This is a genomic window from Rhizobium sp. AC27/96 (genome assembly GCF_001692325.1).
Taxonomy (GTDB): Bacteria; Pseudomonadota; Alphaproteobacteria; order Rhizobiales; family Rhizobiaceae; genus Rhizobium.
In genome coordinates this window covers 57,672-171,891 of sequence record NZ_LXKN01000066.1, presented here as the reverse complement: position 1 = coordinate 171,891, position 114,220 = coordinate 57,672, and the positions used below count along the sequence as shown (strand labels likewise).

General features: G+C 60.5%; 103 protein-coding genes (2 of these 103 only partly in view). 29 read left to right on the top strand and 74 right to left on the bottom strand.

The window, feature by feature from the left end:
* Positions 1 to 874 carry the beginning of a 3-hydroxyacyl-CoA dehydrogenase NAD-binding domain-containing protein gene (locus A6U86_RS30090; protein WP_068399339.1) on the bottom strand. It extends 1,190 nt beyond the left edge of the window, so 874 of the gene's 2,064 nt are visible here — the first part of the coding sequence; it begins with the start codon at positions 872 to 874; its stop codon lies beyond the left edge, outside the window.
* A gap of 141 nt (positions 875 to 1,015) precedes the next feature.
* Positions 1,016 to 2,677 (bottom strand): phenylacetic acid degradation protein PaaN, encoded by a 1,662-nt coding sequence (paaN, locus tag A6U86_RS30085; protein WP_068399337.1) that lies wholly within the window; start codon positions 2,675 to 2,677, stop codon positions 1,016 to 1,018.
* Between the two features lie 101 nt (positions 2,678 to 2,778).
* Here paaN and paaG point away from each other — a divergent pair, with 101 nt between their 5' ends.
* The 4 genes from paaG (at position 2,779) to A6U86_RS30065 (ending at position 6,089) form a co-directional block, all read left to right on the top strand.
* Positions 2,779 to 3,567, top strand: coding sequence for a 2-(1,2-epoxy-1,2-dihydrophenyl)acetyl-CoA isomerase PaaG (paaG, locus tag A6U86_RS30080; RefSeq protein WP_068399669.1), 789 nt, complete (start codon positions 2,779 to 2,781; stop codon positions 3,565 to 3,567).
* The gene (gene paaI, locus A6U86_RS30075) at positions 3,564 to 4,007 is read left to right on the top strand and encodes a hydroxyphenylacetyl-CoA thioesterase PaaI (protein WP_068399334.1); all 444 of its coding nucleotides are present in this window, start codon (positions 3,564 to 3,566) and stop codon (positions 4,005 to 4,007) included. Before paaG ends, paaI begins: the two co-directional genes overlap by 4 nt.
* A gap of 42 nt (positions 4,008 to 4,049) precedes the next feature.
* Entirely contained in the window at positions 4,050 to 5,360 is a 1,311-nt protein-coding gene (gene paaK, locus A6U86_RS30070) for a phenylacetate--CoA ligase PaaK (RefSeq protein ID WP_068399331.1), read from the top strand.
* A 132-nt stretch (positions 5,361 to 5,492) separates the two neighbouring features.
* The gene (locus A6U86_RS30065) at positions 5,493 to 6,089 is read left to right on the top strand and encodes a TetR/AcrR family transcriptional regulator (protein ID WP_068399327.1); all 597 of its coding nucleotides are present in this window, start codon (positions 5,493 to 5,495) and stop codon (positions 6,087 to 6,089) included.
* Positions 6,090 to 6,098: 9 nt separating this feature from the next.
* Here A6U86_RS30065 and A6U86_RS30060 read toward each other — a convergent pair whose 3' ends face one another.
* The 11 genes from A6U86_RS30060 to A6U86_RS30010 all read right to left on the bottom strand — a co-directional run bounded on the left by A6U86_RS30060 (position 6,099) and on the right by A6U86_RS30010 (position 15,592).
* Positions 6,099 to 6,713: a transferase hexapeptide repeat family protein gene (locus A6U86_RS30060; protein WP_068399324.1), complete on the bottom strand. Its 615-nt coding sequence runs from the start codon at positions 6,711 to 6,713 to the stop codon at positions 6,099 to 6,101.
* A complete protein-coding gene (locus tag A6U86_RS30055; protein ID WP_068399322.1) occupies positions 6,714 to 7,232 on the bottom strand; it encodes an acyl-CoA thioesterase in 519 nt (172 codons plus the stop codon).
* A gap of 4 nt (positions 7,233 to 7,236) precedes the next feature.
* Positions 7,237 to 9,294 (bottom strand): phenylacetic acid degradation bifunctional protein PaaZ, encoded by a 2,058-nt coding sequence (gene paaZ / locus A6U86_RS30050; RefSeq protein WP_068399319.1) that lies wholly within the window; start codon positions 9,292 to 9,294, stop codon positions 7,237 to 7,239.
* 15 nt (positions 9,295 to 9,309) lie between these two features.
* Positions 9,310 to 10,065, bottom strand: coding sequence for a Phenylacetic acid catabolic protein (locus A6U86_RS30045; protein ID WP_068399316.1), 756 nt, complete (start codon positions 10,063 to 10,065; stop codon positions 9,310 to 9,312).
* 29 nt (positions 10,066 to 10,094) lie between these two features.
* The gene (gene paaE, locus A6U86_RS30040) at positions 10,095 to 11,171 is read right to left on the bottom strand and encodes a 1,2-phenylacetyl-CoA epoxidase subunit PaaE (protein WP_068399313.1); all 1,077 of its coding nucleotides are present in this window, start codon (positions 11,169 to 11,171) and stop codon (positions 10,095 to 10,097) included.
* Between the two features lie 21 nt (positions 11,172 to 11,192).
* Positions 11,193 to 11,717: a 1,2-phenylacetyl-CoA epoxidase subunit PaaD gene (paaD, locus tag A6U86_RS30035; RefSeq protein WP_068399312.1), complete on the bottom strand. Its 525-nt coding sequence runs from the start codon at positions 11,715 to 11,717 to the stop codon at positions 11,193 to 11,195.
* A gap of 9 nt (positions 11,718 to 11,726) precedes the next feature.
* Positions 11,727 to 12,509, bottom strand: a complete 783-nt coding sequence (paaC, locus tag A6U86_RS30030) for a 1,2-phenylacetyl-CoA epoxidase subunit PaaC (RefSeq protein ID WP_068399311.1) — start codon at positions 12,507 to 12,509, stop codon at positions 11,727 to 11,729.
* Positions 12,509 to 12,793, bottom strand: coding sequence for a 1,2-phenylacetyl-CoA epoxidase subunit PaaB (gene paaB / locus A6U86_RS30025; protein ID WP_068399310.1), 285 nt, complete (start codon positions 12,791 to 12,793; stop codon positions 12,509 to 12,511). The genes paaC and paaB overlap by 1 nt, the downstream gene beginning before the upstream one ends.
* A 31-nt stretch (positions 12,794 to 12,824) precedes the next feature.
* A complete protein-coding gene (paaA, locus tag A6U86_RS30020) occupies positions 12,825 to 13,829 on the bottom strand; it encodes a 1,2-phenylacetyl-CoA epoxidase subunit PaaA (RefSeq protein WP_068399309.1) in 1,005 nt (334 codons plus the stop codon).
* A 297-nt stretch (positions 13,830 to 14,126) separates the two neighbouring features.
* On the bottom strand, positions 14,127 to 15,017 hold the full coding sequence (locus A6U86_RS30015; protein ID WP_068399667.1) for a PaaX family transcriptional regulator C-terminal domain-containing protein: 891 nt from the start codon (positions 15,015 to 15,017) through the stop codon (positions 14,127 to 14,129).
* A 95-nt stretch (positions 15,018 to 15,112) separates the two neighbouring features.
* Positions 15,113 to 15,592 carry an Lrp/AsnC family transcriptional regulator gene (locus tag A6U86_RS30010; RefSeq protein ID WP_034482790.1) on the bottom strand — a complete coding sequence of 160 codons (480 nt, stop codon included), beginning with the start codon at positions 15,590 to 15,592 and terminating at the stop codon, positions 15,113 to 15,115.
* A gap of 119 nt (positions 15,593 to 15,711) precedes the next feature.
* Here A6U86_RS30010 and A6U86_RS30005 point away from each other — a divergent pair, with 119 nt between their 5' ends.
* The 3 genes from A6U86_RS30005 to A6U86_RS29995 are packed head-to-tail and all read left to right on the top strand — an operon-like array spanning position 15,712 to position 20,188.
* Entirely contained in the window at positions 15,712 to 17,790 is a 2,079-nt protein-coding gene (locus A6U86_RS30005; RefSeq protein ID WP_068399664.1) for a transketolase C-terminal domain-containing protein, read from the top strand.
* A 2-nt stretch (positions 17,791 to 17,792) separates the two neighbouring features.
* Positions 17,793 to 18,998 carry a dihydrolipoamide acetyltransferase family protein gene (locus A6U86_RS30000; RefSeq protein ID WP_068399306.1) on the top strand — a complete coding sequence of 402 codons (1,206 nt, stop codon included), beginning with the start codon at positions 17,793 to 17,795 and terminating at the stop codon, positions 18,996 to 18,998.
* Positions 18,995 to 20,188, top strand: coding sequence for an aromatic amino acid transaminase (locus A6U86_RS29995; RefSeq protein WP_068399303.1), 1,194 nt, complete (start codon positions 18,995 to 18,997; stop codon positions 20,186 to 20,188). Before A6U86_RS30000 ends, A6U86_RS29995 begins: the two co-directional genes overlap by 4 nt.
* A gap of 18 nt (positions 20,189 to 20,206) precedes the next feature.
* On the opposite strand, the gene A6U86_RS29990 is transcribed toward A6U86_RS29995, so the two are convergent.
* From A6U86_RS29990 to A6U86_RS29960, 7 genes are all read right to left on the bottom strand, one after another.
* Positions 20,207 to 21,307, bottom strand: coding sequence for an ABC transporter substrate-binding protein (locus A6U86_RS29990; RefSeq protein WP_198929111.1), 1,101 nt, complete (start codon positions 21,305 to 21,307; stop codon positions 20,207 to 20,209).
* A complete protein-coding gene (locus tag A6U86_RS29985; protein WP_068399294.1) occupies positions 21,307 to 22,698 on the bottom strand; it encodes a sensor histidine kinase in 1,392 nt (463 codons plus the stop codon). The genes A6U86_RS29990 and A6U86_RS29985 overlap by 1 nt, the downstream gene beginning before the upstream one ends.
* Positions 22,688 to 23,359, bottom strand: coding sequence for a response regulator transcription factor (locus tag A6U86_RS29980; RefSeq protein WP_068399291.1), 672 nt, complete (start codon positions 23,357 to 23,359; stop codon positions 22,688 to 22,690). Before A6U86_RS29980 ends, A6U86_RS29985 begins: the two co-directional genes overlap by 11 nt.
* A gap of 53 nt (positions 23,360 to 23,412) precedes the next feature.
* A complete protein-coding gene (locus A6U86_RS29975) occupies positions 23,413 to 24,474 on the bottom strand; it encodes an ABC transporter ATP-binding protein (protein WP_068399287.1) in 1,062 nt (353 codons plus the stop codon).
* Positions 24,467 to 26,233, bottom strand: a complete 1,767-nt coding sequence (locus tag A6U86_RS29970; protein WP_083197031.1) for an iron ABC transporter permease — start codon at positions 26,231 to 26,233, stop codon at positions 24,467 to 24,469. The genes A6U86_RS29975 and A6U86_RS29970 overlap by 8 nt, the downstream gene beginning before the upstream one ends.
* Before the next feature lie 51 nt (positions 26,234 to 26,284).
* Positions 26,285 to 27,349 carry an ABC transporter substrate-binding protein gene (locus A6U86_RS29965; RefSeq protein WP_068399284.1) on the bottom strand — a complete coding sequence of 355 codons (1,065 nt, stop codon included), beginning with the start codon at positions 27,347 to 27,349 and terminating at the stop codon, positions 26,285 to 26,287.
* A gap of 365 nt (positions 27,350 to 27,714) precedes the next feature.
* Positions 27,715 to 28,632 carry a LysR family transcriptional regulator gene (locus tag A6U86_RS29960; RefSeq protein WP_068399281.1) on the bottom strand — a complete coding sequence of 306 codons (918 nt, stop codon included), beginning with the start codon at positions 28,630 to 28,632 and terminating at the stop codon, positions 27,715 to 27,717.
* 86 nt (positions 28,633 to 28,718) lie between these two features.
* On the opposite strand from A6U86_RS29960, the gene A6U86_RS29955 reads away from it, so the two are divergent.
* Together A6U86_RS29955 and A6U86_RS29950 are read left to right on the top strand one after the other, a co-directional pair.
* The gene (locus A6U86_RS29955; RefSeq protein ID WP_068399278.1) at positions 28,719 to 29,429 is read left to right on the top strand and encodes an SDR family oxidoreductase; all 711 of its coding nucleotides are present in this window, start codon (positions 28,719 to 28,721) and stop codon (positions 29,427 to 29,429) included.
* Positions 29,430 to 29,596: 167 nt separating this feature from the next.
* Complete coding sequence (locus tag A6U86_RS29950) at positions 29,597 to 30,238, top strand: transglutaminase-like cysteine peptidase (protein WP_068399275.1); 642 nt, start codon at positions 29,597 to 29,599, stop codon at positions 30,236 to 30,238.
* Positions 30,239 to 30,282: 44 nt separating this feature from the next.
* On the opposite strand, the gene A6U86_RS29945 is transcribed toward A6U86_RS29950, so the two are convergent.
* Together A6U86_RS29945 and A6U86_RS29940 are read right to left on the bottom strand one after the other, a co-directional pair.
* Positions 30,283 to 30,627, bottom strand: coding sequence for a type II toxin-antitoxin system RelE/ParE family toxin (locus A6U86_RS29945; RefSeq protein ID WP_068399272.1), 345 nt, complete (start codon positions 30,625 to 30,627; stop codon positions 30,283 to 30,285).
* Entirely contained in the window at positions 30,614 to 30,889 is a 276-nt protein-coding gene (locus tag A6U86_RS29940; RefSeq protein WP_068399270.1) for a type II toxin-antitoxin system ParD family antitoxin, read from the bottom strand. Before A6U86_RS29940 ends, A6U86_RS29945 begins: the two co-directional genes overlap by 14 nt.
* A 190-nt stretch (positions 30,890 to 31,079) precedes the next feature.
* Here A6U86_RS29940 and A6U86_RS29935 point away from each other — a divergent pair, with 190 nt between their 5' ends.
* Entirely contained in the window at positions 31,080 to 31,655 is a 576-nt protein-coding gene (locus tag A6U86_RS29935) for a TetR/AcrR family transcriptional regulator (protein ID WP_068399267.1), read from the top strand.
* 70 nt (positions 31,656 to 31,725) lie between these two features.
* Here the strand turns inward: A6U86_RS29935 and A6U86_RS29930 are convergent, their stop codons facing one another.
* From A6U86_RS29930 to A6U86_RS29895, 8 genes are all read right to left on the bottom strand, one after another.
* Positions 31,726 to 32,094, bottom strand: a complete 369-nt coding sequence (locus A6U86_RS29930; protein WP_068399265.1) for an NIPSNAP family protein — start codon at positions 32,092 to 32,094, stop codon at positions 31,726 to 31,728.
* 142 nt (positions 32,095 to 32,236) lie between these two features.
* Positions 32,237 to 33,052, bottom strand: a complete 816-nt coding sequence (locus tag A6U86_RS29925) for a glycerophosphodiester phosphodiesterase family protein (protein WP_068399260.1) — start codon at positions 33,050 to 33,052, stop codon at positions 32,237 to 32,239.
* A 36-nt stretch (positions 33,053 to 33,088) separates the two neighbouring features.
* Entirely contained in the window at positions 33,089 to 33,976 is an 888-nt protein-coding gene (locus A6U86_RS29920; protein ID WP_068399258.1) for an ABC transporter permease, read from the bottom strand.
* A 24-nt stretch (positions 33,977 to 34,000) separates the two neighbouring features.
* The gene (locus A6U86_RS29915; RefSeq protein WP_068399256.1) at positions 34,001 to 34,927 is read right to left on the bottom strand and encodes an ABC transporter permease; all 927 of its coding nucleotides are present in this window, start codon (positions 34,925 to 34,927) and stop codon (positions 34,001 to 34,003) included.
* 11 nt (positions 34,928 to 34,938) lie between these two features.
* Positions 34,939 to 35,808 (bottom strand): ATP-binding cassette domain-containing protein, encoded by an 870-nt coding sequence (locus A6U86_RS29910; protein ID WP_068399253.1) that lies wholly within the window; start codon positions 35,806 to 35,808, stop codon positions 34,939 to 34,941.
* Complete coding sequence (locus A6U86_RS29905; RefSeq protein WP_068399250.1) at positions 35,798 to 36,766, bottom strand: ABC transporter ATP-binding protein; 969 nt, start codon at positions 36,764 to 36,766, stop codon at positions 35,798 to 35,800. Before A6U86_RS29905 ends, A6U86_RS29910 begins: the two co-directional genes overlap by 11 nt.
* A gap of 11 nt (positions 36,767 to 36,777) precedes the next feature.
* Positions 36,778 to 38,385 carry an ABC transporter substrate-binding protein gene (locus A6U86_RS29900; RefSeq protein ID WP_083197030.1) on the bottom strand — a complete coding sequence of 536 codons (1,608 nt, stop codon included), beginning with the start codon at positions 38,383 to 38,385 and terminating at the stop codon, positions 36,778 to 36,780.
* Between the two features lie 83 nt (positions 38,386 to 38,468).
* Complete coding sequence (locus A6U86_RS29895) at positions 38,469 to 39,515, bottom strand: LacI family DNA-binding transcriptional regulator (protein ID WP_068399248.1); 1,047 nt, start codon at positions 39,513 to 39,515, stop codon at positions 38,469 to 38,471.
* Positions 39,516 to 40,248: 733 nt separating this feature from the next.
* On the opposite strand from A6U86_RS29895, the gene A6U86_RS29890 reads away from it, so the two are divergent.
* Positions 40,249 to 41,052 carry a WecB/TagA/CpsF family glycosyltransferase gene (locus tag A6U86_RS29890; RefSeq protein ID WP_068399652.1) on the top strand — a complete coding sequence of 268 codons (804 nt, stop codon included), beginning with the start codon at positions 40,249 to 40,251 and terminating at the stop codon, positions 41,050 to 41,052.
* The gene (locus A6U86_RS29885) at positions 41,049 to 42,272 is read left to right on the top strand and encodes an NAD(P)/FAD-dependent oxidoreductase (protein ID WP_068399246.1); all 1,224 of its coding nucleotides are present in this window, start codon (positions 41,049 to 41,051) and stop codon (positions 42,270 to 42,272) included. Before A6U86_RS29890 ends, A6U86_RS29885 begins: the two co-directional genes overlap by 4 nt.
* Positions 42,273 to 42,306: 34 nt before the next feature.
* Here the strand turns inward: A6U86_RS29885 and A6U86_RS29880 are convergent, their stop codons facing one another.
* The 4 genes from A6U86_RS29880 to A6U86_RS29865 all read right to left on the bottom strand — a co-directional run bounded on the left by A6U86_RS29880 (position 42,307) and on the right by A6U86_RS29865 (position 48,216).
* Entirely contained in the window at positions 42,307 to 43,194 is an 888-nt protein-coding gene (locus A6U86_RS29880; protein WP_068399244.1) for a hypothetical protein, read from the bottom strand.
* A gap of 139 nt (positions 43,195 to 43,333) precedes the next feature.
* Positions 43,334 to 44,875: a hypothetical protein gene (locus A6U86_RS29875; RefSeq protein ID WP_068399241.1), complete on the bottom strand. Its 1,542-nt coding sequence runs from the start codon at positions 44,873 to 44,875 to the stop codon at positions 43,334 to 43,336.
* A 60-nt stretch (positions 44,876 to 44,935) separates the two neighbouring features.
* Positions 44,936 to 46,057, bottom strand: a complete 1,122-nt coding sequence (locus tag A6U86_RS29870) for a glycoside hydrolase family 5 protein (protein ID WP_068399237.1) — start codon at positions 46,055 to 46,057, stop codon at positions 44,936 to 44,938.
* On the bottom strand, positions 46,054 to 48,216 hold the full coding sequence (locus A6U86_RS29865; protein ID WP_068399236.1) for a GumC family protein: 2,163 nt from the start codon (positions 48,214 to 48,216) through the stop codon (positions 46,054 to 46,056). Before A6U86_RS29865 ends, A6U86_RS29870 begins: the two co-directional genes overlap by 4 nt.
* A 242-nt stretch (positions 48,217 to 48,458) precedes the next feature.
* Here A6U86_RS29865 and A6U86_RS29860 point away from each other — a divergent pair, with 242 nt between their 5' ends.
* Together A6U86_RS29860 and A6U86_RS29855 are read left to right on the top strand one after the other, a co-directional pair.
* Complete coding sequence (locus A6U86_RS29860) at positions 48,459 to 49,871, top strand: lipopolysaccharide biosynthesis protein (RefSeq protein WP_068399235.1); 1,413 nt, start codon at positions 48,459 to 48,461, stop codon at positions 49,869 to 49,871.
* Complete coding sequence (locus tag A6U86_RS29855) at positions 49,868 to 51,010, top strand: glycosyltransferase family 4 protein (RefSeq protein WP_068399233.1); 1,143 nt, start codon at positions 49,868 to 49,870, stop codon at positions 51,008 to 51,010. The genes A6U86_RS29860 and A6U86_RS29855 overlap by 4 nt, the downstream gene beginning before the upstream one ends.
* Here the strand turns inward: A6U86_RS29855 and A6U86_RS29850 are convergent.
* Positions 50,963 to 52,432, bottom strand: coding sequence for a hypothetical protein (locus A6U86_RS29850; protein WP_068399649.1), 1,470 nt, complete (start codon positions 52,430 to 52,432; stop codon positions 50,963 to 50,965). The two genes, A6U86_RS29855 and A6U86_RS29850, sit on opposite strands and share 48 nt — an antisense overlap.
* 166 nt (positions 52,433 to 52,598) lie before the next feature.
* Positions 52,599 to 53,735 (bottom strand): NAD(P)/FAD-dependent oxidoreductase, encoded by a 1,137-nt coding sequence (locus A6U86_RS29845; protein ID WP_068399232.1) that lies wholly within the window; start codon positions 53,733 to 53,735, stop codon positions 52,599 to 52,601.
* A gap of 82 nt (positions 53,736 to 53,817) precedes the next feature.
* Between A6U86_RS29845 and A6U86_RS29840 the strand changes: the two genes are divergently transcribed.
* On the top strand, positions 53,818 to 54,489 hold the full coding sequence (locus A6U86_RS29840) for a TetR/AcrR family transcriptional regulator (RefSeq protein ID WP_068399231.1): 672 nt from the start codon (positions 53,818 to 53,820) through the stop codon (positions 54,487 to 54,489).
* A 26-nt stretch (positions 54,490 to 54,515) separates the two neighbouring features.
* On the opposite strand, the gene A6U86_RS29835 is transcribed toward A6U86_RS29840, so the two are convergent.
* The 9 genes from A6U86_RS29835 to A6U86_RS29795 are packed head-to-tail and all read right to left on the bottom strand — an operon-like array spanning position 54,516 to position 63,895.
* Entirely contained in the window at positions 54,516 to 55,406 is an 891-nt protein-coding gene (locus A6U86_RS29835; RefSeq protein ID WP_068399226.1) for an intradiol ring-cleavage dioxygenase, read from the bottom strand.
* 7 nt (positions 55,407 to 55,413) lie between these two features.
* The gene (locus tag A6U86_RS29830) at positions 55,414 to 57,168 is read right to left on the bottom strand and encodes an FAD-dependent monooxygenase (RefSeq protein WP_068399222.1); all 1,755 of its coding nucleotides are present in this window, start codon (positions 57,166 to 57,168) and stop codon (positions 55,414 to 55,416) included.
* The gene (locus tag A6U86_RS29825; RefSeq protein ID WP_068399218.1) at positions 57,161 to 58,276 is read right to left on the bottom strand and encodes a branched-chain amino acid ABC transporter permease; all 1,116 of its coding nucleotides are present in this window, start codon (positions 58,274 to 58,276) and stop codon (positions 57,161 to 57,163) included. The genes A6U86_RS29830 and A6U86_RS29825 overlap by 8 nt, the downstream gene beginning before the upstream one ends.
* Before the next feature lie 7 nt (positions 58,277 to 58,283).
* Positions 58,284 to 59,147 (bottom strand): branched-chain amino acid ABC transporter permease, encoded by an 864-nt coding sequence (locus tag A6U86_RS29820; RefSeq protein ID WP_068399216.1) that lies wholly within the window; start codon positions 59,145 to 59,147, stop codon positions 58,284 to 58,286.
* On the bottom strand, positions 59,134 to 59,856 hold the full coding sequence (locus A6U86_RS29815; protein ID WP_068399213.1) for an ABC transporter ATP-binding protein: 723 nt from the start codon (positions 59,854 to 59,856) through the stop codon (positions 59,134 to 59,136). Before A6U86_RS29815 ends, A6U86_RS29820 begins: the two co-directional genes overlap by 14 nt.
* Complete coding sequence (locus A6U86_RS29810) at positions 59,856 to 60,575, bottom strand: ABC transporter ATP-binding protein (protein WP_068399211.1); 720 nt, start codon at positions 60,573 to 60,575, stop codon at positions 59,856 to 59,858. Before A6U86_RS29810 ends, A6U86_RS29815 begins: the two co-directional genes overlap by 1 nt.
* 50 nt (positions 60,576 to 60,625) lie before the next feature.
* Positions 60,626 to 61,906 (bottom strand): ABC transporter substrate-binding protein, encoded by a 1,281-nt coding sequence (locus tag A6U86_RS29805; protein WP_068399209.1) that lies wholly within the window; start codon positions 61,904 to 61,906, stop codon positions 60,626 to 60,628.
* A 55-nt stretch (positions 61,907 to 61,961) separates the two neighbouring features.
* Entirely contained in the window at positions 61,962 to 63,023 is a 1,062-nt protein-coding gene (locus A6U86_RS29800; protein WP_068399207.1) for a maleylacetate reductase, read from the bottom strand.
* The gene (locus tag A6U86_RS29795) at positions 63,020 to 63,895 is read right to left on the bottom strand and encodes a dioxygenase (protein ID WP_068399205.1); all 876 of its coding nucleotides are present in this window, start codon (positions 63,893 to 63,895) and stop codon (positions 63,020 to 63,022) included. Before A6U86_RS29795 ends, A6U86_RS29800 begins: the two co-directional genes overlap by 4 nt.
* Positions 63,896 to 63,993: 98 nt before the next feature.
* Here A6U86_RS29795 and A6U86_RS29790 point away from each other — a divergent pair, with 98 nt between their 5' ends.
* The gene (locus A6U86_RS29790) at positions 63,994 to 64,944 is read left to right on the top strand and encodes a LysR family transcriptional regulator (protein ID WP_068399203.1); all 951 of its coding nucleotides are present in this window, start codon (positions 63,994 to 63,996) and stop codon (positions 64,942 to 64,944) included.
* A 7-nt stretch (positions 64,945 to 64,951) separates the two neighbouring features.
* On the opposite strand, the gene A6U86_RS29785 is transcribed toward A6U86_RS29790, so the two are convergent.
* The 7 genes from A6U86_RS29785 to A6U86_RS29755 all read right to left on the bottom strand — a co-directional run bounded on the left by A6U86_RS29785 (position 64,952) and on the right by A6U86_RS29755 (position 72,574).
* Complete coding sequence (locus A6U86_RS29785; RefSeq protein WP_068399201.1) at positions 64,952 to 66,154, bottom strand: ABC transporter permease; 1,203 nt, start codon at positions 66,152 to 66,154, stop codon at positions 64,952 to 64,954.
* Between the two features lie 4 nt (positions 66,155 to 66,158).
* The gene (locus tag A6U86_RS29780) at positions 66,159 to 67,301 is read right to left on the bottom strand and encodes an ABC transporter permease (RefSeq protein ID WP_068399200.1); all 1,143 of its coding nucleotides are present in this window, start codon (positions 67,299 to 67,301) and stop codon (positions 66,159 to 66,161) included.
* The gene (locus A6U86_RS29775) at positions 67,301 to 68,008 is read right to left on the bottom strand and encodes an ABC transporter ATP-binding protein (RefSeq protein ID WP_068399199.1); all 708 of its coding nucleotides are present in this window, start codon (positions 68,006 to 68,008) and stop codon (positions 67,301 to 67,303) included. Before A6U86_RS29775 ends, A6U86_RS29780 begins: the two co-directional genes overlap by 1 nt.
* Positions 68,005 to 69,135 (bottom strand): efflux RND transporter periplasmic adaptor subunit, encoded by a 1,131-nt coding sequence (locus A6U86_RS29770; RefSeq protein ID WP_068399646.1) that lies wholly within the window; start codon positions 69,133 to 69,135, stop codon positions 68,005 to 68,007. The genes A6U86_RS29775 and A6U86_RS29770 overlap by 4 nt, the downstream gene beginning before the upstream one ends.
* Positions 69,136 to 69,225: 90 nt before the next feature.
* Positions 69,226 to 70,257, bottom strand: coding sequence for an AraC family transcriptional regulator (locus A6U86_RS29765; protein WP_068399196.1), 1,032 nt, complete (start codon positions 70,255 to 70,257; stop codon positions 69,226 to 69,228).
* Between the two features lie 188 nt (positions 70,258 to 70,445).
* On the bottom strand, positions 70,446 to 71,903 hold the full coding sequence (locus A6U86_RS29760; RefSeq protein WP_068399194.1) for a HAMP domain-containing sensor histidine kinase: 1,458 nt from the start codon (positions 71,901 to 71,903) through the stop codon (positions 70,446 to 70,448).
* Positions 71,900 to 72,574: a response regulator transcription factor gene (locus A6U86_RS29755; protein WP_068399191.1), complete on the bottom strand. Its 675-nt coding sequence runs from the start codon at positions 72,572 to 72,574 to the stop codon at positions 71,900 to 71,902. The genes A6U86_RS29760 and A6U86_RS29755 overlap by 4 nt, the downstream gene beginning before the upstream one ends.
* A 296-nt stretch (positions 72,575 to 72,870) precedes the next feature.
* Between A6U86_RS29755 and A6U86_RS29750 the strand changes: the two genes are divergently transcribed.
* Positions 72,871 to 73,635, top strand: a complete 765-nt coding sequence (locus A6U86_RS29750; RefSeq protein WP_068399188.1) for a L,D-transpeptidase — start codon at positions 72,871 to 72,873, stop codon at positions 73,633 to 73,635.
* Between the two features lie 231 nt (positions 73,636 to 73,866).
* Here A6U86_RS29750 and A6U86_RS29745 read toward each other — a convergent pair whose 3' ends face one another.
* The 5 genes from A6U86_RS29745 to A6U86_RS29725 all read right to left on the bottom strand — a co-directional run bounded on the left by A6U86_RS29745 (position 73,867) and on the right by A6U86_RS29725 (position 78,982).
* Positions 73,867 to 74,181 carry a hypothetical protein gene (locus tag A6U86_RS29745; protein WP_068399186.1) on the bottom strand — a complete coding sequence of 105 codons (315 nt, stop codon included), beginning with the start codon at positions 74,179 to 74,181 and terminating at the stop codon, positions 73,867 to 73,869.
* Between the two features lie 301 nt (positions 74,182 to 74,482).
* Positions 74,483 to 75,583, bottom strand: a complete 1,101-nt coding sequence (locus tag A6U86_RS29740) for a porin (protein WP_068399183.1) — start codon at positions 75,581 to 75,583, stop codon at positions 74,483 to 74,485.
* A gap of 389 nt (positions 75,584 to 75,972) precedes the next feature.
* Positions 75,973 to 76,755, bottom strand: a complete 783-nt coding sequence (locus tag A6U86_RS29735) for an ABC transporter ATP-binding protein (RefSeq protein ID WP_068399180.1) — start codon at positions 76,753 to 76,755, stop codon at positions 75,973 to 75,975.
* Positions 76,752 to 77,843, bottom strand: a complete 1,092-nt coding sequence (locus A6U86_RS29730; protein ID WP_083197028.1) for an iron ABC transporter permease — start codon at positions 77,841 to 77,843, stop codon at positions 76,752 to 76,754. The genes A6U86_RS29735 and A6U86_RS29730 overlap by 4 nt, the downstream gene beginning before the upstream one ends.
* 14 nt (positions 77,844 to 77,857) lie before the next feature.
* Positions 77,858 to 78,982, bottom strand: coding sequence for an ABC transporter substrate-binding protein (locus tag A6U86_RS29725; RefSeq protein ID WP_068399177.1), 1,125 nt, complete (start codon positions 78,980 to 78,982; stop codon positions 77,858 to 77,860).
* Positions 78,983 to 79,232: 250 nt separating this feature from the next.
* Here A6U86_RS29725 and A6U86_RS29720 point away from each other — a divergent pair, with 250 nt between their 5' ends.
* Positions 79,233 to 80,165 carry a LysR family transcriptional regulator gene (locus tag A6U86_RS29720; RefSeq protein ID WP_068399175.1) on the top strand — a complete coding sequence of 311 codons (933 nt, stop codon included), beginning with the start codon at positions 79,233 to 79,235 and terminating at the stop codon, positions 80,163 to 80,165.
* Here A6U86_RS29720 and greA read toward each other — a convergent pair.
* Positions 80,149 to 80,631 (bottom strand): transcription elongation factor GreA, encoded by a 483-nt coding sequence (gene greA / locus A6U86_RS29715; protein ID WP_068399640.1) that lies wholly within the window; start codon positions 80,629 to 80,631, stop codon positions 80,149 to 80,151. The two genes, A6U86_RS29720 and greA, sit on opposite strands and share 17 nt — an antisense overlap.
* Positions 80,632 to 80,777: 146 nt before the next feature.
* Between greA and A6U86_RS29710 the strand changes: the two genes are divergently transcribed.
* Entirely contained in the window at positions 80,778 to 81,236 is a 459-nt protein-coding gene (locus A6U86_RS29710; RefSeq protein WP_068399172.1) for a DUF1801 domain-containing protein, read from the top strand.
* Positions 81,237 to 81,390: 154 nt separating this feature from the next.
* Positions 81,391 to 83,022 carry an alpha/beta-hydrolase family protein gene (locus tag A6U86_RS29705; protein ID WP_244510132.1) on the top strand — a complete coding sequence of 544 codons (1,632 nt, stop codon included), beginning with the start codon at positions 81,391 to 81,393 and terminating at the stop codon, positions 83,020 to 83,022.
* A gap of 27 nt (positions 83,023 to 83,049) precedes the next feature.
* On the opposite strand, the gene A6U86_RS29700 is transcribed toward A6U86_RS29705, so the two are convergent.
* The 3 genes from A6U86_RS29700 to A6U86_RS29690 all read right to left on the bottom strand — a co-directional run bounded on the left by A6U86_RS29700 (position 83,050) and on the right by A6U86_RS29690 (position 86,774).
* Positions 83,050 to 84,555, bottom strand: a complete 1,506-nt coding sequence (locus tag A6U86_RS29700; protein WP_068399166.1) for an aldehyde dehydrogenase family protein — start codon at positions 84,553 to 84,555, stop codon at positions 83,050 to 83,052.
* 48 nt (positions 84,556 to 84,603) lie between these two features.
* Positions 84,604 to 85,635: a hydroxyacid dehydrogenase gene (locus tag A6U86_RS29695; protein WP_244510131.1), complete on the bottom strand. Its 1,032-nt coding sequence runs from the start codon at positions 85,633 to 85,635 to the stop codon at positions 84,604 to 84,606.
* Between the two features lie 116 nt (positions 85,636 to 85,751).
* Positions 85,752 to 86,774 (bottom strand): LacI family DNA-binding transcriptional regulator, encoded by a 1,023-nt coding sequence (locus tag A6U86_RS29690; protein WP_068399160.1) that lies wholly within the window; start codon positions 86,772 to 86,774, stop codon positions 85,752 to 85,754.
* Positions 86,775 to 87,007: 233 nt separating this feature from the next.
* Between A6U86_RS29690 and A6U86_RS29685 the strand changes: the two genes are divergently transcribed.
* The 4 genes from A6U86_RS29685 to A6U86_RS29670 all read left to right on the top strand — a co-directional run bounded on the left by A6U86_RS29685 (position 87,008) and on the right by A6U86_RS29670 (position 91,305).
* Positions 87,008 to 88,348, top strand: coding sequence for an ABC transporter substrate-binding protein (locus tag A6U86_RS29685; RefSeq protein WP_158008790.1), 1,341 nt, complete (start codon positions 87,008 to 87,010; stop codon positions 88,346 to 88,348).
* A 93-nt stretch (positions 88,349 to 88,441) separates the two neighbouring features.
* Positions 88,442 to 89,344: a carbohydrate ABC transporter permease gene (locus A6U86_RS29680; protein ID WP_068399155.1), complete on the top strand. Its 903-nt coding sequence runs from the start codon at positions 88,442 to 88,444 to the stop codon at positions 89,342 to 89,344.
* Positions 89,341 to 90,225 (top strand): carbohydrate ABC transporter permease, encoded by an 885-nt coding sequence (locus A6U86_RS29675; protein ID WP_068399153.1) that lies wholly within the window; start codon positions 89,341 to 89,343, stop codon positions 90,223 to 90,225. The genes A6U86_RS29680 and A6U86_RS29675 overlap by 4 nt, the downstream gene beginning before the upstream one ends.
* An 18-nt stretch (positions 90,226 to 90,243) precedes the next feature.
* On the top strand, positions 90,244 to 91,305 hold the full coding sequence (locus A6U86_RS29670) for an ABC transporter ATP-binding protein (RefSeq protein WP_068399151.1): 1,062 nt from the start codon (positions 90,244 to 90,246) through the stop codon (positions 91,303 to 91,305).
* Between the two features lie 82 nt (positions 91,306 to 91,387).
* Here A6U86_RS29670 and A6U86_RS29665 read toward each other — a convergent pair whose 3' ends face one another.
* Complete coding sequence (locus tag A6U86_RS29665; protein WP_068399149.1) at positions 91,388 to 99,889, bottom strand: glucoamylase family protein; 8,502 nt, start codon at positions 99,887 to 99,889, stop codon at positions 91,388 to 91,390.
* 388 nt (positions 99,890 to 100,277) lie between these two features.
* Between A6U86_RS29665 and A6U86_RS29660 the strand changes: the two genes are divergently transcribed.
* On the top strand, positions 100,278 to 100,715 hold the full coding sequence (locus tag A6U86_RS29660) for a VOC family protein (RefSeq protein WP_068399144.1): 438 nt from the start codon (positions 100,278 to 100,280) through the stop codon (positions 100,713 to 100,715).
* 41 nt (positions 100,716 to 100,756) lie between these two features.
* Here A6U86_RS29660 and A6U86_RS35025 read toward each other — a convergent pair whose 3' ends face one another.
* The 6 genes from A6U86_RS35025 to A6U86_RS29630 form a co-directional block, all read right to left on the bottom strand.
* On the bottom strand, positions 100,757 to 101,038 hold the full coding sequence (locus A6U86_RS35025) for a MurR/RpiR family transcriptional regulator (RefSeq protein WP_083197025.1): 282 nt from the start codon (positions 101,036 to 101,038) through the stop codon (positions 100,757 to 100,759).
* A 74-nt stretch (positions 101,039 to 101,112) separates the two neighbouring features.
* Positions 101,113 to 101,859: a ThuA domain-containing protein gene (locus A6U86_RS29650; protein ID WP_068399140.1), complete on the bottom strand. Its 747-nt coding sequence runs from the start codon at positions 101,857 to 101,859 to the stop codon at positions 101,113 to 101,115.
* Positions 101,860 to 101,879: 20 nt separating this feature from the next.
* Positions 101,880 to 102,962, bottom strand: coding sequence for an ABC transporter ATP-binding protein (locus A6U86_RS29645; protein WP_068399137.1), 1,083 nt, complete (start codon positions 102,960 to 102,962; stop codon positions 101,880 to 101,882).
* A 23-nt stretch (positions 102,963 to 102,985) separates the two neighbouring features.
* Entirely contained in the window at positions 102,986 to 103,897 is a 912-nt protein-coding gene (locus A6U86_RS29640) for a carbohydrate ABC transporter permease (protein WP_068399135.1), read from the bottom strand.
* A gap of 1 nt (position 103,898) precedes the next feature.
* A complete protein-coding gene (locus A6U86_RS29635) occupies positions 103,899 to 104,789 on the bottom strand; it encodes a carbohydrate ABC transporter permease (RefSeq protein WP_068399132.1) in 891 nt (296 codons plus the stop codon).
* A gap of 77 nt (positions 104,790 to 104,866) precedes the next feature.
* Positions 104,867 to 106,159 (bottom strand): ABC transporter substrate-binding protein, encoded by a 1,293-nt coding sequence (locus A6U86_RS29630; protein WP_068399637.1) that lies wholly within the window; start codon positions 106,157 to 106,159, stop codon positions 104,867 to 104,869.
* A 191-nt stretch (positions 106,160 to 106,350) separates the two neighbouring features.
* Here A6U86_RS29630 and A6U86_RS29625 point away from each other — a divergent pair, with 191 nt between their 5' ends.
* A complete protein-coding gene (locus tag A6U86_RS29625; protein ID WP_068399125.1) occupies positions 106,351 to 107,367 on the top strand; it encodes a Gfo/Idh/MocA family protein in 1,017 nt (338 codons plus the stop codon).
* Between the two features lie 16 nt (positions 107,368 to 107,383).
* The gene (locus tag A6U86_RS29620) at positions 107,384 to 108,370 is read left to right on the top strand and encodes a LacI family DNA-binding transcriptional regulator (protein ID WP_068399122.1); all 987 of its coding nucleotides are present in this window, start codon (positions 107,384 to 107,386) and stop codon (positions 108,368 to 108,370) included.
* A 48-nt stretch (positions 108,371 to 108,418) separates the two neighbouring features.
* On the opposite strand, the gene A6U86_RS29615 is transcribed toward A6U86_RS29620, so the two are convergent.
* Positions 108,419 to 108,859 (bottom strand): YqaA family protein, encoded by a 441-nt coding sequence (locus A6U86_RS29615; protein ID WP_068399120.1) that lies wholly within the window; start codon positions 108,857 to 108,859, stop codon positions 108,419 to 108,421.
* A 192-nt stretch (positions 108,860 to 109,051) separates the two neighbouring features.
* On the opposite strand from A6U86_RS29615, the gene A6U86_RS29610 reads away from it, so the two are divergent.
* Complete coding sequence (locus A6U86_RS29610; RefSeq protein ID WP_068399119.1) at positions 109,052 to 109,648, top strand: nucleotidyltransferase domain-containing protein; 597 nt, start codon at positions 109,052 to 109,054, stop codon at positions 109,646 to 109,648.
* A gap of 78 nt (positions 109,649 to 109,726) precedes the next feature.
* Here the strand turns inward: A6U86_RS29610 and A6U86_RS29605 are convergent, their stop codons facing one another.
* The 4 genes from A6U86_RS29605 to A6U86_RS29590 form a co-directional block, all read right to left on the bottom strand.
* A complete protein-coding gene (locus A6U86_RS29605) occupies positions 109,727 to 110,563 on the bottom strand; it encodes a bifunctional allantoicase/(S)-ureidoglycine aminohydrolase (protein WP_068399634.1) in 837 nt (278 codons plus the stop codon).
* 90 nt (positions 110,564 to 110,653) lie between these two features.
* Entirely contained in the window at positions 110,654 to 111,244 is a 591-nt protein-coding gene (locus A6U86_RS29600) for an ankyrin repeat domain-containing protein (RefSeq protein ID WP_141683845.1), read from the bottom strand.
* A gap of 135 nt (positions 111,245 to 111,379) precedes the next feature.
* Entirely contained in the window at positions 111,380 to 112,102 is a 723-nt protein-coding gene (locus A6U86_RS29595; RefSeq protein ID WP_068399628.1) for an aspartate/glutamate racemase family protein, read from the bottom strand.
* 23 nt (positions 112,103 to 112,125) lie between these two features.
* Entirely contained in the window at positions 112,126 to 112,755 is a 630-nt protein-coding gene (locus tag A6U86_RS29590; RefSeq protein WP_068399625.1) for a flavin reductase family protein, read from the bottom strand.
* 136 nt (positions 112,756 to 112,891) lie between these two features.
* On the opposite strand from A6U86_RS29590, the gene A6U86_RS29585 reads away from it, so the two are divergent.
* Positions 112,892 to 113,569, top strand: coding sequence for a GntR family transcriptional regulator (locus A6U86_RS29585; protein ID WP_068399118.1), 678 nt, complete (start codon positions 112,892 to 112,894; stop codon positions 113,567 to 113,569).
* A gap of 23 nt (positions 113,570 to 113,592) precedes the next feature.
* Here the strand turns inward: A6U86_RS29585 and A6U86_RS29580 are convergent, their stop codons facing one another.
* Positions 113,593 to 114,220, bottom strand: partial view of an ABC transporter ATP-binding protein gene (locus A6U86_RS29580; protein WP_068399116.1) — the 3' portion only. It continues 350 nt past the right edge of the window; the window shows 628 of its 978 coding nt (coding positions 351–978); its start codon lies off the right edge, out of view; its stop codon occupies positions 113,593 to 113,595.

Genomic DNA, 114,220 nt, shown 5'->3' with positions numbered 1-114,220 from the left:
CGGCGGAACGAATATCGCGCGGAGCCACACTGGCGAGTTCCGGTGGTCGGGGTGCGGCCCGCTCGGCAAAGAAGACATGACGCAGCGCGGCCGCTTGAGCGGAACCGCGCAGCTCCAGGAACGTCTCGCCCTCAAAGGCCATTGCCGTCGCGAAGTCCGCCTCGCTCGCCATCCGGACGGACGCGGTCGCTCGGACAGGTGCGATCTCACGCTTTGCGCTGCCTGCGACGACTTTTTCCATGTCGTCCCAGAAACCATCCTCGACCGCTGCAACACTGCGGTCGGAGATCCGCTGTGGTCTGGGCTTACCGACCGCTTCCTCGGCAAAGGCTATGGTGGCTTGCCGCAGATCGCCGTCGACAACCAGATCCACAAGACCGAGTGCTGTCGCCTTGCGGGCATCGATGGGATTACCGCTCGTTATCAGCTCGACTGCCGCCGGGGCACCGATCAGGCGCGGCAGGCGAACCGTGCCGCCGGCGCCGGGAATGAGTCCGAGCTTCACCTCGGGCAGACCGAGGTTGGCGGAGCGAACCGCCACACGATAGGCGCAGCCGAGCGCCACCTCGAGGCCACCACCAAGCGCACTGCCATGGATCGCCGCGACCCAGGGCTTGCCCGCACCCTCGATCCTCGCAACGACATCAGGCAGATGCGGAGGCTCCGGCGGCTTGCCGAATTCGCTAACGTCCGCCCCGGCAATGAAGGTACGGCCGGCACAAAGAAGGACGACCAGCTTGACCGCCTCATCTGCGTCCAGCGTCGCGACCGCCTCGATCAAGGCCTGGCGCAGCGCTTTCGAGAGCGCGTTGACGGGCGGATTGTCGATAGTGACGACGGCGATTGCGCCCTCGCGTGCGATGGTGACGGTCATGATCTTACATTCCCAGATAGGCTGCGCGGATGCGTTCGTCCGCGATCAGTTCGGCGGCGGGGTCGGAGAGCGTGATGTGCGCCGTCTCCATGACATTGCCCCGGTCGGCAACAGAAAGCGCAACGAGGATGCACTACGCTCTCACGCCGCCACAGGCCGGCGCCACATCACCACGCGAAACCGGTTTGCAACAAAGGCCGCATCCGTCAGGCTGGCATTGCCTGCCGGGTTTGCACCGGTCACGTGGAAATCACTGAAGGCGGCGCTCTGGTTCACATAGATGCCGCCGGTCAGATTGACCGAAAGATTGACGCCCGCCGCAGCGAAGCGATCGGCCGCAGCCAGAATGCGCGCCTCGTCGGTCTCGTAGAGAGCCGCCGTGATCGCGCCCTTCCGCTCGGCAAGTCTAGCCGCCCGCTCAACGCCATCAGCCGCATCATCGACCGCGACGACGAAGGCGACGGGGCCGAAGCGTTCCTCCGCATAGGCAGCCTCATCGGCAGCATCGACGGAAAGGATCAACGGGGTTGCTGTGCGTGCATCGCCCAAACCTTCGATCGGCGCGGTGTCGCGCACGACGCGGCCAAGCGAGCGAGCCTCGGCAATGCGGGCAAGTGTCGCCGCGTTGGGGATCGCGCCGCAGACGCCCGCCGCGCGTGCCGGATCGGACAGCAAGCCGTTTACGGCCGCAGCAATGCCGACCGCAACCTCGTCGAAACTCTTATGGCCCTCCTCGGTCTCGATACCGTCGCGCGGCACGAAAATATCCTGCGGCGCGGTGCACATCTGGCCGCTATAGAGCGATAGCGAGAAGGCGATGTTGCTGCACATGCCGGCAAAATTATCGGTGGCGCCGATGACGATCGAGTTGACGCCGGCCTCCTCCGTGTAGACATCGGCGTTGCCGGCATTGTTTCGGACCCATGCGCCGAAGCTGTTGGAACCGGTGTAGTCGACAATCGCGATGGCCGGATGCTGCACGAGGTCTTTCGTGATCTCCGAACCGGGCGCGTCTGCGGCAAGCAGCACAATGTCGGCACTGAAGCCTTCCTCCACCAGCACCTGCCTGATGATTTCGACGGTGATGGCGAGCGGCAGGATGGCAGCCGGATGCGGCTTGACGATGATGGTGTTGCCGGTCGCAAGGCTGGCGAAGAGCCCGGGATAGCTGTTCCAGGTGGGGAACGTATTGCAGCCGATGACAAGGGCAATGCCGCGTGGCATGATCCGCCAATGCTTTTCCATCGTGATCGGCTCGCCCTTGCCCTGCGGCTTCGTCCAGATCGCCTCCTCAGGCGTACGGCTCATCTCGGCATAGGCATAGGCGACGGCTTCGAGCCCACGATCCTGCGCATGCGGACCACCGGCCTGAAAGGCCATGGCGAAGGACTGGCCAGTCGTATGCATGACGGCATTCGCCATCTCGAAGCTGCGAGCATTGAGACGGGCGAGGATTTCAAGGCAGACACCGACACGGGTGTCGATCGATGCCGAAGCCCATTGCCGGGCAACCGCCTGCGAAGCGGAAACCAGCGCTTCGACGGTTGCGGCAGGATAGGTGATGCCGAGGGTTGGTCCGTAAGGCGAAACTTCCGCACCGACCGCGCTCGTAGCAGGATGATCGGCGATGCGAAACGGCTTTCCGAGCCGCGCCTTATATGCAGCAAGGCCATCGTCCTTGGCGGTCTCGCCATAAAGCTTACCGCTCGGAATTTCGGGATAGGCAGACCAGTAGTCACGCTTCGCAGCCGCATCCAGTGCAGCCTGCAGTGTCGGGCGATGGCGCTCGAAAAGTGTGGTCATTCCTGGCTCCTCCCATGCAATGTCTTTATCATTGACTGACCGGTCGGTTTATGCAAGAACTTTTTTATGGTCGCCGCTGGGAAAGGCGACAGGGAGGAAATATGTCCGATTCCGACACTATCTTGTCGGCGCTTGCTGACGGCGTTCTGAGCCTCACCCTCAACCGCCCAGACAAGCTCAATGCCTTCAATGAAGAGATGCATCTTGCGCTGCGCGCCGGCTTCGAGCGCGCCCACACGGATGCCGCTGTACGTGCGGTCCTGCTGACAGGAGCCGGCCGCGGCTTCTGCGCCGGTCAGGACCTTGGCGACCGCGATCCCAGTAAGGGAACGCCCGACCTCGGCCACACGATCGAAACCTTTTACAATCCGCTGCTGCGCCTTATCCGCAGCCTGGACAAACCGGTAATCTGCGCAGTCAATGGCGTTGCTGCCGGTGCCGGCGCAAACATCGCCTTTGCCTGCGACATCACTCTCGCCGCACGCTCGGCCCGCTTCATCCAGGCCTTCGCCAAGATCGGTCTTGTGCCGGATTCCGGCGGCACCTGGAGCCTGCCGCGACTGATCGGCGAAGCGCGGGCCAAGGCGCTGGCGCTGACCGCCGAGCCGCTCGGCGCCGAGACCGCCGCGGACTGGGGCCTGATATGGCGTGCCGTCGACGATGACAAGCTGCTGGAGGAAGCGACCGCACTTGCCGTCAGGCTTGCTGCCGGACCGACCAAGGGTCTCGGCATGACGAAGCGCGCCATCCAGGCGGCGGCGACCAACTCGCTCGACGAACAGCTCGATCTCGAGCGCGACCTGCAGCGCGAGGCCGGCCATAGCGCCGACTATGCTGAAGGCGTCACCGCCTTCCTCGAAAAGCGCAAGCCGGAGTTCAAGGGTCGATGAGCGTCACAGCCAACCTTTCCCCGCAGGCGCTTGCAGAAGCCTGCGCAAAAGCCATGTGGGAAGACGACAACGCCAGTCGACACCTCGGCATGGAGCTTCTTTCCGTGTCGCCCGGCGAGGCGGCGATTTCAATGACCGTAACCGAGACGATGACGAACGGCCATGGCACCTGCCACGGCGGCTATATCTTCGCACTCGCCGACTCAGCCTTCGCCTTTGCCTGCAACAGCTACAACCAGCGCACCGTCGCCCAGCATTGTTCGGTGACCTACATCGCCCCGGCTTTCAAGGGCAATCGGCTGATAGCGACGGCACGGGAAGTCTCTCGGCGCGGGCGCGGCGGCATCTACGACATCGCGATCACCAATCAGGAAGGCGAGCAGATCGCCGAATTCCGCGGCCATTCGCGAACGGTCAAGGGCACCCTTCTGCCCGACTAGGTTTCACACAACCAGCATTTCGCATTCTTGGAGGAGATATTCATGGAAAACCTTTCACCGCGCGCCGGCGAACTTGAAGCGATCGAGACAGCCTCTCGCGACGAGATGTCCGCGCTGCAGCTTGAGCGCATGAAATGGTCGCTCAACCACGCCTATGAGAATTCGGCTTTCTACCGCCAGCGTTTCGATGAAGTGGGCGTACATCCCTCCGACCTGAAAACCCTGGCGGACCTCGCCAAATTCCCCTTCACGTCAAAGAAAGACCTTCGCGACACCTATCCGTTCGGCATGTTCGCCGTGCCACGCGAAAAGCTTGCCCGTATCCACGCCTCCTCCGGCACGACAGGCAAGCCGACCGTCGTCGGCTATACAGCCGGGGATATCGACACCTGGTCGATCGTCGTTGCCCGCTCGATCCGCGCGGCCGGCGGCCGCGCCGGCGATCTCGTGCATGTCGCCTATGGCTACGGGTTGTTCACCGGCGGCCTTGGAGCGCATTACGGCGCCGAAAAGCTCGGCTGCACTGTCGTACCGATTTCAGGCGGCATGACCGAGCGCCAGGTGACACTGATGCAGGATTTCAAGCCGCGCATTATTATGGTCACGCCTTCCTATATGCTCTCGATTCTCGACGAATTCCGCCGCCAGGGTATCGACCCGCGAGAGAGCTCGCTTGCTGTCGGCATTTTCGGCGCCGAGCCCTGGACCAATGCCATGCGCGAGGAGATCGAACATTCCTTCGACATGCACGCCGTCGACATCTATGGCCTGTCGGAAGTGATGGGCCCGGGTGTTGCCAGCGAATGCGTCGAGACCAAGGACGGGCTGCATATCTGGGAAGACCACTTCTATCCTGAAATCATCGATCCGGTCACCGGCGAAGTCGTTCCGGATGGTGAACTCGGCGAGTTGGTCTTTACCACGCTGACCAAGGAAGGCCTGCCGATCATCCGCTACCGCACGCGAGACCTGACGCGGCTTCTGCCGGGCACGGCACGCGCCATGCGCCGCATGGAGAAGGTGACCGGCCGCTCCGACGACATGATGATCCTGCGCGGGGTCAACGTCTTTCCGACGCAGATCGAAGAGCAGATCCTGAAATGTCGTGGTCTTGCCCCGCACTTCCAGATCGAGTTGACGCGCTCCGGCCGCATGGACAACATGACGGTTCATGTGGAATCCACGCTGGAGGCAGCCGACGAGATGGCGCGGACGGGTTCGGCAAAGGAACTCACCCATCACATCAAGAGTGTGGTCGGCGTGACGACCAAGATCACCGTGCACCCGCCAGGCAGCGTGGCGCGCTCTGAAGGTAAGGCGAAACGCGTCGTCGACAACCGCCCCAAGGAATGATTGGCTTTGGGCGCCGGGATAGCCTGGCAACCATTTGACGGTATATAGGAAGGGTTGGTCGCTCCCCCAGCGGCCAGACCATAGTTAGCCGGGCAAACCAGAGTTCGCCGGGAATAAGCAGAGCAGGATTACATGGCACGCACACGCGCAGTTGATTTCGAAGAGAAGCAGCGTGGGATTCTGACGAACGCGGCAGCGGTGTTCGCCGAAATGGGCATGGAGAAGGCTTCCATGTCGATGATCGCCTCGCATAGCAATGTCTCAAAGGCGCTGCTCTATCACTACTATCCGGGCCGTGACGCCCTAATCTTCGACATCATCCACACCCACCTGACGGAGCTTGAAAGCGCCGTCGAAGCTGCCGATCGCACCGACGTGACGCCGCAGGAGCGCTTGCGTCTTCTCGTCAAGGCCGTGCTGAAGAACTACGAAGGCGCCGACAACGAGCATCAGGTGCAGCTCAATGGTACCCACGCCCTATCGGAAGAGCAGCTTTCCGAGTTGCGGACCATCGAAAGAAGGCTCGTCAAGCGCTTCTCCAGCGTCATACAGGAGATCAATCCGGACCTGAACAAGGACAAGCCGTTATTGACGCCCGTCACCATGTCGCTCTTCGGCATGATGAACTGGGTCTACATGTGGTTCCGTCCGAACGGGCCGATCACCCGCGACGACTATGCCGATATCGCGACGACGCTCATCCTCGAAGGCGTCAAGGCCGTCCGCTGACGCAACTGCTCAATCGCCGAGTTTCAGCCTTTCGAGAATGAGGGGATCGTAATCCGGCGCGCGGATGCGCCGCCGATCGGGCTCGGGCGCCGTCAACGGCGCAACCGCCACCAGCTTGTCTTTCGCTTCGAGCGCAAGGCGCTGATAGATGGCGGTGCCCTGGCGTTTCCAGGCAATCTCCTCTGGCGTGAGTTCGCGCACCACCCGCGCCGGCGCACCGACTGCAAGGCTATTGGCCGGAATCTGCGCACCAGCCTTGACGAAGGCCATCGCCGCCACAATCGAATTCTCGCCGATGACGGCCTCGTCCATGATGACGGCGTTCATGCCGACCATGGCGTTTGTTCCGATCCGGCAGCCATGCAGCACCGCGCCGTGGCCGATATGCCCCTCTTCCCCAACAATGACCTCAAGGTTGGGGAAGCTATGTACGACGCAGGTCTCCTGCACGTTCGAACCGCGCTCGAGCACGATGCGGCCGAAGTCGCCGCGCAGCACGGCACCCGGCCCGACATAACACGCAGGGCCGATGATCACGTCGCCGATGACGATGGCGGCCGGATGCACGAAGGCATTGGGATCAATCACCGGGATGACGCCGTCATAGGCGTAGATCTGCGCCATCTAGTCGTCTCCCGATCTCTCGACGTCGCGGCCTGTGGCGGCCACAGATTCCAGTCGCTCCGCAAATTCGCGGCGGAGGGTCCGGCGAAGCCGCGCTGCCTTGTGACGACGGATATCGACAGCGGTTACCGGCACCAGTTCGGGCACACGAACCGGACGACCGGCATCATCGACGGCGACCATGGTGAAATAACAGGAATTGGTGTGACGCCGAGTGCCGGAACGAATATCCTCCGCCTCGACCCGGATACCCACTTCCATGGAGCTGCGCCCGGTATCGTTGATAGAGGCGCGGAAGGTGACCAGCTCGCCGACGTTGATCGGCTCCTTGAAGAGAACCTGGTCGACTGACAGCGTCACCGCATATTGCTTGGAATAGCGGGACGCACAGGAAAAGGCGACGCGATCGAGCAAGTTCAGAAGAGCGCCGCCATGAACCTTGCCGCTGAAATTCGCCATGTCAGGCGTCATCAGCACGGTCATTTCCAGGCGATGCGGGTCTTGCTCGATTGTCGTCATGCTTTCACTCTCTCGTTTTCGCCACCATCGTCAGAACATCATACTGCGCGACAGCGGCCCCTAGCTGATTGGTCACCTTGCAATCCCAACGCACCTCGCCATGGTCGGCATTGGCGCGCGGATTGATCTCCTTGCAGGTCAACTGCACCTGGAGCGTATCACCCGGATTGACCGGTGTCAGGAAGCGCAGATTGTCGACGCCGTAATTTGCGAGGACCGGGCCGGGTGCCGGATCGACGAAGAGGCCGGCTGCGAAGGAGACGATGAGATAGCCGTGGGCGACGCGGCCATCGAAGAACGGATTGGCCTTGGCGGCTTCCTCATCCATATGGGCATAGAACGTATCGCCGGTGAAATTGGCGAAGTGCTCGATGTCGTCGAGCGTGACGGTGCGGGTCGCCGTGACAAGCTGGTCGCCGATCTTCAGCTCGGCGAGCGATTTGCGAAACGGATGCTCACCGCCGCTGCGGGCTTCGGCACCCTCGACCCAGCGCCCCGTAACGGCGGAAAGCAGACTCGGCGCACCCTGGATTGCAGTTCGCTGCATGTAGTGCTTGACGCCGCGAATGCCGCCCAATTCCTCGCCGCCGCCGGCGCGGCCGGGACCGCCGTGGACAAGGCCCGGCAATGGTGAACCATGGCCGGTCGAGCTTTTGGCGCTGACCCGGTTGCCGATCATTACGCGGCCATGGAATGGCGCAAGACCAAGAACCACCTCCTCGGCAAACGAGGGATCATTGGTGAAGACGGAAGCCACAAGGCTGCCCTTGCCGCGGCGGGCGAGATCGATAGCCTCTTCCGCCGTATCATAGGGCATGACCGTGCTGACCGGACCGAAGGCCTCAACATCGTGCACCGCACGAGCAGAACCTGGCTTGTCGCAATAGAGCAGGACCGGATTGAGGAACGCGCCGGCACTTGCATCACCGGACATGACGTTCGGATTATCGGGATCGCCGCCGACGATCTCGGCATCAACAGCGAGTTCACGAATACGAGCTCGCACTTCCTCGCGCTGATCGAGGCTCGCGAGAGGACCCATCCGGGTCGCTTCGTCAGCCGGGTTGCCGATTGCCGTCTTTCCGAGGCGGGCGCGCAGGCTTTCGATGAGGGCGTCGCTATAGGCACGGGGCGCGATGACGCGGCGGATGGCCGTGCATTTCTGACCGGCTTTGACCGTCATCTCACGCGCGACTTCCTTGACGAAAAGATCGAATTCCTCCGTGCCCGGCGCAGCATCCAGGCCGAGCACGGCCGCATTCAGACTGTCGGCCTCCATGGTAAAACGGACTGAATTGGCGACAATCGCCTTGTGCGTCTTCAGGCGCTGGCCGGTTGAGGCGGAGCCGGTAAAGGTCACAGCATCCTCGCCCTCGACATGATCAAGCAGGTCGCCGACCGAACCACAGATGAGCTGCAATGCGCCTTCCGGGAGCAGGCCGGTGTCAATGATGCGGCGGACCATGAGTTCGGTAAGATAAGCCGTCTGGCTGGCCGGTTTGACAATGGCAGGAACACCGGCAAGCAATGTCGGAGCCAGCTTCTCCAGCATGCCCCAGCAGGGAAAGTTGAAGGCGTTGATATGAACGGCGACGCCTTGCAGGGGGCTGAGGATATGCTGGGCGGAAAAGCTGCCGTCCTTGGACAGCTGCTCGACATCGCCATCGAGCAGCACGCGGGCATTCGGCAATTCGCGCCGGCCCTTGGATGCGTAGGAAAGCAGGGTACCGATCCCGCCTTCGATATCCACCCAGCCATCGGCGCGCGTCGCCCCGGTCGCGGTTGAGAGTGCGTAGAATTCTTCCTTTTTCTCGAGCAGCGCCTGGCCGATTGCCTTCAGCATGGCGGCACGTTCGTGGAACGACATGCGCCGCAGCGCAGCGCCACCCTTGTCGCGGCCATAAGCAAGCGCCTGCTTGAAATCGATGCCCGAGGAATCGATGAACGCGACCGGAATGCCAGTCGAGGCATCAAGCAGCGGCACGCCCTCCTTGGCGCCGCCGACCCACGTGCCGCCGACATAGCTTTCGAGCCGGCGTGGGCTGTGTGCCATGATATTCATCCGTATTTCCTTCCGTCAGTTCAATCGAAGTGCAGAGAGCTGCGCATCGACATCCGCCTGCCATTCGGCAAGCAAGGTCTCGTTGGGCGTGTGCCGCAATCCGAAACGCGACAGCGTCTCGAAGCGAGCCGAGCCGGAATGGCCGAAGCTTGCGGCAACGCGGGGATACCAGTAGGTGACCGAGGCATGCGCCCTGACCCGGCCTTCATCATCGGCGACGATACGGGCGAGGCCGGCCGCGCCCAGCTCCGCATGCCGCCTTTCGCGCGGCAGAATGGTGCGGAAGACTTCGGCAAGCGGCTGGTAGGAAACGCGTGACTGCTCTTTGAGCTGCACGACGCTGGCGCTGCCCATCAGCACGTTCATGACCACCGCGTCCACCCAGCCCTCAAGCGGATAATGGAAGACTGAGAGCCGCATGTCGCCGCCCTGCCTGACGGCACCGATATCCGCCTCGCGCGCAAGCCGCTCCGCCCAGGGGTGATGCACGGCATAGCGGGCGCCATCCACACCGAACGTCTCCATGATCTTCAGCACCAGGCCTGCATGGTCTGCCTTCTCAAGCACGATACGGGCGGCAGAAATGCGCTCCTGAATGCCGGGGGCGTCGTTGATCGTATCTGCAAAGCCGGCAGAGCCCGCAAGCTCGCTGTCGACGAAACTCGCCATCAGACGAAGCAATTCGCCACGGTAGCGCGGGGGCACGTTGTCAGGCGAGGACAACACCCCGCCCTCTTCCAGATATTGCTCGATCGGCATCGTATCGGACATGCTGTCCTCCCTTCGAGGCGGCGCAAACTTTACTGATCGTAGCTGACGACGATACGGTCGGTGAGCGGGTAGCACTGGCAGGTCAGCACATAGCCCTGCCGCACCTCGTAATCCTCAAGGGCGTGATTGACCTCCATCTCGACCTCGCCTTCGAGAACCTTGGCGCGGCAGGTGGAACAGACACCGGCCTTGCAGGCGTAAGGTGCATCCATCGCGTTCTGAAGGGCGGCGTCGAGCAGGCATTGACCATGCTTGGGGAACTTGAAGGTGCGCGTCGCTCCATCGAGCGTAACGGTTGCCTCGCAGGTCGCGCCGTGATCGGCACTCGCTGTTGTTTCCACCTTTCGGCGGGCACGGCCCGGCTGGGAGGAGGCAAAGAGCTCGAACTTGATCTGCTCGTCGCGAAGCCCGTGCTCGCGCAAGGCCGCGGCGATCGCCAGCATCATCGGTTCGGGTCCGCAAATGAAAGCGGTGGCGACCGAGGTTACATCGATCCAGCCCTTGAAGAGCGCCGCGCATTTCTCGCCGTCGACCCGGCCTGTGAAGAGATCGATGTCCTGCGCCTCGCTCTCCAGAACGTGGATTACGGAGAGACGGCCGAGATAGAGGCTCTTCAGATCGTCCAGTTCCTCGCGGAACATGATCGAGCTGATCTGCCTGTTGGCATACACAAGCGTGAAGTAGGAGCGCGGTTCGCGCGCAAGCACCGTCTTGATGATTGAGAGAACAGGCGTGATGCCGCTGCCGCCGGCAAAGCCGAGATAGTGCTTTCCCAAATCCGGCTCGATCGGCGCGAAGAAGGCGCCCATCGGCGGCATGGCTTCCAGCGTGTCGCCGGCCTTCAGGTTTTCGTTGACCCAGGTCGAGAAGCAGCCGCCGTCGACACGCTTGATGCCGACCTTCAGCACGCCCTCATCCTTGCCGGCGCAGATCGAATAGGAGCGGCGCAGCTCCTCGTCCTCGAACTGGCGGCGGAAGGTCAGGTACTGGCCCTGGGTGAAATCGAAGACGGCGCGGTCCTCTTCGGACGGCTGCAGCGTGACGACGACCGCATCACGCGTCTCGCGGCGCACATCGGTAACGGTCAGGGGATGAAAACGTGCCATGTGTGGCCCTCTTCCTATGGGTCAGATGCACTTGAAATAGTCGAACGGTTCCAGACAGTCGGTGCAGCGGTAGCTCGCCTTGCAGGGCGTCGAGCCAAACTGGCTGATCTTTTCCGTGTTCGCCGATCCGCAGCGCGGACAGGCAATCGTCAGGTTCGAACGGCCGGAAAGCCGGTCGATGCGTTTCATGAGCACGCCGTCAGCGGCCGTGCCGTCGATCGGCGGTGCAATCCCGTAAGCGCGCAGCTTCTCGCGCCCCTCGACGCTGATCCAGTCCGTGGTCCAGGCAGGCGATAGCTGACGTTGCAGCCGCACTTTGCCGAGGCCCTTCTCGGCCAGCGCCCGCTCGATATCGAGGTTTATGATCGTAGTGGCAGGACAGCCCGAATAGGTCGGCGTCACCGTCACTACAAGCGTATCATCCTGCCAGCCGACATCGCGGATGATGCCGAGATCGGTCAGCGAAATCACAGGGATCTCCGGGTCGGGCACCTCCGAGAGCCAGTGCCAGACCTCGTCGACGGAGGGATGGAGCGCTGTCGTCATCGCCGCCTCCTACCAGGCAGCGCCCGGATAGGCGCGCTGCAGGAACTGCATCTCGGTCAGAATGAAACCGAGATGCTCGGTGTGAACACCACGGCGGCCGCCCTTGTGCATGTAACCGTCCGCGGGCTTCTTCAACGTGGCTTCGGCAAGCGTCTCGCCGACGATCTCGTCCCAGCCTGCCTTCAGGCTTTGCGGCTCGGGAATGATACCGGCTTCGGCAAGCCTTGTATCGACCGTATCGCCAACGAACATCTCGCCGGTATAGGGCCAGAGATCATCAAGCGCTTCCTGCATGCGGCGATGGCTCTCGGGCGTGCCGTCGCCAAGCCGAATGACCAGATCGCGGCTGCGGTCGAGATGATAGGAGACTTCCTTGAAAGCCTTTTCGGCTATCTCGGCGATGCGTTTTTCGGTCGAGCCCTTCAATGCCTTCAGGAGCAGATAGTGCCAGGCATCGTAGAGAAACTGGCGCATCAGCGTCTTGCCGAAATCGCCGTTCGGGCGTTCGACCATCAGGATGTTGCGAAACTCGAAACCGTCTCGCAGATAGGCAAGATCATCCGCCGAGCGGCCCTTGCCCTCCACCTCGCCCGCAAGCCCGAGCCATAGCTGCGTCTGGCCGATGAGATCGAGCGCCGTATTGGCAAGGGCGATGTCTTCTTCCAGCGCCGGCGCATGGCCACACCATTCGGAGACGCGATGGCCGAGGATCAGCGCGTTATCGCCGATGCGAACCAGGAATTCGAAGAGAGCGGCCTGATCCACCGCCGGTTCAAGCGTCACCGTCGTCATCACATGTGCCCCACTTCATCCGGAATGTCGAAGAAGGTCGGATGACGATAGACCTTGGAATTGGACGGGTCGAAGAGCGGGCCCTTTTCGGACGGCGCGCTTGCGGTGATGTCCGAGGACTTCACCACCCAGATGCTGACGCCCTCGTTGCGGCGCGTATAGACATCGCGGGCATTGTTGACCGCCATCTCCGCGTCCGGCGCATGCAGGCTGCCGACGTGGCGATGGTTGAGGCCATGCTGACCACGGATGAAGACTTCCCAAAGCGGCCATTCACTGGACATGTTTCTCACTCCCTAAAGCGTCCTGCTTGCCTTACTCGGCAGCGATCTTTGCGGCGGCGCGGCGGTCGGCGGCCTTTTCCGCGTGGGCGGTCAAACCGTCCCGGAACCATTCGCCATCGCTCCATGCCTTTTTGCGAGCATTGAGGCGTTCGGCGTTGCAGGGACCGTTGCCGGCGATGACATTGAAGAACTCTTCCCAGTCCGGCTCGCCGAAATCGTAACCGCCCTTATCCTCGTTCCATTTGAGGTCGGGATCGGGCACGGTCAGCCCGAGATATTCGGCCTGCGGCACGGTCTGGTCGACGAATTTCTGACGCAGCTCGTCATTGGAATTCTGCTTGATCTTCCAGGCCATCGACTGGGCGGAATGCACCGATGCATCATCCGAGGGGCCGAACATCATCAGCGACGGCCACCACCAGCGATTCAGTGCATCCTGCACCATGGCTTTCTGTGCCGGAGTGCCCTTCGCCATCCGCATCAAGGCATCGAAGCCCTGGCGCTGATGGAAGCTTTCCTCCTTGCAGATGCGGATCATGGCCCGGGAATAAGGACCATACGAACAACGCTGCAGCGGCACCTGGTTCATGATCGCCGCACCGTCGACCAGCCAGCCGATGGCGCCGATATCGGCCCAAGTCAGCGTCGGATAGTTGAAGATCGAGGAATATTTGGCCTTGCCGGAATGCAGTTGCTCATACATCTCATCGCGGCTGATGCCGAGGGTCTCGGCAGCACAATAGAGATAGAGACCGTGGCCGGCTTCGTCCTGCACCTTGGCAAGCAGGATCGCCTTGCGCTCCAGCGTCGGCGCGCGTGTGATCCAGTTGCCTTCCGGCAACTGGCCGACGATTTCGGAATGGGCGTGCTGGCTGATCTGGCGCACCAGCGTCTTGCGATAGCCCTCCGGCATCCATTCCTTCGGTTCGATCTTCTGACCAGCATCAACGCGCTGCTGGAAGGCGCGCTCCTCTGGTTCCATCTCGTCGAGGGAGCGGATGCGGGCGCTGTCGGTTTTCACCATCTGTGCATACATGGTCATTCCTCCGTCTTCGCGCGTCCAACGCGCTCGAGAATGAGCAAGCCTTGCGGTCGTAATGAAACGCATCAGCGGAGCTGATCGTTCACCACATCCGGATTATAGGCCTGTTTCACGCTCTCCTCCACGAAACATCGATCCGACGGCAAACAAATTAATCGACCGAACGGTCACTGTATTAGCATGCCATATGTCACAGTTCAAATGAATTTTCCGTATTTTCTGTGACATTTGAAATCACATAGAGACGCCACAAGGCGAACGCTTCGCTATGTTCCTGAGAGGATTGATCTTTTAGCGCGACTTGAGGTGATCGAGCCGGCGTTGACTTGCCGGGGTAGCCTCTTGGAGCTTGCCCGCCTCGTCGACAAAATGACGGCCGACGTAACCATCGGCCTTCTTCGACAGTTTCAAATAGAGATCGGCGAATAATCGCCGGGCATCTTCGCCGGGCCAATTGGCCGGCAAGGCGGATCTCGGAAGATGCGGTTCCCGCAGCATGATCAGGCGATATTGGTGGACCAGAAGCAGCCGCGCGATCAGGCAATCAAACGGCGGGAGGCTTGAGGCGCTTTCGATCCGCTGCGAGAAGGCGCCGAAACGGCTGATGAATTCGTTGTAAGCAGCTGCGAAGCGCTGCAAATCCCACGAGCCCTCGGCAAACTCCTTGAACGCCGCATTCTCGGTCATAAGTTGAGCGTCGAAAATGATGACCCGATCAGGCAGCGGCGGCGCAGGGTGCGTTCCGACAGCCATGCGCGGACTCAGCCTGGCAAAGCCGTCCCGTTCAAGACCTTGCATGATCTCGTCCGGCGCGGGACCATTGATCAGCACGAACTGCCATTTGACTGTCGGCTCGGGCCCATAGAGCAAGGCGGCGGCCTTGGCGAACTCCGTCTGCGCAGCGTCTGCCAGCCGATAATAACTGCGGCGCCCCGCTCGCTCGCCGACGAGCCGCCCGGCATTGACCAGACGCGACACTGCAGTTCGCAGCAGCGTTTCGGTAATGCCCACGCTCCGGCACGTCTCGATGAGGTTTCCGATCCAGACAGTGCCGCCGCGCGGCTCGATGACATCGCCGTAGATGGTGACGATGAAGCCGGCTGCCTTGATCGGCAGGTCAATCAGCAGCGCCGCGACCGCCTCATTCAATTCATGCCCGGACTTAACGTTATCTGCCGACAATCCAACCATACTCCCGATCTGTGATCGTTGGGGTTTATTAGCGCGAGACGCTTGCAATGTTCAAGCTGATGCCCGGCCAAGGCGAATGAGGAGCACTAGCGCGTCGCGTTCGTCGGCAATGCCGTGGTGTATTTGACGCATTTGAGTGAGAAGTGCGACGACGAGCTCAACACAGCCTCATGGGTCAGGATGCCGCGCATCAAAAGCCCCTCATATTCCCTGACATCGGCGACGACAGCACGGATGAGGTAATCCCACTCCCCGGACATGGAATAGCATTCGAGGACTTCGCGATAGCTGGCGATGAACTGCTCGAAGTCGCGGCGCGTCGCGGGATCGTGGGTCTTCATCTTGACCTGGCAAAAGACATTCAAGCCCTTTCCGATCTTGTCGGGATCGACAAGCCGAACCGTCCTGCCCAGTACACCTTCGCTCTCCAGCGCCTTTATCCGTCGCCAGCATGAGGCGGGCGATGCGCCGACCTTCTCTGCCAGCGCCGCCTGGCTGATATCGCCCTGCTCCTGCAGCACGCGAAGTATGGCTCTGTCGACGTGATCGAGGTCGAAATTTTCCATTCAAAAACCCGCCGATTGTGAACTGAACCTTTCAAATACTAGGTTAGCAGCCATGAGATTGAAAGGAATAATGCGGCCATGCTGAATTAGAATCATGCAACCAGATGCAGGAGGAGCAAATGGACCAGCTGGCTGCAAGAAAGCATGAGCGCAACGCACCCGACGACCGTATCGACTGGCGCAAGATAGCCCGTCTCGTCCATCTCTCCAGAGCCCTCGATGAGCTGGAAGAGAAGCGCCTCGTTCCGGAAAAGAAGGTTCTCTATCAGTTTTCAGCGCGCGGCCATGACATGGCGCAAGTGCTTCTCGGCACGCAACTGACCGGCCGGCACGATGCCACCTGCGGCTACTATCGCTCGCGGCCGCTTCTCCTCTCTCTCGGTGTCGATCCGGTTGACGCCCTCGGCTCGGCCATGGGCCGCGCCGGCGGCTATTCCGACGGCCGGGACATCGGCGTTGTCTTTAATTATCCCAACCTGTCGGGCGCTTCGGCCCTGCCCATGTGTGGCGGCGTTGGCGCGCAGTACACGCCGACAGCCGGCTGGGCGCAGGCCATGAAATACCACGCCGATACTCTTGGGCGAAAAGAATACGCAACGGATATCGGCGTCGTCCTCGGCGGTGACGGTTCCGTCGCATCCAACGGCTTTTGGGCAGCACTGACAGTTGCGACGACACAAGAGCTGCCGATGTTGTTCTATATCGAGGACAATGGCTTTGGCATTTCGGTTCCCTCGACGGTTCAGACGCCCGGCGGCAATATCGCGGCAAACCTCGCCAGCTGGAAGAACCTTGCAATATTCGATGGTGACGGCTGCGACCCCGCCGAAGCGGCGCGTCTGGTACAGGACGCGGTCTCTTTCGTCCGCGAAGAGCGCAAGCCCGCGCTTCTGAGGCTGACGGTTCCGCGCCTGCAAGGGCACAGCTTCCAGGATACCCAGACCTACAAGAGCGAGGAAACCGTCCGGCGCGAATGGGAGCGCGATCCGCTGCCGCGCCTGAAGGAATTTCTCGTTCCCGCCGTCATGACGGTCGAAGAATGGGAAGCCTCTGAGAATGCCGCGCGTGAATTGGCCGAAAGGGCAAGGGAGGCCGCCGAGGCTAGGCCAGCCGCCGATCCCGCGTCCGTGACCCGTCATGTGTTTTTCGATGGTGAGATGCAGACGATGGGCGGCCAGCATCCCGGCGGATATGCCTCACCGGCCACATCGCAGGAACCCGATACATCCGGCCCGCGCATCAACATGGTCACCGCCATCCGCCGGACGCTCGACCATGAGATGGCGATCAATGAGCGGGTTGTCATGTTTGGCGAGGACATCGGCCCCAAAGGCGGCGTTCATGCCGTGACCCTCGGGCTGCAGGAAAAATTCGGCAAAGAGCGAGTCTTCGACACCTCCTTGTCCGAGGAAGGAATTATCGGGCGCGCGGTGGGCATGGCGCTGGCCGGGCTGGTTCCTGTTCCAGAAATCCAGTTCCGGAAATATGCGGAGCCGGCGACCGAACAGCTCAACGACTGTGGCACCATCCGCTGGCGGACCAACAACCGGTTTGCAGCTCCGGTCGTCGTGCGCATGCCCGGCGGTTTCTTCAAATGCGGCGATCCGTGGCATAGTCAGACCAATGAAGTGGCTTTCGTGCACCAGCCAGGCTGGAAGGTTGCAGTCCCTTCGAATGCGGAGGATGCCGTCGGCCTTCTGCGCACATCAATCCGTGGCAATGACCCGGTCATCTTCTTCGAACACAGGGCCATGCTCGATCATGCATGGGCGCGCCGCGCCTATCCCGGCGATAACTTCGCCTTGCCATTCGGTGAGGCAAAGCTGACGCGTACCGGCACCGACATCACCATCGTCACCTGGGGCGCGATGGTTCAGCGCTGCGAAGAGGCGGCCGAGGGCATCTCCGCCGATGTCATCGACCTTCGCACGCTGATGCCGTGGGATCGGGAGGCCGTTCTCGCCTCAGTCGCCAAAACCCACCGCTGCCTTATCGTCCATGAAGATCTCGAGACCGGCGGTTTCGGCGCCGAAATTGCGGCCGTGGTCGCGGACAAGGCATTCATGGATCTCGACGCACCAGTCTCGCGCCTGACCATGCCGGATATTCCAAGCGCGCATAATCCCATCCTTCTCGATTGGGCCGTGCCGTCGACGGAACGGATCGCCAAGCGGATCGCCGAATTGCTGGAGTTTTAAGCATGACGAGTATGGTTGAGATTACGGCACCTCTTGAGCAGGAAGGCACGAAGGCGGTCGTCCGCAACTGGCTGAAGCAGATTGGCGATCGCGTGAGAGAAGGCGATGCGCTCGTCGAGCTGGAAACCGACAAGGTAACGCAGGAGATACCGGCACCCTGCGACGGCATCCTGAGCGAAATCGCCATGTCGGATGGTGATGACGCGGCGCCGGGAGACATCCTCGGGCGAATGAGCGTCGAAGCGAACGGCATTGCGGCCGATGTGCCCACCGCTCCCTCGCAGGAGCAATCGACTTCAGCAGTTCCGGCCGCGATCCACTACTCGCCGGCCGTTCGTAAGGCTGCCGCGGAATACGGGATCGATCCGGCCACACTCAAGGGCAGTGGCAAGGACGGCCGCGTGACGCGCGCCGATATGGATCATGCGCTGGACGCCGGCAGGGCACACTCATCCGCCCCCGTATCACCGCAGACGACGCCGGGGCAGCCCTCTTCGTCAATCGCGATTGATGGAAAATCCCGAACCGTCTCCCATTCGGCCATGCGGCTTGCGATCGCAAGGCATATGGCGCACTCGCTGGCATCAGCTCCTCAGGTCACGGCGGTCTTCGAGGCGGATTTCACGGCGATCATGCGTCATCGCGACAGCCATAAGGATCGAATGAAGGCTGAAGGCGTGAACCTGTCCTACACCGCCTATTTCGTGGCGGCGTCCGTGGCGGCGATGAAACTCGTGCCGGAGGTAAACAGCCAGTGGCACGATGACAGCATCGAGATATTCGAGGACATCAATATCGGCGTCGGAATAGCCCTGGGTGACAAGGGTCTGCTCGTTCCGGTGATCCGGCGGGCGCAGGACCTTTCACTTCAGGACATTGCCGCCCGGCTCCAGGACCTGACAGACCGGGCACGATCCAACGCCCTGAAGAACGACGAGTTGAAGGGCGGGACTTTCACGATTTCCAACCATGGGGTCTCGGGGTCACTGCTGGCGTCTCCCATCATCATCAACCAGCCACAATCGGCCATTCTGGGTGTCGGCAAGCTGGAGAAGCGTGTCGTCGTGCGAGAGGTCGATGGCGTCGATACGATCCAGATCCGCCCGATGGCCTATGTGTCGCTGACGATCGACCATCGTTCCCTTGATGGGCACCAGACGAATGCCTGGCTGACCGAGTTCGTTCGAATTCTGGAGACTTGGCGATGACAGACGCAACCACATTTCTCGACGGTCTTGCCGAGCAGAAGCCGGATCCTCTGCTCGAGCTGATCGCAAAATTCGCCGACGATCCGCGATCTGGAAAAGTCGATCTTGGCGTTGGCGTCTACCGCGATGAAACGGGCCGTACGCCTGTGATGAGAGCCGTCAAATCGGCGGAACATCACCTTTGGGAAACGCAGGATTCCAAATCATATATCGGCCCCGAGGGCGATCCGGTCTTTCTGCGAGCATTGGCGATGGAAGTGTTTGGAGAGGGCCATGGCGGCAAGCAGGTGGCCGGCGTTCAGACACCGGGCGGCACCGGCGCTTTGCGGCTAGCTGCCGAATTGCTCGCGCAGCAGCGCAAAAGAAAGATCTGGATCGGCACGCCGACATGGGTCAACCATCACGCCATATTTTCCTCTGTTGGCCTTCAGATCGGAAACTATCGTTTTTTCGATATCGGCAAACAGGCAGTCCTGATCGATGAGATGCTGGGGACTTTGCAACAAGCCGCGCCGGGCGACGCTGTTCTCTTCCAGGCGAGCTGTCATAACCCAACCGGCGCCGCGCTCTCGCAACAGAACTGGCGAGATATCGCCGACATTGTTGCGAGGAATGGATTGCTGCCGCTGTTCGACAGCGCCTATCAGGGCCTCGGACGCGGCTTGCAACAGGACATGGCCGGGATGATGACAGTTCTCGAAGCCGCGGATGAGGCCATGGTCGCAGTCTCCTGTTCCAAATCCTTTTCGCTCTATAGAGAGCGCACTGGCGCGGCCTATCTTATTGGCGGATCGCGGACATCCTTGAACAAGGGGGTGGGCAATCTGGCAAGCTATGCGCGCACGAGTTATTCGATGCCGCCGGCACATGGCGCGGCAATCGTGGCAACGATCCTGCAAAATCCGTCCTTGCGGAAAGCCTGGTCGGACGAGTTGGATTCCATGCGAATCCGCACGACGGAAATCCGTCGAGCTGTCGCTGCAGCATTTGGCAAGTTCCGGCCGTACCTTGCTCATATCGGCAATCAGGAAGGCATGTTTTCACTCCTTCCGATTTCACCTGACAATGTCCGGCGGCTTCGCGCCGATCATGCGATCTACATGCCGGATTCCGGCAGAATCAATGTCGCCGGCCTTCGGATCGAAGAGGTCGGAGCCGTTGTGGAGCAAATTGGCCCCTACGTGATTTGAGATTTGAGCGAGGCCGCTCTACGGCGATGGCGCGCCTTTGCCCAGCATCGAATGGCTCCAGTCGTCGATGAACCTTCGGCGTTGCGCCTCATCCTGTGCGGCAAGCAGGGCCGGCCCGATGCGGATCGGTTGGATGAAACTCAATTCGCCCAAATTCTCCGGACCGTCGACGCCCTCGGGAATAGCTCCCTTTTCCGCGAAGAAGAATGCCTGTCGCCGCGCCACCTCCTGCCCGCGTTCGGACAGTAGATAATCGAGGAAGCGGCGGGCGAGATCCGGCCGCGGCGAGGTCTTCGGGATCAGCACCCCGCGGCTCAGGATCAAGGCATAATCGCGCGGGATGACAACTTTCAGATCCGGATTGGCCTTGGCGGCGGCATAGGCATAAGAGCCGATCATGTTATAGGCGAGGTAAATCCGGCCGCTGGCGATCTCCTGCAGGATCGACCCGGTACAACAGCTCACCTTCACGTCCGCCCGGCTCATGCTTTCAAGAACGCGGCCATAGGTGGCCGTCGCCTGACGCGCGTCGCTGAACGCCAGCAGATATCCAACGCCTGATGTCCTGATGTCGAACGTGCCGACATGCCCGTTGTAATAATCGAGCCTGCGCCTCAAAAGGTCGGCAAGCTCGGCGCGCGTGCGCGGCACATCGTCCGGCTGAACGTAGCGCGCATTGTAGACGAAAACCGCCGGCTCGAAGGTGAAGCCGAAGACCTCGTCACGCCAATTGGCCCATTTGGGCACCCGCGCCGTTTGCGGAGAGTGATGGGCCGATGCGCAACCGTTGTTGACAAGGCTGACGAGTTGGTCAAGCGACGAGGACAGCAGCAGGTCGCCAAGCGGCTTGTTCTCAGCGCAGGCTGCACTCGCCTTCTGATGCAATTCATTGGTGACATAGTCGGAATATTCGATAGCAACGTCCGGTGTGGTTTTCTGAAAATCGCGGATCAGCGGCTCCATGGCATGAAGATCGGCTGCGCCATGGATCGAGAGGCGTGCTGCCTCTGCATTTTCCGCTGGGAAAAACTGCGAACTTCCTTCCAACGCAAAAGCTGGCGAGAATGAAAGCACTGAAACCACGAGAGCCGGCACGAATGTGCGGAGCAGCCAAGGCATCATTTGCCCTCCATGTGAATGCGTGGGAGAGCCAGAATAACCGTGAAGCCTCGAGCATCCTCTCCCTTCTCGCGAAACTGCAATGCTCCATCATGTGCGGCGGCAACTTCAGAGGCGATCGCAAAACCGAGCCCGGCACTGCCCTCACCGGCCTTCGAAGTCTGGAAGCGCTGTGTAACGCGAGGCCACTCGCTGGCGGGAATGCCGGGTCCATCATCCTGGACCTCGACAAGAGCGAAGGAGCCAGCCGCACGCGTACGCACCTCGAGCCGGGATAGCGTTCCGTGCCGCAACGCGTTGTCGATCACGTTGACGATCGCTTCGCGCAGGCTGACTGGATCGCCGAGCACGACGAGTTTCGCATCAGCCTCCTCGAAGGAAACCACGATGTCGGGATCGATGGTGATCGGCACCGCCACGCGAAAGGCGCGCCGGGCGATTTCAGTGAGATCGACAGGCTCAAGCTGCACGGACTCGGCGCGGTGGATGACCATGGCGTGGCTCAACAGCTGATTGGTAAGCCTAGCCAGCTCATTGGCCCGCTGCTGTACGCGCTGAAGATGCTGCCTGCCCGCCTCATCCAGCCTGTCACTGCCGAGCAGGTCGAGCTGGGCGGTCAGTGCCGTCAGCGGCGTGCGGATCTGGTGTGCTGCGTCGGCGATGAAGCGCTGGAGCAGAACGACGCGTTCGTTGAGGCGGCTCATGAAATGATTGATGGAGCCGACGAAGGGGCGAAGTTCGCGCGGGACGGATACGGAAACCGGCGTCAGATCCTGCGGATCCCGGCGGCGAAGCGCGCCTCCCAATTGGTTAACCGGACGCAATGCCTGGCGAATGGAGAGGATCATCACCACCAACGCCAGAAGGCACATGATGACGATCGTGATCGCGGCGCTAAGCGTCAGCTCATGCGTCAATCCGCGACGCGCCTCGACGGTTTGCGCCAGGATCACATGGGCCCAGCCGGACGCGGCCGGGTCAGAAAGCGCACGCCCCACGACCGCGATGCGCACCGCCTCGCCCTTATAAACACCGGAACTCAGGACCGGCTCCCGGCGAACAGCCGGAACGTCGATGTCCGTCTCCAGATCGCGATGGCCGGTCAGCGTTTTTCCCTTGGGATCGACGATCCGGTAAAAGATGCGATCGCGATCGGCAAGGCCCAGCATTTCAAAGGCCGACGCGCGGAGATCGACGATGAGAGCCCCTTCCTGAACGGCAAGGCCATCGGCGATCTGCAAGGCGGCACCGACCAGCAGGCGATCATAGGCATCATCAGCCGCGGTGCGGGCGGAGTACCAGCTTGCGGTGACGAGGATTGCCGCACCGGCAGTCAACAGGGCCGATATGACCATCGCCAGACGGGCAAAGAGCGAATATTCACGCGTCATCGGAGACCAACTGATAACCGATACCGTGAAGTGTCACGATGCGCGCCTTGGCCCCTTCCAGCTTCTTGCGCAACCGTCCGACATAAAGCTCGATCGCGTTGGCGCTGACGGCCTCGTCGAAGCCATAGAGCTGGTCGAGAAGTTCGTGCTTGCTGAAGACCCGCCCCGGCCGCGACGCGAAGATTTCGAGCAGCGTCATCTCGCGGCGCTTCAGCTGTACCTCGCGTTTGCCGACCTTCACCGAACGGCTGGCGCGGTCGAGGACGATATCGCCGCAGGTGACGAAGTTGGTCGCCTCGCCGCTGCGTCTGCGCACCAATACCCTCGCCCGCGCCTCCAGCTCGCGGAAGTCGAAGGGCTTGACGAGATAATCGTCCGCCCCGAGATCGAGGGCGCCGACGCGATCATCGACTTCGGAGCGCGCCGTCAACATGATGACGGGCGTGCTCACACGGGCACGCCTCAATCCTTTCAGGATTTCAAAGCCGTCAAGCCCAGGAAGCATGACGTCGAGGATGACGAGATCATACTCGGTGAAGGCCAGGATCTCGGCTGCGGCACGACCGTCCGTCTGCCAATCGACCATGTGGCCGATAGCCTGAAAGCGCCGACATATGGCTTCGCCAACGTCTTGCGTATCTTCAACGAGCAGAATGCGCATATCAGCCTTAATGCCTAGCCGTCATGACCTCCGGACGCAACGGTTCACCGCCCTCAGGCTGCTTCCGGATAGAGCCACACGCTTTCGCGGGGGATCTCGGCCCAGACCGTGCCGGCGGCCACGAACCGCGGACCGAATGCCTTGGCCTTGAACTCGCCATAGGACAGGCGGTATTCCCAGCGGTCGCCCAGGAAGAGGCAGGCCTCCAGCTGCATTTCGATACGGCCGGATGCCGGCTGATCGTGAACGATGATCTGCTCGACGCGGATGACGGCCTTGCCGTCGCTCTCCGCTCCCTCGCCCATCATCACCCCATCGAGCTGCCAGTTGGGGCCGCGAATGCTGGCCACGGCGCCGTCGCGCGTGATGCGTCCCGACGCAACATTGTTCGCGCCGAGGAAGTCGGCAACGTAGAAGCTTGTCGGCTTCGAATAGATATCCTGCGGAGGCCCCTCCTGCTCGACCTTTCCGTTCCGCAGCAGCAGAATATTGTCGGAGGCAGCGAGCGCTTCGGCCTGATCATGCGTGACGAGAACGCCGCAGATGCCGAGATCGAGGACGAGTTTGCGGATCCAGTAGCGCGCCTCCTCGCGAAGTTTCGCATCCAGATTGGATAGCGGTTCGTCCATGAGCAGGATCTTCGGCTCGTAGACGAGAGCGCGGCAGATGGCGACGCGCTGCTGCTGGCCGCCCGAGAGCTGATCCGGATAGCGCTCAGCAAGGTGGCCGAGGCCGATCTTGCCCAGCGTCTCCAGCACACGCTTTTCCGCGTCAGCCTTGTTCACCCCCCGCAGCTTCAGGCCGTAGGCGACATTCTCCGCCACGGTGCGGTGCGGCCACAATGCGTAGGACTGGAACACCAGGCCGATATTGCGGTTTTCCGGTGCGACGGTGACGCGTTTCTCGCCATCGAAGACCACCGCGCCGGCGATCTTGACCTGGCCGATCTCAGGTTGTTCAAGCCCGGCAATGCAGCGCAACAGCGTCGTCTTGCCGCTGCCGGAAGCACCGAGCAACGACACGATCGAGCCGCGATTGGCGGTGAAGGAGGCGCCCTGGAGGATGTGCAGGCCGCCCAGATATTTATGCACGTTTTGAACGATGAGATCAGTCATGGATCTTGGCTCCCAGACGAAGGGCGAGGGCAAGGCCGCCGCCGGTAAGAAGGATGCTGACAAAGGCGAGTGCTGCGATCGTGTCCATCGCCCCGGACTGGAGTTGCGCCATCATCAGCGATCCGATGACCTCTGTGCCGGCGCTCATGAGATAGATGCCCGTGGCGTAATCGCGCAGGAACACGATCATGATCAGCGCCCAGGCTCCCACCAGGCCTGGCCTGATGATGGGGATGACAATATCGCGCCAGCTTCGGCCGATGGTGGCGCCCGTCGTGCGCGCGGCTTCCTCGAGCTCGGGGCTCACCTGGATCAGCGTGCCCTGCAGCAGGCGCAGGCCATAGGAAAGCCCGACGATGACATAGGCTGCAAATAAGCTGATCAGCGTGGTCCTGAGCGGAATGAGGAAGGGGATGAACAGGAACAGCCAGAAGAAGGCAAGGCCGATGATGAGGCTCGGCATGGCGCGCGGCAGGAGCACCATATAATCGAGCACGGTGTTGGACAGGCCCTTGTGGCGATGCCCGGCAAGCCCGATCACGAGATAGATCGCAACCGCGGCCGCTCCGCCGACGACGGCAAGGATGACCGTGTTGACGATACCGCGAAACAGGCTTGGCACTTCAACAAGCGTGGCAAAATGCGCGACGGTCAGATGCGCGAGCGGATTGACCCCCTGCCCCCAGGCATCGACGAAGGCGCGCAGCACGATGCCGCCGATCGGCAGCAGCACCGATACGAAAAGCCAGAAGCCAATGAAGGAAAGCGCAATGATCTGGCCGGTGGCTCCAAGCCGCATCACAGTCGTGCGCGCGCCCTTGCCGCCAAGTGCCGCATAGCGACGGCTATGGCGCAACAGGCGGCGCTGATACCAGACGAGCGGCAGCGTCAGCAGCACGAGCAGCACGACGACGACAGCCATCAGCTGGTAGGTCGGCACACCAAACAACGTGGTGAGCTTGTAGACATAGGTGGTAAGCACAACGATGCCGCTCGGATCGCCCAGCACATAGGGAACACCGAACATCTCGAAGCCGATCAGGAGGTTCAGCGCGGTGGCAAAGACGAGCGCCGGCAGGACCATGGGAAGCGTCACGTCCAGGCAGACACGCCAGATCGGCGAACCCATCGACCTTGCGGCCTCCTCCAGATCGGACGGCAGGTTGCGCATGGCAGCCGCGACATAGAGGTAGACATGCGGCACATGCGCAAGCCCCGTGACGATGACGATGCCGGTCAATGAATAAAGATTCCAGGGCGCGGCACCGAAGATGTCGCGGGACAGCATGGTGAGGAACCCGGAAGGGCCGACGGCTACGGTGTAGCCGAAGGCAAGCACGATGGCAGAGATGAACATCGGCACGAGGACGACGACTTCGAGCGCCTTGCGGAACTTGACGTCAGTCCTTGTCAGAAGGAAGGAGAGCGCGGCGCCAAGCGGCACCGCGATCGCCACCATGCCGACCGCCATGATGACCGTGTTCCAGAGCGCGTCATAGAACATTTCGTCGGTCAGGATATAGCGATAGGCCTCGATCGAGAGCTTGCTGCTGCGCGCAAAGAACGGTCCATCGAGCAGGCTCTGGTAGATGATCAGTGCGATCGGAGCCAGCACGACGACGGCGAGCAAGCCGATGACGATACGGCGAAAGCCAAGGGCATTGGCCGGCTGCGGTATCGGTGTGAATTTCTGGCTTGCCTGAACAACTGCTGGCTCAGCGCGAGACAGGCTGGATATTGGCGTCGACGGTGCCGACATCGGCTCGCCTCCTTATCGATGGTTGTTGTTCTTCGATGTTCGGCCGGTGCGTCAGCTCTTGACCGAGCCGCGCCACTTCTTGAGGAATTCGAGGCGCTTCATCGGGTCCATGAATTCCAGACGCGAGTCATCAAGCGCGATGGGCTTCAGGTTGCCGCCGACCAGTTCATTGATGGTGTTGAGGTTGTACCCCTGGTCGACATCGGTGCGCAGCGACGGCATGCCCTTCGAAGCGATGGCGTTCTGCCCTTCCTGCGACAGCATGAAATCCAGGAACAGCTGGGCGGAGTTGGGGTGCGGCGCGTTCTTCATGATAGCGGCGACGCGCGAGAAGGCCGGCGTATAATCCTGGCCGAAGGCAACGCCGAGATTGGAGGCGCTCTTGACCCAATCGAGCGCGTAGGAGCCGATCAGGTTGAAGGCGATGACGTTTTCACCGGAGACAACGGTTTCGCGCATCGAGCCGGTCGAGGAATAGGTCTTGCCCTTGGCGGTGCCGAATGCTCCGACCAGATCCCAATAATCATTGCGCTGCTTGGAATCATTGGTCTGGATCATGAAGCCGACGCCGGATTTTTCCGGATCGAAGGTTGCGACTTTACCCGCAACATCCTTCTTGCCGAGATATTCGATCAGGGCCGCACGCGTACGCGGCACTTCCGCCTCTGGCAAGGCGAGCTTGTTGTAGATCATGCCGATCGGCTCGAGCGTGGTGGCATAGACGGTCTTGTCATAGACAGCCCAGCTTGGAAGGGCGCCGATTTCAGACGAGGAATAGGAAACGAGATAGCCGTCGACGGCGAGCTTGACGGTCTGGTCCATCGCCGATGTCCAGACGAGGTCGCCGCCGACCTGGCCGGCCGCGGCTTCGGAGATCACGCGATTGTAGACGCCGTTGGTGCCGATATCGTTGTAATCGACCCGAATACCCGGATATTTCTTGGTGAAGGCATCGAGCAGGGCCTGCGCCTGGGTCAGGTCGGTTGCGGCGTAGATCGAGATCACGCCTTCCTTCTTGGCAGCGGCGATCAGATCGTCGCCGGCGGCAAGCGCTGCACCATTGATACCGACCGTTATGGCGGCCGCGAGACTGAGTTTTCTGAAAAGCAGTGACATTTACTATCCTCCTAATTGACTGCTGGGTGTGATTTGTCGCCATCGCAAGCGGCCAGCGCTTCCGCCCACGCCGATCTGAAAACAGGTGAAGCGGGCCGGCCTCCTACAGAAGGCTGCTGGCGACTAGACGATTTGACGGATGGTCGCTAAGCGACGAAGGGTTGCCGCTAGACGCGGCTGAGCGCGATGTTCATGGATTTCCTCCCCAATGGCCGGTCAGTTCAGAACCGATCGTCTCTGTCCTCTACAGATCGGGATAAGCTGGCAGCGATTCCTGTCAGAGAACTGTCACGACGGAAGAAGTTTCAAATCGCAAGGCAGAGACCTTTATCGGACAGGTCCTGCGCCTATTCCGCGGCGAGATGTTAGGCTGCCCCACTGGCCAGTTCGAGAGCGCTAGCTTCGACGATTGCGTCTATCGCCATGCGCAGGCGCGGCAACATGATGGGGGCAGAAGGCCAAACGGCATGCACCGGCAGGTGGCCGGCGATACAATCCTCAAGAACTGACACGAGCTGGCCACCGGAAATCTCGTCTCGCACCAGCCATTGAGGCACCAGGCCAAGCCCCTGCCCGGATCTGATCGCCGAGAGGGTGAGAAGGCTGCCCTCCAGCAGCAGTCTCGAGCGCGGGTGCCATATCGACAGCGCACCATCCGATTGCCGGAACTGCCACGGTGCCGGACGGCCGTTCTTCGGGGCGCCGATCAGATCATGATCAACGAGATCCTCGATCGTCCCCGGCCGCCTGCGGTTGTCGAAATAGCCTCGGGAGCCGCAGAGAACGAGGCGCTGCACGCCCAAACGCCGGGCGATCAGCCCGCCAGTGTCCGGCAGTTCACCGATGCGAACGGCGAGATCAATGCCGCTATCGGCTAGATTGAGATGCTCGACTGAGGTGCTGATATTGAGGTTGAGCCGTGGCCATTTCCGCGAAAGGGCGTAAAGCGCCGGCGCAACGATTTGCGAGCCGAAAAGCGGCGGCAGGCTGACATTGAGGCTGCCTGAAGGCTCGTCGGAAAGGCCGGAGATTATCGTCTCGACCCGATGAATATCCCGCCGGGCGGTCTCGCAGACATCACGGTAGGCGATGCCTTCCGCCGTCAATGACAGGCTGCGGGTCGTGCGCTTGAACAGCCTGATGTTCAGCCGTTTCTCGATGCGCCCGATCGCCTTGGCGACGGCCGAGGCGGAAAGCCGTAATCGGGTCGAGGCCGCAACGAAACTTCCTGCTTCGCAGACCGCCAGAAACACTCCGATATCGTCGCCCGGCTGATGCTGCATGGGGGTCACTATTCATGAATTTATTTCGGTAATATAACGATTATTTGTCCCTTTAACAGCGCTTCAGGCGCGGATAACTTCGTTTCATGACCAATACTCGCACCTACGCCATCATCGGGGGCACGTCAGGCATCGGCCTGGCGCTTGCTCATACACTTGCAAAACGGGGAGATCGGCTGCTGATCGGCGGCCGGTCTTCGGACAATCTCGCCAAAGCTCTGGCCGCGCTCGGCCCGGCGGCATCCGGCCGAACCGTGGAGATAACGGACCGGACCTCGCTCGATCGCTTCTTTGCTGAAGCGCCAGCGCTATCGGGCCTTTTCACGCCCGCCGCTTCCTATCAGACCGGCACCTTTCGGGACGGAGGCATCGAAACCAGCGAAGCCTTGTTCGAGGCGAAGTTCTGGGGGCAATATCGCGCCGTCCACGCGGCGTTGCCGTATCTGCGCGACGACGCCTCTGTTGTGCTGATGTCCGGCGCCGCCTCGGCCCGGCCAGTCGGCGCCCCGGCCTATGCCGCCTGCAATGCGGCACTTGAGGGGTTGGCGCGCGGCCTTGCGCTGGAGCTCAATCCGATCCGAGTGAACTGCCTCTCGCCCGGCACCACGGATAGCGAATTGTGGCGCAACCGGCCGGACCATGTGCGAGAGCCCGCCTATGACTATTGGCGCAAGCTCTGCCTTGTCCAAAGGCCGGCGACCGTCGAAGAGCAGGCCCACGCTGCCCTCTTCCTGCTCGACAACACCAACATGACCGGCAACACACTCTTTTGCGACGGCGGATACACCATGCGCTGACCCGAAAAAGGACAGGGCCAAGGTCCTGTCGCGTGACGTTCTGCCCCAAAGAGCTACGTTAACCATCTATTAAGATTTGCGGCCGGTCGGCGATGACCCAAATTGACTTCGCGGGCCGCAAAACTTAACGATTCGTTAACACTGTTCCTTTGGGCAAAGGCGTTTGTATGTTTTGCGTCGTCCGGCCAGCCAGCCTGTTCTGTGCGGGTAAAAGCATTGTCTCCGCTTTGACGTTTGCCATCGCGCTGCTTGCCTGCAACGCAGGCGCCTCCGCGGCGTCAGACCCGATCATGCCGACAGGCTCGATCACGTCGCAGCCGATCGGACATTACGAATTCTGCCAGCGCCGCCCGGAGGAATGCTCGATCCATCCGAGCGATCTGCGCCCCATCCAGATCACGCAAAAGCTCTGGGACGAGATTGTCGAGGTCAATACCTCGGTGAACACATGGGTTAAGCCGGTCAGCGATCTCGATCACTATGGCGTCGTGCAATATTGGAACTATCCTGACGACGGCATGGGCAATTGCGAGCACTATGCTCTGGAGAAGCGTCGCGAACTGATGAAGAAAGGCATTTCGCTTGCCGATCTGCTGATCACGGTCGTGCGTCTTCCGGATGGAGAAGGTCACGCCGTCGTCACGGTGCGCACCGATCGCGGCGATTTCATTCTCGACAATCTGACCGACCAGGTGAAAGACTGGACGCAGACGCCCTATCACTATCTGAAGCGGCAGGCGATCAACGATACCGGGCGTTGGGTGGATATCATCCAGAAGCCGACGGTCGTTGCGAGCGTGATGAACTAGGCGGCTATCTCGGCGAGAAGGCGACGTCAGAGCAAGGTGGCTGGCTATTCTTCCAGCATGCGGGCAAGCATATGCCTGATGTGGTCCTGAGCGCCGAAAAAGATCGCGGCAACGGTAATCGTCAGCCGCTCTTCCGCCGGTAGAAACCAGACAACAGCCTTGTCGCGCCGTAGAAAACGAATGCCCGGATGAATATCCGGCCGCAACGTTCCGATATAAGGCGTCTCCACCAATCGATCGATGTCCAAGCGGAGCTGGCGAACCCGGTCAGCCGCGCGCGCCCAGGCCTCGTCGGAGGTGTCTCCCAACTCGCCATAGGCGGCAAACAGATGATCGAAGATCAGCTCGAAATCGAGAACCGCTTCCCGCGAGTATTCAAGATTCCACACGGAGAGCTCGCCGCTTGCGCTCGATCATATCCTCGATACGATCCTCCATGCCCGCGGACGAGATCTTCTGACCTTCCAATCGTCGCTGGATCAGGGTGCGTAGTCCTTCGGTCTCTGCGGCATCGGCCTCCGTCTTTTGACGAAGAAGCTCCAGGCCCTGCTGCAAAACCGAGCTCAGACTTGAGTAGCGGCCTGCCTCGACAAGCGAGCGCGCGAATGCGTCCTGCTGGTCCGTCAAAGAGATCGATGATTTGATACTCATGGGTGAGGCTCCTTTCGATGGAAAGTGCTACTCAGTCGCATAAATGTCAAGATGACCAACTGCTTTCCGCTCACCGGTTCGGAGAGATTGGCGAATGCAAATCCGAGCATGCCATCATCCCACCCCTGGGGCCGCCGACCAGTTCAATTGAAAATTGACTGCCTCGGTTGGCCCATGCTAGGCCTCGAACATGCCCAGACCGACCAGAGCCGAAATTGACGCTGAGATCCTCGATCACGCCGCAGGATTGTTCGCGAAGCACGGTTTCGCCAACACCTCGCTCCAACAGATCGCGGATGCCGTCAACTATTCGAAGGCCGGGTTGCTGCACCACTATCCCAGCAAGCAGGCGCTCTACGATGCGGCGATGGAAACAAGCCGCGATCACATGGAGACATTACGCGCCAGTGTCGAAGCTCTTGCCCCCGGCATCGAGCGCGATCGAGCCGTCGTGGAAGCTTCCGTCACCTTCGCATATGATTGGCCGGGAATTTCGGCATTTCAGTACCGGTTGGCGGAGAACGGGCAGAATGCCGATCCCGAGATGATAGAGCTCGGGATGATCATGTATGCGGCACTTGGCATCGATATGCAGTCCGTCGAGCAGGAACGGATCGTCCGCGTCACGAGCGCATTCACCGGTCTCGGGATCACGGCATCAGTCGCAGTGCGCGCGGATCTCAAACGGGAGTGGCGCGGCTTCATCGTGGCCGCTGCAATGGACGCTCTTGGTCATGCGGGCAGCAGCTCAAACAAGGCGAGTTGATTGCTGGATGGTTTCCAGCAGGGCCACCATCTCAACCGACTGATCATCAATCGCTTTCTTGCTTCCACGCCTAATCCCTTGTCGGAAGCGGCTGCAGAAACACGCGCTCGTAACCAAGGAACGGCGGCTGCTTTCCAAACCGTGCGTTGGCTTCGATACCGTCAGGATCGTTGGCGACCTTTTCGCGGTAGGTGAGATATGCCTCATCATCTGGAAAGGTGAAGAGGGCTATAGCAATATCGCCAGCCCCATCCTCTCCCACGCCGGGAAAACTTATGCCAATGCCGGTTGGTCTCTCACGGGGAATGAAGTAGCCGTGATGCCTCCCACCGTGGCGCTCGATAAGTTTGATCCAGATTTTCGCATAGGCTTTGAAGTCCTCGATCCTGTCAGGATCGAGGCGATAGCGAACCTCGCATGTTACTGGCGCATTCGACATCGAGCATTGCCTCACTCAGAAAGCAGTACTGCTGGCATGGCTGCAGAGCTGAGTCCATGGAGAAGGTTGCGCTACAGTTGCTCGCTCGAAATCAGATGAAGACTTCACGCTGCCGCTCGCAGGAAGGAGCAGCAGCGGTCAATCATGCTTTCTCCCGTGCGGAGTCGTCTTTGGATAGAATGAAGAGAAAATCGACATCGTCACCGATGATGGCGTCGATCAGCCCATCGGCAATGCACTGCCGGATCATCGGAAGATAGTCACGCCCGCTCTGCCAGAACAGAGCCAGCTTTTCAGGCAATGGCAGGCTGAGACGCACGGCAATACCCGCTTCCAGGAGCGCTTCAGCGTCGGCTCGATGAAAGCGGTTCAGTTCCAGAGAGACACCGTCGATCCCGCCTGCGCGCATCGAGGCCACGATATCGACCGGGCGGTGATGCAGGATGGCTTCCGTCTGCAGGCGGGGCTCTATTTCCTTCACGCGCCGAAGATCGATGTGGTCGAAAGAGGATATGGCGACATGCTGGAAGGCATCCAGATCCCGCAGCGTTCCGATCATGATATCGATCAGGCGGTCGCCACGTTCGGGCTCCTTCATCTCGATTGCCAGACGCGTATCGCTCTGCTTGGCCCAAAGGACGACATCGGCAAGCGTCGGCACAGGCGTACCGGCAAAGCGCCCGTCGAATTTCGCGCCGGCATCGAGGGACAGAATATGCTCGAGATCATGATCGGCGACAAAGCCGAAGCCGTTGGTGGTCCGCTCCAGCGTGCGGTCATGGATGACAACGATCTGGTCATCACGTGTCAGCATCAGATCGATCTCGCTTTCGTTCGCACCGGCCGCGACGCCCTGCTCGAATGCGAGGATGGTGTTTTCCGGAAAGCGGCGGCTGAAACCACGATGAGCGGCGATGCGCAGCAGGCCATGACGAGCCGCGTTGAGAGGCAAAGGCACTGGAATTCTCCTTAAGGGTCGAAACGATATTTGGGGCTAGTGAAGTGTTGGATCGAAGGCGTCGCGCAGGTAATCGCCGATGAGGCTGATCGACAGCGACAGCAGGAAGATTACGATGCCCGGCAGCATCGAGATCCACCATTCGGTCATGATGTAATCACGCCCTGCGCCTACCATGCTGCCGAGGCTGACCAGCGGCGGCTGGATGCCGAGGCCAAGAAAGCTCAGCGCCGATTCCTGTAAGAGGATCTCCGGTAGGATCACGGTGAGATTGACGAGAACGACCGAGAGGATATTCGGCAGGACATGCAGGAAAGCGATGCGCGGCATGCCGGCGCCATTGCGCTTCAAGGCCGCGACATAGCCGCGCTCCAGTTCGAGGCCGGCCATGGTGCGCACCAGCCGGGCATAGCGCTCCCAGCCGTAGAGGCCGAGTAGCCCCATGAAGAGCCATAGATTATCGCCGAAGAAGGCAAGAACGGCGAGCGCGATGATCAGGAATGGCATCGAGGCCTGGAAATCTACCGCCACCCGGATCAACATATCGGCAAAGCCGCGGCGAAAGGCGGCAAGCAGCCCGAGCGTCGTACCGAGCGCCAGGCTGATCGCGGAGGCGCCGAGCGCGATCAGCAGGCTGGTACGCAACCCGTAGAAGATGCGGCTCAGAATATCACGGCCGAGTTCGTCGGTACCCAGCATGTGCTTGAATGTGCCGCCAAACAGGATTGGCGGAACCTTGCGAGCATGAAGATCGATCTGCGCAAAGCGGTAGGGCGCAAGAACATTGGCAAAGATCGCGACCAGGATAAAGCTGACAAGCACGATCGCGCAGAGCATCGTCGTGATATCGAGACGCAGACGGCGCGGGGTTTTCCCAGGCTTGAGCTTCGAGAGCACGTCGGCGTCGGTCACTATGTTCGTCATGACTATGATCTTTCCACTGGCCGATCAGGCCGAAGCCCGATGCCGCAGGCGCGGATCGGCGAGAATGTAGAGGCAATCGATGATGAGGTTGGCGCTCACCATCGTCGCGGTGATCAAAAGCACGATCGTCTGCACGATATTAAGGTCGCGCTGCGCCACCGATGACACGAGGAAGCGGCCGACGCCGGGCCAGGCATAAACGGTCTCGACTACGGCCGCGCCGCCGATCATGCCGCCGACGAGGAAGCCGAGCATGGTCAGAAGCGGCAATGCCGCATTCGGCATGACATGCTGCCAGAGAACGGCGCTCTCGCCGATCCGCTTGGCGCGGGCAGCGAGAATATAGCGTTGCCCAAGTACCTCCAGCACGCTTGAGCGGACGAAGCGGGCAATGATGCCGGCATTGTAAAGGCCGATCACCAGAACCGGCATGACCAGATGCGCCGCGCTCGACCCGCCACCGCTCGGCAGCAGCCGCAGCGACACGGCGAACAGCTGGATGAGCAGAATGGCGATGAGGAAATTCGGGAGGGAATGCATCAGCACCGCCAGCATCATCACGAAACGGTCGATCAGACCGCCACGATTGCGCGCGGCCAGAATGCCAAGCGGCACGCCGGCGCCGAATGCCAGCACCAGAGCCGCGCCCATCAGTTCCAGCGTCGCCGGCACCTTGGATAGCACCAGCGTCAGGGCGTCCTGTCCGTTCAGCAGCGAGGTACCGAAATCGCCGCGCAGCAGATGGCCGAGATAGGAAAAATACTGGATGTAGAGCGGCTGATCGAGGCCCCATTGCTGCCGCATCAGCGCCACGACTTCCGGCGGCGTCTCGACGGGCAGCAGTGAATGCAGGGGATCGCCGCTGACGCGCAAAATGATGAAGGTGAAGGTGATCGCTAGGAAGAGCGTGACGAGAGCCCTGAAGAGCGCGCGCGCGATGGACTGAAGCATGGCCTGTTCCTTCAGAGCGTTTCGAGAACGGCTGTTGCCTGCCGCACCTTGCCGCGCCGTCCACGCGGCACGGCGGAGAGAAGCTTTGCCGTGTAGGGATGAGCGGGATTTGCAAAGACTTCTTCGGTCTGGCCGGTTTCGACGATCTGTCCCGCCTCCATGATTGCGACGCGATGCGAGACGTGGCGGACGACGCGCACATCGTGGCTGATGAAGAGCAGCGACAGGCCGCGGGCACGCTGAAGATCAAGCAGCAAATTGAGAACCTGCGCCTGCACCGAGACGTCGAGTGCCGAGACCGGCTCATCGCAGAGCAGGATCTTCGGCTCGACGACCAAAGCACGGGCGATGGCGACGCGCTGCCGCTGCCCACCGGAAAGCTGATGCGGGAATTTCTCCAGCGCGGAAACCGGCAGGCTGACGGCCTTGAAGGTCTCGGCGGCGCGGTCGAGCCGGCTCGACGGATGCCCGATGCCATGGATCGCCAGTGTCTCCAGCATCTGGTGGCCGACGCTGCGGCGGGGATCAAGAGCGCCCAACGTATCCTGCGAGATCACCTGCAAATGCTTCGCCAGGCCTCGCCGGTTGGGTTTCATCAGGCTCTTGAAAGACGTCCCAAACAGCGCGATCTCACCGGAGGTCGGCTCACGATCGCCGCATAGGAGCGAGGCAAGCGTGGACTTGCCGCAACCGGATTCCCCGACCAGACCAAGCGTTTCGCCGGGTTTCAATTCCAGACTTACATCCTTGATCGCGTGAAGTCCCTGAACTCGTCCGGGCCATAGGGAGAAGCCCGGCGAATAGGAAAATTGCAGGTTGCGGGCGACGAGCGCGATCTCAGCCCCTTCCCCACGCGATGGCGTCGTCTTTTCAAGCGTCATGGGAACTCCAGGGATTGAAACAGGCAAGCGACGCCCTGCCGGCAATCAGCGGCGGCACCGTCGTCGCACAATTGGTTTCGACCCGCGGGCAGCGCGGCGCGAAGGCGCAGGCCTGCGGCACCGTGCCGTGCAGCTTCAACTCACCGGGGATGTCGGCGAGCTTTTCGAGCGGCCTGCCGCGCCCAGGCATCGCCTCCAGCAACAGCCGCGTGTAGGGGTGGCGCGGATTGTCGTAGAGATCATCCGTCCCGTTGATCTCGACCAGCGAGCCTGCATACATCACGGCGATACGGTCGCAGACCTCGGAGACCAGATCGAGATCGTGGCTGATGAAGATCATCGGGATGCCGCGCTCGCGCACCGCCTTGACCAGCAGCGCCACGACCTGCGCCTGAACGGTGACGTCAAGCGCAGTGGTCGGCTCATCGGCAATGATCAGCCGAGGCTGCATGGCAAGCGCCATTGCGATCATCACACGCTGGCACATGCCACCGGAAAATTGCGCGGGATAGGCGTTGTAACGCGTTTCCGGCTGCGTAATGGCCACTTCGGCCAGAAGCCGCAGCGCCTCGGCCTTGGCTTCGCTCGGCATCATGCCGGCACTCACGGCTGCCTCGGTGATCTGAGAGCCTATGGTCCGCACCGGATCGAGACAGGAGACCGGCTCCTGAAAGATCAGGCCGATGGGCGGCAACTTTGCACGCGCCATCGAGCCAAGCTCGCCCGCGTCGTACATGGAGTCCTGAAAGGAGATATATCCCGTCGCCCGAGCCGTCGGTCCCAAAAGACCGGCAAGGGCAAGACAGGTGACGCTCTTGCCTGATCCGCTCTCCCCGACGATGCCGAGGATTTCACCTGCGGCAAGGTCAAAGGAGACATTGTTGACCGGATGGGATCGACCCGACTTCGTTTGAAACGTGACACTCAGATCGTCGACGGAAAGGACGGGAGGCACCATCGGCGGAAAACTCAGCTCTTCTGCTCGTCGAAGGCAAGGCTACCGGCGCCGAGATCCATCTGGAATGCTGGCAGCGGCTGCCACTTGATGCCCTTGCGGATACCGAAGAAAACGGCGTTCTGGTGCAGAACCGTCACGCCCGGATCCTGCCATTCGATCAGATTGAGCATGTCGCGGAAGATCTTGGCGCGATCGGCCGGATCGATGGCCTGCTCCATCTTCGCGCCGAGGGCATCGAAATCCGCATTCTGCCAGATCTTGAAGGAATTCAGGTTCCCGGCCGAGCTGAACTGTGTGAAGAAGGAAATATAAGGGTCCGGGATCTGGCCGGTGCTTGACCAATTGCCGGTGGCGCGGGTCGAGGAATTTTCGAACAGCTTACCGCTTTCGACGAACTTCATCTTGGCATTGACGCCAACGGCCTGCCACATGGCGACGACCGCCTGCGTGACGGGGTTTTCCGCCGTGTAATAATTGTTCTGCGAGCGGATTTCGATTTCTTCGCCGTTGTAACCTGCATCCTTCAGGAGCTGCATCGCCTGATCCGGATCATATTTGTAGGCCGGATAATCCTTAAGATAGACGGGACCATAGAGTTCGAACTGAAGGCCGTTCGGCACCCTGGTGCGGCCGTTCCAGATGGTATCGACGATCGCCTGGCGGTCGATGGCAAGAATGAGCGCCTGGCGAACGCGCGGGTCCTTGAGAGCTGGATTGTTCTTGTCGAAGAACAGGATGCGATGGTTGGGAACCGGACCGCCGACGATCTCATGACCCGTGCTGGCGGTGACGACCGCAAGCTGATCCGGCGGCAGGTCCGTCGCGATATCATAGTCGCCGGCCAGCAGACCGGCGATGCGAGAGGACACTTCCGGCACGATGCGCAGGGTCACGCGCTTGGCAGCCGGCTTGCCGCGATAGGCCTGATCGTGAGCGGCCAGAACCACATTTTCATTGGTCGCATAGCTCTCGACTTTATAGGGGCCGGCGCCGACGGGCTTCTGGCGCCAGGTCGTCCAGTTGCCGCCGTTCTTTTGCCAGGCGTCCTTGCTGATGACGACCGCGGCATAGGATGCGAGGCGCTGCAGGAAGATCGGATCCTGGAATTTGGTGACGAAGCGAACGGTCAGCGGATCCACAACTTCGACATGATCGAGGCTGGTGAAGTTGGTGCGATAGGTGGGGTAGCCCGGCGCATCCTTGTTCAGAAGCCGCTCGGGGCCGAACGAGAAGGCGACATCCTCGGCTGTCATTTCGCGACCATCATGGAAGATCACGCCCGGACGCAGCTTCATTTCCAGAACCGTCGGCGAGACCCACGTCCAGGACGCGCCGAGGTTGGGCTTCACCGAGAAATCGCCGCGCATGTCGAGCGCGAGAACCGTCTCGTGGATCGAATAATTGTTGCGGAAGGCGACATTGCTGGCTGCATCGACCGGCTCTTGCGATATCGGATTCTGCTGAACGGCAATACGAAGCTCAGGCCTGTTGTCCTCACCATTATCGGCCCAGGCAGAGAGCGCCGGCACGAAAGTGGAGAGCCCGGCCGCCGCTCCCAAGAGCAGCGTGGTGCGGCGGGTAACGGCCATATTCAGGCCGCTGAGCAAGGGATCGGACATCGGCACAGTCTCCAAATAAATGAATTGCACAAACGTTTGCGCAAATGAAAAACGGCCACATGCGCTCAAAACTGTCGTTTCAACTACGCAAGGGAGAATGGCCGCAAACTAGGGGAGCTGGATGACGCACGTGTGACAAGTTCAGGTGGTACGAAGCGTATCGGACGCTTTGCAACGCGCGCTTCCAATGGCAGATTCGACAACTCAACCAGAAGATCAAGCGATGCCTCGCAGAGCTGATCCGTGGGCTGTGCCACCGTCGTCAAGGGCGGCGCCCAATAGGCGGTGTCGGGCACATTGTCGTAACCGACGACAGAGATATCGTCAGGAATCCTGACCCCACTGTCACGCAGGAACGCCACGACCTCGATGGCAAGCCCATCGCTGCCACAGATGAGAGCCGTCGGCCGTTCGGGCGCAGCCAGGATGCCGAGGAACGCCTTGCGATCGCTCTCACCCCTCTCGAAAGATATGACATCGCCGGCAATAGAACCCTGACTGGCGGCAATCGTCTCTTCAAAGATCGCCAGGCGATCGCGCAGCGCATTGCGGCTGATGCGATAGACGAAGGAGATGCGGCGATGCCCAAGTCCAGTCAGGTGATCGAACAGCAAGTTCATCCCATATCGATCATCAGTGAGCACTGCCGGCAGCGGCCCCGTCAACCCCGCGCCAAGCGTCACATGCGCCTTACCCATACGATCGAGATGATCGCAGAGGGCCTGTTGACCGGGGAGATCACTGACCATGATCACGCCGTCGAAAAAGTCTTCCTGGAACAGCCGCAGCTGGCCCGCGACCTCGCCTGCCTCGGCCTTTGCCTGCGCGACCAGCAGCTCCACACCTCGACGCTGTGCCGCCGCCTGTAGCCGGCTGGTCAGATGCGGTTGATAATGACCCGAAAGACTGTTGACGATCGCCCCGAACACGCCGGTCCGATGCGTTCTGAGCGAAGTCGCCAACCGGTTGACGACATAGCCGACGCTATTCGCCGTTGCCCTGACGCGCTCCTGTGTTTCAACGCTGATACGACTATCGACCTGACCATTGAGGACACGCGAGACCGTTGTGGCTGACACGCCAGCCAGCCGCGCGACCTCTAGAATGCCGATTCTTTTCGGTGTCTTCATATCTTCTGCCGGGACCGTTCCGCCGCGGCACGACAATGCCGAAAGCTGGGCGCAACGACAAATGCGGCAGTTGATCCGCCTGCGTCAAGGCGCAAATCCGCCGCAGCGGCATCGCAGGAACTGAACGAACTGCTTAATCAACCATGACGAGGCATTGACCGCCCGCAGCCGTCGACCATCGCACGGCCGCCATTCTGGTTGTATCGAACGAGCGCTCAGTGGAATGGCGGATAATGGTTTCTCATCCTGCCGCCACTCATGCGCACGACAATATCTCATACTGTTTAAATTTAGTACGGTCTGCGCAGTATGCTCGATAGACGGCATGGTCGACACGAATTCTGCGACCAATCGACAATAAGCCGGCTCGGCATTTTTACTGGTCTAAAGCTTAAAACCGTAAAACATTTAAGCCAATGTTTTTATTGCTTTTTATTCGACACGTACATCCCGATACGACGCGAGCCAAAGTCATCATATCGGCATATCATTTTGTTAGAACTTTATACATTAACTAAATACTAATAAACGACTTAACTTCTACGCTCATATTAGCTAACCATTACTCAAGCAAGGGGTAATGATTGTGCACGATATTGATACAGGCTTTCAAAAAAATCCAATGACTGCCTCCGCAATCACCGATGGCGGCGGGGTACCCTACCTTGCCGGTCGCGAAGCATCCGCAAACAGCTCCATGCTAGCCGGGGAGGCCTCCCATGCGGAAGGCCAAATGCAATTCATTGATGCATCGGAACATGGCTCAGCTCTCCCGCCGGAATCTGCTCCTCTTCCAAGCGTGCTGATAGGGGGCCTGCCCATCACCGTGGTCGACCGGCGCAGTGCGGCGTCTCTGATGATCGAGGTTGCGCGAAAGCGTCGCCGCGATAGCCGTCCCTACTACTTCACCTCGGCCAATGGCGAGGTTGTCGCGCGCGTTCATGCCGACGCCAGGATTGCCAAGCTCTTTCGCGAAGCCGATCAGATTCTGGCCGACGGCCAGCCACTTGTCATGGCCTCACGATGGCTATGCAGGGTGAGGCTCCCCGAGCGCGTGGCGACAACGGATCTCTATGAAGACGTGGCCGAGCTTGCCGAGAAGGAAGGTATTTCCTTTTACCTCCTAGGATCGACCGAGACGGAAAACCAAAAGGCCGTGGCGGTGACGCAGGCGAACTATCCAAACCTGCGCATCGTCGGCCACTGCCATGGCTATCTCTCGGGAGAGGCCCTGGAAAAGAAGCTGGATGAGATCAATGCGCTTGCGCCGGACATATTGTGGCTTGGCCTCGGCGTTCCGCGCGAACAGATCTTCGTGCACGACTTTGCCGCACGGCTCGCAAATGTCGGCATCATAAAGACATCGGGCGGGCTTTTCGACCATCTCGCCAAGAAGACCAGGCGAGCGCCGCTCTGGGTTCAGAAGGCCGGCTTCGAATGGCTCTGGCGCACAATGATGGAGCCGCGCAGGCTTTTCTGGCGGTACCTCACAACCAATCCCTATGCCATCTACGCGATCCTGAGGTATTCGAAATGAGGACCAAACGATCCCCTGTCGAAACGGACACAGACATAGCCATCGTCGGTGGAGGACTATCCGGAACCATCGCCGCCTGCATACTGGGCCGGGCCGGCTATCGCGTGACGCTGATCGATCGCCATCGCATCGTTCCTCAAGAATTCCGCGTTGAGAGGATAAGCGGGGACCAGATCGAACAGCTCCACCGGCTTTGCCTCCTCGGCCCCCTCTCCGCTTCAGCCACGGCCTTTGATGAAGTGGTCAACATGCACAACGGCCGCATGCTGGATCGAACCTATGGCTGGCATTATGGATTTTTCTACAACAAGCTCGTCTCGGCGATGCGGGCCACCTTGCCAGAAACGGTGAACTTCGTCGTCGGGCAGGCCAGTCGCGTACAGACCTGCGCAAGCAGCCAACGCATCGCGATCCTCGGCCAGGACGAGATTACGGCGCGGCTTCTCGTGCTTGCCTCCGGGATGGGTGACATCCTCCACCGAGACCTCGGCATCTCGCACCGATCTACCAATGAAAAGAGGTCGCTTGCGTTCGGCTTCAATCTTCGCCCTGTCGGCGCAAAAAGCTTTCGTCACGCCGCTCTGACCTATCACGCCGCTTCGGATGGCATCGATCATCTCAATCTCTTTCCCGTTCCAGGCACGACCAGGGCAAATCTCTTCGCCTTCCGTAGTCCGCGAGACCCGTGGGTGAAGTCGTTGCAGGAACATCCGAAGGACGCCCTTGCCGCCGCCTTCCCCTCTCTTGTCGAGACCTTCGGTGATTTCGAGATTGTCGGCCGCATCGACAGCTGGCTTACCGACATGACCATCGCGGAGAACTGCCGGCAGGATGGCGTCGTCCTGATTGGAGATGCCTATCAGACCTCCTGCCCGGCGAGCGGAGCCGGCGTCAATCGGCTGCTGACGGATGTGGAACGTCTGTGCACGGTCTACATTCCACAATGGATGAGCGAAGCCTCTATCGATCGCGCAAAGATCACGGCCTACTACGATGATCCTAAAAAACTCGGAATTGATACTCTTGCGCTGGAACTGGCCGACCATCGTCGCAATCTTGCGACCAACACCGATTTTAGCTGGCAAATGCGCCGGCAATTCCATTTCGCTCGACGCCGCTTGGTGCATGCAATCGAAAGTCTGAGCCCTGCCCTTGCGGCAAGGCTGCACCACCTTGCGGGTAGCCACCCCAAACTCACCACGCGATCGCCTGCGCTGTAGAGGCAAGATTGCCTGGATTAGTTTCGCTGTACCGTCAGGAGCCGAAGATGACGAGCTCTGTAAATGTCAGGTCTCCGAGCGGCGGCGGTTTCGGGCCCCTGAAGTATTTCGCGCCGCTGCCCGCAAAATATCGGCCTGTCAGACCGGGCACCGGTGCGTTGGCGTCCACGATTGCGAGCAACATGCCCTTGCGCAGCAGATAACGGCCGAGCACACCGGCGCACTGGCTCAACTCTTCCAGCGAACGGCAGTAGATGACCTGGGAGCACGGAACAATCCCATGGAAGATCCGACGCGTCTTGAACACGAAGGGGTATGCCTTGCCCTCGCCGACACAGATCAACGACCGGCATTCGAGGGCCGCATGTTTAAGAAGAATGTCTCTGTCGCCTTCGGAAAGCATCGACATTTCCGGAAGATCGGAACGGGCCTCCAGCACGCGATAGGGATGCTTCACTGAGCTTAGAATAGGCAGGAACGCAAGCTGGCCTTCCGAGTACCGCCGGAAACCGAGCGCCTCGTTGACCTTCTCTGTTCCGGGTGCCGGCGAAACATTGAAATAGATGACGTTCTTTTTTCTCAGCACGGCGATGACCATCTTGCCGGCAAAGGCGCGGTACTCCGGATCGACAGACCAGCTCGAGAGATTGCAGCGAATTTCTTCCTCGCCTTCCTGTCCCTCATGGCGGAAATACAGCGCCAGCAACACGCCGACGATCCGCCCCGACATATCCAGCACGAAGCCGTATTTCGGGAGATCCGGCACGATGGGCCTTTTCTCCATGCGGACGATGGCCCGCTCCCAATAGCTTCTGGAGCGCGTCGGAAAATTCCTGCCAAGGCAATCGATGATGCCTTCCCAATCGTTGTCTTCAATCGGCCGGCAAGTAAGTCCGGGAGGGTATGCACCTAAAACAGCCACGATTAACTCCGGAATATTACCGATTTGGTGGTCAATGTTTCATTCTTCCAAAGACATTACTACATCATCATTAACAAATATTTGTTGCGAATACTTACAAAAGAACCCTCTAAACTTACCGTCATTTACGTGTAAACGACTATATCTCGGCAGCCTTTCGTTGCAAAGACAGGCCTCTCGCGATTGCGACTGCGCGCCACCGCGTACCGAACGAGACACCGACCAGCAGAAGGCAGAAGCCGAGGGCAAGAGGCGAGAAGAATGCCTCCTCCTGCAATACGGCATTGGAGGTGATCGTGACGATGGTGACGAAAGCAAAGAGAAAATCGGGATCGCCAGTCGCGATGAGCTGCTTGCGCGCCGCCACGGCAAGCGCAATCAGAAAGCCGAAGAAAACGAAACTGCCGACGCCCATCTGGTAGAGCATCACGCCGACGGCGCTTTCGACAGGAACCGAAGCCACGCCCTCCCCCTGCGCCCGGTCCCAATCGAGATTGAGACTGGTGCTGGACAGATTCCCGCCAATGCCCAATCCTTGCCCCAGGGGGTTATGGAGAAATTCGCGAACGCCGGCGATCAGGCCGAGAACATGGTAGTCGCCATGCGTCGCACCAAAGGCGATTGCCGCGACCGTCCACACCCCGGCCAATACGACCACGGCCAGAAGCGTCAGTTCCACCCTGGATGGGCGCAACATCATCCGTGCGCCGAGCGCGACGATCAACATGAATGTGGCGCCCTTGGAACCAATCACCAGAAGCAGCGGGATCGCAGCGATCGGCAACAGCCAACGCCCCCTGAACAGAAGCCAGGTGGCCATGATACTCAAACCATAGGCATAGCTGATCGGGTGAAAGTTCGGACCGCCATTGCGGAAGATCGGTGGAAACAGATCGCTTAGGAGCTTGATGTTGAAGAAGGTCGTCATCATCGTATCTTCGAGACCGCGCAGCACAAAGCCCGTTTCCCGGAGCCGCTTCTCCCAAACACCCGCTTCGATCTGCGCTTTGAGGCCACGCTGGATATAGAGATCGCCATGGAACAGGCTGAGGAAATCCATCCTGAAGATCTGTTCCAGATAGCCATAGGCGATCGCGCCGACGCAGAGCCAGAAGATCGCCTTGCGCAAGTCGACGGGATAAAGGCTCGCAGCCAGGATTGCGATGTGAAAGCAGGCGATCGGCGTGATGGTATTGCGGAAATAGATGACCGCGTCCTTGGGACCTCCGTGAACCGCTCCAAGCGCGAAATAGAAGCAAACCGTCCCGCACAACACGAAGCTGAAGAGCAGCCACGGACGCAATTCGCTCAAAGCACGCACGCGATACTGGAATGAAGCGATGAAAAACATGCCGAAGGCGGCCATCAGAATGACGAAGTTGGCCCCTCGAAGCGCATCGAACGTATTGTGATCGGGAACGAAAGGCGTGAACCACGCGACCACAAGGTTTTGATAGAGGAACGAGCAGGCAATAACGGCGGGGATGCATCCAGGTAGCGCGATTGACAGGATCAATGTCAGGAGAAACGTCGCCGCAACCCCGAACGGTGTCCAGACTGCAAAGGCGGAAACGGACGCAATGACCGAAAGAATTGCGATAAACAGATGAAACACGGCATCCGAGCGCAGCGAGTTCTGCGCTGCCGGACTGAAGCCGGCATGGCCGCCCGTGATGCTCATCGCAGGCCTCCATCAATCCGCGCCGGCTGCGGTTCGGCAAGACCGGATACGTTTCGCATCTCAGCCACCGCCTCCGAACATTGCCGCGATCATCGAGGTATCGAAACCCTCCGTGCTGCCCCTGTTCTTGATGAAGCCAAAACCCTGATCGAGCTCCCAATAGACCCAGCCGACCTGGTTTGCTTCCGCCGCGCGACGTACGGAGCGAACCCAGGATGTCCGGCTTTCCGCGTCGACACAGAAATTCAGCACGCCGAATTCGTTCATGATCACCGGGCAGTCATAGGTCTCGGACCAATGCTTGAGCCCTGCGAATTCGGCTGCGATTGCCGCATCCGTCCAGGGCGTCGACAATTGCTCCTCAATCAAGGCCGCTGCCTGTTCATCCCCGGCTGTACGCAGCGCATTGATACGCTCGACTACGCTCGGCGTTTCTTTCGTTGCCGGAAAGGGCAGATTCGAAATCCGCGCAAGCGGCGATGAATCCCAAGTTTCGCACTGATGCGTGAAAGCCGTCGGCGCGTAAAAGTGAACGGCGGCAATCTGGTTGTCGTCGGCAAGCGGCGGCGTCTCGCCGATTTCCCATATGCCCTGCGAAGGGGACGGTCCCCACATCAGCGTGTGAAGCGGACAGCCGGATCGGACAATTTCTGCAAGCCGGTCGCGCAATCCAAGCCACGCCTCGCTTTCCATGGGCGGCTCGTTCAACAGTTCCGGATAGACCGAGGCAGGCGGCAGGTCGGCGACGACGCTGCGAAGCGCCGTCCATGCCTGCGCCACCCTCGCTGCTCCCGCGTCGAAATCGAGACGCAAGGCGGCGTGAAGATTTTCCGAAGGATGCATATCGACAATGACAGCGAAGCCATGCCGCACGAGCGCCGTCACGCCATCCCGGATACGGCGAAGTGCTGCCGCATCACCCGTCGAGATGAGATCGCCGTTGATGGGCAGGCGGATCGTCTCGAAGCCGAGACGGCGAAGCTCTTCAAGCACCGCATCGCTCGGAGCGATACCATCGCTGCTATCGAGCCAGCCCGGCAGATTGAACCCGCGTGACGGCACCGGACGCTTGTCCGCAGCCCGCACGGGACTGGAAAAAGCGGCCACGATGGAACCGCCTGCCAGCGTGAGAGCGCCCCGGCGTGACATCATCATCGATGATAGCCTGGTCGTTACGCTCATCGTCCCGCAGCAATCCTGCCGCTCCGATTTCCGTCGTCGGTTGGCCGAATGGGATGCACCACCGACCCTTCGGCGACGCCCACGGCCGTTGGCGCGATCACCAGCGTCGCACTGCGGCCGATCTGATCGGTATCGATGCGTTGTCGAAGCATATTGGCCGCCTCGGACATCTCCTCCGATGGGCTGAGCGCGAAAAGCATGAGGTCTGCCTCGGCAAAAAGCGTCGGCTGCCAGTCGCTATCGACGAGTGACGGAGCCATCAGAAGGACGAAATCGAAGGAGCCCGCGTCAGCCAATATGTCATCGATGGTAAGGCGAGCTTCCGCCATCTGCTCTCGCTGGGCAGCCTTGTTGTAAACGATTGTTCGAAGGCCGCTCGCGCCGCTGACGAATACGCTATTGGCGCTTCGCCTCGGTGCTTCCAGTCCCGGCTGACTGCCAAATTCAACCACAAGCACGCTCTGCTCGGCCTGTTGAAGGCCAATGCCGACCATGGCGCCGGCAAGTCTTGCGGCAAGAGGCGTGTGCAGCGAGGACACCAGCAGCACATAGGGTTTCGGGTGCTCTTTCAGGTGAAGAATGATGCGCCGCATGAGTTGCAGGACATCACGCGAAAAGGCTTCGTTCCCGGCTTGAAAAAAGCGTCTCCGCATCGCCCGGATGCTCGAATATGCGCCGGAGCCCGCAACGCCCGGCAAACGATATTCTCCGAGATTGACGGGCACGGGCTCCGACCGCACCACATCAAGCACACTATCCTTACGGGGCTCTACTCCCTCCAGGCTGTTGCGCATGGGTGTTGTCGGGTCATTTTCCCGTTGACCGACGGGCCCGCGCAACATAGCAAGGCCGCATCCCAGAATCAGGCCCAGCAGGGCGCTCACCGGCAGCAGCAGCAATGGTTTCGGCCATGTCGGCTGCACGGGCGGCGACGCAGAGCTTATGACCCGGGCCTCCTGCAGCTGGAGGCCCTGCATCTGCGAGGTCTCCTCGGCGCGCTTCAGAAAATCATCGAGGACTGTTCGGGCCGCCTGGGCCCTCGCCTCGAAACGCCGCAACTGCACCTGCGCGACATCCGAGCTTTCAAGCTGCTGACGCAGGGCATCGAGCTTGGCCTGAAGGGTGACGACGTTCTGTGCCGCCAGATCGGATTTCGCCTTCAACTCCTGCGTGATCCGCTGGGCTTCCACGGCCATGAGGCCCTGCATTCCATCAAGCTCCGATCGAAGCCTTCTGATGATGGGATGACGCGATTGGTAGGTGGCTTCGTAATTGGCAAGATCCGCCGCGCGCTGATTGTAGTTTTCGCGCAGTTTCACCGTGGCTTCGGAGGAAAGGATTTCCGAAAGCTTGGCAAGGCCGGCGGGCGACGTGCCGGCGGCAACCGCCTGGGCATATTTATCCTTGGCCTGATCGGCGTCGCTTCGAGCGCCGCTCAACTGCTCGGTGAGCCGATCGATCTGCGATTGCAGCGTGCCGCCGGCGGATGCATCGAGTATCTTATGGGTGACCTTGAAGTCCCCAACCTCGCGTTCCGCGTCGCTGACATTTTTCTGAAGGCCGCTGATCTTGTCGGCAAGCAGCGAATTCACATCGCTATTGGCGGTTTCCCGCTCTCCCGAAAGGCCGGTCCTGTATCGATTGACGATCGCGTTGGCGATCCGCGCCGCCTTGTCAGGATAGCGGGATACAAAGCTGACATCGATGACATAGGTAAGTCCCGCGCGTTCGACGGTCACGCCGCGCTGGAACCGCTTGAAGATCTCATCCGTCGTCGGACGCTTACCCAGACCGACAAGCGAGAGTAAACCGCCGCTCGAGAACTCGGCATCCTTCTCGATGCCTTCGCTTTCGAAGACTTTTATCAGCAGGTCGCGCGATTCAATGACGTAGACCTGGCTGGCAATAGCAGCGCTGTCGCTGCCGATATTGGGGAGCACGCTGTTCAAATTCGTGGCATGTGAATCGCGCGGATCGATCATGATCGAGGCCGTCGCCGTGTAGCTCGGCTTGGCGACGGCAAGATAGGCGACCGTCAGCAACAGCACGACGATGACGCTTGCCAGCACCGTCAAACGGCGCTGCCAAAGGATCGTCCATACGGCACCGACGTCGAGCAGCGGCGGCAGCGTGCGTTCGTCAATGCTAAACGGCTTCATTCTCTGTCTCTCCGCTGCCGCGGGTCCTCGGCTCGTCCCGGATGGTTAAATTCAGTATTAGTGAATAATGTTAATCATCCGTTGAATTTATACCGGTGCGTGTGATCGAGATGAGACATCGCAAGTAACCATGTTGCCAGTTCGCGCTGGCGCCACCATGAGAACTTAAGATATTAGAGATACATCTTATTTTAAGACTTATCGGCCGCAGAGCCCGAGTTGATCAGTGCAGGATTACGACGTTGGGTGACAAAGTAAGTAGTCACAATACTATATCGGCCGAAATATCCCCTCCCGCGAACAATCTGCGCCAATCTATAGGCGCACTTGCGAGAAGCGGAGCTGTGGCAAGCGTGATTAAGCTTGCCAGTGCTGGCCTCTCTTTCCTGATGTTCGTAACGGTGGCCATGACCACCGATGAGCGACAGTTCGGCCTTTACAGCGCTGCCTATGCCGGAGCGAGCCTGACCTCGTTCTTCTCTATCGTCGGTCAGCAAAGTGCGGTCCTGCGCTTTTGGCCCCAATATGCGGGAAATAACGACCTCAATTCGGCCAACGGCATGATGGCGCGCTCCATCCTCGTCGCGCTCGCCGGGCTCGGTAGCTTCAGCCTGCTCATTGCTGTTATCGGATTTCTACCACTTGCGGGTGCGCAGACACCCGAGTGGCTATCGATCTGTATCGCAACGACAGTGCTTGCCTTCGCGCTCGGCTGGTCCGAATTCGTCGCTTGTGCGCTCCGTGCCAAGAACGCGCTCATATTCGCCCTGCTTCCGCGCGACGTGATCTGGCGAGCGGTAGCGATCCCGATCTTTATCCTCGCCCACTTCATGCAAATCAAAATGAGTGCGGTGATGGCAACCTATCTGACGGCGGGCCTGCTGCTTCTCTGCATCGCCCCACAAACACTCGTCTTGTTTCGCGACACGATCCGCGCGAAGCGCGGCCCGCTCACCCGGGAACAGAAGCGGGAATTCAAGACTGTCACCCTTGGCCTCTGGGGCGTCACCGCTCTACCGCCGGCGCTGAGCCAGGCAAGTACCCTGCTTGTCGCGGCGATCCTCGGCCCGGAGGCCGCCGGTGCGATCTTTGTGGCGGACCGGACCATGCGGCTCGTGGTCCTAGCGCTGAACGGCATCAACCAGGCGCTGGCTCCGCAGATCTCCGGCGCGTTTCATAGTGGCGACAGGCCGCATGTGCAGCGCATCACCAGCCTTGCCGCCTTCGCCGGCTTTGTCATCGCTTTGTCGGTGCTGATGGTATTTGTATTCTTCGGTGATCAGATCCTCTCGGTCTTCAATCCCGCCTATGCCACGCCGACCATGCAGATAACGCTGATCATCTTCGGTATCGGCGCCACGGTTGGAACCGCCTGCGGCCCGACCGAAATCCTCATGCAGTTGACGGGCCTGCAGCACGCACTTTTCAAGCTGCTCGTTATCGTCAACGTCCTCGGGCTCTGCGCGACGGCGGTTCTGACCTATTTGCTCGGCCCTATCGGCGCCGCATTGAGCATCTCCGGCACCATCATTGTCTGGTGTGTGACGGCCGTTTTCATCGCGCGGCGCAGTATAGGCATCAATCCCTCAATCCTCGGCTTTTTCGCCGGCGAGGACGCACTTGCCGCCCGCTCCTTCCTGAAAGGCCGCTCATGAAAATCGTCCAGGTGCAGACACAGGCGGAAGCAGGCGGCGCACAGCGCATATCGGACATGGTGGGTGAAGGGCTGCGCGCCCGCGGCCACGAGATACGCACCGTGTTCATGTACAGGAAAACCGATGTCTATGACCGCGACCCCTACGCGGATTTCGTCCTCGCCGAGCCGCCACAGGGCCTTTTTGGACAAATCAAGGCGGCAGTTGGGCTTGCGCGCTATCTGCGCGCCGCACGGCCGGACGCGGTCATCACCTTCCAACACTATGGCAACATCTTCGGTACCATCGGCGCGCGTCTGGCCGGCGCAAAGCTGATCATCGCGAACCAGAGCGGGGCGCCGCAGTCACGAGGGGTGAGAGGCATCCTCACACAGATCGACAAGCTGATGGGGACGCTCGGCATCTACCATGCAAACGTCGTCAACTCCGGTTGGACAAGGGCACAATTCGACACGTTCCCGGAAGCCTACCAACGGCGAACCTTGCGGATTGACCACGGCGTTGCCGCACCAGCGCACGCAATCGACAAGGCAGCGGCGCGGGCCGCTTTCGGCCTGCCGTCGGGAGCATGGCTTGCCGTTTCGTCCGGCCGAATGGCACCGTCGAAAAACCAGATCGCCCTCGTCGGAGCGCTCGTTCACTTGCCCGAAATTCACATGGCCATTGCCGGTACCGGACCCGAATGGGACGCGATTGTCGCCTTTGCCGCAAGCCACGGCGTGAAGGACAGGCTCCATCTGGTCGGCGAGGTTCCTCCGACGCGCATTTTCGAATTCCTTGCCGCGGGCGACGCATACGCCTTTGCCTCGACAACCGAGACCTTTGGTTTGGCCGTAGTCGAAGCGGCCATCTCCGGCCTGCCCGTTGTGACGAGCGACTTGCCGGTCATGAAGGAAGTGCTGACGACGGAGGGTAGCGAAGCGGCGGCACTCTTCGTCGACGCCGACGCAGCGGGCATCGCGAAGGGGCTCGCTGAACTTATCGCCGAGCCAGAGCTTGCGGCGCGCCTCGCGGCGGCCGGACAGCGGCTCAAGGAACAATATTCGCCGGCGAGAATGTGCGCGGGCTACGAGGCGCTCCTCGCACCGCAATCATTTCCGCACGGCTGCAATCCCGTCGATCACTTCCAATCGGCTTGAGCGATTGAGTGTATGGATCTTCGGATAGGGCCAATCGCCCTCAGCCGTGATCGGTTGCGGCGCCGACAGCCGGACCGTCTGATCGTTCAATTCCAGCAGCTCGGAGAGACCGAGCCCGCCGCCGTAACCAAGCGTTCCATCCTGCACCGGCAGGAAGATGCGATCGTTCTCACAACGAATGAAGGCGCCACCCGGCCTCGCCATGCGACGATCGATGAGGATGGGATTGAGCGGATGCGGCGTCCAGGGGCCGGCAAGGCTTGGGGCATGGAAAACCACCAGAGTATCCGACGTACTGCCATAGCCATCGCGGTTGGTGGCAAACAACCAGAGCCGCCCGCCATGGTCGAGCAATGTCGCATCGGAGATTTCTCCCTCGATGAGCACGGCCTCGGCGACCCAGCGATCCGGAAATCCTACCGAGCGATATAGCGTGAGCTTGCCGCTCGCGCTTGCCTCCGGAAGCATCCAGACCGAGCCATCTCGCTCGAATACCTGCGGATAGGAGAGATGATGCGGCTCCTCCAAGACGCATCGCGGCGCCTGAGGCCTCCCATCCACATCGAATGGCACGACAGATATGACGGCCTTTCCGGTTGCGTGCGGATAGTCTTCGACAAAGAGGAAGTTCTGGCCATGCCATTGGAAGGCGAAGGGGTCTGCGTAGAAATGGTCGCCCTCATCCGGTAGGACGGACCAACCGTCGCCAAGGGTGCATGTCGCAGCGACACCCGGCGCATCTATAAAGCGATAACCGACTCGCCAGTGCGCATGACGGAAACGCGTTCGCCGTATGGCCTCGCGGCCAAGCCGGGGCAGTGATCCGACCATATAGGCAGATGCAAATCCAACTGCCGTAAGGCTGTCCTTGCTGGGCGCCTCTGACAACGGCTCGCCGATGACCAACCGGCTCTCAGCAAAGGCTCGAACTGTCGAAACAATGAGAGTGATCGCTCGGGCCAGTACGTCCTCGACGCCGAGCGCTACCGATTCCCGCCTGTCGATCATCGGCCAGGCCCGACTCACGACTGTTTTGCCATCAAGCACCGCCTCGATCACAGGCAATCTGCCTGCCGCTACCGCCTGCGCAATCGAGACATCGAAAGGGGAGTTGTCGAATCTCAGCGCGATCGTGGGAATATCCGAAGATGCGGCATTGCCGGCAAGATCCAGCCTCAATGCCGCCGAGCCCCTGCGGGGACTCGCTGGTATCGCCGACACGGGAGTTGCGAGACCAGGGATGGTGCGGCGAAAGACGCGCCGCTCAAGGGCGAGGATGGCATTGACCATCGCCGGCCAACCCACCGATCCCGTCGCATGCAAAACGGCGATATCATATCCCTCAGCCCGCAGCCGCCTGATGACGACGTCCTGCCAGAGGCGAGGAGCGGATTGTGGGACGATGATGTCGATGGATGGCATGGCGCTTCCCGTCCGTGGCTGCCTCACGCGGGCCTCCACGGGCCAGATGAGCCGTAGCTTGGTGGAGAAAGCTTACTTTCGGGTTACTCCAAGGTTGTATTGCATGGACGGCACTTCAATCCTCATGGCTTCAATCGCAAAATTGCGGCGCGTCCCAAGGATCGTGTCATTCATGCTCTCCCTTGAAGCCGCTGTTGAAGAACTCGACAAGCCCGAAAGGTGCGCGCGCTCCGAGGCAAAGATCGAGGATCAGGTGGGCATCCACCGCCTCCGACTCACTGCGCGGGAACATGTCAGCCTCGTAGGCAGCGAGTGCCGCCTCGATATTGTCGGGATGCGAAACGATCGCCTTTCCGAGCTCGGCACCGTCGAACATTGCCAGGTTTGCACCCTCGCCGGACGGCGGCATCAGGTGCGCGGCATCTCCGAGAAGCGTCACGCCGGGTATGCGGTCCCATCGATGCGCGTCCGGAAGCGTGTGGATCATGCGTGGCACCAGCGGCGTGTCGCCGTCTGTAATCAACGCAGTCAGCTCCGGCGCCCAGCCCTCGAACTCGGTAGCAATTCGAGCAGCGGCGGCGCTATCCGTAAGGTCGATGCTGGCAACCCATTCGACAGGGCGGCTGAGCTGGACATAGGTGTGAAGAACACCCCCCGCCTCACGATGCGCGAAGATCCCCTTTCCCGGCGAGGCAACAAACAGCGCCCCACTGCCAACCGCTTGAGCGGCCGCAAGGTGCCGCTCGTCGGCGTCGTGGAGATAGGTTTCGAAGAATGTCGCGCCGGCATAGACCGGTTTGGCGTCCGATAGCAGCGGCCGCACCTTGGACCACGCGCCGTCCGCGCCGACAAGGAGCTCGGTCTTCACCATCGACCCATCCGCGAAGGTCAGCTCGTGCCGACCTCCGCCTAAGATCACCACGCTGGCGAGCTTCTTGCCCCATTGGATCGCTTCCGTAGGCAGGGATTCAAGGAGAATCCTTCGCAGATCGCCGCGAAGCACTTCGGGACGGCCACCCGTGCCGTCATCAGCCTCCTCGAACAACAATTTTCCGTGCTGGTCGAGCACCCGCGTCGCCTGGGCGCCCTCGTGAATGATTGCGCGGAACTCCTGGGTGAGGCCGGCCGCGTCGAGCGCAAGCTGCCCGTTGTGCTCGTGGATATCGAGTTGGCCTCCCTGCGTGCGAGCCTCGACCGAAGGCTCCGCCTCGTAGATCGTTACGGGAATGCCATGAATATGCAGGACACGCGCGAGGACGAGGCCACCAAGGCCCGCACCAACGATTGTCACGGGTATCGTCATCGGATTCTCTTTCTGATCTTATGGAACAACGTTCCATTAATATGAATTGGAACATTGTTCCAATTATGTCAGGATCAGACTCATGCGGACAAGAAACCAAAGGACAGACCGGCGTACCGACGCGCTCTCGAAGGAGCGGATCGTCGATGCTGCAATCGAAATCCTCGATACGGATGGTGAGAGCGCCCTGACCTTCCGCACACTTGCCGCGCGCCTGGCGACAGGGAGCGGGGCGATCTATTGGCACGTTGCCGACAAGAATGAGCTGCTGACGGCAGCAGCCAACCATATTGTCGCCCGGACTTTAGGTGCGAGCGTCAATGATGCCGACCCGCGGGAGGGAATCCGCGCCATCGCCCTTGGCGTGTTCAATGTCATCGACATCCACCCTTGGGTCGGTACCCAGCTCTCGCGTGAGCCGTGGCAGACCGCGATGCTGCAGATCTTCGAAGGCATCGGCGGCCGGCTCCGGGCGCTCGGTGTTCCCGAACAGGCGCAGTTCGACGCCGCCTCGGTGCTTCTGAACTATATCCTCGGTGTCGCCGGCCAGAATGCCGCGAACGCCCGCCTTCTTCCGCGTGAAGTAGATCGTTCGGCATTTCTGGCGAGCATCGCCGCGCGATGGACGCAGCACGATCCCGCAGAATATCCCTTCGTGCATCAGGTGGCGGCGCAGATACCCAATCATGACGACCAAGAGCAGTTTCTTGCCGGCATCAACCTCATCCTGGCCGGCATCGAAAGCACACGATAGCCCGGCCTGGATGGAGACCCCTCTGGCTAGCTTCGCTTGCGGTCAGGCGCCAGAACGAAATCGTGCTCGACCTGCCAGAACGTTCCCGGGAATTCGAGTTCCTTCGCCCGTGCCGGATCATCGGTCAACCTGAACTCGGCGAGCAGGCTCTCCTTGACCCCGAAGACGGCGTCCGAGTGAATATAGGGGTCATCGGGATCGAAGATGTGGGTCGTCAGCGTCTCGAAGCCATCGGCCTTGATGATGTAGTGCAGATGGGCGGGCCGATACGGGTGGCGACCGAGTGCATCGAGCAATTTTCCCACAGGACCGTCATCCGGGATCGGATAGTATTTCGGCTTCACCGCCCGGAACCAGTAGTGCCCGTCCTTGCCGGTGCGGAAGACGCCGCGCAGGTTGAAATCAGGCTGGATGCCCTTCTGCTGGACATCGTAAAACCCCTCGTCATTGGCCTGCCAGACATCGAGCACCGCATTTTCGATCGGCCTGCCGTCGGTGTCGAGGATGCGGCCGCTGATCACCATGTCCTCGCCCTTCTGGTCGAGGCAGATATTGGCGCCCATAGGCAACTCCGGCGCATCGGCCACATGGAAGGGGCCGAGGACTGTGCTTTCGGATGCGCCTGACGGCTTGCGATTGTTGATCGCATCGACCAGCATCGACACGCCAAGCACATCCGATAGCAGGATGAATTCCTGCCGCCAGTCCGTGCAGGTGTGGCCGGTGCGGGTGAGGAAGAAGATCGCCTCCATCCATTCGTCTTGGGTCGGCTCCAGCTCCTTCACCGCCTCGTGCAGCTTGCGGGTGACGACTTCCATCACCTGCTTCAGCCGCGCATCCCCAGTATTCGCGTTGCGGCCGGTCACAACCTCGACGGAATTTTCCTCGGTGAAATAGCCTTTTTCTTGCACGCTCATTGTCGCCTCACAAATCCAGAATTGTCTTCAGAACGCGACACAGCTCGCGTTCCGGGTCGTCAACCGCCGCATCGGAGCGCCAGGCAACATGATGGTCGGGGCGCACGAGCAGCACGCCGGAATCGCTGATCTCGCGGGCGCGCGCCCAGTCTCCAGTCAGATCCTGCCACTCCTGCCGTGGACCTATTCTGTGGACCGCGATCGGCAGCTTCAGCTCCTTCGCTAGTGCCCTTGCAGCCACGATCCAGCCATCGCCACCAATGCCGGTCAGTACGGTGAAAACGCCATGCCCGGTGAGATCGAGGCTCGATACCTTCGCGCCACTGTCGTTGAACAACCAGGCATGCGGCAAGCGCGCACCAGGCCAGCTCGTTGGCTGAAAATGCAATTCCGGGTCCTTCTCGAAGGCGGGTTCCGGCTGACCGTCCTTGACCACGGCATTCGAGGCATAACGGTGGTTCATCTCCACGCCATGCGCATCGAATTCGTAGACCTTATGGGCTATCGCCTCGCGGATGGCCGTGCGCTGGCGCTCCGCATCGGCGGTGTCGTCGCAGCGCGCATCAATGTTCTGCTGCATCTTCACCGGATCGACGGAATCGAGCAGGCCCAACGACTTGAAGATCGGCCCGAATTCCTCGATCGATTTGTTGGCGCGAGTAACGATCTGCTTGGCAACCGGCGCACGCTCGGCCTGGTAGCTGTCGAGCAGGCCAATGCCGGCCTGACCTCTAAGCACCATGGCAAGCTTCCAGGCAAGATTAAAGCCGTCCTGGATCGAGGTGTTGGAGCCGAGGCCGTTCGAAGGCGGATGACGATGTGTGGCATCGCCCATACAGAAGACCCGGCCGTTCGACATTGTGGTCGCATACATGTTGTTGACGGTCCAGGTGGAGACGGATTTGATCTTCGGCTTGAGATCGGCAACGCCCACCAATTCGCGCACAACCTTGGTGGCGAAGGCATCATCGACCTCAGGCGGCGGCTGGTTGATGTCATAGCCCCAGACGATTAGCCATTCGTTCCATGGCCGCACCATGCGCACGAGGCCCATGCCGATGCCGCCAACATCGGCGCCGGGCTGCAGCACCCAATAAAGGACCGAAGGCCGATGGGCGACGTAGCGCGAGAGATCGGCCTCGAACAGGATGTTCATCGAGCCGGCAACGCCCATCTTGCCTTCGAAGGTCAGGCCCGCATGCTCGGCCACCTTCGAGTTGCCGCCATCGGCGCCGACCAGAAATTTCGAGCGGATGGTCACTTCCTTGCCCGTCAGGCGATCGAGACAGCTCGTCGTGACGCCCTCGGCATCCTGGATGTGGCTCAGATATTCCATCGACATGCGCGCCTGCGCCCCGCGCGAGCAAGCCGTCTTGAACAGCAGCGGCTCCATGTAGGTCTGCGGCAGGTCGTTCATGTGGGCGGGTGACGAAAGCAGATGTTCCGCGCGGGACAACGGATGGTTGCCCCAACTCTGCATGCGGCCGATTTCCTCGCCGGCGACCGCCGTGCAGAAGACGTTCTGCCCCATCAGATCCTGCTCGACCGCAAAGAGATAGGCCTCCTCCTCCACATCGCGGCCGAGATCGCGCAGAACCTCCATGGTGCGCTGGTTGGTGATATGCGCGCGTGGCGTGATCGCCAGCCAGCGGTAGCGGTTGATCACCATCGGCTCGAGGCCGTAGGTCGCAAGCAACGCTGATGTCGCCGAGCCGGCGGGTCCAGTGCCAATGATCAGAACGTCGGTGGTAATGTCAGCCATGTGGCCCTCCCTTTTCATCATTCAGGATAGGTCCGCCTTTTAGCAGGCGGCGAACCGGAAAAAGTTCCCAGCCGGTGCGGGTGGAGATAAGCCCCCAGAGACCGCGCGGCGCAAACAGCATCGTAACGATGGCGAGCGCCCCCAGAGCCAGCAGATACCAGGAGCCGTAGCTCGAAAAGGCATTCTGCAGCAGGAAGAAGACGAGCACGCCGACCAACGGGCCTTCGATGGTGCCGATGCCGCCGATGACGACAATGAAGACGACATAAGCAGTCCAGTTCGTGAGCGAGAAGGCCGCATCCGGCGATATCCGCGCCTTCTGCAGATAAATAAGCGCGCCGACCATGCCCGTCACGAACGCCGTCGCGAGATAGACGACGATCTTCAAGCGGAGCGCATCGACGCCGAGCGCGCGGGCTGCCGTCTCGTTGTCGCGGACGGCAGCAAGGCCAAGCCCTTGCTTGCTGCGCAGCAGCCTGTAGATGAAACCGACCGTCAACGCCGTGAGCGCCAGCGCCAGCCAATAGGCAAGTGCATCGGCCGCCGCTGCCGAGCGCATGCCGAACCAATCCTGCAGCAGCGAGATGCCGAGCATGTCCTTCGTAGCCTCGCGCGGCAGCGAAGTACCCGTCCCGCCGCCAAGCATCTTCCATTGGGCAAAGAGCAGGCGTCCCACTTCGGCAATGACCCAGGTGCCGATCGCAAAATAGGGACCATAGAGCCGGAAGGAAAAGAAGGCTGCGGGGGCGGCGATGATCATCGCGAAGAGGCCGGCGAGTGGAATGGCAAGGATCGGATCGACGCCAGCGAGAATGACGAAGCCGAACAGCGCATAGGCGCCGCAGCCGACGAACAGCTGTTGGCCGACGGAGATCAGACCGGCATAGCCGGCGAGCAGGTTCCAGCCCTGCGCCAGCACCAACATGGTGAGAATGAAAAACAGATCCTGCACGACGCCGCGCGAAACGACGAAGGGAGCAGCCGCCAGAACCACGACGGCGACAATGGCAAGAACGGCAAAGATGCCGGAAAGCCGTGTCCGCGTCTCAACCCGCCAGCCTGGCGGCGTTGCAATCTCGGTCGACATGGTTTCGAAACCTGTGGTCATGGCCGCCTCAATCCACTGCTCGAGGGAACAGGCCGCGTGGCCGGAAGAGAAGCACGCAGAGGAAGGCGATATGCCCGGCAAGGATCTGCCATTCAGGATTGATCGCCGCTCCCATGGTCTGCGCAACCCCCAGGATGATGCCGCCGGCAAGCGTGCCCCAGAGCGAGCCAAGACCACCGATGATGACCACTTCAAAGGCATAGATGAGCCGCGCGGGCCCCGCCGTCGGATCGAAATTCGCCCGCATGCCGAGATAGAGCGCCGCTACCGTCACGATCATCATCGCAAGCCCGGTGGCGATGGCGAAGATGGAATTCGGCCGGATGCCCATCAGGCTCGCCGTGACCACATCATCCGAGGTGGCGCGGAAGGCACGGCCGAGCTCGGTGCGGTAGATGAGCTGGTTAAGAGCAACGATGACGAGAACGGCCGAGGCAAAGGTGATGAGCGGCATCACGCCGGCATTGACGCCACCGAATTGCAGCGAGGCTGTCTCCAATGCGCCTGCGGATATCCGCCGGCTGTCGGCCGTGAACCCTTCCAGAAGTCCGTTCTGGATGACGATCGACAGGCCGAAGGTGACGAGCAAAGGCGGCAGAATGTCCTTGCCGAGCGTGCCTTTCAGCAGATGATATTGCAGCAGCCAGCCGACCACAAACATCAGGGGCGCGGCGATCAGCGCCGCCAGGAAGGGATTGAGCCCAAGCAGGGAAACGAGCGTCAGGATCAGGAAGGCCGCGAGCACGATGAGATCGCCATGAGCAAGATTGACGAGACGCATGATGCCGAAGACGAGGCTGAGACCCGCCGCAAACAGCGCATAAAGGCCGCCCAGCAGCACGCCTTGAAGAAGCGTATCAAGCCAGTTCATGGGTGTCTGCTCCAAAATAAGCTGCATGAATATCGGCGCGATCGAGCTCCGCCGGACGACCCGTCAGGGTGATGCGGCCCTCCATCATGCAATAGACGCGATCGGCAACTTTCAGCGCCTGAGCGATATCCTGCTCGACGATGACGATGGCGGCACCCGCGGCGCGGATATGCGCAAAGGCGGCATAGATGTCCTTGATGACTACGGGAGCAAGGCCGAGGCTCAGCTCGTCGCAGAGAAGGACTTCGGGGTTGGACATCAGCGCCCTGCCAATCGCGACCATCTGCTGCTGTCCACCGGAAAGCGCCGTCGCGGGATTGCGCCGTCTTTCTCTCAGGATCGGAAATAGCATGTAGATACTGTCGAGTGTCCATGGCCCGGAGATCCGCCGGCCATAACGGCCGATTTGCAGATTTTCCTCGACCGTCAGCGACGGAAACAGCTTTCGCCCCTCCGGCACGAGCGCGATGCCACGCCGAACCACATCGGATGCGGCCAAAGCGCCGATCGGCTCGCCGCGATGAAGGACCATCTCGGGCTTATTGTTAATGACACCGGCTATCGAGCGCATCAGCGTCGATTTGCCGGCGCCGTTCGCCCCAATGACAGCGATGGTCTCGCCAGCCTCAAGCCGCATATCGACGCCAAGCACGGCCTGGAAATCGCCGTAGGAGGCCATGAGGCCATGGGTTTCGATAAGGCTTGCCATCAGACTTCCATCCCCAGATAGATCTCGCGCACCTCGCTCGAGGCCATGATGGCTTCCGGCTCGCCGATGCCGATCATCCGGCCGAAATTCAGCACAAGAATGCGCTGAACCACTGCCGTCAACGCATGCAGCACATGCTCGATCCAGATGATCGCAATACCGCGTTGATGAACCCGCCTGATGGTCGCGACGAGCTGGCGGCATTCGCCCTCCGTCAAGCCGCCGGCGATTTCGTCGAGAAGCAACAACTTCGGCTGGGTCGCGAGCGCGCGGGCGAGTTCCAGGCGCTTGCGTTCGAGCAGGGTTAGCGATCCCGCCGGCATGTTCGCCTTGGCGATCAAGCCGGTCTCGACCAGAATGTCTGCGCAAAGATCCGAGACATTTCTCTCGGTCGCCTGCGCCCCAAAGGCGCCAGCGACCAGCAGGTTCTCATAGACGGTCAAACGTTCAAAAGGCTGCGGGATCTGGAAGGTGCGGCCCATGCCGGCAAAGCAGCGCTGCATCGGCGGCGTGTGGGTGACATCACGACCGTCGAAGCGGATCGATCCGCGCGCTACGGAGAGGTTGCCGTTGATCAGGTTGAACAGCGTCGACTTGCCGGCACCGTTCGGCCCGATGATCCCGAGTGCTTCCCCCGGCTCGACAGAGAAGCCGATATCCTCGGCGACGACGAGCGCGCCGAAGGATTTCGAAACTCCGTTCAATTCCAGTATGGGCATTGTCGTTCTCCCTTAGAGGCCGCCCGACGCAAAGCCGGGCAGCCGTCCTCTCACGCCAGCGCTTCGAGCTTGCCGCCGAGCGGCACATTCGGCGCCAGCCCATTTTCGACAACCACGAGATCGTAGCCGCCGCCCGACTTCAGCCGCCATTGGCCGCCGACCAGCGGCGTCTTGGCGACATTCTTCTGGGCGAATGGCGGAAGCTTCTCATTGGCCCAGGCAATAGGCCCGACGAGCGTATCGAGCTTCGTTTCGCCGATCGCCTTGGCGACCGTTTCCGCATCGCCGGCATCGCCTGCGCGCTTCATTACATCGACGGCCAGCTCGAATAGTGCGTGGGCAAAGCCGATCGGCTGGGTCCATGGGCGGCCGGTTGCCTTGGTGAAGGCATCGGCAACGGCGGCGGCGGTCTCGCCGGTCAAGGATGACTTGAACGGATGCGTCGGCGTCCACCAGACCTCGGTCGACAGATTGTGCCCGGCATTTCCCAGCGCCTCGACGGTCTGCGGGAAGAGAAGCGCCTTGCCGATCGAGGCGACCTTCGGCTTCAGGCCCTGCTGCTTGGCCTGGTTCCAGAATGTCGTGAGGTCGGGTGGGATCATGACGCCAGTCAGGATATCGGTGCCTGCCTGCTTGAAGGCGTTGATCTGCGCGGAAAAATCATCCGTCAGGTTCTGATAGCGGCCGGTATCCGTGAGCCCGTAGCCGAGCTTGTCGAGAACCGGCGGGAAACCGACGACCTTGTCGCCCCAGGCATTGCCGTCGCCATCGTTCGGGAACAGGCCGCCGACCTTCTTGTTGGTCTCGATCTGGCTCCACATGCCCGTATAGACGGCAATGATATCCTCCAGTCCCCAGAAGAAGTGATAGGCATAGTTGAAGGGTTTCCACGAAGCCGGATCGCCCGGATTGCCTTGCTGGCCGATGAACCAGGGCTGCCAGGGCGCGACAGTCGAAATGCAGGGCATCTCCTCGGCTTCACAGGTCGTGGAGACCGGATTGGTCGTTTCCGGTATCGAGGAGACCAGCATCAGATTGATCTGGTCATCGACGATCAGTTCCTTTGCGACTTCTGCCGCGCGGTTGGGGTTGGACTGGCTATCCTTCACCACGACCTCGTAGTTGAGGCCCTTTGCCTTGGTCGTTGCCAGGAAGGCATCGATGACGAACTTGTCGGCTTCACCGAAGGCCGCAAGCGGCCCGGTCTGCGGGCTGACATAACCGAGCTTGATCGCCGCATTCTTGGCAATGGCTGGCATCGCCAGGCCCGATGTCGCAAGCACAGCACCGCCGGCAGCCGTCGTCTTTAGAAAATCGCGTCTCGTGAACATGTTTCCTCCCCTCATTGTCTCTCCTCCCAAAGAGCGCGCCATCAGGCGCAATATGTCAGCCGGCTGGTCGCCGGCCCTCCCATGCGTCCTGCAAGAGTGTCCTGATCGAGTCCCGGTCGATCGGCCGCGGATTCCAATAGGGATTTTCAACTGCGATCGACGCTGCGCGATCGAGATCGGCTTCCGTCAGCCCGAATTCCTTGAGCGACAGCGGCGCTCCGATCGCCTTGGCGAAATCCCAGAGCCCACCGCCGATCGTTCCGCCGAAGATACCAGCTGCCTCAGCCAATTCCGGTGCGGCGGCTGCCGCATTGAAGGCGGCCGTATGCGGCAACATCACCGCATGGGTTTCCGCGTGCGGCGTATCGAAGGAGCCGCCCAGCGTGTGGCAGATCTTGTGATGCAGCGCCATGCCGACGGTGCCGAGCACCGAGCCGCAGAGCCACGCGCCATAAAGCGCATCGCTACGGGCCTCGGTGTTCTTCGGATCATCCACGATAACAGGCAGGCTCCGCGCAAAGGCGCGCAGGCCTTCCAGCGCCATCAGGCTCGAAATCGGATTGCGGTCGCGCGCGTAAAGCGCTTCGACGGCATGCGCCATGGCGTTCAACCCGCTCGTCACGCTCATCGCCACCGGCAGACCGAGTGTCAGCGATGGGTCGTAAATGACGATTTCCGCCAGGATCCTGGCATCGCGCACCGTCGTCTTGCGGCCACCTTCGGTCTGGCCAAGGATCGGCGTGACCTCCGAACCTGCATAGGTTGTTGGAATGACGATCTGGAGAAGATCAGTGCGATAAGCGATCGCCTTGCCGAGGCCAGTCGTCGATCCTCCCCCGAGCGAAACGACACAATCCGCACCGGTTTCCGCCACCACCTTCATCGCGGCCTCAGTGACATCGACGGGCGTGTGCATGGTGGCATCAGTAAAGACGCCGCAAGCGAGCGGGCCGATCTCGCGAGCGAGCGCCTCGGCATCGGCCTTCTGGTGCGGCGTCGACAGGACCAAAGCGCGCTTACAGCCGGCCTTAGCGATCCATTCGGCAACCGTGCTTCTGCTGCCGGCGCCGAAGACGATCTGGGCCGGGCTGCCCGCATAGGAAAAATCTGGGGTCATCCTGCTCTCCCCGGCTTTGCTCTGACCATGACGAAGGTGAGATTTGCTGCCTTGCCGCGCTGTCCACCGATGTCGGCAGATTCAAAACTGGTGACGAGTTCCGGTCGAACGCCGAAGAGGGCGTCTTCGGCAAGATGTGGGTCGCTCGCATCGTAGATATGGGTCGTGATCGTCTCGAAACCCTTGGCGCGCACGACGAAATGCAGATGAGCGGGGCGGCGCAGCGGATAGCCGGCTTCGGCAAGCAGCCGCCCAACCGGCCCGTCATCCGGCACGCCGTAGCCCGCCGGCATCACCGAACGATAATGGAAACGACCATCCGCATCCGTGCGGAAAAGACCGCGCAGATTGTGTTCCGGCTGCAGGTCGGGCTGCTGGTTCTCATAGAAACCCTCGCCATTGGCCTGCCAGGTGATGATTTCGGCGCCAGCGATCGGCAGGCCGTCCAGATCCTGCACCCGCGCGGAAACCACTAGCGGCTCGCCAACGCCGTCGAGTGAGATCGAGGAACCGGAGGCTCGCTCCGGCGCATCGTTGCGAAAGAATGGTCCGCGGATGGTGTTCGGCGTCGCCGCCTTCGGACGCCGGGAATTGATCTCCTCGACTAGGGCCGAGGCGCCGATGAGATCGGACAACAGCACCCATTCTTGCCGTCGCTCGTCGGAGGCGTGACCGACCTCGGTCAAAAACGCAATGAGCTGACGCCACTCGTCCTGGGTCGGGCGAAACTGCTTGATGAGATCATGCACATGCGTCACGGCAGCGGCAATCAGCCGTGGCAGATTGCCATCGCCGTTTGCGAAGAAGCGCTCGGAGAAAGCCTCCGACGATGTCGCTTCGCTGAATGTGAGCGCCTTGGCATGCCCCGCCATGCTCTTCCTCCAAAATCTGCTGTGCAGCTTGAAGAGACATTAGCAGCGGAAAATGCATGGATTGATGATTTTGTTACCTGTCAGTATAACAGATCGTTATGAAGTTCGACGAACGCCACCTCATTCAGCTTGCCGCTGTCGTGAAAACAGGCGGCGTGACCGAAGGTGCCGCCCTGCTGGGGCTGGCGCAACCGGCCGTTTCGCGCACTTTGTCCATGCTGGAAAAACGCGTCGGCGAGCCGCTGTTCGTCCGGGGCCGCCGGCCGCTTCAACCGACGCCGCTTGGCCTGTCGCTCGCCGAGCATGGGCTGGTCATGCTGGCCGCTTCGCGCAAGGCATCCGATCTCGTGGAGAGTTTCAGGGTGGGCAAGAGCGGCGTCGTGCGGATCGGCGGCACGCCGTTCTTCATGGATGCGCTGATCGCCGGCCTCTGTGCCGAATTCCAGGCAAGCCACCCGGATGTGCGCATCGACCAGAGCTATGGCTACTTCCCCGATCTGCGGGCCGCCCTCAAGGCCGACCAGATCGACCTTGCCATCTGCCCGATCGACATTCTCGACGAGGGGTCCGGGCTCGAATTTCAGCAGATCCTCCCCGGACGCAATGTCGTTGCCTGCCGGGTGACACACCCGCTGCTGCTGAAGCGTCGGCCGCAGCCGAGCCATCTTCTCGACTACCCCTGGATCGCGCCTCCGCCCGGCAGCCCGCTGCTGGCGGATCTGCGCGCCCTGTTGCTCTCCTTCGGCGCAACCGAAATCAAGATCCGCTATTCGGGCGGCTCGCTCATGAGCGTCATCAACTATCTGAAGGCAGCGGATGCCCTAACAATCATGCCGCATAGCGTGGTGTTTGCTCAGCGCAAGGAAAAGACAATAACGGCGCTGCCGATCACAATTCCCCACCCGGAACGCGCCCTTGCCATCCTCACGCGGGTCGACGCGCCGCACTCTCCAGCCGTCGACCAGTTTGCCGAATTTGTCCGCTCCGGCTTCCAGAACCTTCGCCATCTGATCAAGCGGCATGAGGAGTCAGTGATCTGGGGGCTTTGAGAAGCCCCTAGCCACGCGCGCGCAACGCGACCGTCAGGGGCAGCCGCGTGGCGGAAAGTGCCGGCAATGCGCCTCCCACAACGCCGATCACCAGGCCCAGGAGACCGGCCATGAACATCACCCGGCCATCCATCGTGAGCTGAAATGCCATGCTGGCATTGTTCGCGCCGATGGTGCTGGCCTGCCAGCCATTGAACAGAAACCATGAAGCGATGAGCCCGATGGCAGCGCCGATGGCCGAAAGCAGGATTGCCTCGACCCAGGTGGCAATGAAGGCGGCCAACCGGCTAAATCCCAGGGCTCGCACAGTCGCAATCTCGACGGCTCTATCGGAAACCGAACTCATCATCGTGTTGAGCGCACCGGCCGTCGCGCCAAGCGCCATCAGGAGTGCTACCGGCCATCCGAACATGCGGATGAGATCGGCTGTGCCGGAAGACTGCGCGGCATAAAGATCGGCTTCGGATACCGCGACCATGGGCGTGACCGTGATCGTGCCGAGTGCAGCCTGCAACAGCTTGATCGCGCTCGGTTCGACCAGCCGCAATCTTACGCTCTGAACCTCGCCCTGCCGATCGAAGGCCGAGCGGACGGCATCAAGATCGCCCCATATTTCCGACTCGAAAGCACTGCCATTCGCGGAAAAATGCCCGACCACCGTCCATTCCACCGGACCCAGCCGCACCCGGTCTCCCACGGCAAGAGACCCAAATTCCCCGGCAATGCGATCACCCACGGCGATTTCGCGTGAACCAGGCGTTGGAAAACGACCGGCTGACAAGGTGACGCCGTCGCGAAGCGAGGGACCGGTCGCGTCCATGCCCCGCAACGCCAGCATCTTGGCAGCATCTGCGCCTTGCTGCCGAACTTCCACAGGGACGACGATCTCGCGGGAATAGACCAGATTACCGGCCGCATCATGCATAGCTCCGATATCGCCCCGCATCGCTTCGATCGTCCGGATCGCCTCGGCGGGAATAGCGGAGGCCATTTCCTGATTGGTGCCACCGCCGAGAAGGACCGCGACGGTGGGGGATCCGGCGCTCTTCAATGCCGTCTCGAAGCCGGCCGCCATTGAGAGAAAGCCGGCGAGGACCGCGACGACGAGCGCGATGGACAGCGCCATCGAGATGGAAATCGCCAGCCGCCGTGGCAGGCTGAAAAGGCTGGCCCGGATCATCACGAGCATTTGCTTGATATTGGAAGACATGGGACTACCTCGCTCTCAGCGCTTTGGTGACGGGTGCGCGCATGGCATTGACTGCCGGGATAAGCCCCGTCGCGAAACCGAGGAGCGCGATGAGGCAAACTGCCTTGGCAAGCACGGAGGCCGAAAAGACCAGGCCAAGAACCGGCCCAGCGGCGATGGCGGCGAGCTTTGCCAGAAGGAGACCGACAGAGCCTCCGATGATGAAAATCAACATCGTCTCGCTGAGAATGAGCCCGAGGATCCGCCGCGGTGAGAAGCCGAGCGTCTTCAGAACGCCGATTTCGAATGTCCGCTCGCGCACCGCGAAGACCATGGTGTTGACGACGATCATCAGCAGGGTCGTGAAGGCGGCACCGACGATGAGATTGATGATCAGGCCGATATCCGCATATTGGCGCAGAAACGCTTCAAGGAATTGCTTCTCCGATTGCGTGCGCGTCGGCACCGCGGAATTGGCAAACAGCGCATCGATGCCGACAGCCAGTTGACCGGGAGAGACACCATCCTGCGGCCGCACGATAAAGGCATCCACCGTATCGGCGTTACGCTCGCGAGCGGCATTGACGTAGTCGTAGCGGGCAATGATGAAATAGGTATCGGTGCTCGCAGTCTCGCCTTCGAAAATCCCGGCGATCTCGAAACGCCAGTCGCGACTGCCGTTTTTCATTGCCGTCTGGAAGGATGTCAGCGTGATGCGCTGACCGACGGACCAGCCTTGTGCTTCCGCCAAAGCGCGACCGACCAGCACGCGATCGCGCGCCGCACCGAGCGATGCGATCAGCTCCGCCGTCAGGCCGAGCTCCCTGCCATTAACGTCGGCTAGCAGCTGCGGCTCGACAGCGCTGACGGCCATGGCATTCTTTTCCGTACCGACGAAGCCGCGCAGACGCGCCATGTAGGCAACGGCTGATACGCCGGGCTGCGAAGCGATCCGTGAGAGATAGGCCATCGGCAGTGGCTGGTTACGCCCGGCGGCGTTCATCACACCGAGAATATTTTCGCTGGCACCGGCCGCCCCTTGCGTGCCGTTCACGAAGCTCGCCGTGAGGCCGTAGATCAGGAAAGCCACGATCACACAGAAGATCAGCAGCGAGGTCCGCAGCGGCTTTCGCCATGCATTCTTTCGGGCAAGACGAAGGAAGCTCATCAGGCGGCCCTCTTCTCTTCAACGAAATTCCCTTTGTCGAGATGCAGCGTCTGTCGGGCATGGAGCGCGGCTTGCGGGTCGTGCGTGACCATGACAATCGTCTTGCCCATCTCGCGATTGAGAAAGCCGAGCATGTCGAGGACATCATCCGCTGATTTTCGATCGAGATCACCGGTCGGCTCGTCGCAAAGCAGCAGATCGGGATCGGCAATGATGGCGCGTGCAATGCCGACACGCTGCTGCTGACCGCCGGACATCGAGGCCGGATACTGCTTGCCACGGCCCGCCAGCCCGACGAGATCCAATACCTTCTCGACCCGAGCGCGTCTCTCTCGGGCGGAAATCGGTTTCAGCAGAAGCGGCAGCTCTATATTCTCGGCCGCATTGAGCATGGGCAGCAGATTATAGAACTGGAAGACGATGCCCATATTGTGCGCTCGCCAGGAAGAACGCGCCGCTTCTCCCATCTGATCGAGCCGGGCGCTGCCAATGCGCAGTTCGCCGGCATCGGGACGGTCGATACCCGCCAGCATGTTGAGAAGCGTCGATTTTCCCGATCCGGACGGACCCATGATGGCGACGAAGTCGCCCTTCGGTATCACCAGATCGAGACCGCTGAAGATGGGGATCGCTTCGCCTCCCACCCGGTACCCCTTCTGCACGGCGTTCAAGACGATGTACGGCTCTTGCCTGACGATCTCTGTCATTGCTTGACGTCTCCTGATGATGTCTGGGGATTGGGGGCTGTGATGCGAATGCGCGCTGCCATGTTGGGACGGATTCCGGCCGGGGGTGCGGTGAGGGAAAGCCGAAGCGCGATGGTGCCCTTTTCGGATGAAGCGACGGGCGCGATCCTGTTCAGTTCGATAGCGAATGGCTTGTCGGGAAAGCCGTCGAGGACCGCCTCCCCGCCCATGCCGGGACGGATCGCGGCGATATTCGTCTCGGCCACGTCGGCATCGATCACCATGCTGCCGGTATCGACGAGCGTCAGAAGGCTCTGGTTTTCACGGACGCTATCGACACGGGCCAACATCGTGTCGCCAACGTGAGCGTTGAGCCGCGTCACCGTGCCGGCAAAGGGCGCGCGAACCGTCAATTCATCCAATTGCTCCTGAGCGATGCGAATGGCCAGTTCGGCTCGATGGAGATCCTGACGCGCCTGCGCCACGGCGTTCGAGGCGCTCTTCCAGGCAGTCTGGGCCTCCTCGAGCTCTTTTTGGGGTGCCGCCTGGCGAGAGGCGAGCGCTACGATGCGCCGCAGAGAAGCATCCGCCTGCATGAGCGCGATATCCTTCGCAGACAAAGCAAGATCGGCGGAAACCCTTGCCGCCATTGCCTGCTCGAGCGCGAAACGGGCGCTTGCATCGTCCAGAATGACCAGGACCTGGCCGGCCTCGACATGATCGCCGGCTTCGACTGGGATGCCGGTAATCCTGCCCTCATATTTGGAAAAGACGGCCGTGGACCGTGGCGCGACGACATAGCCCGAGCCGGTTATTTCGCGGGTCGGTGCAAAGGCAACCTCCCGCACAGACGGTGCTTCTGCATTGCCTGCCTTGGCTGATCGGATGTTCGTGGCCGGCGTTTCGGAGGTGACGGTATCCGCCCGCCGCTCATCTGGAAGCATAGCCTTGATGCCGCCTAGGGCATTCGGCCAAACAACGGCGGTGGCAACCGGCACGGCGACCAAGGCGACGAGGACGGCGGGTAGAGCGAGCCGCCGCGTAATTTTTCGCGGCGGCTCGGATTTATTTGTGCCGATTAAAGGCTCAAGAGAAAGCGACTTGAGCGTTTCGGCAAGTTTGCGGTCGTGTTCGGTGCTTGTGTTCATGCCGAACAGCATGGCCGACTAAGCCGTTAACTCGACCTCAAACACGTTTTCGACAGTCCTCGATCGCGATTTCGTACTTATGTCGAAGATTCAGGCGGGATTTTCTTTGCGCTCCCGCCATTCAAGCGGGGTCATCTCGGTGACACGGCGGAATTCGCGGTTGAAGTTGGATTTGGTCTGGAACCCCACTTCGAACATGATGTCCGTTACCGGCCTCTTTGTCTCTTCGAGCAGGCCGCAGGCCTCGGCCACGCGGAATTCATTGACATATTGCGAGACGTTTTTGCCGGTCGTGCGATTGATTGCCGTAGATATCTGCCGAGCCGGAATGCCGGCCTTACGGGCAAGGCGGTCCAGATTGAGATCCGGATCGCGATAAACACGCTTTGCTTCCAGCAAGGCCCGGATCGCGGTCATCGTATCCTTGTCCTCTGCCGTGTCGGGTTGCGATGGCGGCTCCGCCACCTCGGGAAAGCTGCGTCCACGGCTGGCGACCGCACCGGCAATCGACAGGATAATCAGCGCCCCAAGGTTTCCAGCGACTATCATGAGAACGGCATGCCTGCCCTCGGTCCACGCGAAATCGAGAGCAACAAAGACGTCCAGCGCAGCCGATAACAACAATGCAAATGCCGTGAAAACGAGAGCGCGAAAAACCCGTGGTGCGCTCTCAAAAGACGTCGTTCTGAGCGAGTCCGTCCCGGATCGCATCAAAAGCAGAATGGCAACGGCATAGCCGATGAAAATGAGTGGAAGCGCCACATCGATAGCGCCGCGCCAGACAATCACCAGAAGGGTGATCACAACAGCCGGAAGAGCATGCAACCCCAATCGTCGCCAGGATGAAGCCGAGGGTTTGCGGGTAAGCTTGCACGCCCCCAGATAGGCCAGCGGCGGGACGATCGCCGCGCCGATCGGCGCCACATATATGATCTCCCCTATGCCGTATCCCCAGCGCAGGCCGCCGAGAAACGATTGAAAAGCGCTCATCAATATCAGCGCCAGGAAGGGCAGGTTGCGCGGCGCTTCCTTCACGGAAGCCTGGTCGCTACCCTTCGCCACGACGGCAAACAGCACGAGGAGCAGAATGGCGACGACAAAGGGCAGAGGGATGAAAAGCATCAGAAACTTATATCAAGGAGAACCGGTGGACGATCAACCTCAGCCATGACTTTAATCAATATGTTCCGCGACCTGAATCACGTTAGAGGACGAGAAATCTCCCCTGTCGAAACCATTCCAATGAAAATTGGGCTTGCCTGATCGCGTTTTGCAACAAGGGATAACGGCCTATAATTCACGCGGCTGAATCAACTTTGCTTCTTGCCGCCTCGGCCGCCCTGATCCTTCGCGACGGATGAGGCGATCGATCGGATCTCCAGCCGCACGCAAAAGCCACTGGCGGTGTCGAAGAACGACACCTTTCCGCCGTGAATTTCCGCGGCCTTCTTCACGAGGTTCAGTCCCAGGCCGGCGCCGGACGAGCTTGTGTTGATGCGGCGGAACGGCTCGAAAACCCGATCCCGCTCCGATGGCGCGATGCCCGGCCCCTGGTCGCAGACATCGATCGTCCCGGCCGCCCCCACCCTGACGACGATTGCGCCCTTGCCGCCAGCGTGATCGATCGCGTTTCGAATGAGGTTCACGACAGCCATTTCGATCGTCGATGTCTGGATCACGAAGACAGCCGCCTCGGGACTCGGTTCGAAGTCAAAATCGTAACCGGCATCCATCGCCATAGGCGCAAGATCGGCGGCAATATTCTCGACCAGCAGGTTCAGGTCCTTCTGTTCCGCGCGCAATTCGACCGCGCCTATGGCCTGCATCTCCAGTAGCTGGTGCGCCACGCGGGAAAGGCGATCGATATCGTCCCGAAGCTGGCGGCTGACCTCGGCCTCGGGCAGAAGATCGGCTCGTGTACGCGCGATTGCGATCGGCGTCCGCAATTCATGGGCCGCATCGGCCAGGAAGCGGTTGTGCTGATTATATCCCTCATCAAGCTTGGAAAGGGCATGGTTGAACGCATCGACCATGGGAATGATCTCGTTCGGCACTTTCGAGCGGTCGAGGCGGGCCGACCGGTTTTCGAAATCGATCGCCTGTGCCTGCGTTGCCGTTTCCACCAGCCCGCTCAGGGAGCGCCCGACCGCACGCGGCGTAACGAGAAGGGTCGCCACGCCGGTGAGCGCAAGCATCGGGAAGACGGCAATGAGAATGATGGCCCCCATGCCCGGCAATACGGTCAGCCAGCGGATTTCCCCGTTGGCATCCTTTGCGACATCGACCCGCATATTGATCCAGACATTGAGGCCGTCATTCGCGAAACCTCGTTCGGTCGCCGCCACGAACTGCAGCCTGCCGACTGGCGTGTCCCGGTTCTCGACTGTCGCATGCATTCCGTTGCCGGCTTCCACCCGTGCTCTTTCGATCGTCCAGGGAAAGGCCTGCTGGAGAGGGACTACGGGTATCTGTCCATATTGGAAAACAGACCCGTTGGCGTCCCGGACCGCGAACCAGAGATCCGGATACCGCTGCTTCAGCTCGGCAATTTCTGGTGCGTCGGCGACTTGCAGTCGCCCGTCGGCGTCTCTTACCACATGCTGCGCAACGACACGCACCGCTTCTTCGTTGGCATCTTCCAGCTCGGGATTGATGATCCAAATCCAGCCCGCCAAAAGGACGACGAAGAGAACCAGAAGAAACGCCTGCAACATGATCAGGCGCCGTATCAGCCCCCATCGTAGCGACCGGCTGCGCTCCACGTTCATGCTTTCGCCCGGATCAGATAGCCGATGTTTCGCACGGCTCTTATCTCCGCCGCGGCACCGGCCTGAACGAGCTTCTTTCTGATCCGCGAAATATGAGCGTCGAGCGCATTCGATCCGATCTCGTCCTCAAGCGCATAAACGGCCTCGATCAGGTTTGATCTCGTGACGATACGGTTCGGGCGGCGCATCAATGCCTCCAGCACCAGATATTCCCGTCGCGGAAACTCGACGACCGATCCCGCAATGGAAATTTCATTGCTCCGGGGGTCGACGCTCAGATTGCCGAAATTCAGATATTTGTCGGAGATGGCAGGGCCTCGCCTCTGAAGCGCGCGCAACCGGGCAAGCAGTTCCTCAATGGCAAAGGGTTTGGCAAGGTAATCATCGGCGCCGCTATCAAGCCCGTCGACGCGATGGTCGATACTGCCGAGAGCGGTCAGGACAAGGATCGGCACCGGGTATTTGCGCTGGCGAAGTGCGGCGACCAGATCCAGTCCTTCACCATCCGGCAGGCGGCGATCCAGAACCAGGACATCATAGGTGCCAACGCGCGCCATGGCGTCGGCATCGGCGATGGTGCGGACATGATCGGCAAGCACATCGCGGCGCCTCAGCGCCTCAAGCAAAGCTCGAGCCATTTCCGGCTCGTCCTCAAGCAGCAAGATTCGCAATGGCTTCTCCTTGACGAGGACAGGCTCTTGCCATCCCCTTTCCCCACTCACATGCCAAAGATTGCGGCTACATTACATGTCGACTTCCGAGATGGAGCGCAAGCGGTGATAAAGGCGGTCTCGACTGGATGAATTATGCCGGGCGGTGGCGCGATGCGGTCAGCCTGCGCAAAAGTTGTTGAAGACTTGCCATTCGACCTCTAGTCGGTCTAATCCCGCCACAAATCAAACTTAGAGGTCACGCGACAGATTCGCCCGACCGACCTATTTACGCAAGCAATTCCCTGACGATACCCATGACCCGCATCTCATCCTCCCTATCCCGTCGCGCTTTTATTTTTGGCTCATTGGCAGCCTCCGCCACGCTGGCCGGCTGCACCACGGTGTCCGGTCCGCAAGGTGCCCCCGAAGACCAGGCTCGGCTGCAGACACCGTTGCCCGTAGCCCCACCCGTGAAGCCAGTGATCGAGCCTGTCGCTGCTCCCGTTGCCTCCCCGGAAATTGCAGCCCGCTATGCGCAGGTCCAGGATGGCGGCTTCACGATCCCCGCCATTCCCTATGAGAAGATCGATCCGAAATACCTCCGTCAACAGGTCACGGACCCCACGGGCGAGCCCGCAGGCACCGTCGTTGTCGATACGGTGGGGCGTTTCCTCTATCTGGTGCTGCCAGGCGGCAAGGCGATGCGGTACGGCGTCGGCATCGGCCGCGAAGGTTTCGCCTGGAAGGGCGAAGGCATCATCCACTGGCGTCAGCACTGGCCGCGCTGGAAGCCGCCGACAGACATGATTGCCCGTCAGCCTGGTCTGGAGAAATTCTCGGTTGCAAACGGCGGCATGGCGCCGGGACTGAAAAATCCCCTCGGGGCACGCGCGCTTTACATTTTTCAGGATGGCAAGGACACGCTCTATCGCCTGCACGGCACGCCGGAATGGAAATCGATCGGCAAGGCAACGTCGTCAGGCTGCGTGAGGCTCATCAATCAGGATGCGATCGATCTCTACGACCGCGTCCCGTACCACGCCCGGATCGTCGTTCATCAGACCCGCTTGTTCCGGTAACCTCGACCTGAGGCAGCGAAAGCGTGCGCCTCGGATCAAGGGATGGGCAACGCCTGCCTCGGGATCCATGCCTATTCGGGAGCTAACGCTCGTCCGTCTCATGCAACATTTGAAAAACTGAAGTGCCTGGCAAATAGCACAAGTATTAACCTCAGACGGCGGAATTGATCCTGCCGTCTGAGGTGTCATTCATGGACAGGCCCGCCAGTTGATAGCCGGCCTTCAATCCGTTTAGTGGTTCTTGTTCGGGCCCTTGCCGGTGGCGAAGCTGCAGGTCTTGATCTTGCAGTTCGGATCGTCACTCGTGGGGACGCTGGCGCTGGCCATCGCGCCCTGGCCGAGGCATGACATCGAATTCGTGACCGTGCGGTTGTACATCATCATGCCTGGATGGTGCGATGGGTATCGCAGCACGATCGACCCTTCCTGGGCAATCTTTTCATGCACGGTTGCACAGCTCATGGACTTGGAATTGTAGGCTGACATAGCCATGGCGTTGGTGGTGAACATCATTCCAACGGCCGCAAGTATGATAATCGTCTTCATGGGGCTTCCTTTAGTGGCACCAAATAGCGCTTAGAAAGGATGAGATATCCCTTCATTAGCTTTACATTTATGACAGTAAGCCGACTTCCCTTTGTCAGCTGCAGAGGTCGCGATCGCGAACGATCGCTCGGCAAGCTCGCGCGCCAGATGGCACGAACAGAAGGCCGCCAGCCTTGCACGGCACCCATTGGCATGGTGCAGGCCGAGTTAGGTTTTCCAATCTCGCCTCGGAGTGAGGCAAACAGGGCCCGATCCATCATCGGGCCCGATTTTCATGAAGGCCAAGCCGAGTTGACTAGTCTCAGAATGTCCGCTCGAAACGCAGGATACCGGAGACGGTGTCGTCGCCCGGCAGATCGTAGTGAACGTAAGTCAGTTCCGGCTCGACCAGAAGGTTCTTGACCGGATTGAACTTGACGTTGGTTGTGGCTTCGAAAATCTTCGAGTCGGTGTAGGCAAGCTGCAGGTTCCACTTCAGCTTGTCGTTGATCGGCACGCCAACGCCACCCCAGACTGCCCAGTCACCCCAGCCGCACTTCGCGCCATGCACGACGCCGTCGGAAGTCGTGCAAGCCGAAACGTTCTGGTTCGAGCCGGCATACTGGTTGAGCTTGTCGCCATCGGTGTTCCAGCCACCCATCAGGAAGGCAGTGAGGAAACCGAAGTCAGCGTCGACACGAGCCTTGATGGCGCCTTCTTCGACGATGGAGTCATAACCGCCGACGACCTTGAAGCCAAACATACCTGCCTTGTAGCCGAGACCGGCAACAACGTTCGGCGCATAATGGTCAGACTTGGACAGCTGCCAGTTCCCGCCATAGGCGCTGGTGGTGGTGCCGGAATTGCTGTCTTCGAGCGAGATGACACCCGTAAAGCCCGTGCCGCTGTCGTAGTTGTAGGTGAGCTGGTTCAATTCATACGGACCGTCATAGATGACGTCGTCCTGGATCACGTCGCCGGCATAACCGGTGAACTGGTTGTACTGCGAGTCGGTCTTACCGACGGTGAAACCACCGAGGGTGATATAGGCCCAGAGCAGGTTCGTCGTGGTGGCGCCGCCGTCATTCCAGTCCCAGCGAACGATGGTCTCCGTCTTCAGCGGACCGTATTCGGTGTCGGTTGCGGTGTTGAGGTTGAGTTCGGCGCGGGTATGCCACTTTGTACCAATGGTGCTGGCCCGATTGTAGGGGTCGTACCACTGACCTTCCGTGCGAACCTTGCCGCCCACTCTGAGGCAGGTTTCGGTGCCGGGAATGAAGAAATAGCCAGCGCCGAAAGCGTCGCAAATGCGAACATATTCCAACGGCTCCGGCTCAGCGGCGACGATGGCGTCGGCCGCGTGCGCACCGGATACTACGCACAGCGCAGCAGCGGAGCCGATAAGCAAGCTCTTGATGTTCATGGTAACTCCATTCTTCAAATGTACTTGTGCGATTGACGAACCTGGGGGGCCGCTCGACATCAAGTTTCAGTACCTAGTTTGAAGCTCAGCGTTTTGCTTCCATGATCAAAATGCTTTTGAGGCTGTGCTTTTACAACAACCCAGAAATATGTGACAAAACGTATATGCACCCTGTTGCAGAAACGACGCATCGACTTGGCCCAACTGGCCATTAAAGGGCATTTTTACGCTGTTTTCCGCAAAACCCGATGTCGACAGGACAGCGAAACCCTACAGAATTGTGACAATTCCGGCACTTGATTTCAACCTCAGATCGGCTTCGCGCTCATCTCATTTGTCGTGCAACCGGACAAAATCAACGTAATTTCGCTGATGCCTGCCCTTTGGGATTATTGTGCCAAGGTGCCGTCGACCATGATCTGAATGCGCCCATGGCTGCAGCGCTCGACGCGGGCTTCGATGCCGTAGATATCGGCAAGCATCTGCGGCGTGACGATCATCTCGGGCTCGCCATGGGCCATCAGATCGCCGCCCTTGAGCACGGCGACCGTATCGGCATATCGGAGCGCCAATGGAACATCATGAAGAACCGCAAGCACGATCGTGCCCTGCTCGCGGGCAAGGACTGTTGCACATTCCATGACGCGAATCTGATGCCTGAGATCGAGCGCGCTTGTGGGCTCGTCAAGCAGCAGTACATCCGGCCGACGCACGATTGCCTGGGCAAGTGCAACCATCTGGCGTTGCCCTCCGGAAAGCTCCGAGAGCAACTGCATCGAAAGGTCGCTGGCACCAAGTTGCGCAAGCGCATCATAGCCTTGGCGCATCGCCGCCTCGCGACCCATCAAGCCGCTGCAAGCGCTCATGACGGCCTCAATAACGGGCAAGGCAATGCCCGGCGGCTGCGATTGCGGCATATAGACGATCTTCTTCGCGCGCTCGACCCTCGATAGCCGTGCCAGATCGATGCCGTCGAACAGAACCTCGCCGGAAGCAGAGCCAAGCCCCGCGATACCGCGCAACAGCGTAGATTTGCCGGCCGCATTCGGCCCAAGCAGGGCAAGAACCGCGCCGCGCGGCACCGGCCCTAGCGAAAACGAGCGAACTACTTTCTTGCGGCCATAGGCGACCGCAAGCTTGCGAATGAGGAGGCCGTTGACTTCGCTCGTCATCGGCCTGGCCTTGCATTGAAAATCAGCACGACGAAGACCGGTACGCCGACAAGCGCCGTAACGATGCCGACGGGCACGACCAGCCCCGGCAGCACGGTCTTGCTGGCAATCGATGAAAGCGACAGCAGGAGAGCACCGATAAGAGCGCTCGCCGGCAGCGCGAAACGCTGATCCTCGCCCACAAGAAGTCGCGCTATATGCGGCCCGACGAGACCAATGAAGCCGATGGTGCCGACGAAGGCGACTGCCATGGCCGACAGGAGACTGACCCGCAACAGCGAGAGATAGCGCAGCCGCACGACATCGATACCGAAGCTGATCGCCCGCTCCTCGCCCATGCGCAAAGCCGTCATTCTCCCCGCCGAGGCAAACGACATCGGCATGACAACCACGAGCGCAACCGCGAGGATCGCGACCTTGTCCCATGTGGCGCGAGCAAGACTGCCGACGGACCAGAATACCAGCTGCTGCAATGCGTCCTCCGTTGCGACAAGCTGAAACAACAGCACCACGGCGTTGCAGCTGAAGACCAGAGCTATCCCCAGCAGCACCATCGTTTCCATGCTGGCGGCCCGCAAACGCGACAGCGCATCCAGCAGAAGCACGGAACCGAAGGCAAAGACGAAGGCAGCAACCGAGACCAGCCAATTAAAGGGAAGCCAGGACAGCGTGAGATGGAAGACGATGACCGTCGACGCACCAAGCGCTGCTGCCGAGGCGACACCGAGCGTGAATGGGCTGGCCAGCGGATTGTTGAGGACGACCTGCATTTCCGCTCCGGCAAGAGACAGCGATGCCCCGACGAGCAGCGCCATCAGCGCGAAAGGCAGGCGAACTTTCCAGATGATGGCGCGATCGGTCGGCGTGAGGTCCGCCGGATGGAAAATGCCATGAAGGAGGTTGGCGACACTCATGCCCGATGATCCCGTGACGAGATCATAGCCGAAGGAGGTCAGCAGCAACCCGAATAGCAAGACCATGATGATCAGGCGCCGGGCAACAAGGCGGCGATGAGCCGCCCGCGTCTCATCAAAGCCGGCTGTACTGCCGGCCTCCAGTTTGCTCCGAGGCGTTACGGAGGCGTCCATTCACCGGTGTCCCATCAGTTGGTCGCGCTGGGCTCTACCCAGTAAGTACCGGTGTTGTCGATGGCCAGGAGGGATTTTGCCATCTCCTGCTGCGTCCTGGCCGGATCGATATCCTTGAATAGTTCCGGATGGGTCCACTTCGCCAGAGCCTCTATCGCCACGATGTTGTAGGGCGAATTGTAGAAATCGTGCCAAAGACCATAGGCTTTTCGATCGCGGATTGCCCGTAAATCCCTGAATTCCGGGCGCGTCAGAACGCTATCGAGGCTCTTTTGCGCCGTTTCCTTCTCGACGCCGGCGCCGAGAAGCAGGCCCGGCGCTCGGTTGCCGGTGGCAATGTAAATATCCGGATCGGCATGGAGAACATATTCAACCGCAACATCGCCGATGGCGCCGGGCACGACACCGGCCGCGATATTACGCCCGCCGACGGCCGTCACGAACTGGCCGAGGCCGCCGTTGCCCGTCGTGTGGCCCGGTGCCTGCCATACGCCCGCCAGGAGCTCGACGAATACGCTCGGCTTCTGCTCATCCTTCAGGGAGGCGACGCGGGAGGTAATCAAGCCCAGATGTTGGGAGTAGAAGTCCGTAAAAGCCTTCGCTTCCGCCTGACGACCGATCGCCTCACCGATAAGCGCGATGCTCTTCGGGGTGTTCTCGATGGGAGAAACGCGGAAATCGACATAGACGACCGCGATACCGGCCTGTGCCAGCGTATCCGCGATCGGGCTATGAGCCTTCGGGCCCTCGCCGGCAACGCTGAAGATCACGAGGTCCGGCTTCAGGGCGAGAATGGTCTCAACGCTGACGCTGACCTCTGAGGTCTCGCCGATCACGGCGATATCGGCGACGGCGGGAAACTTCTTCTTGTAGGTATCGAAAGTGTGGGGATCGAGCTTGCGCAGATCATTCTGCCATCCGACGATCCGCTGGAACGGGTTGTCCCTGTCGAGCAGGGCCAGAGCATAGCTGAGGCGCCCTTCGCCGAGCACGATGCGCGAGACGTGATCGGGCACATTGACCTTGCGGCCGAGCACGTCGGTCACTTCGCCGGCATGCGAGATGGCAGGGAACACGAGGCCAAACAATACGAGGGCAAAAACACGCAACGCCTTAAACAGCGGGCCGGCAATCGTCATCAACTATACTCCCTGGCGGTCACGGCAGTCGGTCAAATGCCTGCTCGGGACCGTCTGCTATCGAAAAGGGGTCGGCTCGCCTCAAAAAAAGGCGAGACACCCGCAGAATGAGCGTCTCTTGCATCAATCCTCGCCGGCGGGGAACTGAAACCTCGTCATACCGATATGCATAATATGAATTTTGATCTCCACTTTTCGTTTCAAATGTGCATGTTGCCGAAACGAAGTGAATTATCGACGATCGGCCGCCATGCATTCCCCCAACATCAACAGCATCGATCTCAATCTTCTGCGTGTGTTTGATGCCGTCTTTCGGGAGGGCAACATCCTGCGCGCCGCCCAGCGCCTCGGCATGAGCCAGCCCGCCGCCAGCCATGCGCTGGCGCGTCTGCGCCATGCGCTCGATGACGATCTCTTTGTCCGCTCGGCCCAGGGAATGCTGCCGACGTCCCGCGCCGAGCAGCTCGCCGAACCGATAAGGCAGGCGCTGAGCTATCTTGAGCTCGGCCTTCAGTCGGGTCCTTTCGAGCCCGCAACGTCGAAACAGAAATTCAAGCTTGCCGTCGACAATTGCTCGGCAATCGCACTGACATCGAAAATCGTCCTTGCCGTCGGCGCTGTTGCGCCCGGCATATCGTTGAACCTGCGCCCGAGCGGCACCGCCGACATCGACCCCATGATCGATGCTTCCGAACTCGACCTCTTCATTGGCCGTCCGGGCGAAGACCGGGAACGCTTCGCCTCCGAGGAATTGAGCAGCGACGATTTCGTCATCGTCCATCGCCCGGAACTTCGCGCGGCGCAAACGCCGATGACGGCTGAAGAGTTGATCGGCAAGCCGCACCTGCATCTCTCGTCCGCCGGCGACGACACCGGTTTCCTCGACCGCTGGCTTGGCGAGCGGCAGATGCATCGCGACGTGAAGCATTCCGTGCCCCTGCTCGGATGCACCGATGTCCTGTCGGAGCAGGATATCTATGTTCCGATGAGACGTCCGATTGCCGAAGCGATCTGCAAGGGTTCCCGCCTCGCAATAAGCGAACTCCCATTTATCTCACCCAGGATTGCCACCTGCATGCGATGGCACAGAAGGCTGGATTCCCAGCTGGCGCATATCTGGTTGCGCGATGCGATCAGGACTGCTGTCGCGTCTCGCAGCGAACGCCCTATTCGATCGCAGTGATCTCCAGCTCCTCATTGCCGAGGCTGACGAAATCGCCGACCGCCTTGCCCATCAGCAGCCTTGCCACCGGAGAGACGTAGGAGATCGACCCGGCCCTGGGGTCGGCCTCGTCCTCGCCGACGATCCGATATTTCTGCACCCGGCCATCCTCGCGACTATAGGTGACCGTGCTTGCGAAAGCGACGAGGTCCGAGGAAGCGGGAGCCGGCATGATTTCGGCAGTTCGCACCCTCTCGACAAGATAACGCAGGTCGCGCAGCGGGATGGCGGCTTGCCGGCGGCGCTCATTGATATCTTCGATTGAGGTCGTTGCTTCATAGGCTTCGCGCGCCTGCTGGAGCTGTTGCTCCAGCGCCTTCAATCCCGCCTCGGTCACAAGGTTCGGATGCGGGGAAATCGTCCGGTCGGGCAACAGGGTTTCAGCTGCCGTTTCGGCGCTTTCTTCCTTCATGAACGCTGTGCTCAATTCCAAACTCCACTTCGACGCGCTGCACTTTATCCCAGATGGCTCCCTCGTCGACCGGCAGGGCGCATGGCATATCTGGAACAATGAAGACGAAACACCAAATCAGCCTTATACCATAGACCGGATACCGGCTGCGGAGAAATGCAGTGGCGAATAGACCCCCAAAGCAATCAACGACGCCTGTGTCCGGCAAAAGCGCATCGGCGCCCAAATTGCTTTCAGGCGGCAACCCACAGATTGCCAAGGGCTATGGCGACGAACCGGTGCAGGCCTATATCGCCGCCATGCCGGGCTGGAAAAGCGAGGTCGGACGCCGTGTCGACACACTCATCACGAAAACCATCCCCAATGTTCAGAAGGCGGTCAAATGGAATTCGCCGCTCTACGGTGTTGAGGGCGACGGCTGGTTTCTCGGCATTCACTGCTTTGCGAAGTATATCAAGGTCGCATTCTTTCGCGGCGCATTGCTTAATCCGATCCCACCCGGCGAATCCAAGAGCGAACAGACACGCTACCTCAACATCCATGAGGGCGACCCGATCGACGAGGCGCGGCTTGCCGATTGGGTGCGGCAGGCAAGCCACTTGCCCGGCGAGCGCATGTAAAAGCCGGCGGCCGAGATATCGTCACGGACATTTCTTGGCATTCCGGGCTTGATTGCGTAGCATCCACCTGAAGTCGCAACTCATCCCGCGGGTAACCGTTGCCTGCATTTCCGCGCCAAGCAAAAGGATAACCGTGCGCCGACTGGACAAGGAGATGTTCCGTTCCCTTTCCCTCCTCGGCATGGTCATGGGGCTCATCTTCTTCGCGGCCTCGCTGACGCCGAGCCTGATGCCGCGATCCTATCTTGTCCAAGGCGCCCTCTCGGGCATCAGCGCCGGCATCGGATACATGATCGGTACGGCCCTCACCTGGCTCTGGTTCTATCTGCAACTGCCGGCTCCCGCCAAATCGTTGAGACTGGCACGCTGGCTGATCGGCGCCGCCTGCCTGCTTCTTTGCCTTGCCGCGCTCTGGCACGCGACCTTCTGGCAAAACTCGATCCGCATTTTGTGGAAGATGCCGCCGATCGCCAGCGCCGATCCATATTGGCTCGCGGCAGTGGCCGCAGCTACCTTCCTGGCTGCGCTGATCATCGGCCGCTTGTTTCGCCTGGCCTACCTGGTGTTTTCACGATGGCTTTCGCGCGTCGTGCCAAGCCGGCTCTCGAAAGTCGTAGGCGCCTTGCTTGCCGTCGCGCTGTTCTGGTCTATCGGCCAAGGCATATTACTTCGCGGCGCGCTTGATGCGGCCGACGCTTCCTTCAAGCAGGCTGACGCATTGATCGATGACGATTTGCCGAGCCCGCAGGATGCGACAAAGACCGGCAGTGCCGCCTCGCTTGTCGCCTGGCAGGGATTGGGGCGACAGGGACGGCACTTCGTTGCATCCGGCCCGACAACAACCGAAATTTCAACCTTCTGGAATGCTAGGGCACAGGAGCCGCTTCGCATCTATGTAGGATTGAACAATGCTGACACCAGCAGAGAGCGCGCGGCGCTCGCCCTGAAAGAGCTGATACGGCAGGGCGCTTTCAATCGTTCCATGTTGGTGGTGATCGTCCCCACGGGGACAGGCTGGATCGATCCAGCCGCCATGGATACGCTCGAATATCTGCAGCATGGCGACGTCGCCAGTGTCGCCGTGCAATATTCCTATCTGTCGAGCTGGATGTCGCTTCTCTTCGAACCGCAACAGGGCGAGGAAACGGCGGTCGACCTGTTCGACGCCGTCTATGGCTACTGGTCGAAGCTGCCTCGGGATAAGCGTCCGAAGCTCTATCTGCATGGGTTGAGCCTTGGCGCGCTGAACTCGCAGCTGTCGCTCGACATCTACAATGTGATCGGCGATCCGGTGAATGGGGCGCTGTGGAGCGGCCCTCCGTTCCGCAGCGCCAGATGGAAGGCGGCGACCGCGGCCCGCAACCCCGGCACGCCAGAGTGGTTGCCGACATTTCGCGACGGTTCCGTAATCCGCTTTGCAAACCAGGAGCATGCGCCGGACCAGTTCGCAGCTCCCTGGGGACCGCTTCGCGTCGTCTATCTGCAATATGCGAGCGATCCGGTCGTCTTCTTCGACGCAACATCCGCCTTTCGCGAGCCGGAATGGATGAAGGCGCCACGCGGTCCGGACGTTTCGCCGGAGCTCACCTGGATACCCGTGGTCACGATGCTCCAACTTCTGTTCGACATGATGATCGCCACGACCTCGCCGATCGGTTACGGGCATATCTATGCTCCGCAGCACTATATCGATAGCTGGATATCCCTGACGGATGCTTCGATCGCTCCGCAGGACGTCATTCGCCTCAAATCGCTTTTCGCCTCCCGCTTCGGCATGACGCCATAAGGCACCGGAATCGGGAGGCGACAGTGACTATCCCGGAAAGGCCGAAAGCGTGACGTGGACGCTTTTCAGCTCGGAATATTCATCGAAGCCGTGCTTGCCGAGTTCGCGGCCGACGCCGCTCTGCTTGTAACCGCCGATCGCCAGCTGCGGAGCGCCATCTCCCATGCCGTTGATCCAGGTCCGGCCGGCCTTGATGCGGCGAATGGCCTGCAAGGCAGTCGACAGATTGGTCGACCAGACGCAGGCGGACAGGCCGTAGGGCGTGTCGTTCGCCATGCGGATCGCCTCTTCTGCCGTCTTGAAGCGGAAGGTGGTCAGCACCGGGCCGAAGATCTCGTCCTGGGCGATGGCCATCTGTGGCGTGACATGGGTGAAAATTGTCGGGGCATAAAAGGCACCCAGCTCGCCCAGCCTGTCGCCGCCCACCAGCACCTGCGCGCCATCGGCCTTGCCCTGCTGGACATAGCCGGCAACCTTGTCCAGATGCCCCTGGTGAATGAGGGCACCGACATTGACCCGATCATCCAGCGGATCGCCGGTAACGATCTGCGCCGCGACCTTTTGAACCTTTTCCAGAAGTGCATCGGCGATGCTCTCATGCACGATCAGGCGGCTGCCGGAGATGCAGACCTGGCCTGAGCAATGAAAGACACCGCCTGAAATCTTTGCCGCCGCGGCATCGAGATCGGCATCGGCAAAAACCACCTGCGGGCCCTTGCCTCCAAGCTCCAGCCCCACCTTCTTGATATTCTGTCCGGCGAGCGCGCCGATCAGACGCCCGACGCGCTGCGACCCGGTGAAGTTGACGACATCGACATCGGGATGCTCGGCCAGAATCTGACCGACATCGGCGCCATATCCCGTGATGACGTTCAGCACGCCCTCGGGCAAACCGGCTTGCAGTGCAAGTTCGGCCATACGGATTGTCGAGCCCGAGGTGAACTCGCTCGGCTTGATGACGACCGTGCAGCCTGCACCGATCGCCCACGGAATCCGCTCCGAGCCAATCAGCAATGGAAAATTCCATGGGGTGATCAGGCCGACGACGCCGGCAGGCTCGCGCAAAATGAGACCAAGCGTATTCGGGCCGAGATCATTATGCGCTTCACCCTCCAGCCCTTGCGCATGTCCGGCGGCATAGTGCCAGAGGCTGACGGCGAAACCGATCTCTCCGCGCGCCTGACCGATGGCCTTGCCGACCTCAAGCGCCTCGATGGTCGCGAGTTCCTCAATATTCGCCTCGATCACGTCGCCAACGCGGCGCATGATGCGGGCGCGCTCGCCGCCAGTCATCCTCGGCCAGGGTCCGTTGTCGAATGCCGTGCGTGCAGCGGCGATTGCCGCCTCGGCATCGGCACGGCCGCCCTTCGGGATCGTGCTGACGATGTGACCCGGATGAGCCGGGCTTTCGCGGTTGATCGTCTCGCCCGAAAGGGCCGGTACCGATTTGCCGCCGATCACCATGCCATAGCGCCGCGGCTGCAGGAGCCGCGGATCGTCGAGACGAGGTGCGATAAAAGGGTATGCGGTCATGTGGCTATCCTCACGATACGAATTTCAGATATCCTGCGCTCCGGCATATCACGCCTGGTAGCGCAGGCTTTCCAAAGTCAGGCGATGTTGCAACGGTTCACCGGCAACGAACCGTTCGATCTCGTCGACGATCAGCCGGCCGAGGCGCTGGCGCTCATTGCCGATCGCACCGGCGATATGGGGTGTCAGAACGACATTCGGCAGATCATAGAGCGGCGATGCAGGTGGGACTACCTCTGGTTCGGTGACATCGAGAATGGCGGAGATCCTGCCGCTTGAAAGCTCCGCTTCGAGTGCTGCCTGATCGACAAGGCCGCCGCGCGCCGTATTGATCAACGTTGCACCATCCGGCATCCGCGCAAGCATTGCGGCATCGATCATGTGCTGCGTCGTTGCCAGCAACGGCGCATGCAGGGAGATGGTCTGGCACTCGGCCATCAGCTCCGGAAGAGATGCCGTCCGAGCGCCCAGTTCGGCAGCCTCAGTCGCATCCACGAGCGGATCGTAAAGCAGGATATCCATATCATGCGGGCGGAGAAGCTCGAGGACGCGGCGGCCAATGCGCGAGGCGCCGACGATGCCGACCTTCTTGTGCCAGCTGCCGCTGTCGCCATCGAAAGATTGATGCATTTCGAGGGAGCGCCGCTGCTGTGCATAAAGCCGCTGGAAGCGAAAGACATCCTTGTTGGCGAACAGGATGGCGGCAAGCGCGAATTCGGCGACAGGAACGGCGTTGGCGGCAGCCGCATTCGTCACCGCAATTCCCCGTTCGAAGACATCAGGTCCGATAAGATGTTTTACCGATCCTGCCGCATGGGCGACAAGCGTCAGAGATGACGCAGCTTCCAGCACGGTTGCATCGATTGCAGCGCACCCCCATCCCGTGACCAGAATATCCGTCTCGGCGAGCTGTGCTTTCGCCTCCTCACCTTGAAATTCCAGGAGAGGCTCGCTGGAAACGATGCTGCAGCAACGTTCAAGCCGATGCAGGTCGGCGGGGGAAAAGAGCTTCTCTATTCCGAGAGGACCGAAAGCAAAGCTGAGCCTTGGCGGGGGCATGATATTTGAGGGCGATGGCAACAGCGAACTCCTGGCGGAACGATGTCCGCAAATGCTGAACGGCAGTCAGGCCATTCGCGAAAGGAGATCGCATACAAACGCAAGTTACGCAATATAATACCGAATATTTCTTCAATTTACGCAAATTGCGCAACGGTGGCGCCAGACTCCAGCACAACAGCACATTCGATCTGCATCGGCATGGCATCCGGCTCTGCAATGCGCCGCTGGGCAAGCTGAATTGCCTGGCGGGCCATCTCCAGACAATTGACCCGCATCGTCGTCAGCCGCGGATGCATCATCGCGGCATAGGGCAGGTCGTCAAAGCCGATGACCGAAACCTCTCCCGGCACGCTGAGCCCCACAGCCTCAAGCGCATTCATCAGGCGGAACGCACCCATATCGTTGGCGCAGAACACGCTGGTCCAATCCGCCTCACCTTTTGCTCGCCGCTCCACCTCCGCCAGCAGCGCGGTATCGACACCATTGGCGACGCCGATCGCCGTGCAGGAGGCACCGGGAAACTCTTCGAGGGAAGCGTAGAACCCGCGGCGGCGCTGGATTGTCGTCCAGCGCGTATGATCATGAATATAAAGCAATTTCCTGTGCCCTGCCTTGAGCAGGGTTCGGCCGGCCAGCCGTGCACCGTAGAAATTATTGGGCGCAACACAGTCGAAGCGCATATCCGGATCATAGCCGTTGACGAGAACCGCGCGGTGGCTGCCATTGAGGAAATAGCCGGCCAGACTGTCGTTCAGATCAATGCCGACGAAAATCGTGACATCGGCCTCTTCCTTTTCCTGGTCGCGGGCCATGCGATGCGGACCAAGCGAGGTTTCGTCCACCATGCGGATCGAAAGGCTGAAGCCGCCGTCATTCGAGCTGTCACGCAACCCGGCGACCACCGCCTCATAGAAAGGCGCCAATCCCCCGGTGGCGAGGCTGCCAGTCACATAGGCGCGCAAATGCCTTGTCGGAGCCGCCGCCGCCCTGGATCGGCCAAAATAGCCGGCATCCTCGGCAATCTTGCGAATTTGCAGGCGTCGCTCATCGCTGATCCCGCGGGCATCCGAAAGCGCGCGGGACACAGTGCTGACGGAAACGCCAGCCGCCTTCGCAATTTCGAGCTGATTTGCGTTGGACTTAGGTGAACGAGTCAAATGCCTACCCTTCAATTTACCCTGGATAATCACGGGATTCTTGTGAGAAATCCATCCCCGGACGCCGATATCAACGGCTCTGTCTTTATCGCACACACGAAACTTGCGACATATTTTGCATAAGTTCGCAAATTGCGCAATTGACAACGCAAATTGCGCGTGATGAATTGCGCGTCATCATGAAAAAGCCGATCCGGGAGGGTGCGGTTTCATCGAATGTGGGAGGACATGCAATGACCAACGACATGAAAAAGGATGCAATCCAGATCGCATTGAGCCGGCGTCAGCTGCTGCAGGCGGCTGGTGCGGGTGCTGCTGCAGCCGCATTCTCAGGCCTCGGCGCACCGGCCATGGCGCAGGAAAAGGTCGAGTTGACGATGTGGGCCTGGACACCCGACACGCAGTCTCAGATCGATCTCTTCACCAAGGCTTTCCCGCATATCAGCGTCAAGCTCGAAAATGCCGGCCAGGGGCCTGCCGAATACGTCAAGCTGCGCAACGCAATCCAGGCCGGCACCGGCCTGCCTGACGTCGGCCAGGTCGAGTTCACCAATATTCCCGGCTTCCGCCAGCTCGAAGCACTGCTCGACATGGGCCAATACGGCGCCAACAACGTCAAGGACAAGTTCATCGACTGGACCTGGGCGTCCGCTTCCGACGGTGCCGCCGTTTATGGTATTCCGTGGGACTCCGGCCCGATGGGCATTCTCTACCGCGCCGACGTTCTGGATGCGCATAAGATTGAAGTACCCAAGACCTGGGCTGCCTTTGCGGAAAGCTCCAAAGCGCTGAGCAAGGCGTCGCCGGATACGTTCCTAACCAATTTCGGCGGCACCGCCGATGGCGGCTGGGTCATAGCTCTTCTGGCGCAGGCCGGCTGGAAGCCGTTCGAGCTCAAGGGCACGGAGCTGAAGCTCAACCTGAACGATGCCATCGCCAAGAAATGGGCCGCCTATTGGCAGGATCTCATCGATGCGAAGGCCGTGGGCGTCAAAACCCCGGTCTGGACCACCGACTGGTTCACGGGCCTCGACGAAGGCACCTATGCCTCTTGGATGACCGGCGCCTGGGGTGCCGTGTTCATTCCGCAGTTTGCCAAGAAGAGCAACGGCCACTGGCGCGCCGCGCCCCTGCCGCAATGGGATGCGGGAAAATATGTGACCGCAAATCTTGGCGGCTCCACCTTTGCGACCTTCAAAACCACGAAGCATCCGAAAGAAGCAACGCAGCTTGCCGTGTTCCTCGGTGCCGATCCTCAGACCGCGCGCCTCTGGAACACCAAACAGTTCCTTTTCCCGGTCCTCAAGGAACTGGTCTCGGATCCCGAACTCATCAATCACAAATACGATCTCTATGGCGGCCAGGCCGTCAACGAGGTCTTCGTCGAGGCGGCCAAGCACGTCGACTCGTCGTTCCAGTACGCGCCGTTCCAGGATTACCTTGCCGGCCAGGTGCAGCAGGAACTCTCCGCCTCGATCGGCGGCAAGGGCTCGCTGAGTGATGCCTTCGATCGCTTGCAGGCGGGCGTCAGCGCCTATTGCACCGATCAGGGCTATACCGTTTCCAACGGCTGATGAACTCCGTGCGGGGGCCTCGCCCCCGCACATATCTTTCTCGCATGACCCGCGCCCAGGCGCAGGCGCAATTCACAGCCGGAGACATCACAAATGGCTGGTCCTAGTAGCCGCAAGCGGCGCCGCCGCGTGAGCAAGAAACTGGCGCCCTTGCTCTTCCTTGCGCCATTTGCGCTGCTCTTCATCGCCTTCCTGATCGCTCCCATGCTCTATGCCCTCAATCTGGCGGTCTATAAGACCACCGTGGTTGCGGGCACCAAGTTCGTCGGCGCGGATAATTTCGTGCGCGCGCTGGGCGACCCGAAGTTCTGGCAGGGCGTTGTCGTGCTCCTCAAATTCGCCGTCATCCAGATCCCCGGCATGGTGGCAATCGCGCTTTTGATCGCGCTGATCCTCGATAGCGGCACGGTCTACGCCAAGAGCTTCTTCCGCATCAGCCTGTTCCTGCCCTATGCCGTCCCGGCCGTCATCGCCACGCTGATCTGGGGCTATCTCTATGGGCCGGCCTTCGGCCCGTTCACCCAGCTCGCCAATGCTGTCGGGCTTCCGGCGCCGAACTTTCTCGGGGCGAGCACAATTCTCCCGTCGATCGCCAATATCGCGAACTGGGAATATACGGGCTATCAGATGATCATCTACTACGCCGCGCTCCAGGCGATCCCGTCCGATCTGGAAGAGGCCGCGTCGATGGATGGCGCAAGCGCCTTCGTCTATGCGCTGCGCGTCAAGCTGCCGTTGATTGCACCCATGGTCGTCGTCACCATCATCTTCTCGATCATCGGCTCGCTGCAGCTCTTCTCGGAACCGTATCTGCTGCGAAATCTCGCCCCGCTCAGCATCACCAATTCCTACACGCCGAATTACTATGCCTACACGCTCGCCTTCGCCAACCAGCAATATAATTACTCGGCCGCCATGTCCTTCCTGCTCGGCGCAGTCACGGCTGTGATCTCCTATGCCTTCATGCTCATCGTCAATCGTGGAGGTAAGGCATGACCATTGTCGGTAAATCGAAGCGCTCGCCATCGTTCCGTCGTAACCGCTGGATGCTGTCAGCCATCCTGCTGGTGATATGGCTCTATACCGCCCTGCCCCTATTCTATGTTCTGGTGTCCGCATCGAAATCGAACAACGATCTGTTCACAAGCTTCGGCCTCTGGTTTGCCGGCGACTTCAAGCTGTTTGAAAACATTCAGCAGGTCTTCAGTTATCAGGGTGGCATCTTTGCCCGCTGGCTGCTCAACACCATCGTTTACGCCACCACGGCCGGGATCGGCGCCGCACTCTTTGCGACCATGGCCGGATATGCGCTCGCGAAGTATGAATTTCTCGGCAAGCGGCTGGTCTTTGCGATTATCCTCGGCGCCGTCATGATCCCGCAGACGGCGCTCGTCGTGCCGCTGTTTCTGCTGATGTCCAAGGTCGGCATCGTCAACACACCCTGGGCCGTCATCCTGCCTTCGCTCGTCTATCCGCCCGGCGTCTTCCTGATGCGCGTCTATGCCGACGATGCGATCCCGAACGAGCTGCTCGATGCCGGCCGCGTCGATGGCGCCGGCGAGCTGCACATCTTCTTTTCCCTGGCGCTGCGCCTGCTGATGCCGGGCTTTGCGACCGTGCTGATCCTGTCCTTCGTCGCGACCTGGAACAATTACTTCCTGCCCTTGGTCGTGCTGAGTTCGCCGGAATATTTTCCGGTCACGGTCGGCCTTGCCCAATGGTACGCGACGGCAACGGTCGGCTCGGGCGGTGGTGCCGCACTCTTTACACTTGTGCTGGCCGGCGCGCTGATCAGCATTGTTCCTGTCATTATAGCTTTCATCGTCATGCAGCGCTTCTGGCAAGGTGGCCTGGGTGCCGGCGGCGTCAAGGCTTGAAGCTGCGGAGAAACAGACATGGCCGTTATCGAACTGAACAAGATCCGCAAATCCTTCGGCGCCCTGGATATTATTCACGGGCTTGACCTGCGGATCGAAGACGGCGAGTTCGTCGTCTTCGTCGGCCCTTCCGGCAGCGGTAAATCAACGCTGCTGCGCCTCGTCGCCGGTCTGGAGGAGGTCACCTCCGGCCAAGTCCTCATTGGCGACGAGGATGTCACCGAGCTCGGGCCGGCGGACAGAGCTCTGTCCATGGTTTTCCAGTCCTACGCGCTTTATCCGCACAAGACCGTGCGCGCCAATATGGCCTTTGGCCTGGAAGTCGCACGCACGCCAAAGGCCGAGATCAACCGACGTGTCCAGGCGGCAGCAGCTGCACTTCGATTGGAAAGTTATCTCGACCGAAAGCCCAAGGAGCTCTCCGGCGGACAGCGGCAGCGCGTCGCCATCGGCCGCGCCATCGTTCGCGACCCTGTGGCGTTCCTGTTCGATGAACCCCTTTCCAACCTCGATGCCGCCCTGCGTGCGGAAATGCGCATCGAAATCGCTCGGCTGCATCAGCGCCTTGGCGCAACGATGATCTATGTCACCCACGATCAGGTCGAGGCGATGACGCTCGCCGACAAGATCGTCGTGCTGAAAGATGGCTCCATTCAGCAGATCGGCTCGCCGATCGATCTCTATGAGAAGCCGGCCAATCTCTTCGTGGCGCAGTTCCTCGGCTCGCCGAAGATGAATGTCTACGACGTCGAACCGACGGCAGGGGGATTGAAAATAGCCGGCGGCGGCAAGTTACTGCTGCCTTACGCACCCTCGCAGGCTGCCAAGCTCGGCGCCCGTCCCGAGCATCTCGGCATTCTGGAACCGGGCAAGGGCAATCTCGAAGGCAAGATCGACGTCATCGAACGGCTGGGTTCCGATACCTATGCTTACGTTGCTCATGAGGGGCTTGAATTGACCACTGTTCGCCTGGCCGGCAACGTGCAGCTAAGCGTGGGGCAGCCCGTCAGCCTCGCCATCGATCCCGCGCAGTTTCATCTCTTCGACAAAGAGACCCGCAGCATTGCGATAGGCCAATAGGCAGATCTATTGCCGCTACGCCCTGAAGGCTTGGCAAGAGGCCGCCGCATTTGCGGGCGGCCTCTTTTTCTTTGGACTATCGTTATTGCCCGGCGCCGAGCGGATATCCCTCGTTAAGGTGGTCGATGGCGGTCCCGTTGATCGTCACGGCATAGCCGTCCGCGGCCGCTCCCTTGGAAACCGACACCTTGTACGCCCCACTCGGCAAATGAAGCTCCGCCGAGAAGCCATCCCATTTTGCCGGGAGAACCGGCTTGACGTGGAGATGGCCGTTTTCGACGCGAACGCCGAGGATACCCTCTATCGCCGTTCGATAGAGCCAGCCGCCGGAGCCGGTGTACCAGCTCCATCCGCCGCGACCCTTGAGGGGACCTTCGCTGTAAACGTCACCCGAGATCACGTAGGGTTCGACACGATAGACATCCGCCGCCGATTTATCGAGCGAATGATTGATCGGGTTGAGCATCTCGAAGCAGCGCCAGGCGTCCTCCGCACGGCCCATGCGGGCGAAAGCCAGCGTCGCCCATACGGCAGCATGGGTATATTGACCGCCGTTCTCGCGAACGCCCGGAGGATAGGCCTTGATGGCGCCGGGATCGTTCGCCGGGTTCGTGAAGGGTGGCGTCAACAAGCGAATGAAGCCGCCCTCCTGGTCCGCGAGTTGTTCGAGGACTGCGTTCATCGCCGTTTCGCTGCGTTCCGGATTGCCTTCGCCGGACAGAACGCTCCATGACTGGGCAATAGAGTCGATCTTGGCCTGATCGGATTGATGCGATCCGAGCGGCGCGCCATTGTCGAAATAGGCGCGGCGATAGTAGCTGCCGTCCCATCCCGCTGTTTCAAGCGCATTCTTCAGCTTTGCCAGATGATCCGTCCAGCGGCTCACACGCTGCGCGTCGCCACGTGTTTCGGCATAGGTGATGAAGCGTCCAAGCGCACCGGCCAGGAACCAGCCGAGCCAAACGCTTTCGCCGCGGCCATCAATGCCGACGCGGTCCATCTTGTCACCCCAGTCGCCACTCATCATCAGCGGCAGACCATTTGCACCCGTGCGTTTGATCGCCAGATCGAGGCCAAGGGCGGCATGCTCGTAGAGCGATGCATTTTCGGCCGAGAGGCGCGGCTGGAAGAAGGCGTCGTGCTGACCCGGGCTGAGCGCCGCACCTTCGACGAAAGGCAGCATTTCATCGAGGATCGTGACGTCGCCGGTCGCCGTATAATATTGGTCGACGGCAAAGGCGAGCCAGACCGGATCGTCCGAGATGTTCGTCCGGACACCGGCGCCGCTATCGGCCAGCCACCAATGCTGGAAGTCGCCTTCCGGAAACTGCCGCCTGCCGGTATTGACGATCTGCTTGCGGGCGATCTCCGGCGAATGCAGCAGGAAGGCCAGGGAATCCTGCAACTGATCGCGAAGCCCCCAGGCACCGCTCGACTGATAGAAGGCCGTGCGTGCCATGATGCGGCAGCTGAGCGTCTGATAGGGCAGCCAGTTGTTGACCATGAAGTCGAAGCGCTGATCCGGGGTCGAAACGCGCGTCTTGCCCGTAAACACCTTCCAGAAGTCTCTGGTCTTGCCCAGTACCTCGTCGAAGCTGACCGCGCGGATATCGGCCAGAAGCGCTGCCGCTTCCTCGCGCGAGCCGGCATCGCCCATGTAGAAGCAGATGTCGTGCTCGCCGCCAGCTTCGATCGTCAGATCGAAAGCCATTGCGGCGGCCGGATCTCCATCAAGATCAATCGCATCGGACAGGCGCGACCCGGCCGAAACCGTGCGTGGCTGCTGGATCGTCCCGTGGCGGCCGATGAATTCGCGGCGGCTACCGGAAATGCTGGATGGTTTCTCGCTGGCGGCAAATGATGCCACCCGCGTCGAGAAATCGACGCTGAACGGATTGTTCGCGAAGATCGCGCCAGTCTCGGCATCAAACTCCGAGACGATAAACGGCTTGCTCTTGGTCGGGTTGTTGCCGAGAATCCATTCGGCATAGCCGTAAAGGCGGAGCTTGCGTGCCACATTCGCCGTGTTGCGAATACGAATCTGCGTCAGCTTGACCGACTTCTCCATATGGAGGGTCTGCGTGACTTCCAGCGCGATCTCGTCCTGGACGGTCGTGAAGACGGAATAGCCCAAGCCGTGGCGCGCTTGGAACTGGGTGTCCGAATGCTGCGCCAGAGCAGCATAGGGCACGATCACCGAACCACGGTCGAGATCCTTGAGATAGAAGGCTTCGCCAGGCCTGTTGGTGACCATGTCGTTGGTCCATGGCGTCAGCTGATGGTCGCGAGAGTTCTGGCTCCAGGTGAAGGCAGCACCCTCGGCTGAGACGTGAAAGCCGAAGCTTTCATTGGCCATGATATTGACCCACGGATGCGGCGTCTGTTCGCCACCCGAAAGGCGCACGACGTATTCGCTGCCCTCTGCTGCGAAACCGCCATAACCATTCCAGAATGTGAGATCGCGTCCCGCATCCGTCGCGGGAACGGTTTCGCTGCGGGTCATTCTCGGTACAAGCGTGGAATCACCCCACTGGCCAAGCAGCGCCGGCGATCCGGCGACGGAGCGCGCCCGCTCCAGCTGACCCTTCAGGCTGCCATCGCGCCCACGCAGCACAATGCGCGAGGAGGCGATGATCGCATCGTAGACACTAGGTTCGGTCATGTCCTTGCGGATGACATAGATGTTGCGCTGAATGCCGGCCGCCTCGCTGGCGTGACGCGCACCATCGCAAAGCTGGTCGATGATGCGCTGCATTTCCGAAGCTTCTTCGCCGGTGCGCTCGTTGAAGATCACCAGATCGACCTCGACGCCACGCGCCTGCAGGAAGCCCTGGGCGCGTAGCAGCTCCTTGACCAGATCGGTGCCGCGTTCGTCCGTCATGCGCAGCGTGATGATCGGCACGTCGCCGGAGAGGGTTGCCCCCCAAAGGACCGACTGCGACTTGAGGCCGGCGCGAACCGCTTCGCTGTCAGCCCGCAGAGACATTTCGGGATAGACGATATAGCGCGCAAAGCGCTGGTAGGCCGCCGCTTCCTTGGAGTTGACGCCGATCTGGCGCAGCTGTTTCTGGGTCCGCGTCCATGCCTGGACAAGACCCTGGGTGAAACTGTCAGGCTGGCGATAGTGCACGAGCGTAGCGTCGAGATCCGACCGGTTCGCAGCCGCAATGGTCCAGAAGACCAGGCTGACCTTTTGGCCGGCTGGAATGCGGACGACACGGCGCAGCGACACGCAGGCATCCATGGTGAACCCATCGGTGCCCGAAAGGGTGGCGCCTTCGTCGAAGGCGGCGGCCTCCGTCAAGGTGCGTCCCCTGCCGAGGAAGCGCATGCGGTCGGTCTCGAATTGCGTTGGTCCCTCGCCGCTGCCGTCGACAACAAGCTGCGCGATCGCTACTTCCGGATCGGTCACGCCACGCTTGCGGCGTTCGACGAAAATCGCATCGCCCTGGCCGGCAATCTCGGTGTGCACGAACATACGGGCAAAGGCCGGATGCCCGGTATCGACGATATCGAGCGTGGCAACGGGCTCCATATAGGAGGTGACTTCGATGACCCGATCTTCCGTTCCGGTATTGGAAATCGTCAGGCGGCGGCCTTCGGCATCGCGATCGCTCGCGATGAAGACTTCCATTTCGCTGGTGAGATCGCCGACGGTCTTGATGAACTCGGCCTTGTCGTCGCTGAATGTCACACGGACATGCTCATTGGCGATGGAGCGCGGCTCGGCAGTCGCAGACCACCATTCATGCGACCCCATATCCCGCAGGAAGATGAAGGAACCCCAGCGATCTTCTGTCGGATCGGGCCGCCAGCGGTTTATCGCCAGGTTGTTCCAGCGGGTATAGCCGGCGCCGGTCGCTGTCAGCATGGTCGAATAACGGCCGTTGGACAGTAGCAGCAGCTCGCGTTCGAGAGACGCCGGATCTTCCACACGGCGCACTTCGGGGCGCATCAGATCGCCCTGAATGGTAGCCGGCGCGTCGGTCTCGTGCTTGGAAGCCATGACCGGGATATCGCGCGGCGCCTTTTCCTGCAGCAGCAGTTCGGCCGCCTCGATGACCGGGTCGGCATGGAAGAGTTCGCGCAGAAGCCCGTCGAAGGCGACGTTGGCGACGGCTGCGATCGACATGCCGTGATGGTGGGCATAGTAATTGTAGATGACCGCATGCTTCTTACCCTCGGGCACGCGGCTCGGCGTGAAGTCGACGGCATCGTGGAAACCATACATGCCGAGCGCACCGACGCCCCGAAGCCTCTCGAGATTCTCAAGTGCGGCGATCGGGTTGTATTGGCTTGCCAGCAGCGAGGCATAGGGCGCGATGACGGCATTCTGGCCGAGGCCACGCTTGAGGCCGAGCGTCGGCACCCCGAAATTGCTGTACTGATAGTTCATCTGGTGGTCGCGGGCGTTGAAAGCCGCTTCCGAAATGCCCCATGGAATGCCACCAAGGTGCTTGGCGTAATTCATCTGTTCCTGGACGATCAGATTGTTCGTCTGGTTCAGGATACCGCCCTGGCGCTCCTGCATCACGAGCGGCGGCATCAGATATTCGAACATCGAGCCCGACCAGGAAACCAGCGCGCCGCGCGGTCCGACCGGAACGACGTGACGTCCGAGCTTGTACCAATGCTCGGTCGGCAGATCGCCCTTGGCGACGGCAAAGAGGCTGGTCAGACGGGCTTCGGACGCGAGAAGATCGTAGCAGGCGGCATCGACTTCTTCGGTTTCGACCCGGAAGCCGATCGACAACAGCCGGCGCTCGGGACGGAAGAGGAAGCTGAAATCCATGGCAAAGGCGAGCTCGCGAGCGCGATTGCCGACCGCAACAAGCCTTTCCGAGACGGCATCCATCTTCGCCTGGTCGAAAGAGTTGTCGACCAGATGAAGGTCGCAGGTCGCGGTAAGCTTGCCGGCCCAGTGGACGACCTCTTCGCTCTTGGCCGACTTGACCTCCCGATCGAGATCGCCGGCGAATTTGGCGATCTCCCGGGCGTCCGCGACAAGCCGCTCGATGGTGGCCGAAGAAAACTCGTTCTTCTGCTTGGCCGCTGCGAGCGTGGCCTCAAAGGTGGTGATCCGCTCCTCAACGCGAGCCCGCAGGTCGCGGCTTATCTTGTTGTCATCCGCAACCTCGGTCAGGACCTCACGAAGGATACCGGCAACGTCGCCGATGCCATCGAGGCTGCCGTGAACCTGCGCGGCAGGATTCAGCGCCCAAATGCGGCAGGCGGAGGCCACGGCGATCAGATGGCCGGCCAGATTGCCGCTATCCACCGACGACACATATTTCCGGCCAAGCGGCTTCAGCGTATCGGTGTGATACCAGTTGAACAGGTGGCCACGATATTTTTCGAGTTTCGCGGTCGTCTCGATCGTCTGCTCGATGCGCTTGATTGCATCTTCGAACGAGATCCAGCCGAAATGTCGCGCCGAAACCACCGACAGGAGATAAACGCCGATATTGGTCGGCGACGTTCGCATCGCCACGACGGCATGCGGCGTTTGCTGCACGTTGTCCGGCGGCAGGTAATGCTGTCCGGGAACGACGAAATTATCAAAGTAGCGCCAGGTGCGCCGTGCGATCTTGCGAAGCTCGCTTCTCACCTTGTCGGGAACAACGAGCCTGTCTTCCGTCTCCGCCGTCTGGCTGACGATCCAGGCGATCACGGGCGACAGCACCCAGAGGATGATGAAGGGAACGCCGACCAGAAAGGCGCTGTCACCGGAAGACACGGCAAAGAGCAGCGCGAGAAGGGCGAGGACCGGAGCCCGCCACATGACCTTGTAGTGGCCGAGAATGGTCGTCTGTGCCATGGCCTGCGCGCTGGCGGCGGTGCGCCATTGCAGCATCAGCTTGCGGCTGACGAAGGCGCGATAGAGCGAGCGGATGATGGCATCGGCCATGACGCAGGCGGTATCGACGATGAAAACGATACGCAGCGCTACCTGCGCATTGGCATTCTGAATATCGTTCCAGACCGTATGAAGGTGGGCGCGCAGGATGATATCGCTGGTGCGCGGGATGATGCCGTTGATCAGCGACAGCGTCGGCGCCACGAACAGGCTGAAGATCAGCACGATCTGCCAGAGCAGCGCGCCGAGCGGGCTCATCCAGTACCAGCCGAGGGCTGACGCCAGGAACCAGGCGATCGGCGTCAGCGAGCGGCGAAGGTTATCAGCCATCTTCCAGCGGCCGAGCGCCGTCACGCCACGCTTCGGGTTGAATATATAGGGAAGGAGCTGCCAGTCGCCGCGAGCCCAGCGATGCTGACGGGAGATTTCCACTTCGTAGCGGATCGGAAAATCCTCTACGAGCTCGCAGTCTGTCACCAGGGCGCATCGCGCCATCGAGCCTTCGAGCAGGTCGTGGCTGAGCACCGAGTTTTCCTCGATCCTGCCCTTCAGCGAGGCCTCGAAGGCATCGACGTGATAAAGCCCCTTGCCCGTGAAGGTGCCTTCGCCGGTGATATCCTGATAGACGTCGGAAACGGCGAAGACGTAAGGGTCGAGGCCGCGATTGACCGAGAAGATGCGCTGGAAGGCCGACGCATCCTTACCTGTCGTCAGTGACGGGGTGACGCGCGGCTGCAGAACGCTATAGCCGTCGACGACGCGCTGGCTCTTGGCGTCGAATACCGGACGGTTGATCGGATGGTGCAACTTGCCGACGAGCTTCGTCACCGTGTCGCGAATGATGCGCGTATCGCTGTCGAGCGTCATGACATATTTCACATCCTGCGGCACCTTGTCGGCACCGGGCAGGAAGGTGGTATCGCGGCTGCCGCGCAGCAGCATGTTCAGTTCGTGCAGCTTGCCGCGCTTGCGCTCCCAGCCCATCCACGCACCTTCCGCCGGATTGTGAAGACGGCGGCGATGCAGCAGATAGAAGCGCTGCTTGCCTTCCTCGGCATAACGCGCCTCGAGATTGGCCATCTGGCGCTTCGCATAGTCGAGGATTTCGAGATCGCGAGCGTTCTGCTCCTCCTGGCTGTCGGGCCAGTCGGTGAGCAGGGCATAGTAGATTTCGCCGAGGGGATTGGCTAGATAATGAACCTCGAGATTGCGGATCAGCTCATCGACATGCTCGCGCTTGCCGATCAGGCTCGGGATGGTGACGAGCGTGCGGGCCTCGGCAGGCAAGCCCTTCTTGAATTCGTAGCCGATTAGGCGATCAGGCGCGATGAAGAAGGTGGCGAAGAAGTTGAAGAGGCCGGTAGCACCTTCCGAGGCCGGTAGCGCGAATGCCAGCAAAAGAACGATGGTCGCGATGACCGGAATGCCGGTGCTGACGAAAACGCTGCCGACGGCAAGGAGCGCCAACAGCGTGAGGGTGAGTACGGGCACGGCAATCGCCAGCCAGTTCAGGCGGCGGATCGCCCGCATGAACCGCAGGCCAATCGTCTGCCGGAAATCGATCTCCGCCTCGAGCAAGGGGCGGCCGGCGCCAACCAGGAAATAGCCGACATTAGCGGCGGCGGCCGACGGGTCCTTGCCGCCAGCGGCAGAGCGCTCGGCCAGGCTGATGGCCGCCTCTGCGATATCAAGCTCCGTCTTCTCGCTGCGCTTTGCCAGCTTCTCGATCTGGCGGCGATAGGCATTGCGGGAACCGGAGTCGAGCTCAGCATAATCGGTCTGCTTCCATAGAAGCTTGTCGATCTTGCTGACCTCTTCGACCCAGGTCGACCAATCGGTATCATCGATCTCCCTGAGGCTCTTGATGATGCTGCCCATCAGCGTGTTGCCGGAGGCAAGTCGCGTCTGCTCCAGCGACATGACGGCTTCGGCGTCGGTGCCTTTCGCAGCGAGCTTTGCTTCCAGCCAGCCGAGTGCGGCATCGGTGGGCTCGATCGCGTTGCGCAGACGATAGTGCAGCTGCGTCACGAAGGTCGTGTCGTCGAGATTGGCGGACAGCGTCTCAAGGAATTCGGCGGAGCTTGCGTCGCCGAGCGCAATCACCTTGGTGGCTGCGGCATTGGCGATGCCGCGCATCTCGCGGCTCTTGTCTATCCGGGTTGCAACGCGCCGCAGATTGTCGATCAGCACATAGCGAACGAGCGACGGCAGCGCCCAGAGTTCGCCGATATGCAAGGTCTGCTTGTCCTGGAAGCCTTCCGTGACGGCCGCCATGCCGGCATTGCTGATATTGCTATGGGCATGGGCCATATAGAGCCAGGCGAGCGCCAGAGTGCGCGGTATTGCTACCCCATTCAGATTGATCGTGCGCAGCTCGCGATAGAATTTCTTCGGGAAGTCCCGACGGACTTCCTGAATAGCCTCCTCGACAATGTAGTGGTTGTCGAGAAGCCACTCCGTCGCCGGCGTGATGCTTTCGCCGGCATCGACATCCGCTGCCGCAGCGCGATAGACCCGCAGGATCTCGCTTTCGTTCTCGCGATGCCGTTGAAAGAAATCGAAGTTTTCGAAGCTCGCGACATCGAGCTTCTGGCTTTCCGCAAATTGCGTGGCCTTGGCTCTCAATTGATCATTCGACAAAAGAGTAGAGCGGATTCCGAAATCGACATCCGCGAGAGGCAGTTTGGCCTGCGCGGTCGAACCGCCCGTTAGATTTTGAGACACCATACCATCCGCTCTTCTGTTGAGATCATGTCCGATTGAATATCCTGACCAAACAAGATGCGCCTGGGGGCGCAAAAGTTCCGTGTTCGGGCTCTTCGTGGGTTTGAAGGGAAATAGCTCTGTTCAGACATGAAATATTGGAAACTGTTAACGCTCCTCAATAGCGACTGCAAAATGAACGCGCGATTAATCATGGCACATATTTAGTGAACGGGCATGGGCCATCGGCAGCGTTGCCTTACAAAACAACGCCCAGTGGGCGATTCCGCCGGTGGCCGTGATGCCTTGCATGATCTTGCCGGTCCGCTCAGGCCGGGAGATTGCACAACTCGTCCGTTGTTTGACGGGAAGACACCCTGTAGATTGCAATCGCACCCGGGAGGTTGGACACATGGCGATCAAGCAGATGCATAATGTCGGAATCGTCGTCGACGATCTCGACGAGACGATTGATTTCTTGCGTGAGCTCGGGCTCGAGCTCGAAGGGCGGGCCACGATCGAAGGAGAGTGGGCCGGGCGTGTCACCGGACTGGGCGATCAGCACGTCGAGGTTGCCATGATGCGCACGCCGGATGGCCACAGCCGGCTTGAACTCTCCCGCTTCATCAGACCGGCCGTGATCGAGGATCACCGCAATGCCCCGGTCAACGCTCTCGGCTACCTTCGCGTCATGTTCTCCGTGGACGATGTCGACGAGACGCTCGAAAGGCTCCGCAAGCGCGGCGCGCAGCTGGTAGGCGAAGTCGTGCAGTACAAGGATATATACCGGCTCTGCTACATTCGTGGTCCCGGAGGGCTTCTCATCGGGCTCGCTCAGGAACTCGGCTAACGCCATGCGAAGAGCAGATCAGAGCTCATGCCAGAGCCGTATCAGTTGATCGCCCGGATACGGCTTCTCAAGGCAAGGCGAAACGCCCTCTTCATTTGCGAGAACCCCTCAAAGCCGAGGTGATGGGCGAAGCGAACGACCGTTGTCTGGGATGTCTGGCAACGTTTTGCTATCTGCAGGCCGGATTCGAATGCGAACACATCGGGGTGCTCGGCGGCCAGCTTTGCAAGCGGCGCAAAACATCCATCATGCCGACAACGGACCCGCATCCAGAAATCCGCATCAAGCATGCGGCCCGTTAACTCGGCATGGGCTTCCGTCATCGCATGGCCTCCAAAATAGAACGTCCCGCAGGAAGCCGGAGCGCGAACGCCCCAGCCTCCCACGGGAGGTAGCCTCAGGACCTGGGCGCGGTCTTTCCGTGCAGCGGCTCCTTGCGGTGCCAATTCTCAAGGATCCTGCCGTCGGTATGTCTCTGCTGTGCCCAGCGGATGCCGTTGGAGATCACCTTCAGGACGTGCTGGTTGTGGTACACCGGATAGCTCTCGTGCCCGGGGCTGAAGAAGAAGATCCGGCCGCGGCCGCGCTGGAAGGTGCAGCCGCTGCGGAACACTTCGCCGCCGGAATACCAGGAGATGAAGACCAGCTCGTCGGGCTGCGGAATATCGAAGGGCTCGCCATACATTTCCGAAGCCTCGACTTCGAAATAAGGCGGCAGCCCCTCTGCGATCGGATGCGAAGGATTGATCACCCACACGCGTTCGAGATCGCCTTCGGGCAGTTCGCGCCAGGAGAGGTTTGCATTCGTTCCCATCAGGCGCCGGAACAGCTTCGAATGATGGCCGGAGTGCAGGATCAGCAGGCCCATGCCCTTGAGCACCCGCTGCTGGATCCGGTCGATCAGCCCGTCGCTGACCTCTTCATGTGCCACATGACCCCACCAGAGCAGAACGTCGGTATCTTCAAGCAGCGAATCCGGCAGACCTTCTTCCGGGTCATCCATGGTTGTGCGGCGGATCTCGAGGTCAGGCCTTTCGATCCCCTTGGCGATCGCACCATCCATCCGGTCGGGGTAAAGCTTCTGCACGATCTCATCGGTCTTCTCGTGCCGGCCTTCGTTCCAAATGGTCACTTTGATTGTCATTTCACTTTCCTCAGGTGGTTTTAAGAGATTGCTGCCGGACGAACGAGGCGGCCGGCCGTGTCGAAGACGTGACAGCTATCGGGATCGACACGCAGGGAGACGCGATCGCCGGGGCGGAGAATCATGTCGCCCTCGGTTCGAACGATCAGAGGGTCGTCCCGGCGACCGACGGTGAGATAGGTTTCCACGCCAAGCCGCTCGACAAGCTGAACCTCCGTCTCGAACGTCCCCTGCCCGTGAGCCGCAAGCTTCAAATGCTCCGGGCGAACGCCGAGCCGCACCTCGCCCTGCGGTATCCGGCCATCCAGATCCGCAAGGCCGAGTTCGAGCCCGATGCCGCTTGTGAGCGCCGCCCCGGAGCCGTTGCGGCTGGCCGTCATTGGGATGACGTTCATCTTCGGCGAGCCAATGAACGTGGCGACGAATTCGTTTTCGGGACGGTGATAGAGCTCCATGGGCGCGCCCTGCTGCGCAACCGTGCCCTTGTTCAGCACGACGATCCGGTCGGCCATCGTCATAGCCTCGACCTGGTCGTGAGTGACATAGACAACGGTCGCCTTCAATTCGCGATGCAGGCGCTGCAGTTCGGCACGCATCTGGACTCTGAGGGCAGAATCGAGGTTCGAAAGCGGTTCGTCGAACAGGATGAGCGACGGTTTCTTGATGATCGCCCGGCCGATCGCCACGCGCTGCCGCTGGCCACCGGAAAGGGCAGCCGGGCGGCGATTAAGGTAGTCCGTCAGCTGCAGGATCTCGGCGACACCCTCCACTTGCTTGCGGATTTCGGCCTCCGGAACCTTCTTCAGGCTGAGCGAAAAGCCGATATTCTCCGCGACGGTCATATGCGGATAGAGCGCATAGGACTGGAAGACCATGGCGATGCCGCGCTTGTCGGGCGGCACATCGTTGATGCGCTGGCCGTTGAGGATGAGGTCGCCGTCATCGATCCCCTCAAGACCGGCGATCATGCGCAGCAGCGTCGACTTTCCGCAGCCGGACGGGCCGACGAAAACGGCAAACTCTCCATCCTCGACGGTGATATCCACGCCCTTGATGACTTCGAGCGCACCGTAGAATTTACGAACATTATTCAAAGTAATCATTGTTGTTGCTCTTTCTTCATCGGCTAACCCTTCACGCCACCGGCAAAGGTCTGCACCAGGAAACGGCGGGCAAAGCCGAAGGCGACGACAGCGGGAAGCAGGTAGATGAACGCCAGGGCAGCAAGAAAACCGTAATCAACAGTATTCACCCGCAGATAGGCCCGGAACAGGCCGAGCGGCAGCGGCTGCAGCTCGGGCGAGGAGAGGAAGGTCAGGGGAAGCAGGAAATCGCCCCAGGCGGAAATGAAGGCGAACAGGCCGGCCGCGGCAAGGCCCGGCAGCGCCAGCGGCACAAGCACGCGGCGGATGCGCTGCACCATCGTCGCGCCGTCCATCAGCGCCGCCTCTTCATAGTCCCTGGGCAGGCCGTCGAAGAAGGTCTTCATGATCCACAGCGCCAGCGGGAGCTGCATTGTTGCGAGGACGAGAATAATGCCGAGATATCCGTCGATGAAGCCGGTCCAGCGCATGATGGCCCGCGTGGAACTGCCGAAGATCGGCCGCAACATCGCCGCCTCGGCAAGATTGAGCGTGAGCAGGATCTTGTAGAGCGGGACGACGAGCGCAGTCGGCGGCAGCACCCTGATCAGCAGGATCCCATAGAGAAACGGCAGCTTCCACCAGGCCGTCGTGCGGGAAAGCGCGTAGCCGCCAAGCCCGGCGAGCACGATAACGACAGCCGTCGAACTGCCGACGATGAACAGCGAATTGAACAGCCACCGACCGCCATCTTCCTGGATGAAGATCCTGGCATAATTGCCTAGTGTCCATTGCTCGGGCCAACGGAGAAACAGTTGCGCATTGCCGTCAAGGGAGGCGAGAAACACCCAAAGGAATGGAATGGCGCAGAAGATCGAGATGAGCGAAAGCGTTGCATAGGCCAGAAGGTCGCCCTTCACTTTGTTTGCGCTTTCCGCCGGGGAGATTGCAGCCATCCTAGACCTCCACCTTCATGGCCTTGACGTAGCCGACGCCGATCACAACGGAGATCAGCAGCACCACGACGGCGACGGCCGCGCCGTAGCCAAGCTGATATGACGTGAAGGACTGATTGTAGATGTAGATGCTGATGAGCTCGGTCGCTCCGCCCGGTCCGCCGCGCGTGAGCGCGTAGACGAGGCCGAACACGGCGATCGTCGAGACGGCGGAGATGAGCATGTAGAGCAGGATGGTGGGCATCATCAGCGGCAACGTGATGCGGCGGAACGTTTGCATCGGAGTTGCACCATCCATCCGCGCCGCCTCGTAGATTTCGCCGGGAATGGTGCTGAGGCCGGCGGTCAGAAGGATCATCGCGGTGGCGATACCGCGCCAGGTGTTGACGACGATGATCATGGCAAGCGGGAAGGTGTTCAGCCAATCGGAGGGTTCGACACCGAAGGATGCAACGATGCGGCTCAGCGTCGCTTGTTCGCCGCCCGCCAGCATCGAGATCCACATGAAGCCGGCCACGACCTCGGGCGCTGCATTGGGCAGCAGGATGATCGAGGCGAAGACCTTCCGGAAGCGGATCGACCGGCCAAGCGCCATCGCCGAGACGAGTCCGAGGACGAATTGCCCTATGATCGCCGAGCCAAGCACGAAAAGGAAGGTAACGAGAAGCGAGTTCCAGAACTTGGTGTCGTTGAGGAGGCGGGCGTAGTTGCGAATCCCGACGAAACGCGGCGTCAGAGCGCCAGCACCGGTCAACGCCTCATTGGTGAAGCTCAGATAGACGGAATAAACTGCCGGATAGATCACGAAGGCGAGCAGCAGCAGCATCGAGGGCAGCAGGATCAGAAACAGCTGCCGCCTGATCCGGGCTTCGTGGAAATTCTTTGCGGGCATTGCGCAACCGTCCCTATTCGGCGGGAAGAGCGAGCGCTGTCGCCTCTTCCCGCTGGTTCCAAGATTGAACGGATAGGTTATTTCACCATGTCGTCGCCGAGCGTCTCGCTGACATAATCGACGAGGATCTTCTGTGCACCGGCAGCATCCGTCTCCTTGCGCAGGAGTGCCTCGGTGGCACGCGCGACGCCCTCGGAGACGGCGGAGAAACCGGGGGCGGAATTCAGAAACACGCCCTTCTCGACGGCCGCCAGAACAGGCACGAGCGCGGTGAGCTTCTGAAATTCGGGATCGCTCGTGGCGTCCTTGCGCCCGGGTATGTTGCCGAGGCGTTCCGAGTAGGCGACATCGGCCTTGACCGAGCCGAGTTCGAGCAGAACCTTCTTGGCAAGATCGGGATCGGAGCCCTGTGCGTTCACGCCCCATGCGCTATCGATGTCGACCAGGACATGCTCGCCGCCGTCTTTTCCGGGCATGGTCCATGTGCCGACGGCCTGCGTGACGTTTGGAATCGGATTCTTGCTCTCCGGACCCCAGTCATAAATGTAGCACCAGGAGCCGCAGGTCGTGGCGACCAGCTTGCCCTCGGGGAACATCTGGTATTTTGGCGTCACCCATGGCTCGGGGCCAAGCAGGGGCTGGACGGGCATCAAATCGCTGTCGATGAGATCCTTGTAGAAGCCGAGCGCATCCTTGATGCCATCGCCCTTCAGGTTGAGGGTGCCATCGTCATTGGCGATCTGTGGCGTTGAGCTTCCGACGACGAGATATCTGAACCCCTCGGCAAAGGCACCGCCGCCCCAGGTCACGCCGGCCGGAAACAGCAGCCCATAGGCGCCGGTCTTTGCCTTGATTTCCTTGGCGCGATCGAGGAGATCCTTCCAGGTCTTCGGCTGCTCCGTGGAGATGCCGGCCTTTTCCAGAATGTCGCGACGATAGTAGAGCTGCTGCACGCCCAGCATGGCCGGCAAGACGTAAACGTCGCCATCGGGTCGCGTCACGAGCTTCTTGGAGACATCGAACAGCTGGCTATAGCCATCCCAGGCCCTGAATTCGGTGGTGATCGGCGCGAGATAACCTGCCGCCACCATATCCGCGACATCCTGCCCGGCGGGAGCGGTGAACAGATCTGGTGCATTGCCGGCCCGAAGCTCGGTCAGCAGCTTCGACAGATAGTCTTTCTCCGGCGCTGGATATTCGATGACCTCGATCGTCACGCCTAGCTTCTTTTCGATGTCCGGAACGACGACCTTCAGCGCATCGATGCGCGCCTGACGATGTTCGGCAATTCGGATGGTCTCCGCGTTGGCGGCGCTCATGAAAACTGACAGGCCGGCGACGCATATGCCGGCCATGAGAAAGCTCTTCAGCATCCACCCCTCCCATGGGTTCTTCTTGCGATCCTCCATCGCCACGGAAATGTACACACGTATGGCATTGATTTTCAATAGCGTGATTAGGTCGCCGCCAAATTCTCAATTATCAGGCTGTTTTATATTGAAAATTTTTTCATGTCCGGTTAGATCGTTTTGCGCATACGTGTGCATAAATGGAGGAAACTATGTCAAATCCCGTTCGCCTGGCCGTGATCGGAGCCGGGCTGAAAGCCGCCGAATACGCCCGGAGCTGGGTTCGGATGCCTGAGATTGAATTTGCAGCGGCGGCGGACGTCAGCGTCGCATCGCGCCAGCGGTTGGCCGACATCTGCACGAGCGCAGGACGCAGGGCACCGCTGGAATTCGATGATTTCCGGATCATGCTTGCGCAATGCAAAAACAAGCTGGATGCCGTCTACGTATCGACGCCGCATGCCTTCCATGCCGAACAGGCACTGGCCGTAATCGAGGCCGGCCTCGACCTCTTCCTCGAAAAGCCGATGGTCACCACCGTGGCGGAGGCCAAGGCGCTCATCGAAGCCAGAGCCAGAAACAACAATGTCGTCGTCATCGCTTTCAACGGCGCGCTGTCGCCACTCGTGCGCGACACCCACAGGCGGGCGGCCGCAGGTGAATTTGGCGAGTTGGTCAGCGTCTCGGCAACCATCTGGGAGGGCTGGTCTTCGAAATATGACGGCCAGTGGAAGCAGAAACCTGAACTATCCGGCGGCGGCTTCATGTTCGATACCGGCGCGCACATGATGAATACCGTGTGCCTTCTCGTTCGCTCCGAATTCGAGCGTGTCTCGGCCTACATGAACAACTACGGTAAGCCCATCGATATTACCTGCGCTGTCGCGGCACGACTTGAGAACGGCGCATTGGTCACGTTCAACGCCGCCGGCGAAGGCCCTCCCGGCTGCGCCTCGCACATGACGCTGTTCTATTCCAAGGCCATCGTTCGAATAGACGCATGGGGCGCCTGGCGCGAAATCGAGCTGGACGGAAGGCCCGGCACGCGTGAGATTGCCGAGGCCACTCATCAGGAGAGCCCGCTGAAATCCTTCCTTGCCGTCCGCCGTGGCGAAGAGGAAAATCCCTCGACCGTCGAGAATGGGCTTCGCTTTGCGCGCCTCTGGGATGCTATCAAGGCCTCTGCAGCACGCGACGGAGAATCGGTCAGGATTTCCGACATCGGCTAATCTTTAGGAAGCGGAAATGAACAAGCGCATCACCTCGAAGGAAATCGCAAAGCTCGCCGGCGTTTCTTCGTCGACGATCTCCAGGGCTTTCTCGGGCGATGCGCGGATCAGCGACCGGACGAGAAAGCGGATCATGTCCATCGCCGACGAGCATGATTACCGCCCGAACGCGATCGCGCGTTCGTTGAACAGCCAAAGATCGCAGCTTGTCGCTCTGGTCGTGAACTCGATCGAGAACCCGTGCGAAGGGCAGCAATTGCAATATCTGGTCCAGCGGCTGCAGGAGCGGGAATTGCTGCCGATCCTCCTCTGCTGCGCCGGCTATGATGACCGGGCGCATCTGATGCGGATGGCGTCCGCCTATCAGGTGGATCACGCCGTCATCTTCTCCGACATGGTGTCCATGGCCGATGCCGTTCAGATCTTCAGAACCGCCCGGCCGATCATGGTGTCGTTTGAGCCTATTTCCGATCCCAACATATCACAGCTCATCGTCGACGGATCGAAGGCGGCGGCCGAAGTTGTCGCCAAGGCGGTAGCTTCCGGGCGAAGCCGTTTCGCATATCTCACCGGCCGCAACTCCAGCTGGATCGACAAGCAGCGCAAAAGCTGGTTTGCCGATGCGCTCGCCCAGCACGGCCTCAGCTTCGTCGCGGAAAGCCATGGCGACTATTCCTACGAATCAGGCTTCAAGGAGGCCGTCGTGCTGCTTCGCCGATCGTCGATCGATGCGGTCGTCTGCGGAAACGACGTGATGGCAATCGGCGTTCGAGATGCGGCGACACGCGTGCTCGGCAGGAAGGTGCCGGAGGATCTCGCGATCATCGGGCAGGATGGCGTCAACCTCGCTATGTGGGAATGCAACGATCTGACCACGCTTGCGCTCGATATCAACGCCTACATGGATACGATCGTCGGCTTCATCGAAGATCAGGTCCTCGGCAAGGATGGCACTGCAACCGTAACCCACGAATACACGGTTCGCTGGGGCTCTACCTGCTGAAATCCCCGCGCGTCCGCTTCGCCAGCGAAATTGCCATTGCCTGGCACTTCATGACGCAAGGCTTGTCGTTGCCATGGCGAGCGCGACATAGCGGCCGATCTTGGCGATAGCGACCAGCAGAAGAAACGTCGGCAACGGTTCGCGCAAGGCGCCGGCAACCACGGTGATCGGATCGCCGACGATGGGAAGCCAGCTTGCCAACAACGACCATCGCCCATAGCGGCGATACCATCCCTGCGCCCGTTCCATGGCGCGATCGCCGACCGGAAACCACGATCGATGGCGAAAGCGCTCGATCCATCGTCCCAGCCCCCAGTTCGCCAGGGAACCGAGCACATTACCGAGGCTTGCGACTGTAACCAGCGCCAAGACCGGGTAACTCTCCGTCAGTAGCATGCCGACAAGCACGGCTTCGGATTGCATGGGCAGGATCGTCGCAGCAGCAAGCGCCGCCAGGAATAGGCCGAAGTAAGCTGCAAGATCGATCATGCCGTCTCTATCTTTCACGCGTGCCTTAGTGTCAACGTATCCGGACATATGCTTTGGCTCACAGCCGAAGCTCAAGAGGAGATCGGTTTTAGGGCGAGGAACAGTCGTGATGCCGGTAGGTCTGTGGTAAGCGTCGCTCCGCGTTCGCCCGGCGGATAACACCTCCACACTTCGATATGGATTGAATGATCAATGAATCCGGTCTCTGACGATGCCTGGTCTCCATGGCGGCCCTCCGAACTTGCAAGCCGACTGAAGCACGCCTCCGGACTCTGGTATGTGGTCGGCGGATGGGCACTCGACCTTTGGCATGGCAGACAGACGCGAGAGCATGAGGATCTGGAGTTTGCGATACTGCCGGAAAGCGTGCCGGAGTTTCGCGAGATATTGAAAGAGCTCGATTTCTTCACCGTTCATGCAGGGGTCATCGAGTATCTTGAGCCCGGCAGATCGCCGCCGCCACATGTCTCGCAGCTATGGGGCCTCGATTCCGGTACCGCGCGCTGGCGTGTCGATATGATGCTCGAAAGAGGAACGCCGTCGACCTGGATCTACAAGCGGGACACATCCATCCAGGCGCCCCGTTCCGAGATAATCCGGATCAGCGACACGGGAATACCCTATATGGCGCCCGCCGCCGTGTTGCTGTTCAAGGCGAAATATCTTCGGGACAAGGATGAGGCGGATTTCGCACTAGCCCTGCCCCGCCTCGATCCCGCGGAAAGAGAAACGCTCCGGCTATGGCTCGAGCTCGTCCATCCAAACCACCAATGGCTGGCAGCACTTTGATCCGCTGACCGGCAATGCGCGACTGAACAGACGAAAGCCCGCGCAGCAGGGCGCGGGCTTGCTGATAGCCTGTCCAGCCTAGCGGCGCGAACCGAAGGGACGAAGCGTCATGTGGCGGTTGACGTCCTTGTAGAGCAGATAGCGGAACGGCTCCGGGCCACCGGCATAGCAGGCTTGCGGGCAGAAGGCGCGCAGCCACATGAAGTCGCCGGCTTCCACCTCGACCCAATCCTGGTTCAGGCGATAGACCGCCTTGCCTTGCAGCACATAGAGACCGTGTTCCATGACATGGGTTTCGGCGAAGGGAATGACGGCACCCGGCTGAAGGGTGACGATCGTCACATGCATGTCGTGGCGCAGGTCGGACGGATCGACGAAACGGGTCGTCGCCCAACGCCCTTCGGTGCCGGGCATGACGGAGGGCGCGATATCCTTCTCATTGAGGATCAACGGCTCCGGATGATCCAGCCCCTCCACGGCCTCATAAGCCTTGCGGACCCAATGGAAGCGCGCATGAGCGCCCGAACGATTGTGGAGCGACCACTTCAGGCCCGGCGGCAGGAAAGCATAGCCGCCCGGCTGAAGAATGTGCTTGCCGGTCGGCAGCGTCAGTTCGATCTCGCCATCGACGACGAAGAGTACGCCTTCAGCTTCCGGATCGAGCTCCGGCCGATCGCTACCGCCGCCCGGCGCGACTTCCATGACATATTGCGAAAACGTCTCGGCAAAACCGGAAAGCGGGCGGGCAATCACCCAGCAGCGCGTGTCATTCCAGAAGGGCAGAAAGCTGGTGACGATATCCTGCATGACACCTTTGGGGATGACCGCATAGGCCTCGGTGAAGACGGCTCGTCCCGTCAGCAGATCGCTTTGTGGCGGATGGCCGCCAAGAGAGGAATAATAGATTCTTTGCATCGTCTCGCCCTTCGTTCTCAGAATTTCCCGGGAGGCTCCAGCGCTCGCCTTCATCTCGTCAATGGATGGCGGCAAAGCCTTAACACCGCGTCACTTCGCTCCCGCTTTTTCCAACAATGCCGCAATCTTGTCGTAATCGCGGCCACGAGCATGCTGGAGCGGTGTCACACCTTCACGATCAGCGATATTGACATTTGCTCCAGCAGCGACCAGCAGCTCGACGATTCGCAGATGACGCGGACCACCGTCACTGAGGATAATCGCCTCCAAAAGCGCGGTCCAGCCGAGCCGGTTGACGTGGTCGACATCGACCCCGGCCCTGATCAGCGTATCGACGGTCTCGACATGGCCGCGCTCGGACGCCGGAATAAGCGCCGTGCCGCCGTAGCGATTGACGCTCTTCAAATCGGCGCCATGCGCAAGTGTAAGCTTGAGGATTTCGAGATGGCCGCGGGCGCCGGCACAGAGATAGGGGCTGTCTTGAATATCGTCCTTGGCATTGACGTCCGCGCCGGCCTCGATCAGCGCGCGTGCGGCGTTCGCCCTGTTGCCATGCGTCGCCACGAGCAAAGCAGTCGCGCCGCTTGCGTCCCGCGCATCGATATCCGCCCCGCCGGCGAAGAGTTGCTGGATGGCCGCAACGTCATCTGCAGCAGCCGCTTTGTGCAATCGAAGGTCCATGGAGTTACCGTTGGCGAGGACAGGAAGGCAAAGGGCCATAAGAAAGACCCAGACCGACAGAAAAGCGAGCTTCCGCACACGCCGCCGCTTTGTCAGGTCGGGAGCAAGGTCAACATCAAAAGACTGTATCATCGGCTAGGCGCAGTTCAGGCGCGGCATGTCCTTGACGCGAGGATAGTCATAGGCATTGACCTTCGAGGTCGTATAGCCCGCACCCACAAGCGCTTCCGCAAGCTTGATGGCGGCGGTGACGCCGTCGATGACCGGAATGCCGGTTGCCACCTGCAATCGATCGCAAAGCGAGGACATACCGGCGCAGCCGAGAATGATGGCTTCGGCGCGATCTTCACGCTTGGCGCGTTCGATTTCCGCGATCAGCAGCCGTTCCGCCTCGGCCGGGTCTTCCTCCAGCCCAAGAACCGGCAGGTCGATGGCCCGAACATTGCGGCAATGGCGTTCGGCGCCATAGTCGCTCACCAGATCCTCGATGATCGGAATGGAGCGCGGCAGCGTCGTGATGATCGAAAACCGGCGGCTTATGGTCATGGCAACCTGCACGGCCGCCTGGCAAATGCCGATGACCGGTCCGCGGGCGACTTCACGCGCCGCATGCAGGCCGGGATCGTCGAAGCAGGCAACGACATAGGCATCGATCCCAAGCGTCTCGCCCTTGCGGATCTCGGCAAGCATTCCGGGCACCGCGGCAGCCTCGTCGGCGCCACCTTCAATGCTGACGGGTGTGTCAGTCGGATTGACGGCCGAGACTTGCGTCCCGAGCTGCTTGACGCGCAGGGCACTGTCCAGCGCCTGCGCAGTCATAGATGCCGTCGAGTTCGGATTGATGAGGCGAATATGCATGGTGTGGGACCTTTCATCCATCCTTAGTCGCGCTGCGGCTTGACGAAATCGGTAATTGGCGGCGCCTTGAGGACGAACTGGCGGTCGGAGACGATGTAGTTGTCAGCATGCAGGCGAGCGATCGGCTGATACTGCTCCGGATCGACGTAGTGGCCTTCGGCGTCGAGGCAGTTGCGCCGCACATGCATATGGACCACCTCGCCCAAAACCAGCGTGCGGCGCGGGTAATCGATCAGCCGCTCGACCCTGCATTCAAACACACAAGGGGATTCCTCGGCATAGGCTGCATCGATCTTGCGGCAGGGGGTCGCCGTCAGGCCCGCCATATCGAGCTCATCGACCTCATTATCAAAGCCCAGGCCGCAAACGAGCATCTGCTGTGCGATCGCCATGTCCACCATGTTGATCGAGAACTCCTGGGTCCGCCTGATATTGGCGACCGTATCCTTTTCCTCGCCGTTCAGGCGCGGCTGTATGCCCAGAACCACGATCGGAGGGTCGTGCGAGAAGACGTTGAAGAAGCTCATCGGCGCCGCATTGTTATGCCCAGCCGCCGAGCGCGTCGTCACCAGCGCGATCGGGCGCGGCCCGACGAAGTTTGTCAGAAGCCGGTATCGGCTTTGAGGCTCAAGCTCGGCAAAGTCGAATTCCATTGCGCCATCCTGCATGTCGATTATGATCTACAATATAATTATATATTGTAGACAATTTTGCAATCGAAAACCGATTGTAGTGATTGACTTTTTCCCGCGCATCACGCTTCTCTAGCCATAACGAGGAGTGAGATTCATGGCCGACCAAAACGGGGTCTCTGTTCAGCAGATTGTCGAGAAAGTTTGGCTGTCCATCGCTGAGCGACGGCTCAGGCCCGGCGTGCAGCTCAAGGAAGAGCAGCTGGCAACCATCTTCAACGTCAGCCGTGCCCGCATCCGGCAGGCTCTGGCCGTGCTGCAGCGTGATGGCCTCGTCAGCATCATTCCCAACCGCGGTGCCTTCGTCTCCAAACCTTCCGTAGATGAGGCCCGCGATGTCTTCTTCGTGCGACGCACCGTCGAGCGTTGCGTGGTGGAGCGGCTTTGCAAGGGAATCTCCAAGGCCGACATCAAGCGCCTGCGCGACCATGTCGCCAAGGAGCGGATCGCCAATACGCAGGACATCACCACCGACATCATCAAGCTTTCCGGCGGCTTCCATCTGCTCCTGGCGGAGACCGCCGGCTCGGATTTCCTGTTCGCCACCATGCGCGACCTGATCGCCCGTTCCTCGCTGATCACGGCCATCTACCGCAACACCAACCGCTTCAATTGCGGGCCTGACGAGCACGCCGAAATCGTCGAAGCAATTGTCGGCAACAATGCCGACAAGGCGACGCATCTGATGGCTCATCACCTCGAACATGTCGAATCCGAACTCGACCTCACCGAGATCCGTGACCTCTCCCACGACCTGCGCGCCGCGCTGGCCTGAACCGGTCGAAGCGCCCGCATCCGTCACGCGTCGGCCACGAGATGGCAAGCAACTCGTGTTCCGTTCGATAGCTCGCGGACAGCAGGCACCTCTGCCGAGCACCTGACCGTGGCGAGCGGGCATCGCGGATGGAAGGTGCAGCCGGACGGCGGCTTCAGCGGGCTCGGAACCTCGCCGCTCGCCAGCTCCTGATCGCGCTTTGGCGCGGCGATGCTCGGAATGGTCTGCAGCAGAAGCTGGGTATAGGGGTGGCGCGGATGGGCGAAGAGTTCTTCCGTATCCCCCTCCTCAACGATGCGCCCCAGATACATCACCGCAATGCGGTCCGACATGTGACGCACCACGCTCATGTCGTGGCTGATGAAGAGGTAGGTCAGCCCCAGCTCATCCTGCAGACGGCGCATGAGGTTCAAGACCTGCGCCTGCACCGAAACATCGAGTGCGGATGTCGGTTCATCGCAGACGAGGAATTCCGGTTCGCTCGCAAGTGCGCGGGCAATGGAAATGCGCTGGCGCTGTCCGCCGGAAAACTCATGCGGGAATTTCTCGCCGTCGGAGACGGAGAGACCGACGGTCAGCAGCAATTCCTCGACACGCTCGGTCACCTCGGCTGATGTCTTGCGCAGCTTAAGCTCTCGCAATGGCTCGGCA

Excerpts from the sequence above, each read along its gene's own strand:
- A6U86_RS29775 (WP_068399199.1), bottom strand. The coding sequence starts at position 68,008 with ATGACAGAGATCGTCAGGCAAGAGCCGTACATCGTCTTGAACGCCGTG.
- A6U86_RS30065 (WP_068399327.1), top strand. The coding sequence starts at position 5,493 with ATGGCACGCACACGCGCAGTTGATTTCGAAGAGAAGCAGCGTGGGATT.
- A6U86_RS29740 (WP_068399183.1), bottom strand. The coding sequence starts at position 75,583 with ATGAACATCAAGAGCTTGCTTATCGGCTCCGCTGCTGCGCTGTGCGTA.
- paaB (WP_068399310.1), bottom strand. The coding sequence starts at position 12,793 with ATGTCCAGTGAATGGCCGCTTTGGGAAGTCTTCATCCGTGGTCAGCAT.
- A6U86_RS29855 (WP_068399233.1), top strand. The coding sequence starts at position 49,868 with ATGAAAATCGTCCAGGTGCAGACACAGGCGGAAGCAGGCGGCGCACAG.
- A6U86_RS29935 (WP_068399267.1), top strand. The coding sequence starts at position 31,080 with ATGCCCAGACCGACCAGAGCCGAAATTGACGCTGAGATCCTCGATCAC.
- A6U86_RS29730 (WP_083197028.1), bottom strand. The coding sequence starts at position 77,843 with ATGGACGCCTCCGTAACGCCTCGGAGCAAACTGGAGGCCGGCAGTACA.
- A6U86_RS29900 (WP_083197030.1), bottom strand. The coding sequence starts at position 38,385 with ATGTCCGATCCCTTGCTCAGCGGCCTGAATATGGCCGTTACCCGCCGC.
- A6U86_RS29660 (WP_068399144.1), top strand. The coding sequence starts at position 100,278 with ATGGCGATCAAGCAGATGCATAATGTCGGAATCGTCGTCGACGATCTC.
- A6U86_RS29590 (WP_068399625.1), bottom strand. The coding sequence starts at position 112,755 with ATGGAATTCGACTTTGCCGAGCTTGAGCCTCAAAGCCGATACCGGCTT.
- A6U86_RS30010 (WP_034482790.1), bottom strand. The coding sequence starts at position 15,592 with ATGGAAAATTTCGACCTCGATCACGTCGACAGAGCCATACTTCGCGTG.
- A6U86_RS29760 (WP_068399194.1), bottom strand. The coding sequence starts at position 71,903 with ATGAACGTGGAGCGCAGCCGGTCGCTACGATGGGGGCTGATACGGCGC.
- A6U86_RS29990 (WP_198929111.1), bottom strand. The coding sequence starts at position 21,307 with ATGCCTTGGCTGCTCCGCACATTCGTGCCGGCTCTCGTGGTTTCAGTG.
- A6U86_RS29915 (WP_068399256.1), bottom strand. The coding sequence starts at position 34,927 with ATGCTTCAGTCCATCGCGCGCGCGCTCTTCAGGGCTCTCGTCACGCTC.
- A6U86_RS29670 (WP_068399151.1), top strand. The coding sequence starts at position 90,244 with ATGGCCGTTATCGAACTGAACAAGATCCGCAAATCCTTCGGCGCCCTG.
- paaN (WP_068399337.1), bottom strand. The coding sequence starts at position 2,677 with ATGACCACACTTTTCGAGCGCCATCGCCCGACACTGCAGGCTGCACTG.
- A6U86_RS29725 (WP_068399177.1), bottom strand. The coding sequence starts at position 78,982 with ATGACGATTGCCGGCCCGCTGTTTAAGGCGTTGCGTGTTTTTGCCCTC.
- A6U86_RS29960 (WP_068399281.1), bottom strand. The coding sequence starts at position 28,632 with ATGCAGCATCAGCCGGGCGACGATATCGGAGTGTTTCTGGCGGTCTGC.
- A6U86_RS29745 (WP_068399186.1), bottom strand. The coding sequence starts at position 74,181 with ATGAAGACGATTATCATACTTGCGGCCGTTGGAATGATGTTCACCACC.
- A6U86_RS29820 (WP_068399216.1), bottom strand. The coding sequence starts at position 59,147 with ATGAACTGGCTTGATACGCTTCTTCAAGGCGTGCTGCTGGGCGGCCTT.
- A6U86_RS29610 (WP_068399119.1), top strand. The coding sequence starts at position 109,052 with ATGAATCCGGTCTCTGACGATGCCTGGTCTCCATGGCGGCCCTCCGAA.
- paaK (WP_068399331.1), top strand. The coding sequence starts at position 4,050 with ATGGAAAACCTTTCACCGCGCGCCGGCGAACTTGAAGCGATCGAGACA.
- A6U86_RS29905 (WP_068399250.1), bottom strand. The coding sequence starts at position 36,766 with ATGGTGCCTCCCGTCCTTTCCGTCGACGATCTGAGTGTCACGTTTCAA.
- A6U86_RS29620 (WP_068399122.1), top strand. The coding sequence starts at position 107,384 with ATGAACAAGCGCATCACCTCGAAGGAAATCGCAAAGCTCGCCGGCGTT.
- A6U86_RS30055 (WP_068399322.1), bottom strand. The coding sequence starts at position 7,232 with ATGACGACAATCGAGCAAGACCCGCATCGCCTGGAAATGACCGTGCTG.
- A6U86_RS29845 (WP_068399232.1), bottom strand. The coding sequence starts at position 53,735 with ATGACGATACCCGTGACAATCGTTGGTGCGGGCCTTGGTGGCCTCGTC.
- A6U86_RS29735 (WP_068399180.1), bottom strand. The coding sequence starts at position 76,755 with ATGACGAGCGAAGTCAACGGCCTCCTCATTCGCAAGCTTGCGGTCGCC.
- A6U86_RS29665 (WP_068399149.1), bottom strand. The coding sequence starts at position 99,889 with ATGGTGTCTCAAAATCTAACGGGCGGTTCGACCGCGCAGGCCAAACTG.
- A6U86_RS30000 (WP_068399306.1), top strand. The coding sequence starts at position 17,793 with ATGACGAGTATGGTTGAGATTACGGCACCTCTTGAGCAGGAAGGCACG.
- A6U86_RS29890 (WP_068399652.1), top strand. The coding sequence starts at position 40,249 with ATGCAATTCATTGATGCATCGGAACATGGCTCAGCTCTCCCGCCGGAA.
- A6U86_RS29700 (WP_068399166.1), bottom strand. The coding sequence starts at position 84,555 with ATGACCGCATACCCTTTTATCGCACCTCGTCTCGACGATCCGCGGCTC.
- A6U86_RS29765 (WP_068399196.1), bottom strand. The coding sequence starts at position 70,257 with ATGCTTTTCATCCCTCTGCCCTTTGTCGTCGCCATTCTGCTCCTCGTG.
- paaZ (WP_068399319.1), bottom strand. The coding sequence starts at position 9,294 with ATGAATATCATGGCACACAGCCCACGCCGGCTCGAAAGCTATGTCGGC.
- A6U86_RS29885 (WP_068399246.1), top strand. The coding sequence starts at position 41,049 with ATGAGGACCAAACGATCCCCTGTCGAAACGGACACAGACATAGCCATC.
- A6U86_RS35025 (WP_083197025.1), bottom strand. The coding sequence starts at position 101,038 with ATGACGGAAGCCCATGCCGAGTTAACGGGCCGCATGCTTGATGCGGAT.
- A6U86_RS29870 (WP_068399237.1), bottom strand. The coding sequence starts at position 46,057 with ATGAGCGTAACGACCAGGCTATCATCGATGATGATGTCACGCCGGGGC.
- A6U86_RS29825 (WP_068399218.1), bottom strand. The coding sequence starts at position 58,276 with ATGACCACAGGTTTCGAAACCATGTCGACCGAGATTGCAACGCCGCCA.
- A6U86_RS29875 (WP_068399241.1), bottom strand. The coding sequence starts at position 44,875 with ATGAGCATCACGGGCGGCCATGCCGGCTTCAGTCCGGCAGCGCAGAAC.
- A6U86_RS29720 (WP_068399175.1), top strand. The coding sequence starts at position 79,233 with ATGCATTCCCCCAACATCAACAGCATCGATCTCAATCTTCTGCGTGTG.
- A6U86_RS29940 (WP_068399270.1), bottom strand. The coding sequence starts at position 30,889 with ATGAGTATCAAATCATCGATCTCTTTGACGGACCAGCAGGACGCATTC.
- A6U86_RS29675 (WP_068399153.1), top strand. The coding sequence starts at position 89,341 with ATGACCATTGTCGGTAAATCGAAGCGCTCGCCATCGTTCCGTCGTAAC.
- A6U86_RS29850 (WP_068399649.1), bottom strand. The coding sequence starts at position 52,432 with ATGCCATCCATCGACATCATCGTCCCACAATCCGCTCCTCGCCTCTGG.
- A6U86_RS29605 (WP_068399634.1), bottom strand. The coding sequence starts at position 110,563 with ATGCAAAGAATCTATTATTCCTCTCTTGGCGGCCATCCGCCACAAAGC.
- A6U86_RS29830 (WP_068399222.1), bottom strand. The coding sequence starts at position 57,168 with ATGGCTGACATTACCACCGACGTTCTGATCATTGGCACTGGACCCGCC.
- A6U86_RS29995 (WP_068399303.1), top strand. The coding sequence starts at position 18,995 with ATGACAGACGCAACCACATTTCTCGACGGTCTTGCCGAGCAGAAGCCG.
- A6U86_RS30005 (WP_068399664.1), top strand. The coding sequence starts at position 15,712 with ATGGACCAGCTGGCTGCAAGAAAGCATGAGCGCAACGCACCCGACGAC.
- A6U86_RS29840 (WP_068399231.1), top strand. The coding sequence starts at position 53,818 with ATGCGGACAAGAAACCAAAGGACAGACCGGCGTACCGACGCGCTCTCG.
- A6U86_RS29780 (WP_068399200.1), bottom strand. The coding sequence starts at position 67,301 with ATGAGCTTCCTTCGTCTTGCCCGAAAGAATGCATGGCGAAAGCCGCTG.
- A6U86_RS29910 (WP_068399253.1), bottom strand. The coding sequence starts at position 35,808 with ATGACGCTTGAAAAGACGACGCCATCGCGTGGGGAAGGGGCTGAGATC.
- A6U86_RS29680 (WP_068399155.1), top strand. The coding sequence starts at position 88,442 with ATGGCTGGTCCTAGTAGCCGCAAGCGGCGCCGCCGCGTGAGCAAGAAA.
- A6U86_RS29980 (WP_068399291.1), bottom strand. The coding sequence starts at position 23,359 with ATGCGCATTCTGCTCGTTGAAGATACGCAAGACGTTGGCGAAGCCATA.
- A6U86_RS29920 (WP_068399258.1), bottom strand. The coding sequence starts at position 33,976 with ATGACGAACATAGTGACCGACGCCGACGTGCTCTCGAAGCTCAAGCCT.
- paaI (WP_068399334.1), top strand. The coding sequence starts at position 3,564 with ATGAGCGTCACAGCCAACCTTTCCCCGCAGGCGCTTGCAGAAGCCTGC.
- A6U86_RS29625 (WP_068399125.1), top strand. The coding sequence starts at position 106,351 with ATGTCAAATCCCGTTCGCCTGGCCGTGATCGGAGCCGGGCTGAAAGCC.
- A6U86_RS29965 (WP_068399284.1), bottom strand. The coding sequence starts at position 27,349 with ATGTCACTGCTTTTCAGAAAACTCAGTCTCGCGGCCGCCATAACGGTC.
- A6U86_RS29585 (WP_068399118.1), top strand. The coding sequence starts at position 112,892 with ATGGCCGACCAAAACGGGGTCTCTGTTCAGCAGATTGTCGAGAAAGTT.
- A6U86_RS29770 (WP_068399646.1), bottom strand. The coding sequence starts at position 69,135 with ATGAACACAAGCACCGAACACGACCGCAAACTTGCCGAAACGCTCAAG.
- A6U86_RS29810 (WP_068399211.1), bottom strand. The coding sequence starts at position 60,575 with ATGCCCATACTGGAATTGAACGGAGTTTCGAAATCCTTCGGCGCGCTC.
- A6U86_RS29955 (WP_068399278.1), top strand. The coding sequence starts at position 28,719 with ATGACCAATACTCGCACCTACGCCATCATCGGGGGCACGTCAGGCATC.
- A6U86_RS29685 (WP_158008790.1), top strand. The coding sequence starts at position 87,008 with ATGACCAACGACATGAAAAAGGATGCAATCCAGATCGCATTGAGCCGG.
- A6U86_RS29615 (WP_068399120.1), bottom strand. The coding sequence starts at position 108,859 with ATGATCGATCTTGCAGCTTACTTCGGCCTATTCCTGGCGGCGCTTGCT.
- A6U86_RS29750 (WP_068399188.1), top strand. The coding sequence starts at position 72,871 with ATGACCCGCATCTCATCCTCCCTATCCCGTCGCGCTTTTATTTTTGGC.
- paaC (WP_068399311.1), bottom strand. The coding sequence starts at position 12,509 with ATGACGACGGTGACGCTTGAACCGGCGGTGGATCAGGCCGCTCTCTTC.
- A6U86_RS29645 (WP_068399137.1), bottom strand. The coding sequence starts at position 102,962 with ATGATTACTTTGAATAATGTTCGTAAATTCTACGGTGCGCTCGAAGTC.
- A6U86_RS29640 (WP_068399135.1), bottom strand. The coding sequence starts at position 103,897 with ATGGCTGCAATCTCCCCGGCGGAAAGCGCAAACAAAGTGAAGGGCGAC.
- A6U86_RS29930 (WP_068399265.1), bottom strand. The coding sequence starts at position 32,094 with ATGTCGAATGCGCCAGTAACATGCGAGGTTCGCTATCGCCTCGATCCT.
- A6U86_RS29975 (WP_068399287.1), bottom strand. The coding sequence starts at position 24,474 with ATGACTGATCTCATCGTTCAAAACGTGCATAAATATCTGGGCGGCCTG.
- A6U86_RS29895 (WP_068399248.1), bottom strand. The coding sequence starts at position 39,515 with ATGAAGACACCGAAAAGAATCGGCATTCTAGAGGTCGCGCGGCTGGCT.
- A6U86_RS29650 (WP_068399140.1), bottom strand. The coding sequence starts at position 101,859 with ATGACAATCAAAGTGACCATTTGGAACGAAGGCCGGCACGAGAAGACC.
- A6U86_RS29800 (WP_068399207.1), bottom strand. The coding sequence starts at position 63,023 with ATGACCCCAGATTTTTCCTATGCGGGCAGCCCGGCCCAGATCGTCTTC.
- paaG (WP_068399669.1), top strand. The coding sequence starts at position 2,779 with ATGTCCGATTCCGACACTATCTTGTCGGCGCTTGCTGACGGCGTTCTG.
- A6U86_RS29795 (WP_068399205.1), bottom strand. The coding sequence starts at position 63,895 with ATGGCGGGGCATGCCAAGGCGCTCACATTCAGCGAAGCGACATCGTCG.
- A6U86_RS29815 (WP_068399213.1), bottom strand. The coding sequence starts at position 59,856 with ATGGCAAGCCTTATCGAAACCCATGGCCTCATGGCCTCCTACGGCGAT.
- A6U86_RS29705 (WP_244510132.1), top strand. The coding sequence starts at position 81,391 with ATGTTCCGTTCCCTTTCCCTCCTCGGCATGGTCATGGGGCTCATCTTC.
- A6U86_RS29790 (WP_068399203.1), top strand. The coding sequence starts at position 63,994 with ATGAAGTTCGACGAACGCCACCTCATTCAGCTTGCCGCTGTCGTGAAA.
- paaD (WP_068399312.1), bottom strand. The coding sequence starts at position 11,717 with ATGACGACAGCGCTCCATCCCTCCGTCGACGAGGTCTGGCACTGGCTC.
- A6U86_RS29635 (WP_068399132.1), bottom strand. The coding sequence starts at position 104,789 with ATGCCCGCAAAGAATTTCCACGAAGCCCGGATCAGGCGGCAGCTGTTT.
- A6U86_RS29805 (WP_068399209.1), bottom strand. The coding sequence starts at position 61,906 with ATGTTCACGAGACGCGATTTTCTAAAGACGACGGCTGCCGGCGGTGCT.
- A6U86_RS29785 (WP_068399201.1), bottom strand. The coding sequence starts at position 66,154 with ATGTCTTCCAATATCAAGCAAATGCTCGTGATGATCCGGGCCAGCCTT.
- paaE (WP_068399313.1), bottom strand. The coding sequence starts at position 11,171 with ATGGCACGTTTTCATCCCCTGACCGTTACCGATGTGCGCCGCGAGACG.
- A6U86_RS29950 (WP_068399275.1), top strand. The coding sequence starts at position 29,597 with ATGTTTTGCGTCGTCCGGCCAGCCAGCCTGTTCTGTGCGGGTAAAAGC.
- A6U86_RS29970 (WP_083197031.1), bottom strand. The coding sequence starts at position 26,233 with ATGTCGGCACCGTCGACGCCAATATCCAGCCTGTCTCGCGCTGAGCCA.
- A6U86_RS29600 (WP_141683845.1), bottom strand. The coding sequence starts at position 111,244 with ATGGACCTTCGATTGCACAAAGCGGCTGCTGCAGATGACGTTGCGGCC.
- A6U86_RS30045 (WP_068399316.1), bottom strand. The coding sequence starts at position 10,065 with ATGTCCGATACGATGCCGATCGAGCAATATCTGGAAGAGGGCGGGGTG.
- A6U86_RS29985 (WP_068399294.1), bottom strand. The coding sequence starts at position 22,698 with ATGACGCGTGAATATTCGCTCTTTGCCCGTCTGGCGATGGTCATATCG.
- A6U86_RS30060 (WP_068399324.1), bottom strand. The coding sequence starts at position 6,713 with ATGGCGCAGATCTACGCCTATGACGGCGTCATCCCGGTGATTGATCCC.
- paaA (WP_068399309.1), bottom strand. The coding sequence starts at position 13,829 with ATGTATGCACAGATGGTGAAAACCGACAGCGCCCGCATCCGCTCCCTC.
- A6U86_RS29865 (WP_068399236.1), bottom strand. The coding sequence starts at position 48,216 with ATGAAGCCGTTTAGCATTGACGAACGCACGCTGCCGCCGCTGCTCGAC.
- A6U86_RS29835 (WP_068399226.1), bottom strand. The coding sequence starts at position 55,406 with ATGAGCGTGCAAGAAAAAGGCTATTTCACCGAGGAAAATTCCGTCGAG.
- A6U86_RS29595 (WP_068399628.1), bottom strand. The coding sequence starts at position 112,102 with ATGCATATTCGCCTCATCAATCCGAACTCGACGGCATCTATGACTGCG.